The sequence below is a fragment of the Rubinisphaera italica genome (assembly GCF_007859715.1).
GTDB lineage: Bacteria > Planctomycetota > Planctomycetia > Planctomycetales > Planctomycetaceae > Rubinisphaera > Rubinisphaera italica.
In genome coordinates this window covers 3932602-4047944 of the sequence record NZ_SJPG01000001.1, presented here as the reverse complement: position 1 = coordinate 4047944, position 115343 = coordinate 3932602, and the positions used below count along the sequence as shown (strand labels likewise).

Below are 115343 nucleotides of genomic sequence, written 5' to 3'. Positions count from 1 at the left end.
GGCTCGATGATTCCAGTTTGATATGTAGAAGTCGAGTCCATAAACGGTGATTGCTGCTACGATCGGTTCGAGTTGATTTTTCGGAAGCATCTCGAATCGCAGCATATCGAAGCGTGCCCGTCGCACATTCCACCACCAGTCGTCCGTCTGCTCATCTTCGATAAGCCGCAATTCCGTTTTTCTTCGAATTGTTGAGAGTCGAAAATTGATTGGTTCGCGTGTGTTCTGTAAATCTTTTTGAAAGATGCCATGGCGTTCAAAGGCTTCAAAGCCATTCTGGAGAAGAAATCCATCGAGTGACGGTTGACTGGCCAAAAAACCTGAAGGACGGCTCCCCCCATAAATTCCGCTATAAAACGGATCGCGATTCGGGGAAGGCCCGGCAAACAGGATTGTTGCTCCAGATGTCTGTGCATAGTCGCGTGCGGCTGATAGTAATTGAGTGCCGATGTCTTCATGCTGATGTTGCGGATCGACAACGATCGCACAAATGACTGCTTGAGTATGATCCAAAGCCGTTCGGGTTTCGTTAGAACAGAAGCCGACATGGACAAAACCGACTAGATTTTGCCCCTGCTGAGCGACGATCATCCCGGCTGGATCGAAATACAGATGAGCCAGAACTGTCGAATCGAATATGTCAGCAGAGATAGGAGCAGCGACTCCACGAGACTGATGTGCTGAATTCCATAACCTGACCAGTTCGGGAGGATCAAAGTTCCGAAATGTCCGTATTTGAACGTCAGCCATAGAATTTTCAATTTTAGATTTTGCCAGAAAAACCCGCGAGCATAGGCCAGGGCATTGTCTCGACAATAAAAACTGCATAAAAAACAGTTTCGGGTTCAAGATCATACCAGACCGAGTCGGAGAACTGTAGCCAAATGAGTACGATCAGCGACGAGGATTTACTGGCTTACGCAGATGAACTGCTCAATCTGGTGACTGCATCCACGATTGAAGCGAAGCTTCGGAAAGATTCCAGTCTGCGCGAGAGGCTGCAAGCATTGTTGGATGGCCGGGATTCGGGATCCATTTCAATAGGAGAAGTCTGGCGACATGGACGCATTAGTTGCCCATCTCGATCAGAAATGGGGCTTTATCTGATGAATGCTCTCGAAGCCGAGCGGCTCGATTATTTGGCTTTCCATCTGGAAAGCGTCGGATGTGCGTATTGTCAGGCGACCTTGGAAGAGTTGAAGACGGCAGCTGAATCGCTCGAACTCAACGCTCAGGATACCCAACGCCGCGAACGCCTGTTTGCTTCCTCAGCGGGATTCTTACAAGCACGAAGCGCAAGCGAGTGAATAAGGTAGGTCAGACAATAAACACACTCGCTTGCGCTTCGTGCTTATACTGATGTGCTCCACTATTTAAATCCCAAAACCGGGAGGAATATCATCGGAAGCGAAGCGTTGTTCTCGCCACGGATCTCCTTCGTTGTGATAGCCGCCTTGCTCCCAATAGCCGGGTTGATCTTCTGCAACAAACTCAAGCGATTTCAACCACTTCGCACTTTTCCAGGCATACAACAGGGGAACAATCAAACGAACGGGAGCTCCGTGATCAGCCGTGAGTGGTTCGCCATCATGCAGGTCACACAGCAAGGCATCTTCTGCCAGAAAGCGATCCACAGGCAGGTTTGTTGTCCAGCCTCGGTCATAGCCTTCGGCAATTACAAATTTTGCTTCCGGCTGAATCCCCACAAGTTCTGCAATCGTTTTTGTGGAGACACCTTCCCAGATGTTTCCGAGACGAGACCACTGTGTTACGCAATGAAAATCGGAAAAGACTTTCACCCGCGGCAATTCCTGAAACTGTTTCCAGTTCCAGATCATTGGTTGATCAACAAGCCCTTTAACTTCGAGAGACCATTCCGATTTCTCAACCTGTGGAATGGATCCCGCCTGCAGCACAGGCCATTTGCGAGTTCGTGACTGACCGGGTGGAATCCTCTCGGAACGCAAGGTATCCGAACTGATTATGATTTCGTCATCAGACGAGATCGGATTGGGCGGTTCACCGATTTGATATTTGGGATCGTCCATGTGGTTCGTTGAGGGTTTAATGTTGAGGGTTGCCGAGTTGTAGGTCAGGCATTGCCTGACTTACTTCTGAGTTAACCTAACTCCACCAGATTTTTTGGAGCTCGGCTCGGGATTTCTGGAGCCGCGTTGGGATCGTACTCGTCGATGTATTCGTAGAAGACATTACGTTGACGAGGAATATAGCCGGCTTCGGTGATACAGCGTCGGATCGATTCAATCGTCAATTGATGCACGGTTCCGGCTTGGGAGACGACATTCTCTTCAATCATCAAGCTGCCCATGTCGTTCGCACCGAAGGCGAGCGCAATCTGGCCCACTTTTTCTCCCTGAGTGACCCATGACGATTGAATGTTCGGAAAGTTATCCAGATACAATCGGCTGACCGCCTGTGTTTTCAGATATTCAAAGGCTCCTGTCGGAGGAATATGAGACATCTCGGTGTTATCTGGTTGGAAGGTCCAGCAGATGAAAGCCGTGAAGCCGCCGGTTTCGTCCTGAACTTCCCGCAGTCGTTCGAGATGTTCAATTCGCTCGGCCAGTGTTTCGACATGGCCAAACATCATTGTCGCAGTCGACTTGCCACCCAGTTCATGCCAGACACGGTTCACATTCAACCAGTCGTCCGTCATGACTTTGCCGCGAGTGATTTCCTTGCGAACGCGATCAACCAGAATTTCTCCGCCACCACCGGGCAAGCTTCCCAAACCAGCGGCTTTCAATCTTTCCAGCACAGTTTTGAGAGGCAGTTTGCTGATCTTGGTGAAGTGATGAATTTCAGGTGGACTGAAACCGTGTATGTTCACTTGAGGATAAGCGGCTTTGAGCTGACGGAGCATATCCTCATACCATTCGAGAGGTAATTTCGGATGCAGGCCGCCTTGCAATAGAATTTGATCCCCCCCCAGTGCGACCGTTTCTTCAATCTTTTCGAGCAGCGTTTCAATCGGCAACACGTAAACTTCAGGATGATTTGGCGGACGATAAAACGCACAGAAATCACATACCGCCGTGCAGGCATTCGTGTAATTGATATTGCGATCAATATTGTAGGTACGGAATTCTTCGGGATGCAGGCGTTTGGTCACCTCGTCGGCAGCTTGACCAATTGCGACCAGATCGTGCGATTCAAGTAATTGCAGACCCTCTTCCGGCGAAATTCGCTCACCAGCGACCGCTTTCTCAAGGATTGGGCGAATGTCAGAAGAATCGGAATGAGCCTGGCTGATCATGGGAGAGACTTAGGGTTGAATGTTTAAGATTGAGAGTTGAAAGTTAAAATGTCGTAGGTCAGGAACTGCCTGACATGATGAGCATCGGGCGTCTATTCTCGTCAGGCGGTGCCTGACCTACAGATTATCATTGAATGGCTTTTGTTTGTGTCAATTCTGGATTCTCTTCGAGTTGTCCGACGAGTTCCCGGAATAACTGCAAACCGTTCCACTCGGCTGAGCCAAACTGGAAATGCAGATTGTCTTTGAGATAATTGTAGGCCGTTTCTTCAGAGATCCCGAGCGGTTTTGCTTCGCGTGTGGCAATTTGCTGGAGATTCTTCAGTCCCCGATTTCTCGACTGTTCCAATAATTGTACGAGTGGCGACTCGGGGACATTTTTTCGGGCGACCCACATGGCAAATACAAACGGGAGGCCTGTCCAGTTGACCCATTCCTCTCCCAGATCCCACGTTTCAACGAAATGTTCCTGCGGGGGATGTATGGCTCGATCACCAATCAGGAGCACAGCATCGGTTTTCGCATCTTTTGTTGTCGCAGTCATTGGGAGGCGGATCAGTTCGGGAATCACGCCATAACGTTCCTGCAGCATGACGCGAGTTAATGCCACGCTTGTCCGTGAACCTTCATCGAGTGCGAGTGTGCGAATGTCCCCCAGTGGAAGACGTGAATAGAGTTTCACGCTCAGCACAGGGCCGCGGGTTGCGATGCAGGCATCGGAAATGATTTTGTAATCTGGACGCGAGAAATACTCGACGGAAGGAATGAGAGCCACATCCAAATTTCCGACGGAAAGCTTGTCTGCCAGACGACTTGGGACATCAAGAACGAGTTGATCTTCGCGCAGCGAGTTCCCCAGCCCTTCAATTAAAGGCTTAGAATTCAAATACGAAACGGCACCGACGCGCACGTAGGAAAGCGAGGGGGAATCCTCACGACCGTTCGCACTACAAGCTGCATCCCACTCCAAAGTTGATCCGCTCATCTTACCGGAATATAAACGAGTAATAAACATTGTGTTTAGCTTATCGTAGTCATTCCCCAAATGTCCTGCCAGACTACTGCTCTGTGAAAAGTTGTCGCAACTGATATCACTGGCGATTATCTTAATGCATCATGCCTTCGTATTGGCTACTTTTGTTCTGCCAGACTGTATTTACACTGGCAGAACGTGGAATATTCATTTGCAACGACTTTACCCTGACCTGTCAAATCAATCCTGCTCGATATGAGTTATGACTGTGAGAGGACATAGTGTTACGTTACCATGCGTGATTAATTCCAGAAGATTTCATCAGATTCATTCTGATTTGAAAAAATAACAGCAGAGTTCATTTAGTTATTGAAGAAGCAGGCGGGAACGAATGAGTGATCAGCAACCGATGCGCGTCGCGATGGTCGGATTGGGAACAGTTGGCTCGGGTGTCATCAAGATTCTGTTCGAACAAGCCGAGCGAATTACACGGCGAGCAGGTCGACCAATTGTTGTGGAATCGGTGGTCGTGCGCGATCCGACAAAAGTGCGTTCGGTGAATCTGGCGGATGATCTGATTGACACCGCTATTGACGTGATCGAACATCCCGATGTCGATGTCGTTTGCGAACTGATTGGTGGAACAACGACCGCAGGCGATATTGTGCGTCAGGCTTTGCAGGCTGGAAAGCATGTCGTTACGGCTAACAAAGCACTTTTGTGCGAACAGGGTGATGAACTCTTTCAACTGGCACGTGAACTGAAGCGGGCCATCGGATTTGAAGCCGCGGTCGCGGGGGGCGTGCCGATTATTGAAGCAGTTTCGCAATCTCTTTCTGCCAATCAAATTACATCTCTGGAAGGCATTCTCAATGGGACGAGCAATTTCATTCTGACGGAAATGCTTGACCGGAATGTCTCTTATGAAGATGCGGTCGCGAAGGCACAGAAAAAAGGGTATGCCGAAGCCGACCCGGCAATGGATGTTGATGGGACCGATGCGGCTCAAAAATTGACCTTACTTGCACAACTCGCATTTGGTACCAAAGCCGATCTCAAGCAGTTTCCTCGACAGGGAATCGACAAACTTGACCTGGCTGATTTGAAATATGCAGACACGCTCGGCTATCGCATTAAATTGCTGGCTGTTGCTCGTTTGGCAGATGGCTCGCTCGAACTTCACACACAGCCGACTCTCATTCGCAAGTATCAACCGATGGCCGATGTCGATGATGCTTATAACATGATTGAACTCGAAGGGGATGCCGTTGGAAAAACCTGGTTTTCGGGAATGGGAGCAGGTCAAATGCCGACCGCTTCTGCTGTTGTCTCGGATTTGATCGATCTGGCCGTTGGTCGGGCACAGAAGACTTTCCCTCTGCTCGATTTGTGGCAGTCTCAAAAGCCATTGCCAATCTTACCAGCTGATGAAATTAAACGGCGATACTATCTGCGATTTCATGCCGTCGATGAACCCGGAACAATGGCGGCGGTTGCGAATATTCTCGGTGAAAATGGAGTCAGTATCGCTTCTTGTATTCAGCATGAATCCGAATCGAGTGTGAAAACATCTCCCAAAGAACCGAAGATTGTGCCGCTGGTCCTGATGACTCACATCTGCACGGAAGGGCAGATGAAAGCTGCAGACAAAGCATTGATGGAATGCTCACGGATCAAGAAAAACTTCTTGAGGCTGCCCATTCGGGATTGAAAGATGACTTCTTGACTGCAGGAATTCGACAGGCCAAAACTGAGGATGTTTCTTCGTTGATGGCGATCAAAGGGAAAGTGATCGCCCATCATCTTAAATTTGGAATTGATCAGTGGGATGAGATTTATCCCACTGAATCCGATTTTCTGCAGGATGTGTACGAGCAAACTCTCTATGTACTGGAGAGTGCTGGACAAATCGTCGGTGGGTTATGCCTGAATGAAGTTGAACTTGACGGTTACGAAACGGCGAACTGGCAAGCGGAATCGTTTCTCGTCGTTCACCGACTGCTGATCGATCCTGATTATCAGGGCTCTGGTTACGGCAGGCAATTGATGCAGTTCGCCGAACAACAGGCGTACTGTCTGGGTAAAAACTCGATTCGGCTGGATTGCTTCACTGAAAATCCAGCGGCGATCTCATTCTATCAGAAGTTGAATTATCGGATCTGTGGGGAAGTAACCTTCCGCAAAGGCCGGTTTTTACTGATGGAGAAAGTGCTGCGTCCCCATGAAAAAAGTCCAACCATCCTTGAGGAATGGTCGGACTGATAATTTGAGTTCAGACGATACTTTCAAGCATTTTCAATAACTAACTGTAGCATACCGCAGGAGCAAACATAGTGCTGTACTGTCATTTCATGTCCATGCGACTGCAGAATCCATTTGAAAATGGTTTAGAATTCACCAATCACGAAGCCATCGTCAATAATCATAATATTTTGATAAAGTGAGCCGGCTGCTGCCGTAGGTGCTGTGCAGGAATTCGTTGGAATTGAAGCGATATTTTCACTGACAAATCGGACAGAACCATCTACCATAACAAACTGGGCCCCGCCCTTATGAAGACTTGAATATGTATAGCGAGTACAGTTGCCATCCCCGGCACCAGCGTTGACGGTGAAGTTTGCCTGGGTGCCTGCCCAGTTAGTATTAATATTGTGTGAAGCACGACCATGAGCAGAAGCAGTGCTATTAGCTTGTTTTCCTGGCCAGATAGAACCAATCGCTTTTAAACCATTCCCCTGATAAACCCGAGATTTTTCACCACAAAGAAATGTGTTACTCGTTCCATCTGTGATGTCCCGCAATTTTGTACTGGAATTTTCTTTGGCGATTTCTTCTGTGATTGGATAATTGTGCTTTCCGTATCCACCGAAGGCTGTGTTATTGGGTGCCCCTGTATCGGAAGGACAGGAATAAGCAGACAGACCTGTATTCAGTGAGTTCGTCGAGGCAGCTGCCATTGTGTCTCCATTGGGATTGATTTGGTCATAAAGTGCGGCTTGCTCAACGTAAGGCAATATAAAAGTAGCCCAACCATAGGTGGTCGTAATCAAAGTCGCAGGAGCTTTACGATTGATCCAGGCTGGAGGCAATACCGTGTAGGTATCGTGATAGTTATGAAGAGCCAGCCCCAATTGTTTCAGGTTATTTTTGCAGGAGGAGCGACGTGCGGCTTCACGAGCCTGCTGAACAGCCGGTAGCAATAAAGCGACAAGAATCGCAATGATTGCGATAACGACCAATAATTCAATCAACGTAAAACCAGCGCGTTTTTTTAGCATTGAGCTATTCCTGAAAAAGGAAGGGGAAAAGAAAAGCTAGACTGAAGGGAGAAGCCCTCCATAAGCGATCACTAATATAAGATATCGGTAATAAATAACCAGTGGAAAATGACTTTCTACTGAGAATTTTACCAAAATTCTTGTGATTATGACACAAATCCAAATTTGTTACTCAGCATCCAACCAGTTTTCGCCGTGTTTCATATCGACGACCAACGGCACATCGAGCTCCATCGCGGCTTCCATGTTCGATTTTGCCAGCGTGGCCAGATTATCAATTTCCGCAACGGGTGATTCAAACACGAGTTCATCGTGGATCTGTAACAGCATTTTTCCCTGGAGGTCTGAGGCGTTCAGGCTTTCGTGGACTTTCAGCATTGCCAGTTTGATCAGGTCGGCAGCAGACCCCTGAATGACGGTGTTGATAGCGGTTCGCTCCGGCATATTTCGATTTCTGCCAGTCGTGTTCTTGATGCCGGTGATGGGACGTCTGCGGCCGAGAATCGTGTAGGCGTATCCTGTCCGATGACACTTTTCGAGAGTCTCTTCGATAAATTTTTCGACGCCGGGATAACGACCAAAATAGCTGTCGATAAACTCTGCGGCCTGTTCCTGTGGAATGTTCAATGCAGCAGCCAGGCCGTAGGGACTTTGCCCGTAGATCACACCGAAGTTGACCGCTTTGGCGACGCGACGCATATCGGAATCGACATTTTCTTCATCAATTTCGAACACCTCTGCGGCGACGGCGGTGTGAATATCTTTGCCGGTCAGGAAGGCTTCGCGTAACGCTTCGTCTCCACTGAAGTGAGCCAGCATTCGCAGTTCGATTTGCGAATAATCGCAGCAGAGCAATTCCCAGCCCGACTCTCCAGGAATAAAGGCCTTGCGGATTTGCCGACCTTCGGGAGTGCGAATCGGAATGTTCTGTAAATTAGGATCGCTCGAACTCAGTCGTCCCGTTGCGGCCACCACCTGATTGAACGACGCATGAATTCGTCCCGTTTCCGGATGGATCAGTTTTGGCAGCGTATCGAGGTACGTCCCTTTCAACTTGGCGAGTTGTCGGTACTCCATAATTTTCGCTGGTAGCGGGTGCATTAAAGCCAGTTTTTCGAGAACAGACTGATCGGTACTTGGGCCTGTTTTTGTGCGTTTCTGAGCAGGCAGACCGATTTCATCGAATAGCAACTCCCGAAGCTGCTTCGGGGAATCGGGATTGAACTTCCGCCCGGCCTCGGTTTCCAGTTCGCCCAGCAATTCATCAATGCGAACTCCCGCCTGTCGACTTTGAGTGAACAGTTCCCGGTCGTCGACTCGAATCCCGGCAAATTCCATATCGGCCAGAACGGGAATGAGCGGGCGTTCGACATCGGCATACAAATCCCATAAGCCCTGATTTTGCAGTTCTGAACGCATGATGTGACACAGTTGCAGGGAAACATCGGCATCCTCGGCTGCATATTCGCCGACCCGTTCGACATCGACTTCGAACATCTTCTTCTGATTTTTGCCTTTGCCGATCAAATCGCTGATCGGAATCATGCGATGCTTGAGAAATTCATCGGCCAGCGCATCGAGTCCATGACTCCGAGCACCCGCATCGAGCAGATAATGCCCCACCATCGGATCCATGCCTATGTTCTTCACTTCCACTCCACAACGCTTCCAGACCAGCATATCGTACTTGATATTCTGATTGCTGATTTCGATTTCCGGACTTTCCAGCAGCGGCTTGAACAGTTCGAGCACTTCGCGATGCGGCAACGTCGCCAGACCGAAGGGGGCCTGAATCGGAATGTACCAGGCAGTTCCCGGTTCAATACTCACGGCCCAGCCGACAATCTCCGCCCGCATTGCTGTGACAGAAGTCGTTTCCAGATCGATGCAGATTTCTTTTGCCTGCCGACAGGCTTCAATCAATGTCTGAAGCTCGTCATCATCGCGAATGATCTGCCAGTTGCCGGTGTCGTTGAAAGCAAACTGCTTGCCGCGGGAATATTCTGCAACGGCATCGGCTTCCTTCGAAGTGTTCTTTTCAGAGGCATCATTAAAGAGACTTCGAGATTGTTTTTTCGATGAGGACTGACCCTCTTCCGGCAAATCAACATCTGAAGCTCCTCCTGTCAATTGATACAGATCTTCGCGGAAGCGACGGAAACCGTAGTCGAGAAAGAGTTGCTGAAGGGTATCGATATCGTAATTTCCGACTCGGGCAGACTCCATCGGGAAGTCGAGAGGAAGATCGGTTCGCAAAGTGACGAGCCTTTTGCTGATGCGGGCCTGCTCGGCAAACTCGACGAGGTTTTCCCGCAGTTTCTTTCCGGGAGCCTTTTCGGCATTGGCGAGTACGCCTTCGAGATCGCCAAATTGTTCGAGCAGGATCGTCGCTTTCTTGGGGCCAACTAAAGGTACGCCGGGGACGTTATCTACAGAATCTCCCACGAGCGACTGGAAATCAATGACCTGTTCCGGTCGGATATTCCAGACGTCCCGCAACTGCTCGGCTCCAAAATATTCCCCTTTGCGGCAGTTAAACATCTGCACCTGATCGCTGAGAAGCTGGCGGCAGTCTTTATCACTGGAAACGATGCGAACCTGAATCCCCTCGGCTTCGGCCTGACGTGTCAACGTGGCAATGATGTCATCGGCTTCCCAGCCTGAATGGTGTACGACCGGGATCCCAAAGCCTTCAATCATGCTGGTGATCATTGGAATCTGCGGCCGCAAATCCTCCGGCATTTCAGTCCGTTGAGCTTTGTACTCCGGATACCAGTCCGACCGCACGCCGGGGCCTTCCGAATCGAGTGCGCACAGTAAAAAGTCTGGCTTCTTTTTCAGAATGGTGAAGAGATCCCGAGTGAACCCGAACACGGCATTCGTCGCCTGCCCGGCGGGACTTGTCATCGGAGGAATCGCATGATAAACCTGAAACATCAGAGAAAACGTATCGATTATGTAGAGAGTTTCAGGCATCGGGCAGCATTCGGCAAAGGAAACTAATAGGACTCATTCAACATTGAGTTATAGCGGACTGGAGAGGTTGTCTCCAGTTTCCTCGCAGAATCGTATGAGCAGCCGAATTCAGGAGATCTGCTCTGGTCTGTTGTTTTTGAAGGTCTAGAATAGAATTATTGAAATCACATAATTGACAGGAGTGAAGAAATTTCACTCCATGATCGACAACAAAGAAAGTAATTCCCAGATGGATGACCACATTTACAAAAAGATTGAACTTGTCGGTACTTCAAAAACATCTTCTGATGATGCGATCCGGAATGCCCTCAAAAAAGCGAATGAAACAATTCGAGATATTTCCTGGTTTGAAGTTGTTGAGCATCGCGGCGATGTGAAGGATGGCGAAATCGTCCATTTCCAGGTGACGATCAAAGTTGGATTCCACATTCACAAATAATTCGTGACTCAGTTCATCGAGCCGTAGGTCAGGCTGTGCCTGACATGTTGGACATTCCAAATTCGACACACACAATTATCCAGGAGAGACTCTCATGCCAAGATTGAAAACGGTAACACCGGATCAAGCCAGCGGCGATGTCAAAGAAATATACGATGACCTCAAGCAGAAAAAGGGCAAGGTCTTTAATATTTTCCAGGGAATGGGAAATAGTGCCGCGGCTCTGGATGCCTACCTGTCCATGAACGGGGCTCTCGCCAAAGGGGAACTTTCTCCGGAAGATCGAGAAGTGGTCTATCTGACAGTCAGTCAGAAGAACGGCTGCCACTACTGTCTCTCCGCCCACACGATGGTCGCCAAAGGAGCGGGGCTGAGTGAGGATCAAATCCTCTCAATCCGTAAGATGAGTCCCGAATCGGAGAAGCATGCCGCTCTGGGAAAATTCATCACCCGAGTTATGGAAACCAATGGCTTTGTTGACGATGCCGATGTGAAAGCCGTTCAGGACGCCGGTTACACAGATGGCCAAATTGCCGAGTCCATCGCTTTCATCGGACTGGCAACTTATTCGAACCTGTTCAATCATGTTTATGGTACCGAACTCGATTTCCCGCCTGCTGAAAAAGTTTGAGCTATTGAACTCCATTCAAAAAAGACGCGAGTTGAAGACAGATCGTTTTCAACTCGTGTTTTTTTGATATGTAGTCATACGCGTTTTCTCCCAGTTGTATGCGATGGGGCTCATCCTGAGCGAGCATTCTTAGATTGTGGATCGTTTTTTCCGGCGAACCGTCTCCCACAAGTCCGGAATCTGATTGAGTCACGAAGCCAGCATCGACTTCGGTCGAAACAATTGGTACACGACTGGCACCAGCTTGGAGAAAAGTGTTCGGCAAGCCTTCGAGTTGTCTTGGCGATGTATTAAGCAGCAGGCTGGCATCTCGAAACAGAAGGGGCATCTTCTCGAATGGCAATTGGGAAATAATGTGAACATTTTCCGGGCAATTCTGTCGAATCTGCTGGTCAACATAATCCTGTTTTGGATTCAGAATCATCACGTATTTGAGTTCGGGAGTTTGCCGGGCAATCTCGATGGCCCAATCTGCTCGCTTATGAAAATTATCGGCTCGACCAATCCACAGCACGTAACTGTCGAAGGGATTGTCCAGACTTTCGGTTGAGTTCATTCTGTGATGCCAATCCGCGATATCAATCGGATTGGACAGCCGAAACGAATCTCGCTGAAAAACCTCTTTGAGTTGCTGTTGTTGAAATTCGTTCTGAGCAACAATCGCATCGGCATTTTTTAAGATCCACGCACAAGTGGTTGAGCGTTCGCCGTATTCATTTCGAAACGATTTCGATTGCCGATATCGAGCATCGACATCTGCGTTTGAGCCGAGAAAAAGTACGGCTTTTCGCCTACTCATGTGAGCATTATGAATGACTTTGGCTGAGGCTGAGTGAACTCCAAACGGACAGAACAGGTCGGTTTCAAAACCTTGCAGAGTTTCATCGGCCTGTAAAAAGTGGTGTGCCGAAGAATTGAAGACTTGACTTGCAACAGCGTATGGAATGTCCCACAGGAGTGATGTTCGCCATACTTTATGTTGCAATAACTCTGCAATACGGGAATTTCGTTCAGAGGTGGAGTCTCTCCAGGGATGCCATTGGACTTGCGCGATTGTTTCAGGCTGCTTCAGTTGAGGGTGACGTGCGAGAAACTGAATCTGGTGGTCGGTCTCTTGTGCCAGTCCCTTCGCCAGTGTGACTGCTCGTGTTTCCGTACCTCCATAAACACCCGGATATTCCGGGTGCACGATGGGATATGCGGGCAAGGAAACGAAGGTGATGTTCATGATTTACGAAAGACTGACACATATTAATTCGATTACAAGCTCGAATGTCCTTTTACAGGTTTGAGGCGGCTATCTTCCCTTCTCCTTGGGGGAGCGGTAAACTTTCCTTCTCCTTGGGGAGCGGTAATCTTTCCTTCTCCTTGGGGAGAAGGTGGCCGTAGGCCGGATGAGGGGAGCTTCTCGACGCTGCTTTACACTCCACACCCATTGCCCTCACCCAGAAGGAGAGGGGACTGTTTTATCGCAATCCACTTTCGCTCATCAGCTTTGCGGTCGATTCGTAAGCTTCTCTTACCCAGGCTTCAATATTGTTGGGATCGGGAGAATATTCGAGTTCGATAGAAACCGTCCCCTCGATATTTAATTTGCGAATCTCTTCAAGGTACGGCGGAAAATCGACAACGCCTCTTCCAGGGGGTAAGTCGCCGTGGACTTTGCCGTCGCAGTCGGAAATGTGCACGTGAATCGCTTTGCCTTTTAACTGACTCAGCTCTCCAGGCTGTACGTCAGCCAGTAATAAGTGCGAGACATCGATATTAGCACGCAATGCGGGGTGATTGACTTCGTCGATAAAGCGATTCATCGATTCGACATTATTGAGCAGTGACAACGAAAACGGTTCGAGTTCCATCGCAATTTTCAAGCCGAGATCATCTGCATAATCGGCCAGTTCGCGACAAGTCTCGACTCCATATTGCCATTGCTCGGCTGGGGGAATAACTTCCTTATTCCAGATATATTCGCCGAGAACAAGCAGCAGATTCTCCGCCTCATACTCGTAGCACATGTCGAGGTAAGCAATGCAGCGTTCCAGATGGAACCTGCGGACACTCGCATTGAAATCGAGCAAGCCGACCGCGACACAGCAGATCGAAACTATCGGCAACTCCTGACGATCACACTCCCGCTTGATGAGCAGTCGTTCTTTAATATCGATATCGAAGGGATCGGCAAAAATATCGATACAGTCAAATCCGATTTCTTTCGTCTTCTGAATCCCCCAAGCCGTCTCGCGACCAGCCTGAGCCCAGGCAGAATTGATCAATCCCAGTTTCATGTGATGTTCCCAGCTGAGTATATAGTCGTCAAATTGTGAACTGGAAACTGTAACAGAAATGCACAAGAAAATCGCATCTTTCAGCTTAACTCCGAACGAATAGATCAAAGAATTGAACCGCGGATGGACACGGATCTTGCGACACTAAAATCTGTGTTTATCCGTGTCCATCCGTGATTCCAGAATATTATTGATTTACGGTATATTCGAGAGATTTTCGGTAGTTTTTTCAGGGAGAATCGGGATCGGCTTTGTGTCGGGAATCGTTCGGCGGTAAAGTAATAAGGGTGCGTCCTTTATTATCAATAAAAAGTTTGACTTATGAGCATGTTCAATTTTCCTGTTGACCAGATTTTTTCGCTGGCTCAATCGTCCAATGTGTCGACTGGATTTCCATTTATCGATGCTGTGATTGTGCTGGCCGGTGTTGCTGGAGCGGTCTTTGCGGTTTGCCGTTCCGCAAATCGTCGTTAATTCCTGAATGCCTTTTAATCAACTGCCTGTGTTATCCTCCTGTTCTTCTTTCACTGATGCACCATGTCTGTGGCCATAATCGGTATCGGCCTCTGGACACCTCTGGGAAAAAATCGGGAATCCAGCTGGCAATCTCTGCTCAATCACTCACCGCTCGATCCTGCGGTCACTTCAATTGCTGGAGCGTTATCGCTACCTGAGGATGACTTAACTCTGGCTGAGACTTTACCAGAGCGAATCGCCCTGAGGACGGCTCGCGAAGCGATTGAAGATTCCGGACTCCAACCGAATTCCGAGCGTTGGGGAGCGGTGATCGGAACCAGTAAGGGGCCTCTTGATTTATATAACCTAGAGAATGAGATTGCGTTTCCCTCACTCTGGCCATCTGCTCCCTTGAGCCGTGTCGTAAATGAGTTCTCCATTGAAGGCCCCGCACTGTGCCCAGTTGCGGCATGCGCCACGGGACTCGATGCCGTATTGCGTGGCGTGCAGTTAATCGAGCAGGGAGACTGCGACTATGTCATCGCGGGCAGTGTCGATGCCTCGATCAACCCGTACGTACTGCACTCCTATCGAAGACTCGGCGTACTGGCTCGAAAAGACTTGCCTGCAACCTCGGCTTGCCGTCCGTTTGATGAAGAGCGTTCCGGGTTCGTGCTTGGTTCCGGGGGGGCGATGTTTGTACTCGCTCGGGAAGATTTGCTTGATCAATCGACTGCTGCCCCCTACGGCTACTGGGAACGGGGTATCCGCTATAATGACGCAATCGGTTTGACGCAACTTGATCCGGAAGCCAATGGTTTAATTCGCCTGCTGGGAGATTTGCTAAAACAGACTGGACGAAAGCCGGAAGAGATCGATTTGCTCAATCTTCACGGCACAGGAACACGTGCTAACGATTTGTGTGAAGCAACGGCTGTCTCTTGCATCTTTGGAGAGATTAGTCAACAGCCGTGGAGTACCGCTTCAAAAGGGGCTCATGGACATGCCCTCGGAGCAGCCGGAAGTATTGAACTGGGCTGGTTATTGCTGTCGATGCGTGATGGATTGATACCCCCGATTCGAAATCTGGAGCACCTGGATTCCGACTGCAAAATAAGACCAGTCCAGAGAGAAACGATTGAGCAGCCCGTTGAACTGGGGGTTAAGCTTTCTCTGGGATTTGGCGGACATCTGACCGCTTGCCTGATTCATCGGGGAAAACGTTCGAGCATTTGACATCCAAACATGTTAAACTGAAGATGATTAATAGATATGTAGGACAGGCATCCTGCCTGTCAATTCGCATAATGCGAACCTCAAGTGAGATTCGTTAGACAGGCAAGATGCCTGTCCTACTGAGAGGCCGAGAGAAAATTCTCTAACAAGTTTGTGATGCCATGAATCGACGTGATTTATTAAACAATTTTGGAATGGGACTGGGAGCAATCGCCCTGTGCGATTTGATGAATCCTTCAAAGGTTCGGGCTGCTGAGGATGATGCTCTCCTGCCGAGTGGTCATTTTCCCGCTCGTGCAAAACGGGTGATCTACCTGTTCCAGTCGGGTGGCCCGTCTCAGATGGATCTGCTCGATTACAAACCCCTGCTCAACGAAAAACATGGCGAGCAACTTCCCGACGAAGTGCGTGGCACACAGCGACTGACCGGCATGTCCGGGAATCAATCGAGTCTGCCGTTGGTCGGTTCCCCGTTCAAGTTTGCTCAGCATGGAGAAGCAGGCCTGTGGATGAGCGATCAGCTTCCCCACACTGCAAAAATTGCCGATGACCTGTGTGTCATCAATTCCATGTATACCGACGCAATCAATCATGGTCCCGGCGTCACCCACATGCAGACGGGGTCCCAGTTCCCCGGACGTCCGAGTATCGGAGCCTGGTTGAATTATGGACTGGGACGTGAGAACGAAAACCTGCCTGGCTTTATTGTGATGACCACCAAAGACAAAGGTGGCCAGCCGCTCGTTTCCAGATACTGGGGCAATGGTTTTCTCCCTGCTCGACATCAGGGCGTTCGTTTTCGTAGCGGGCCCGATCCCGTTCTGTATTTGAACAATCCGGATGGAATCACTCGCGAAACAAAATTAGAAATGCACAACGCTCTGAATCAACTGCATCATATTCAGCAAGAGCAGACGGTTGATCCGCAGATTGAAACGCGAATCGCGCAGTACGAAATGGCCTTCCGGATGCAAACCTCAATTCCAGAAGCGACCAACTGTGCCGATGAACCCGATCACATTTTCAAACTCTACGGCGAACCATCCCGGCAACCAGGCACCTTTGCTGCGAATTGTCTGCAGGCTCGCCGATTAGCTGAACGGGGTGTCCGATTTATTCAGCTCTATCATCCCGGCTGGGATCATCATGGTGGCTTGCCGGGGGGGATCAAAAAACAGACTGAGGAAACCGATCAGGCCTCGGCTGCTCTGGTGATGGATTTGAAACAACGCGGACTGCTAGAAGATACGCTCGTCATCTGGGGGGGAGAGTTTGGGCGGACGAATTATTGCCAGGGGAAATTATCGGGAGGCAATTTCGGACGCGACCATCACCCCCGCTGCTTCAGTTTATGGATGGCCGGCGGCGGAGTTCGTGGAGGCATGGCTCACGGACAGACTGACCCCTATTGTTATAACATCGTCGATAAACCGGTCCACGTGCACGATTTTCACGCCACATTACTGCACCTGCTCGGCATCGATCATGAACGTCTGACTTATCGCTTTCAGGGCCGTGCTTTTCGGCTGACCGATGTACATGGTCATGTGGTGGAAGAGATTTTAGCTTGATTGTTCTTGCATAAGCTTTTGAAATAATTTCACGGATATCCTCATCGTGGTACGTCCCTCCGCTTAGTATCACAAACGGATTTGCAGACAGTGTTAACGGAACAAGTTACAAGCGTAGTGTAAAGTGGTGCAAATGGATGCAATTTTTAGCGGTCATAATTTCCGAGATATTTTGCACAATTCAGAGAACTTAATTCACCAATTCAATATCCAAGGTGTGTACGGTTATTGATAGATTTGTGCGTGGAGGTCTTCATTGATGACTTTGGCAAATAACTACCTTTCTGATCTCGACTCGTGGTTACCAGATGAACTCGTGATTGAGGATGTGCGACGATTTATTGAAATTGAAGCAAAAGGAAAACTTGAAATGGACTCTGGGTTACTTGTAATCCCCGCTGGCATTGTTTACGAAGTTGTTTCTAAAGCATTGATTAAACAGGAACCAAATATCGGTTTCGGTTCCTGTTTTCGAGCTGTAGTCGCAGTCGGTGGTTCAACAAAACAGTCGTCAGGGATTCTGAAAGCTTTATTTGTATTTGTAACGTTTTGGTATACTATCTCAGGGAAGTTAATAACAATGGACTATGCAGAAGAGACCCCGCTTTAAACTTTTAGCGACTGTTTTGGATTTCAAGTTAAAATGTTGGTTTGTTTCCATGTTTTTCCTACTATGCACATGAAGAAAGTGGCTTGACCGAATTTGTACTGAAAGCACAAGAAGCTTCAATGTTCATTGGGTGCCACTGCTTTCTTGCCGGCAGTGCAATGTTCGGGATTGGTTTTCAAATAAAAGTAACCTGTTGGCTTCGCTCACTACGACCTAATCCACCTGCTTGCTTAGAATTTTCTGCACGGATTACAGTGCGTAGGTTGGGTTAGCGGAACGCGTAACCCAACACTTCTCATTACCCTTTTTTGTTGGGTTACGCTTCGCTAACCCAAACTACTACTGAAGAACTTTCGGGGGCTTCCACTTCGTGGAGCGCCCCCGCCACCCTCGTTTTACAAAAGCGTTCGCTTTTCAATAATTAAACTGAGGGCTGCGCTTCGCTACGACCCAAGCCACTCGATGATTACAGTTCAGGAGCTTGCCAGTCTGGAATACCACCTTTTTCTTTTTGTTGGTAGTACTGCACATGAAATGGTCGCTCGGGGCACATCGGAGCCGATTCGTTGACCATTAGCGGGCGTGAGGCTTTCCAGAATTTGTCATAGGAATTCCGAAACCGCTTGACGACTTCGGGATTTTCGTCAATGACATTGGTCGATTGATTGGGATCCTTCTGCATATCGTACAGTGAGTTGTTATTGACGAACCGATAACGCTGACTGCGAATCGCGAATTTGTTCCATTGATAATCGTCTGGATTGGCACCGGTTGGCCAGCGGCAGACATGAGTAAATAACAGACGATCTTTCCAGCTGTCTGCAGAATCTCCTTTGATCAGAGGCCATAAGCTGCGACCAGCCACCTGATCCTCTGGGAGTTTTGCTCCAGTGACTTCAGCCAGTGTCGGTAAAATATCGATATGAGCGGCTATGCGATCGATTTCATGACCGGGTTCTAAAACTCCGTTCCAGCGAACCAGAAACGGAACACGAACTCCCCCTTCATCCGGGCTCCCTTTGAAGCCTTTCATGTTGTCGTTGAAAGGGAACATTTTTGAACCGTCCTCCAATTCGCCAATCGCCTTATCCGGATCCCCGCAACCGTTGCCGACGGTGCCGTTGTCTGACATAAAAATAACGATGGTATTTTTTTCGAGATCCCACTCTTCGAGTTTGTCGAGCAGTCGTCCCAGATTTTCGTCGATATTTTCGACCATGCCGTAAAAGCCAGCCTGATTATCGTTGCAGCCTCGATCCTTGAACTTCTTTGTATTTTCAGGGGGAGCAATAAAAGGTGCGTGGGGAGCGTTGGTCGCAATGTAGGCAAAGAAGGGTTGCTTTTGTTCGGCCTGCTTCTTGATGAAACCCAACGCAGCCGTAAAAAACAGATCGGTGCAATAGCCATCCGTCTTGACGAAAGAGCCGTTGTGCTTGATCACAGGATCAAAGTATTTGTTACCGGGTGCATCGGCACAACTGCAGTCGTAAGCCTGACCGATTCCACCAGCTCCATGAATGAAGGCTTCTGCAAACCCGCGATTGTGAGGCTGATATTCATCTTCATCGCCCAAGTGCCATTTACCGAAAATACCGGACGTGTAGCCAGCCGTTTTCAGGACTTGAGGCAGAATGGTTGCATCGAGAGTCATTCGTTCCCGTTCGAGAATCGTGTGCGTCACGCCATTCTGCATCGGATGCCGTCCGGTCATGATGGCCGAACGGGTCGGAGCACAGGTCGGGCTGACGAGAAATCGTGTGAAGTGCACACTCTCATCATAGAGCCGATTCATATTGGGCGTATCGATCCAGGGATGACCATTGCGGCCAAGTTGGGCATATCCCTGATCGTCGGTGATCACCAGCACAATATTTGGCGGAGGATCAGCTTTGATGGATGCAGTGGAAATGAGACTCACGATTGCGATTGTCAGAATGAAGAGTTTCGTCAATTCCGGCATGAAAAGATCCTTTAGGCGAACAAGATATCAATAATTGATGATGCATTTCTGTAAGAATACGAACTTGAGGGTGAGTTCTCAAATGTGACTGAAAAGTTTCCTGTCCCGCATTTCATTTAATAATCAACAAAATACACGCTTGGTTATTGCCTTTTCCCCCTCACTGACCTTGACGTCTTTGCGGTTTTTATTTTGACATCCCGTTCAACGGGCTGTCATTTCATGCTTGATTCAATTGCATCCCGCCAGAACCTCTGCCAAGATATTCGGTTATGAGACAAGCCGAATTATCACAACTGGAATTGCTATCGCACATCGATCATTTGATTGATCGCTGCGATGACTGGCCGGGCGAGGGAACTCGCTGGGAGCCTGCGCAACGGGCACGTCATTTTCTGCAACGGGTGCTTCCCAGAGTTCGCAGTGTTCGCGAACGCCTGCAGATGCCCTTGGTGATCGCGATGTTTGGCGGCACAGGGACTGGAAAAAGTTCACTGGTGAATGCGATACTCGGGCAGGAAGTGACCAGTTCGGGACGTCAGCGACCGACCACATTGCGTCCACAAATTCTGGTGCATCCTGAAATCAATTTTGATCTGCTGCAATTGCCGACCGACGACTGCGATCTGGTACGAGCGAATGTGCCTCTGCTTGAAGATATTGTGATTGTCGACTGTCCCGATCCAGATACTTCTGAAACGGACGATGCTTCCAGCAATGTCGAACGGCTCCGCAAATTTCTGCCGCAATCGGACGTGCTGATTTACACATCGACTCAGCAGAAATATCGCTCAGCCAATGTGCAGAATGAACTTCGCGATGCAGCTGCAGGTTGCAAACTGGTGTTTGTGCAGACTCATGCGGATCGCGATGTCGATATCCGTGAGGATTGGAAAAAACATCTTTCGGACGAATACGAAATCCCGGAGCTTTTCTTTGTTGATTCCGTTAAAGGACTGCAGGAACAACTCAGCGGGAAGCAGGCCAGTGGGGAACTGGCCCGGCTGCAGAACTTTTTATTGCATCAATTGTCATCCTCGAATCGCGGGCGTATCCGGCGGGATAATGTCCTGGATTTGTTGTATGCGACGCTGAATCGCACCTCGAATCTGTTGCAGGAATATCAGCCTGCTTTGCAAAAGATGACGGCTGAACTGGAGAAAAATACGCGGGGCATTCAGGAAAAGATGTCGCGTCAACTGCAGGAAGATTTGCTGGGTGCCCGGCAATTGTGGGAACGGCGATTGGTCGATGCCGTTGTGAGACGCTGGGGCAGCAGTCCGTTTTCCTGGCTGTTGCGTTTGAATCACAGTCTGGGAACGCTGCTGGGATCCTTCGGGTTGATGCGTGCTCGTACAACCGCGCATGTTGCTCTACTGGGGTTGACTCAAGGGGCTCGGCTATGGAAGCAGCATCAGCAGGAGCAGGATTTTACGTCGCTCGTTTCCGAGTTGAATGATCTGGCTGTCAGTGAAGGGGATATCGAAGAGAAGCGAATCGTCCTGAATGGATATGCTCGACAGGCTGGTATTGATACGAAAAATCTGACCGAGAATTTAAACGTCCAGCAACTGGCCATTGGAAGTGGATTTCAGGAAGAGTTTCTGCACGATGCTCAGAAAGAAGTCGACCAAGCCGTTGAGACACTGGGGCAAAGAAATTCGAGAACATACGTGCGGGTGATGTACGATCTGCTGTTTTTGATTTACCCTGGTTTTCTGCTGTATCGTATCGGCAGAAACTTCTTTTACGATTCGTTTCTGCGCGGTAAAGAAATCCTGACTGCGGATTTTTATATTCCAGCGGGAGTATTTTTGCTGCTCTGGTGCGGTCTGTTTATCATGTTATTTACGAGACGATTGCGAAGGGGCTTGAAAAAAGAAATCCGCAATCTGGTTTCCAGATTGATTCAGCGCCGGTTGCATCACGATCTTTTCCCGGCACTGCAGCACGAATGCCAGTTGGCGATCAGCCAGTACAAAGATCTCGTTAATCTGGAAGAAGAGTGCCGTTCACTCAGAGCGGAACAGGCTTCGGAGACGAATCTGGCTTCACCTCGATAACTGTTGTGCAAAAGAAATTTCTGGGGGCTCCGCTTCACTGCGACCCCAGCCACCCAATCTCGAAAAATATTTCCTACTATTCTTTCGCAGGCTCTTCTTCGTCGGGTTTCAACTTCGAGGCTTGATCGACCAGTTGTTTGATCTGATCACTTCCCTCTTCGTGGCCTGCCCATTGAATATCGCTGTCGGGATGCTGGATCTTTTCAATTTGTCGTTCCTGTTCGAGCCGTTTGGCGATCGGGAACATGTGAGGATCTTTGTATTGAACCGGAGGAACTGGTGCTTCGGGCTGTTTATATTGTTTAGTAAACAGCTGATAAATAGGTCTCTTGATTTTAGCTCCAGCGAACATTGGACCATCGTAAATTGTGCCGGATTGCAAAGGACCAATTCCCATAAACCATGATTCTTTCGACCGACTTCGGCTCGCTTTTACCCCTGCCTGCCAGACCGGTTCTTTGGTTTCCCGATGATAAGCGAATACTCCAATTTTGGCGGCTCCAACCTGCTGCTTTTTCTTGGCGAATGAGATTTCTGGAATTGCTGGTATTGGAGGAGTCGCGGGACTCAGAGCCGATACGGAACTTAGGACATTGGAGGCAGGAATACCATAACTGACTTCGTGTTGATCATTCCCCAAGGCTCCTACGCGTGCTTCAATGATATAGTCAGCTTGCTCGGCTTTTTCTTCGAGCTTGCAGTTCGCCGCCAAAATCTGCTGGCGTAGCGAACTGATGATGTAGTCCCCATTCACAAAGCCGATGCCCTTTATGTCCTTGATGTATTGGTCCTGGAAATAGACTTTCTGGCCAGTAAGAGGTGTAAAGTCAATTTGAGCCACTACGCGGTCAACGGCATCGGAGGTGAGCAGTTGTTCGGTCCCATTTTGAACCATACTTTTCCCGCAACCACTTAAAACGAGGCATAGAACCACGACCGGAAATAAGGATCGGCAGAGATGACAACAGGATTTGGACATGGCCACGCAAAAGTTAAAACACAGGAGGGTTGTGAGGTGGCATTCATTATAGCGGAAACGGCCCACTCACCAAGATGGACCGGAATCCTTGAGAATTCTTAAGGAAAGTGGCTGAGAATTGTAAGAATTACAGGGAGTGTAGGTCAGGAATTGTCTGACGAAGTGTGATTTCTCTTCTTCAAACTTCTGCAAGCTCACGTTCGCGGTCTGGTTCGGATTGAAGTTCTTTCGCATCACGTCCCCAGATCATTTTGGCAAGTGCATGCTTGGCTTCCATCGTCAGACTGAAAAGAAGGGGAACGAGGATAAGCGTGAATGCTGTGGAGACAATCAATCCGCCTAACACGACACTACCAAGCCCGCGATATAGTTCACTACCGGCTCCCGGGAACAAAACGAGGGGCATTAAGCCGAGAACCGTTGTGGTGGTCGTCATGAAGATAGGACGAACACGAGTGCGGACCGATTCGAGAATGGCTTCGGAAGGGGACAATCCTTCGAGTCGGATTAGATCGAGCGAGTGATGCACAATCAGAATCGGGTTGTTGACCACCGTTCCAATCAGAATGACGAAGCCGAGCATGGTCAGGACATCAAGTGGTTGAAAGACGAACAGATTGAGCAACTGCAGGCCAAGAATTCCTCCGACGGCTCCCAGTGGGACACTCAAAATAATCACGAATGGATACAACCACGATTCAAACAGAGCCGCCATCAGCAGATAGGTAATGAGCAAGGCCAGACTGACGTTGAATCGGAGCGAGAGCCAGGTATCGCGAAGTTTATCGGCTGTTCCACTCAGGTTGACTCGATATCCATCCTGTCCCAGCTGACCACTATCGTACATTGGTTTCACAATTTGAGTTTGGATGACTTGCATTGCATCTTCAAGTGCCATCGTTGCCGGTGGGGTGACGACAATCGTAATCGCACGCTGGCGTTCGCGATGATCCACCTGTTCCGGTCCACTGCTCATCTCAACATCTGCCAGCATTGCCAGCGGAACCAGTTGGCCGGTTGGCGTAGCGACAGGGAGTGCGGCTACGTCTTGAGTCGATTGCACACTCCGTTCGAGGCCGATAATCGTTAGGTCGATCTTGTCGCCTCCCAGGAAGTAATCGCCTGCATAAGCACCATCGACCAGGGCATTGGTGGTGTAGCCGAGGTCTTCGCTGGTCATTCCCATTTCCGCCAATTGGAGCAGTCGGGGATTCAAATGAATTTCCGGGCTGGAGAGATCAAGACTTGGCACAGGTCGAGCCTGGACATCGGGTATGAGCTGCATGACCTGGCCGAGAACCTGTCCCCCCATGCCTACAAGTCTTTTGAGATCGGGCCCGATTATTTCAACGTCAATCGTTCGCCCGGCTGTTAACCCCTGCTCGAAGAGACTGGATTGTTGTGCAACAGCGAAGGTGCCGGGAATCATCATGCCTGTTTTGCGAATGAGCGGAATCAATTCGCCAGCTCGCAGAGGATCGTGAGCCCGCAATCCCATAAACACCATGCGTCCCCGGGCAACAAAGAAGAAATCCCCAATCACAGGGAAAGGAAGTTCTTTTGCTTCGGGGCTGTCGGGATCAATATCCCAGTAAGGCCGCAGAGCGGCTTCTACCGTTTGCCCCATGTCCATCAATTCATCCTGATTGTACCCTGGTGGAGGAAGCAGGATACCAAAGACAAGATTGCGATTTCCGGTTGGCAGGTAATCGACCTTCGGCCAGAGCATCCAGCTGACAATGATGGCTGCTCCCACCATCGAGAATATCATGACGAGCCGCATTACAACGCTACCAATGAACATGCGATTGATGCCGACGATCATACGAACAAACTGGCTACCAGTTTGTTCGATGAGTCTTACAGGCAGAGAAGCTTTTTTTGATCTCTTTTCATGAAGAGGATCGTGGTCTTTCACCGGTGTCGCTTTGAGGAGTCGTGCTGCGGAAGTGGAGATCAGGGTGACCGAAACAATCAACGACAAGCCAACCGCAGAACTGATTGCCATGGCGATGTCCTGAAACAGTTGCCCGGCTTCTTCTTCGACAAACACGACCGGTAAGAAGACCGCAATCGTCGTCATTGTGGAAGCAACAACTGCTCCCCAGACTTCGTAAGTGCCTTGTTTGGCAGCTTCCAGTTTCGACTTCCCCATCTGGGCATGACGATAAATGTTTTCGAGCACTACAACGGCATTATCAACGAGCATACCAACTGCAAATGCAAGTCCTGCCAGAGAAATCACATTGAGAGATCGCCCGAGCATTCCCAGTACGAGGAATGTGCCGATGATACTTGTCGGAATTGCCAGGCCGACAATTAAGGCTCCACGAGCGTACCAGAAACCGGCAATCAGAATGAGCACGAGACTAATCGCAAAGAACCAGGGATTGACATAAGCCGCCGCCATCGCAAAGAACAGAATGAATGGAGTCAGGATCAATGTCCGCAGATTGAGATGCAAGAACTGCATCAGGACAATCATTGTTAACGCCCCGCCGATGAAGATATTCTGCTGGACCAGATTGACAGACGAATAAATATATTCGGTTTCATCGTACACCTGCAGAAGTTGCAGACCTCGCGGCTTGAGGATTTTCTCATCGACTTCCGCTCGAACTTCTTTGAGACCTTCCATGATGTCGAGTACGTTAGCGCCGGTTTCCCGAATACAGTTGACCGCAATACTCGATTCTCCAAAACGTCGGACGAGTCCCGAAGGTTTTTTGTAGCCAAGACGGACTTCAGCGACATCGCGGACATAAACAGGAGCACCATCCCGCACGGCCAGCAACTGTTGATTCACATCTTCAATGTCGCGAAATTGACCGAGGGTCCGTACGACCCAGCGGCGTTTGCCTTCCCAGAAATCTCCCGCAGAAGTATCAGCATTCTGCCCTCGTAATACGCGACGGACATCTCCAATTGTTAATTGTCGGGAAGCGAGTTTCTCGGGATCGACGACAACCTGCAGTTCTTCTTCGAGGCCGCCAATTACGTTCGATTGCGAAACCCCAGAGACCCGTTCAAAGCGTGCTTCAATTTCGTCTTCAGCAAACCGACGCAACTTAGGAACATCCAGGTCATCGGGGGGAGCAATTCTTTCACTACGGGATTGACAGCCGCCATCTGCCGCAGACGCAACATCGTCAAACCAACATTATGAGAATTGCGGGCTTTTTCGATCTCTTCACGATACTTGGGATACTTCTGGATAAAGGCATCAAATTGTTCCGCATCAGGAGCGCGAGCACTCAGAATGAACCAGGCGATCGGACTGTCGGAGGAGTTTGCGGTACTGATGACCGGCTGGTCGGCATCTTCGGGATAATCGGGCACTTGCTGCAGGCGGGAGTTGACCTTGAGCAGCGCTTCATCCATGTTCGTGCCAACCTGGAATTCGAGAGTGATTGTCCCTTTCGAGTCGGCACTTTCGGATTTCAGCTTAATAATCCCCTGAACACTTTTAAGATACTCCTCCTGCTCGACAACAATCTCACGCTCAATTTCCTGGGGACTGGCTCCTGGCCAACTCGTTTCCACGGTAATCGTGGGACGGTTGACTTCCGGGGTCAACTGCATGGGCATTCGCATGAAAGCGACGAATCCGAACAGCGCCATCATCAAGATGCCAACGATGACTTTGATCGGGTTTTTGATAATGGCTTCAATAAGCGACATGAAAGGATAGCCAATAGAGGATTAGAGTCGGATCAGTTATTTAGGAGCCGGAGGTGCAGCAAGCTCGCCGCCTTCTTTTGATTTTTTTACTTGAGGTTTCGATTTCTCAAGTTGAGGAATAACCTGTTGACCGGGACGCAGGCGTTCGTTTCCTCGTATGACAACCTGGTCGCCTTCCTGCAGATCCCCGCGAACCACAATGTGATCTCCGTTCGCAACACCCACGATCACTGGAACTGGTTTCACCGTTGCGGGTTCTTTCTCCTGACCCGGGACAACCACGTACACAATCCTCTGCGGACCACCAAGTACCAGAGCATCTTTCGGCAGCAGGAGAGCCTCCTGCTTATTTCCCGTTGGCAAATGAACCCGAGCCTGCATTCCCGATTTGATCAGAGGATCGGCTTTGATCGAGATGGTTTCTGATTTCTCTTCACTCGGTTCAGCAAATTCAATCGTGTTTTTGAGGCGTACTTTTACTGGAAAGGTGCGGGAACGAGTATCCGCCTGAGGGATCACCATTTCTACGGTCCCTGTAAACAGATGATCCTGTAAGGCAGGGATTTCCACGGTCACCTGCTGTCCTTTATGAATGTAGGCGATGTATTGTTCAGGAACGTAGGTTTCGACATCGACATAATCGAGCTCAATCACTTCAGCGACCAGTTCTCCCTGACTGACCCACTGCCCCACTTCGGTATGCTCTGCGGAGACAAATCCATTGAATGGAGTACGAATCGTGTGTTTTTTGAGTTGATCAGCCAACCGATTCGCAATCGCTTTGCGAATCGCGACTTGTGCACGAGCTTGGGCTATTTGTTCTTTTCGAGGCCCCTGGACAACTAAATCGTAAGCTTCGGTCATCTGGACAAACATCTGCTCGGCCTGGATATAATCAGATAAAATCAACTGTATTTCGTCGGAATTAATAGCTCCGCGGCCATACAAATCTTCTGCCCGCTGACGTTTCTTCTCGTTGTAATCTTTGGCGGCTTTCGCAGCGGCCAGTGCGGCTTTTGCCCGACTGATTTCTTCCGGTCGCGAACCGTTTTCCAGTTCTTTTAATTCCTGTTCTCGCAAATCCTGTTCGTGAACAGCGGCTTCATGCTCCAACCTGATCGTTTCCGTTAATAATTGAGCCAGTGGAGAGCCCGCCTCGATATAATCCCCTTCATTAATAGGAAACTCAGAAACTCGACCATTCACTGCACTTCCGACTGCTGCAGTTTTAATTGGACGAACCGTGCCCACAAAATTCTGACCAACAGACACCTGCTCTTTGACTACAGGCGAAACGACAACCGGAGAGGGGCCGAACTGGGCCTTGGCCTGGCTTGCAGTCAGTATGAAGAGCAAGGCCAGGGTTGCGGTGGCAATCTCAGACGGAGAGAATCGTATCCTGAGGAGTAAATTCCGCTGTGAGACAATAAACAGCTGATGTATCAATTTTAATTGCATAGTGGTGTCATTAATTATGAAGGTTCTGTGAGATTTGCTTGCACAGGCCCGCGAAAGAGGATGACTTTTGTGGTCGAGTTTGAACTGATCGAGGAACTTAAATCATTACAGGGTGATGATAGCAGAGTCAATCTTGGAATTGGAGATGATTGTGCGATTATATCTCAGCGAACCGGTTATGAAACCCTGATCACAACCGATCTTTTGCTCGACGGTGTCCATTTTTGCACGGAAATCGACTCTATAAAATCAATTGCCCGCAAATCTCTGGCCGTCAATCTTTCCGATATTGCTGCGATGGCGGGAAGACCCACGGCTGCTTTTGTCAGTGTCGTCTTTCCCAGAAATTGGAAACCGCAGCAGGCGAGACAATTATTTCAGGAACTGGTTCACGCAGCCAATGAATTCCAGATTCCCATCGCTGGTGGCGATACAAATACCTGGTCGCATTCGCTGGCGATAAATATTTCAATTTACGGTGAAACCGAACAGGGGAAAGCAATTCGACGTAAAGGAGCCCAGCTGGGAGATCAAATCTGTGTCAGTGGTCCACTAGGCGGAAGTATTTTTGGCAGGCAATTTACATTCACTCCACGAATTGCCGAAGCACTCTGGCTCAGTAAAAATGCCAAAGTCACTTCGATGATTGATATTAGTGATGGCCTGATTTCCGATCTGGGCCACATCTTGAATGAGAGCAAAGTTGGCGCAGAGATATTTACTGAAAAAATCCCCATCTCCGAGGATGTTGGACAGTTTGTCGATGAGACTCCGCCACTCGATCACGCCTTGAGTGATGGTGAAGATTTCGAATTGCTCTGGACAATGCCACCGGCAGAGTTGGAAAAGATTCTCAAAAACAAATCCTGTCCCGTTCAGATTTTCCCAGTCGGTCTCATAACTGCCGTTCCCGGCTGTCATTTGGTTGACGAACGGGGGCTGAAAAGATCATGCTCATTGAAAGGGTTTGTCCATAAGCTGGATAATTTTGATCCCTGATTAGTGTCACAACATGTGCGATTCAGCAGGAATAAAGCATCATGCATTTAATATGGTTTACAATTCTAATTTCTTTTTCGTTTTTTACACTGGGGGAAGCGAGTGCTGAAGACAAAAAGCCGATCGATTTTTCACATGAAATTGTGCCAATCCTGAAAAAACATTGTGTGGATTGTCATGGCAAATCGAATGTCAAGGGAGGCTTCTCGATCAATACGCGGGCACTGTTTCTTGAAAGTGAAGCCGCCATTCCTGGAAAGCCGGAGTCCAGTTATTTTCTGGATTTGATCAACTCCCCCGACCCCGAATTACAGATGCCGCCGTTCGAGAAGGATCGAGTTTCTCTGGCTGAAATTGAATTACTCACTCGCTGGGTCAAAGAGGGAATGCCATGGGAGCCGGGTTTTACTTTTGCCGAATCGACTTATGAACCTCCACTTCTGCCCCGCAAACCGGACTTGCCTGCTACCCATGCCGGCCGATCGCATCCAATTGACCGAATACTCGATCAATATCTTAATGAGCATTCAGTGTCGATTCCCGAACCGATTTCCGATGAAACATTTTTGCGAAGAGCTTCGCTTGATTTGACTGGCCTGCTACCGACTCCTGAACTTCGAGATCAGTTTCTGCAAAATCAGTCTCATGAAAAACGGGAAGAATTGATCCGCGAATTGCTCGACAATCCGATTGCCTATGCCGACCACTGGCTCACGTTCTGGAACGATTTGCTGCGAAACGATTATACAGGAACTGGATTTATTACAGGAGGTCGTAGTCAAATCAGCGGCTGGCTTTACGCGGCTCTCCTCAATAACAAACCTTATGACGAATTCGTTAGCGAACTGATCGCTCCCCCTTCCGGCGAAAGTCGAGGTTTTATCGATGGTATCAAATGGCGGGGCGAAGTGAGTGCCGGGCAAACGGTCGAAATCCAGTTCTCCCAGAGCATTTCGCAATCGTTGCTCGGCATCAATATGAAATGTGCATCGTGTCACGACAGTTTCATTGACCGTTGGAAATTAAGCGAAGCTTATGGACTGGCTGCGATTTATTCGGAACGCCCTCTCGAAATTCACCGTTGCGACAAACCGACCGGCGAACAGGCTCAGGCTCATTGGATCTTTCCCGAACTCGGTGATATTGATGCCTCTGCTCCTCGTGACGAACGCTTGCAACAACTCGCGAACCTGATGACTCATCCCGACAACGGACGACTCACCCGCACAATTGCCAATCGATTATGGAACCAGCTGATGGGCCACGGCATTGTGCATCCAGTCGATGCTATGCACACCGAACCCTGGAGTGCCGATTTACTCGATTATCTGGCGAGTTACTTCGCTGAACACGATTACGACCTGAAACAACTGCTGGCCCACATCGCTACATCGCAGGCGTATCAATCGCAAATGGAATCGGTACAGCAGGAATCTGATTCCGACTATGTTTATCGCGGTCCACGCCCAAGACGTTTGACAGCTGAGCAATTCCTGGATGCCGTCTGGCAGCTGACGGACTCTGCTCCGAATAATATCGATGCTCCCGTCATGCGGAATCTTGTTAATGAAGAAGAAGCCCGGCAAATCGAATTGACAGCGAGCTGGATCTGGGGAGATTCCGCAGCAGAAGGGAAAGTTCCTCCCGCAGGGGAGTCGATCATGCTGCGAAAGACCTTTAATCTCGATGAATTGCCGGAAAGAGCTGTTGGTGTGCTGACTTGTGACAACGCAGCCATCGTGTATGTGAATGGCAAAGAGGTCGCACATAATAAAGACTGGCAACAACCGACTACCGTAATACTGCGGCCTCATTTGAAAGTCGGCGGGAATCAAATTGTCATCCGGGCAACGAATGAAGGATCCACACCCAACGCAGCCGGCTTCTTTTTCGAAGCTCGAATGTTCCACTCCAGTGGAGAAGCGACAAGTTTGGTCAGTGACGCAACCTGGGAGTGGAATCCAACATTGAACGAACCACGAGAAGGACGATTGGGGCGTATAACCGGAACCTGGCAGCCGGTCACAATTGTGCCAGCCTTATCCGTCTGGACAAAATCGACCGCCCAGCCGATTCGTGAATCGCTCGCGTTAGGCTTGTCCGATCAGCAACCCGCAATGGTCCGAGCCGCGTTGATGAAGAACGATTTCCTCATGACGGCTCTCGGCCGCCCAAACCGCGATCAAATCGTCACCTCCCGTCCCCAGGAATTGACAACACTCGAAGCGATCAATCTTGCGAATGGCGAAACTCTGATGAACTCGCTGGCAGCCGGGGCCAGCCATCTCCAGCAGCAATTTCAGGGAAATCCTGAGGGACTGATTGAATTCATTTACGAATTTGCTTACAGCAGAAAACCGAGTCCTCAGGAAAAAGAAATCTTGCTTGTCGAACTGGGTGTAGAACCGGCAATAGAGTCGATTGAGGATTTGCTGTGGATCGTCTGTCTTTCGCCCGAGTTTCTGTATGTGCGATAATTACATTACCCCGGTAAATTGAAGTGAGCAATTCTTAAGGGTATGTCAGATCAATGGTATTGCTCCCTGCGGTGACTTCGACAGGTTTGGAGATTTCCAGATAGTCTTTTGGAACGATTTCCGGGGGTACCATAGGGGCGTTTGGGTCATTGGGATCACTATCATTATAGCTGGAAATCTTGACATTATGCTTGCCGATCTTAGCACCCATTTCCGAGGTACTATAGGTTAATTGATACTGCCCACTTGCATCAGTCACTCCCGTTGAAGCTCGGCTACCGTCTTCAGGCGCAAATGAGACCAACACATTTTCAAGTGGTTTTCCATCGACCAGCACGGTACCACTCACTCTTCCCAGATCTGGTGAATCACCAGTTCCCCCCCCACAACCGATCCCAATAAATAACAAGGTAAATCCCAATATAGCGTACGCAATGTGCTTCATCTAAATTTCCTGACGATTGATATTTTCCGCATGAACAAAAAAGGGGAAGACTACTAACAAGCAATCTTCCCTGCTTTAAAACTAAGGACTCTCTCCTTTAGAATTCTCCAACAACTTGCCCATCGTTACGAGCGACCAGTCTTTCAAACGTGGAGTCAACCGCGTTGGTACCACCAAATGTGGCATTGTTCTGATCGAGGTTTTCCGACAGGAATCGAACACTTCCATCAGCCAATACAAACTGAGCTCCACCGGTATGTCGGCTAGAAAATCCTTTATTGCAATTTCCGTTGGCAAAGTTTATTGCAGTTGTTGCTGCTGCCAGTCCGCGATGTACTTCTGATTGTTCATTTGTGATTCGCGTTCCAAGCACGGTTCCTGCTCGACAGTTAAAGGTAGCTCCAGCAGGGTTATTTAATTCCCAGGCACGTTCTCCAACCATGACTGTGTTGCTTGTGCCATCTGTAATGTCTCGCATTCGGACTTTCGAATTTCTCCAGAACATACCGTTAGGGCTTTGATTGGCATTTGGAGGTGTACCCCACTGACTAAGTTCACCTAAACCTGGTCCAGTCACCCAGGAGCCAGAGGAATGCCATCTTCGACTTGAATTCGATGCAACATAGTTGGCAGTCGCAATATTCCGGGCGGTTCCAGCAGAGTCCTGTACCTGTTTTGACGTGTTTACATCTGGAGCAGTATCTGAAGGACATCGGAAAGAGCTGATTGGGTTCTGCATATTGGATAGCAAGGCTGGCGTGGCCAGAGCATTTTTGATTCGAATATCTCCGACTTGAAGAACATCATACAAAGCACTTTGCTCCACAAATGGCAAGACAAAAGCCCCCCAACTCCAGGCACTGCGTTCAGCACCGACTGCTGTTGAGTATTCTCCAGAATTTGTCGGCTGAGGATCATCAAATTGATTGATGTATCCAGGAGGAAAGACACGGTAAGTATCGTGATAATTGTGCAGGGCCAAACCAATTTGCTTCAAATTGTTTTTGCAACTGCTGCGACGTGCCGCTTCACGAGCCTGTTGAACGGCTGGTAAAAGTAATGCCACAAGTATGGCAATGATCGCGATAACGACCAGTAGTTCGATCAGCGTAAATGCTTTTCGAGGAACTTGAAGACGGAGATTCATCATAGTTAGATCCTAGTACCTCGATTCATTTGATTTTGTCTGTTGATCAATTTTGAGTAATGAATTATTCCTCGCATGTCTGTTTTGATTCAGGGAGGAATCGCGATGAATAAGAAGTATGTGGTGCGGTTGGATTCGGCAGAGCGGGATTTACTGGAGGCCATCGTTCTCAAGGGGAAGGCGGCGGCTTACAAAATTAAGCATGCTCATATCCTGCTCAAGGTGGATGCCGAGGGACCTGGCTGGTCGGATGAGAAAACAGCCGAAGCATTCGGGTGTCATCTCAACACGGTCAAGAATGTCCGGCAGCGACTTGTGGAAGGAGGGCTGGAAACGGCCCTGGAGCGAAAGAAACAGGAGCGTCCCTCCCGTCAGCCCATTTTTGATGGCGAGAAAGAAGCTCGGTTGATCGCAACATCCTGTAGCCAGGCGCCGGAAGGCCGTGCGGCCTGGACGTTGGAGTTACTGGCCGATCGGATGGTCGAGTTGGAAATTGTGGAGAGCGTGTCACCGACAACAGTTGGTCGGACGCTGAAAAAAACGAGTTGCAGCCTCATCGCCGCAAATGCTGGGTGATTCCTGCCAAAGAGAATGGCGAGTTTGTTGCTCGGATGGAAGATGTGCTGGACATTTATCAGTGGGAGTACGACGAAGAATATCCGGTGGTGTGTATGGACGAGCAACCGATGCAACTGATCAAAGAAACCCGGCAGCCGCTTCCCTGTGAACCGGGGAAGCCTGCCCGATATGACTACGAGTACGAACGAAACGGAACCGCCAACCACTTTCTGTTTACCGAACCGAAAGCGGGCTGGCGAAAAGTGAGCGTGCGTCCGACCAAGACGCGTCGCGACTGGGCCACCGAGATCAAAGCGTTGCTCGATGAAGAGTATCCGAATGCGGAAATGGTGATTCTGGTTTGCGACAATCTGAATACTCACACCGTGGGGGCGTTGTATGAAACATTTGAACCGGCTGAGGCGAAGCGCCTGGCCGACAGGATCGACATCCGATACACGCCCAAACATGGGAGTTGGCTGAATGTCGCCGAGATCGAATTGAGCGTGTTGACCAAACAATGTTTAACGCGACGCATCCGAGATATTGAAACATTGAGCCGCGAAGTGACAGCTTGGATGAACCATCGCAACGAAAGCCAATCGGGTGTCGACTGGCACTTTACAACCAGCGAGGCTCGTATCAAACTCAAACGCTTGTACCCACAATATCAAATGAATTGAGGTACTAGAATAATGGAGTGAAAGGGCTTGAAAAGGAATTACCGCCCGAGAAACTTACACATAATTACATATTATAACTTATTCAATCGAGACGAGAAGTGAATTTCTGTGCATACCCCTTTAGGGTTGATTCAATTGTTCACTAAAGCCGCCTGTCCATTCGATCCATCCACCTCAATTAATTCAATACGAATCGGTTTCATCGAACGAGCTTGACTTTCAGAAGCAACCGTGACTCGATGCGAGCCCGTTAAAAGTTCGATGGCAATTTCCGGCTCGACTTTCACTTCGATTTGATCAACCCAGATGCGGAGCCCGGTCGGGTCATCAATTTTTAAGCCGATTTTTCCTGCTTGTATCACGTTCAACTCAAAACGGGCGAACTGTAGGTTCTTAGCCGCGATATTTCCCATCCAGGCCAATGGTTGCAGAGCCAGTGAACCATCAACCTGACTGTAAGTGGTGGTCCAGGGAAGCAGCGGATCATCGGTAGCGGCATGTTCGATCCCATTATGACGAATCGCATCGTTAATCGCTTTCATATTATCGCCAGGGTTGAGCACTTCCCAAGTGCGCACATACTGCTGCTTGGAAACGACAAGTTCGCCTGTTTTCCCCAGAGCAGAAATAAAGCGGACGAGATCGACAAGTTCGTCCCGGCGGAGTTTTCCAACGAGATCAGCAGGCATCAGGGAAACCGTTGAATTCTTTTTCAATTCGATATCTTCGACAGGAACCACATTCACTTTCCCTTCAGCATCGCGGATATGAATTTCATTCTGATTTTCCAGAATCGGCACACCAGCCAGGACGATGCCGTCGATCGTAACGACCTGAACTGCGTGATAGCCTTCCTTGATTTTCTTACTTGGGACAAGTAGCGACTCGACAAGATAATCGACCGGCGCACTGGCTCCGATGCTTGAAAGATCAGGCCCGACTTTTCCGCCCGCTCCGCCGATAGCATGACACTTCATACAGAGCAGCTTTTCCCGCCGATAAATTTCTTCGCCGCGATGAACATTCCCCTGACTGGTAATCTCTGAAACCAGTTCCTGCATCTCGGCTGCAGTGAGCTCGGCTTTCATTGCTTCCAACGACCCCGCTTTGCGAATAGCACTCACCAGTGCGAGATTCTGTTGCGGCAAACTGCTCGCCATTCGCACTGCTGCGGTGGCGACATCGGCGTTCCAATGGGCATCCTGCAGAGCTCTGGTTAAGAGATTCGGCCCCTGCTTTGTTGAGAGCAGAGGGTTCAGGATTGCATTCACTTCGGCTGCAGAATCTGTCTGACTGAGTGTTTCGACAGCCGCCTGCACGGCAAGATTCAAATTCATCGAAGCCAACGCTTCAATCCCATCGACCTGTAACGCTTTGAGTTGTTCACCTTTGGCTATCGAAAGCAGGTAATCCCGACTATCCGGTCCCCCCAGTTGAGCGAGAGACTGAAGAGCCGTCTTGCGTAAGCTGCGAGGTTGTGTTTCTTTATTAGCCAGAGTTTTCAAAACCGATCGACTCGCTTCGACTTTCCATAATCCAGCCAGACGACAACCAAGAATTTGAATCTGACCATTCTTCGATTTCAGCAACGCCATCAAATCCTCATCAGAGACATTCGGCTTGATTTTCCGTCTCTCGGCTGCATTCACCAGAGTATTCAGAATTGCTAATGTATGAGGCGAATTCGGTTGCTGGCTAACACTCCAAAGTTGTTGGAGATAGGAAGTATTTCCACGTTCAGCAATCAGGCTCAATACCTCAGAAGTCTTTTCTGCAGGAATTACTTCTTCCTGCCAGAGCTTGAGTATCGGATCGACAACCTCAGCGGATCGTGCGGCATTGGCAATCGTCAGCAGAGTGTTCGGATTGCTACTCATCGAATTCGGGTCAGCCAGAAACGATTCCAGCCAGACAGATTCCGTTTCCCGGAAAGTCTGCCAGAGAGAAAATTCCAAAAATCGATCATTCTCCTCACGAACAGCAGTCGCGGCCAGGCGAATCGCTTCCAGCGTGCCTGCATGTCTTAATGCATGTACGGCTTCCAGTCGAACTTGCGCATGAGGATCTTCAATGGCAGCTTTCATCCAGTCCATCCAATCTTCAAACTCAGGATGAGCCCCCGCAATTCTCACCGCAGCCGCTTGAACATTCGCGCTCTTCTCCATTTGAGGATTATCATACGTCAGCAGTTTGGGCAGACGGCTCTGTATTTCTTCCGGCAGATTCCAATCCTCTGACAGCCAAAGCCCGGACAATTTCAATTGGGCTTCGTTCCAGGGTTTATGTGAATCGACGGCTTCTTCATCAAGAATCAAAAAGACGTGCTCCGGCTTTCTCGATGATAATTCATAGCGAGCCTGATCGCGATACCACTTTTGATCGCTACACAGCTGATCGACCAGCGTCCCAATTTCCGCCTCGGCTGGCAGCGTGATTGACTCGGGCTTGTAATCCTTCGGCACAATTCGCCAGATCCGGCCATGTTCGTGATCACGTCGTTCGTCACGGAAATCGACTTCCCCATGCTGGATAATCGGGTTATACCAATCGGCCACATAAATACCCCCATCAGGTCCCATCAGAATATCAATCGGGCGGAAGGAGACATAATTCGAGGTGAGCAGGTTATCGGTTTGACGAGCAATATATCCGCTACCCGATTCAGAGAGTTCAAAACTGTTGACCCGATTGCCCCGGAAATCATTCGTGACATACCGTCCTGACCATCCTTCGGGAAGATGATCTCCCGTCAGCAACTCCAGTCCACAATGCTTCGGTTGACCGGGACTCAGTCCCGTTACGGTTCGCTCGGCATTCGCAGCTGTGAACATGACAGTATCGGGAAAGACATAATTCAACCCCTGTCCGCCGGCTCCATCGGTTTCAAAGGTTTGCCCCCACGGATCAAACACCAGCCCCCACGGATTGACCAGTCCACGCGAGTAGACGTCCAGTTCAAGCGTCTTCGTATCAAACTTCCAGGTTCCACCGGCCAGTAAGCGTTTCACACCATATGGAGTTTCGACGTGCGAATGCGTGTAAATCGATTGATTGAAATAGATATCGCCATCTGGTCCGCGTTTCAATGTGTGAATAATATGATGCGTGTCTTCCGTGCCGAAGCCGCTCAACACGATTCGAGTTTCGTCGGCTTTGCCATCGCCATCGTTATCTTTGAGATGCAGTAACTCTGTGGAATTGGCGACATACACACCACCATCACCAGGCAGAATCGCGGTCGGCAACAGTAACCCATCAGCGAAAACAGTCGATTTGTCAGCAACGCCATCATGATCGGTATCTTCGAGAACCATCACTTTATCGTTGGCATCTTCGCCCGGTTTGACATGCGGATACGTTTCGCTGGTCGACACCCAGAGTCGTCCCTGAGTATCCCAGTTCATTTGCGTCGGCTTGGCAATCATCGGCTCAGCTGCAAAAAGATTCACTTCAAAACCATCGGCCACCTGAAATGAAGCCTGCTCCTTTTCCGGATTCGGATCAGGAACTTCGGTTAGCCCCCGCTGAGCGGGCAGGCTGGTCGTACTCAGAATGAGAATCTGAAACAAAACAAATGAGAGCAATTTGTGATACATGAATGACTCGTATTAATCAGGTGGATAATTTTAAAGATGAGCGAGGTTCAACAGATTTCCCAAGAGTGGGAAATGATCTCGCAACGATTATCGTCTCAGATTCTCTCCCCTGGCTCAAGCGACTGCTGAAATATGTGAAATTCTTTTGTTGTCCACGAGGAGCGGATTTCTTTCCTTCTCCTGGGGGAGAGGTGGCCAAAGGCCGGATGAGGGGCGTCCTTCGACGCTCTAATTGAAAACTACGCCGATTTCCCCTCACTCTGGCCCTCTCCCCGGGGAGAGGGGACAGTTTTAGTCTTATGTTTTTTAGGGATTCTCATACTCCTCAATACCTTGGCGTCTTGGCGGTTCTTATAAAATAAAAATATCACCCGCCAGAATCCAAAAGGACTTTGACGGGTGACTCAGGTGAGTGATCGTGGGAAGCAATCACTACGCCTTGCCTTATCTCCATTTCAAAACGCTGAACACACCTTCTCCATTACGAATGCGATCCGGAACCATCAGCAATCGGTCCCGGTAAACACTCAACATCACCGCGACTCCAAAGAAAGTCGCTCCGCCAACCATCATATAAACAGAAACGGTCTGCAGTTGATCGGGAACATGAATCAGGGCGATCAGGCTGATCAGATAGATAATCAGCGAACTCATGCCGGCCAGTGTTGTGCTGCGAATCCGGCACAGGATGCCGGCTCCGAGCAGAGTTAGGCCGATTGTCAAGGTGCCGATTTCGTGGAACATGATCCAGCCCCAGGCAGGAGCATCGCCCATGAAACGCTGGCTGAGCAAGCCCAACAGGAGTGGACCCGCAGCCAGCAGGCTGCCCAGAACCAGATTCAGACTGACGAGTCCATCGTTATCTTCATCAGTTTCCCGATGCCATCCCAAATGACCGGCGACCAACATCAGAATTCCAGCTGCGATGCTGAAAATTTCCATTCTCTGGAAGAATGTCAGCACTGACAGGTCGTTGATGACAAGGAAGCCCGTTATCAGATGCAGAATTCCAATGACAATCAGGCCCCGACTCTTCCCATTCGCTTTGACAAGGGAGCTTGCCAGGAAAGCAGCCACGGCTTGACCAGCCATCAAGCCGAGCAAGGCCCATTGAGCATCGCCACCAATCACCCGATTGACGGTTAACAGCATTCCAGCTAATCCGCCAATCGTGATTGCAGACAGGCCGGAATCCCGTAAACAGACAGCCAGCAGTCGGCTTTTCTGCTTCAGTTGAAGACTGCAGAAGACGGCAATCAAACCAATTAAACTGGCGGCCAGCATTGGGGCGTATGTGATAAAGCCGACCACAACCAGTAATTTCCAAACTGCAGCCCAGGCGGAAACCGCTGAAAGCACGACATAAGTCCCGCGTTTACTCACAACCGAGAAGCAGCCGAAGATGACCGCCATTTCAGCAGCAAACAAAACTCGGAAGCAGGTCGCGTAAAATTCAGAGGGGATGTATTCAAAATGACCAATCCAGCTACCAACTCCCACAGTCATTAACAGAGCTGAACTGACTTCCAGAACTCGCAAGCACGCTTTGCTCATACTGGAGTCCGTTTGGTAACGAGTGGCCAGCAGACCAATTCCAATAACCGCAGCAACAATCGGCAGGACATAAACCCAGGCCAATCCAGCCAGATGCAATCCACTCAGCAGGGCAATCATTGATGGAACGGCTGTCACATCAAGATAAAACTCGCCACTTGATTTACGATTCGTTCGCGACAGGGTCACAGACATCAATGCAGCGGATATTGCCGTGATCGCCATCGTCAGCACGGCGATCCAATCGAACTGAAAAGCCGTCTGGACAAAAACGGATCCCATAGTCCAACGCAGGAATTCGAGTGAGCCCATGATCACAGCGATCATCGTGAGCGAGCCCCCTGCAATCCGAACGATGGATGAAGGCTGTTGAGCAGTCATCTGACCATTTTCATCTTTGCGTAGTCGTGTTGAGATCAATCCAGTGGTACTCGTCAACAAGGCGGTAAAGGCAACGACAAGAAGCAGAGCCTGTTCAGTCACAGGAATGGCCAGCAGATCAAGCAGAATGATTTCTGTCCAGATGAGTGTCAGTAGAGCCGCATAAATGAATCGTCCTGCCTGTTTGACGGTAAAGTGTGAATAAAGATACGTGTAGGTGGCTCCGCAGGTCAGCATCAATGCGATGAACTGCACGTGACGCAGCACAGCGACATCGGGAATCGGGAACCAGTCGAGTTGAGCGAAAATCGGATCGAACAACAGTCCAACAACGCGTCCGCCAAACAAGACTGCCAATCCAGCAACCATCACGATATGACCGGAGCGGAAGAAGGCTTTGCCGAAGGTCGACCGCTTGAAGATTTCTGCGGCCTCATCGAACAATCTTTCGAGATGCACGCAGATCATGCCCAGAACAATCAGCAAAGAAGCGGGAGAAATGATTTCCCAGAACCGCCCCACTTGCTGGTCGGCCAGAAACAAAAGGCCCGTCATGGCGATGCCGCCGACGAGGGTGTAGACGAATAATGCGTCTTTGAGAATTCGAGCAATGGCTGCATAAATGAGACAGCAGACAAGGGCCGGAATCCAGAGATGGCCTCCGTGAGCAAGCGTGATCAACCCCTGTGCATCGTAGAACCAGAGATTCAAGGGCATGATCAGGCAGCCGAGTAAGGCGATGCTTCGGCCGGCTGTTAAATATCGAGTCAATCGTGCCAGTGCGGCTCCTCCGCCAATCATTACAAAATTGGCAGTTCCCAGACAAACCGCGACAACCAGTGAGTTTTCAAAAACGCCAATCGACCACAGCCAGATCACCAGCCCAATCACCAGCAATCCGCCGCCACTCATCATCAACGCATGCAGGCTTTTCGGGTCGAGCATCCGCTCAATGAGACTCAACTTCGGTAGACTCTCCTGCGGCTTTGCGACTGGCGATTTCTGATCCAGCTGTTTGCGTAAATCTGAATAACTGATAGAAACCTTTCTCAGAAAAACCTGCGCGGAGGTTTCGGGGAGATATTGTTGTGATTGAAAGAATCGCAAATCCTGAGACAGGTATTCGTGAGCCCGGGCACGTCGTTCCACGTCAATCAGGTGAGGCGAACAAGGGCGGGCTTCCGGCAGAGGTCGGGCAGATTCCAGCGACTCCGTGAGTTGTGCTGATTCGTTTTCGTAGTGACGCAGTATCTGCTGAAACTGCTGATAGTTGAGCAGGTCGTTTTCGTACCAGTTCCGGAATTGTTTGCGACAGAAATCAATCGCAAACTGGTAATCTTCGAGTGAGGCAGACATCAATGAGTTCCCCTAAGGCAAGGTGTGATTCGTTCGCGTGTCATTAACAAGCCGGCATCCCAAACCAGCAACGCGAATCGATATCTCTTCTTAAGCAGCAACTGTGCCGGTTTTGGAGTGAACTCCTTATCTCCTTACCTTGAAGTGATTTATGGCATTTGCATTACCTGGGGATAATGTTTTACAGTGAGGGAGCAGGCATTCATTGCATGCGGGCATGCAATGAATGTACATTGAAGGTTGTGGTTTCCGGAGTAATCAGGGATCGTTTAGTCATTCAAAGGTGGTCGATATATGCCAGAACTGTCCCAGAACGATTTGCGTTTGTTGTCGATTCTCTCCAATTTGACGTATTGCAATCCGTTTGAGCCTGAGCGGATTGAATTTGAGAGAGCCGCGTTGCGTGAGAAATTTGTGCCCGAAGATGAGATTGCCTGGAGTCGGACGACGCAATGGCTCGAAGCGGATCGGCCGAATGTGGTGTCGTTGACAGAAGCCGCCAATCAACTGGTTGATCGTATTCGCGCCGCCCTGCTGGACGGTCATGAGCTGAATGATGAGACCGCACGTCATTATGAAGATGCTGTCACTTATGTGCTGTATTATCGTTATTTCGCTTCGCTGGTTGGAAGTCAGGAATCGGTCAGCTCCCGGCAAGTTAAAAAAAACTGGAATTCATTTCGGACTGACTTCGATTACTATCTGGAATTGCCGGGACGACCTGGTTTGCATTCGCAATCTCCCGGTCACATGTTTGCCTGCCTGGATCAAGTCCGGCGGGCGTTTCGGCACATCTTTCACTTTATTCTGGGCGAATCTCAGCCAGCTGCCCAATTGCGAGCCGAGGTGTGGCAGTCGATTTTTACTCACAACATGCGACGCTATCGTCGTACGCTGTTCGCAAAGATGTCCGATGTCGCCACACTAATCACGGGCCCTTCCGGCACCGGTAAAGAGTTGGTCGCACGGGCGATCGGGCTTTCCCAATATGTTGCATTCGATACGGATCGCGAAACCTTCGCGGGCAAAGTGGACGACTCCTTCATCGCTTTGAATCTCTCTGCTCTTTCGCCGACTCTCATCGAATCAGAATTGTTTGGACATCGTAAGGGGGCGTTCACGGGAGCCATTTCCGACCGAGCAGGCTGGCTTGAAAAGTGTCCGCCGTGGGGAGCTGTTTTTCTGGATGAAATTGGCGAACTCGATCTGGCGATTCAGGTCAAGTTATTGCGGGTTGTGCAGTCGCGGGCTTACACACGTCTGGGGGAAACCGAAGAACGACCGTTTCTCGGAAAACTGATCACTGCGACTAATCGCGATCTGGGTGAGGAGATGGAAGCGGGGCAGTTCCGTCGCGATTTGTATTACAGACTTTGCGCCGATCATATTCAGACACCCAGCCTGCACGAACAACTGACAGATCGCCCGCAGGCGTTATCGGGATTGATCCAACTTCTTGCTCAACGCATTGCCGGCGAAGAAGCCGATTCCATAGCCGAGGAGGCAGAACAATGGATCAACAATTCGATGCCCACCAATTACACCTGGCCCGGCAATATCCGGGAACTGGAACAGTGTGTCAGGAATCTGATGATCCGCAATTGCTATCAACCTTATCAAACCTCGAAAAAAGAGGAATCCACCCCCGTGCATCTTGCCTGGTTGAAGGCCGCTGAAAAACGGCAATGGACTGCTGAGGAACTGGTCAGCAAATACGTGACCTGGGTGTATGCAGCAGAAGGAACCTATGAAGGAACTGCGAATCTGGTGGGGCTGGATCGGAGGACCGTCAAGAGTAAGATTGATGAAGAGTTATTGAAGGCGATTGAGGCTGGAAATTAGGTTCTATTTGTTTTTGAACCGCAGATATGCGCGGATAAACACGGATGTTTTTAAGCCGCGAGCAACTTGTGCATTACGTGTATTGTTTATTCTTTCGTTTTGCACATATTGATATGAAGAATTAAATTTGCCATGTGTTATTGGGATGAAGAGATTGAGGAAGGATTTCTTAAAAGTTCCATGAAGTTAGAGGAAATGAACCAAAAGTATCTGCAACAGTTGCATCTTCTTCTCAAGGAATACGAAACAAAATTATCCAATCCTGAGTTTCAATCGCATGCTCAAATACTGACTCATGTTTCTCATTTGATGTCGGGTCGCATCCACAAGGAATATCTCTGGCAATGGGTTCTCAGAATGGCGGATCAGTTTTCTGAGGATGATAAAATTTCATCGGCATTAATCATTTCCATTCTAGAACCAGCTGTTGAGCCACCTGTTTTTCCTGAGGATCGAATGCAGGTCATGAAGTTATTAGCAAACCATCAGACGGCCTTACTGCTTTTTTCAGCCTTTGACTGCGAAGAGTTCCCCGGTGAGTTCCCTGAATATTTTCGGCAAGAATATTCGATTTATGAAGCCTGTTCGCGAGCCTTGCAGGAAACTCCAGTGGTTTTGAATGAGACGAGTCTTCAGCAATACGTGCAAAATTATCGTCGTTAGTGATGTTGAATAAACTGCAAAATTAACACGAATTTCTAAGTAGAATGATCGTATACTTTGTGCGTTACAAAAATATTTTCTCCTGGTTTATTTTTTCCAGACAAAATCACGTAAATATCTTGTCATAGAGTGACTGCTGATCTATTCAAAACTTCGCCATAACTCTTGTCGGGTGCTCAATACGATGTTCATCATTATTTGGAATCGAATTCTCCTTGTTGCATTGTTATTACCGATATTGTGTATGACCGCCTTGGCTGATGATCAAAATTCACAGGCTAAGCCAGGTAAGATTCCGGTTTCTCCAGAAACAACTCGTGCAATAAAGCCAATACGGGAGGACGGCACCGTCGATTATACGGCCGCTCTGAACAATGCCCTTAAGGGTGGCGTCACTCCGGAAAACAATGCTGCCGTTCTGATTGTCAAAGCGATCGGCCCGAATCCCGATGGAATGGAATATGATTTTCATGTTCGGCTGTGCGAAGCAATGGGCGTCACACCCTTGCCTGCTGATGCTCCCGGAGCAGTTTCATTCGGAAAAGAAGGCTACGGTTTTGAGGCACCAGCCGAAGGGAGCGAGTTCAAAGATTTTTTTGAAATTCAGGATCGGGCGATGGATCGCCTCTGGCGAAAGAATGAACTTCCGAATGCGGCTCTCTGGATTGAATTGAATGAGACCGCTTTGGATCTCGTCTCTGAAGCGGTGTTAAAACCGGGCTACTTCCGACCAATCATTTCCGATGAGGAACATGAAGATCTGCTGGTTTACGCTCTTCTTCCGGATGTCCAGGCGAGTCGGGAAATTGGTCGCTGTCTGGTGGCAAGGGCCATGCTGCATCTGGGAGAGAAGAACTATCAGGCCGCTGCTGATGATTTACTGACATTGCATCGTTTTGCTAGAAAAATTGCCCAGGGAGCAACGCTGGTCGAAAATCTTGTTGGATATGCGCTGGAAGGGATTGCATTTCAGGGCGACAATCGGCTCATCCAGCAACCCGATTTGCCGCTGGACGTTTGCCAGAAGTATATTCAACAACTGACAGGAATAGAGTCCTTTCCGAGTCTGACAAAGCCGTTGGATCTGGGAGAACGATTTCTCGCACTGCAAATGCTGCAGCAGGTCGCAACCACTCGATTAGATGCTGAAACTTTGGAGTCACTTTCTGCAGGTGCTTCCCAGGGGCAACTTCTGGAAGAACTCAGCCAGCATTCCAATCTGGATTGGGATCTGGTTTTCAGAGAAGTCAATTCTGCTTATGACCAGGTCGTACAGATTCTCAATGAGTCGAGCCGGGAAGATCGGATTAAAAATCTGAAGGCTCATTACGAATCGCTGAATTTGGGGGAGATCAATCCGAATTTATTGCGAATGCTAAAATCCCGCAGAGCAGATCGCATCTCCAAAGAACAAATCACCGAAACATTCGTCCGAGCCTTTCTCGGCATGTTATTACCCGCAATCGATTCCTGTTCCCGAGCCGAAACACGAACACTGACTTATTACGAACTGAGTCTGTTAGGTTTACAGCTCAAAGAAATTCAACTGAAGACAGGCAGCTATCCGGCAACACTCCCGGAACAAGCACTCGATCTTTTTTCTGAAGAACCCTATCAGTATCAGGTTCAGGACGGAGAATTCGCTCTTTACAGTGTCGGCGAAAATGGGCGCGATGATGGCGGGCTGGGATACAATAATGATGAAGATCCAGAAACGGATGATTTGCCGGTGACGAGTCGGGCGGAGAAGTAATCAAACCCGGGTGGCGGGGGCGCTCTCGAAGAGAAGCCCCCGAATCGTTGAACTTCCGGGGGCTTCCGCTGGTGCGGAGCGCCCCCGCCACCCGGTCGTTCTTTTGTTAACTCAACGCTCCAGCTGATTACCTCTTGTGGACTTCGTCCTTCCATATCACCGTTTGCCAAACGCATTTTGCAAGAAATACAAAATGGTCTTTGCGAAAATGGGCTGAGTTGTTACAGTCGGGCGGAATTCTCATTTTATCCGTCAATTTCGCGTATCAGGAAAGGACTCCGATATGCTTGCCGAGGCACCTCGTCTGCTTATCGCAGGGCATTTACACTTGGATGGAGTGCTGCGCGGACTGCCGGGCGTGGGTGATCCGCATCACGAACTCCTCCGCGACGCACCGCTCACAGCCTTCGAACGGCTCATCGAAACGGCTCTTGAACAAGGTGTCGATGCCTTATTGCTGACCGGTTCGCTATTCGACCGCCTCCCGACGATTCGTACCGCGGCTTTGTTCCGGGATGGAATTGAAGCGCTGCAGGAAGAAGGGATCACCACGATCTATGCGGGTCCGACTCCCGAGCAAATCCGTCAATTGACGAAGTTGAACTGCTGTCCGGAAGAAATGACTTTGCTGGCACCGGGACATCAAACAGAAATTTCAATTGCCTCTTTGCATTTGGCATTATTCGATGAACAGCATCGAAAATCGCTCACCAAATCAAATATTGATATCGGAATTACCTGGGACGCATTCGGTCATTTTTCTGAGGATCACCGCCTGCTTCACGGAAATCGAATCACTGCTCCACTCATTATTTCCTCAGCTCATGAGTCTGCTGTCACTCAGCAACTCCATAATTCCATCGCACATGCGGCTGGAAGCGTGCAGGCTGTCAACGGGACCGTGCCTGGAGTCCGTTCGGTGACTCTGTGTCAAATGAATGCAAACGGAGAAGTTGACCTGCAAGCGATACCTCTCTCTGTTGTTGCCTACAAAGAGTTGAGTTTCCAGCTGAGTGATAACGACAGTATGGACGACATCGAACTGAAAATGGCGGAAATCATTGAGCAGGATGTCGAAAAATCTTTGCCGGCTTGCGTCAAGCTGTGTCATCTGAACTGGAAAGTCAAAGGTTCGAGCAAGGCGGTGGCCAAATGGTCGAGCCAGTCGTTGCTGGAATTGCTGGACTTAAACTTCTCGGAATTAAATTCTGCGACAGAATTAATTAATCACGTTCAACTGATTCCTCAGCTATCAGGCTCTCCACACCTGCATGAGGAAGCATTCGATGAAGAATGGATTGAAGAAGAACTGCTCAGGTTTCTGAGTGAAGAATGCCAGACGGATGCAGGATGTTCATTGCAGGACAGGGAATTGAACGAACAGAATCGATCAAAACTCAAGCTGTTGCCATTCCAGGAATTGCAACAGGAGTTGGAGACAAATACGTTGTGTCATCGCGCAGCAGAATTGGGATTACAGGCGTTGCGAGACCAGCAAAAAGCGGGATAAAGAAGATGTGTCGAATTATTAAAAAGTATTAATAGAAATACAAGCACGAAGCGCAAGCGAGTGTGTTCATTCGGGTGTTTTGACACACTCGCTTGCGCTTCGTGCTTGTAATAAATCTGACACAGGGATCAAAAAAGATAGCGATCAGCCAGGGAGCAGGCGATGAAAATCACGGATGTCATGATCGATCGGTACGGAGTCTGGTCGGACTTGCTGTTGCCAGTCAACGAGAATGGAATGACCGTAATTTACGGCCCCAACGAAGCGGGTAAGTCGACACTCATGCGATTTATACGCGGAGTGCTGTATGGTTACCCCGCTGCGGGGATGGCAACTTCCGAACGTGGAGATCACTCTCAGGCATGGGGTGGTTCGTTACGGGTCCGTTCTGAAAATCAGTCGCTGCAACTTTCACGACACATTGATGACCACGGACGTCAGCAGTTCCGAGCCAATTCGAGCAACAAAGCGATTTCTGAGTCCGACTTTGAGCGAATGCTGCAGGATGTCGACGCCGATGTCTATCGCACAATATACACGCTCGGCCTGAAAGAACTGCGGGAGTTGGCGACACTGCAGACCGATCAGGTTGGTGAATACATCTATGGCACCTCGCTGGGCAGAATTGGTCAACGACTGATGCATGCTGAGCAACATACGCAAGGCCAGGCCAGAGAAATTGCCGATCTCGAACACGGACGCGGGCATCTGTTCGACCTCTCGGGTCAATACGGCTCAATGAATGAGGCCCTCTCGAAAACCGATGGCCTGATCAATCGTTATGAAAGTCATCTGGCCGAATGCCGTCAACTGGAATCGAAACAGGACGAACGTCAGGAACGCCTGAGTCGACTCAAACGGGAACGCTCCAATTATCGCTACATGCAGCGAGTCTGGAATCCCTGGAAGAAACATCGCGATCTGCAGAACGAACTCCGCTTACTGCCTGAAGGGATTCAATTCCCTGCAGAAGGATTGAGTCGTCTTGAGAAGCTGGATGGCCAGAAAAAAGCAGCCGAAGAGCAGCTCAAGAAACTACGACGCGAACGCAGCCGATTGAAGCAGGCTCTCGAAGCCGATGGAACCAATGCGGAACTGCGAGACCACGCCAGTGGAGTGCGTGCTCTGATCGACATGAAAAGCCTGGTCGAATCAACCGAACGACATTTGGCAAGCGTCTCTGCCGATGCCTCCATGCTCAAAGCCGAGTTGGAGGAAAAGCTGCAAACACTCGGTAACGACTGGACCATCAATCGACTGGCTGAAGTCGATACGTCCCCGCAGGCTCATCTGCAGTTGAGTACTTCGGCTCGAAATTATCAGACCGCCATCAGCCGACGGGCACGGCATCGACGCAAATACCGCAAAGTGTCCGATGCCCATCATCAGCGACAATCCGAATTACAGGATACACTCAAACGTCAGAATATCACTTCGCTGCCCCAAGCTATTCGCGAAGCAGAACGGCGGCTTGTCGATCTCGAAAATCTGGCACAATTACGAGTCCGTGAAGCAGAATATGAACAACGAATTCGCAGTGCAAAAACACAACTTGATAAGCAGGACAACGGTCGCGAAATTCCCTGGTGGGGACAATCGATGCTCACCCTGTTCAGCATGGTTGGCGGTTTCCTCATTATTGCAGGCATCGTCCAAAGTGTGCAGACTAGTTGGATCATCGGCTGGATTTATCTTTTAACCGGCATTATGGGAGGCGGACTAGCCTGGTCGTTACGACAACATTTCGAAATGGATAACGATGGCTATGTTCGTCGTCTTCAATCAGAAATTGAAACCTGTGAACGTGAGCTGCACGATGTCCGCGGGCGGATTTCCCGTATCAGTGGAGAAGTCTCCCATCGTCGAAGTCTTCCTTCAGAGTTACAGAATCGAAACCGGAAATCAGAGACGGAATTGATTCGTCAGGCTTCTCAACGAATTGTCGATTTGCAGGGACTGGCTCGGACTCAGGAAAAACTGCAGAAGACCCGTAAAAAGCTCTCCGTACAACGAGGCAAACTGGCCGAGTATCAGCGAGACGTCAGTGCCACGCGTCAGGCCTGGTGCGACTTGTTGAAACAATTAGGAATTCACGAAACCGTCCGAACCAGCGAAGCGTTTCTCAGTTGGCAACATGCCGTCGACGCTCAACAAACCTGGCAGCAATGGCAGGCTTCCAAAGAGGATGTTCAGCGGTATCAGGAATTGTTAAATCAATTCCGTGAGCAGATGGAATTGATTGCTGGTCGCATGTCGTTGAGAGGTTCTGATGGGTTATCGCTCTCTCAGACATTGAGCAACTGGCAAAAAATGCTGGAAGATTTCGATCAGTCGCATAACAGTTATCTGCAGAAAAAGCGGGACTACAGTCAGGTGGTCAAGCAATATCGAGCAGCGGAGTCGGAGTCGAATCGTATTCAGGATGATCTGTCACAACTCCTGCGACATGCCGAGGTGACCTCACCTGAAGAGTTTCGGCGTCGAGCCAAGCAACTGCAGCGAGCAGATGAACTTCGAGCCTTGATTGCCGATTTGAACGATCAACTCAACTCGCTCAGTCGGGAAGAGCCGGAATTGGCGATTGCTGAGGAAGACTTATTACGATACGAGTCGAGCAATAATCAGGAGCGAATCGAAATGCTCGATCTCGAAATTGAAGACCTCGAAAAAGATCTGGCTGACTCTCAGGAAAATTTGGGGCGGATGCGACAAACGCTGGCCACACTTGAAGGTGATACCAGTGCCGATGACATCCGCACGAAGCAAGCTCGAATTCTCGATCGGGCGTCATCTTCGCTGCGAGATTTGCAGGCGAATCGCATTGCATCCTCGGCACTCTCTCGACTGACTGCCGAATTCGAGCAACGATTTCAGCCGGAAACTCTGGCAAGAGCTTCCGAGTATCTCGATAAGCTCACCTGTGGACGGTACCTGCAGGTCCGTACGCCTGTCGGCTCACGAGACTTGTTGATTCGCGAACAGAGCGGCACCTTTCGCAATGTTGGCGAATTGAGTGATGGCACCCGCGAACAATTATTCCTGGCGATTCGCATGGCGTTGATCGATACCTTCGCCGAAGATGGCATTGAGATGCCGGTCGTGTTCGATGATATCTTCGTTAATTTCGATCAGCAGCGAACAGAAGCCGCTGTGGAAACACTTCTCGATTTCGCAGCTACGCGGCAAGTTCTGTTCTTCACCTGCCATCAGCATCTGGCAACGATGTTTGAAGTCCAGAATATTGAATCGATCTGGCTGCCTGCACTGGCTAAAGGCGAAGCAAGGCTGGCCGGGTAATCGAAACCGTTACCCTGTTGCATTCTTCCCCTGGATGCGGGATGATCGGAAGGTTTTCTCAGGAGACCTCCCATGATATCTGCATTCCGAATATTGTTAATTGTCTGCTCGATCAGCCTGATCGATACTGTTCAGGCAACCGAGCCGATGACATGGCCGCATCCTCTGGGGCCGGAATACAATCGGGTGAGCCGAGAACGAAATATTCCGCTCGACTGGGACGATGACTCCCCCTTGAATGCCGACCAGCAGGATGAACTGTGGACGATTACCGAACTTCCCGGATTGCACACGCCGCTCATCTTCAATGAAAAACTTTACGCCCTCTTTGATTTCACTTCCCCAATTGAGGAGACAAAAGGGGGTTCCCATTACGGCATCATTTCCTGGTCGATAAAAGATCGCGATCCGGAAGCGCGTTTCACTCAGCAAATCTCCTCCGACTTGCCTCAGCGATGTCCACAACCCTATCTGGTCGGCGACCCAGCCTGGCGACAATTGTTCTGCCTGAATGTCACCGGAGAAGTGGTCGCCCTCGATAGTGATCTCGGTAATACTCTTTGGACTCATGCTCTGTTCGATGAATCAGTTTCCGATAATCTTCAGGCACAAACCGTTGCACCTCTGATATTTGAGCATTTACTAATCGTCACCTGGCAGGTGACGCAAAACAATCAAAATATGCTGCATTGCGTGGCATTAGATCGTCGAAATGGATTGCCTTGCTGGCAGTTAAAGCGTTCCCTGAGCACTAAAGTCCTTGGTTCACCCACACCAGCAGTGCTAAATCATCAAGTTGTGCTGGCGATTCCAGGAGAAGAGGGCTCTGTCGAGTTACTACAAATTCGAACAGGGCGGTTCGTTGCAAAGTTGGAATCCTCAGGGAAATCTCAAACGATTCACGAACTGCTTTATCAGGATGGAAAATTACTTGCCTTATCGTCTACAGAAATCAATCCGACAATGAAAAGTTGGGGGATTGATGTGTGGCGTTTAGTCGAGAGTGAATCGTCTCAGTCTTCCACGGCTCTGAAGACTCCTCAAAAGCTGGCTCATTTTGACTTGCAATCTTCTGAGATGGCAACTGCCTTATTGCATGGAGATGCCGTATTTGCTGCGAATTCAGCCGGAACACTCGAAGTCTTTTCCATTAAACAGCAGAAAAGATTGCACGAATTGCCCACCGCCGAAGGTACGATGCCGCATCTCCAGTGGATTGATGATCAAGTTCTGCTCACCACTAATTCTGGACTTTGGCAGGCATATTCCTGCAAAAACAGTGCTTGCGAATTGCTGTACACTAAGAAAGTTGGCAAGCAGATCCCGTTTCTACCCGCTATCTCCAAAAAGCAAATTTATGTTCAACACATAAATGAGCTGACCGCTTTTGGCCCATACGATAATGACGATGCAATCTCACAGCTGATGATACCACTTACCAAAATCGCTCAGGATGAGACCTCTGATAAACCTGATTCTATCCAAATAATACCGGCTGCAATCTCTTTATCACCTGGATATCAACAGGCGTTTCAGGTCCTGCTTTTTAATGACCAAGGCCACTATCTCAGAACGCTTGACCCACAGGAGTTGACCTGGAATTGGAACGGTCCGGGGGAGATTACTTCCGAGAAGGGGATCCTGACACTCCCCATTGAGATCAATCGTGACTCGAGAAGCATTCTGGATGTGGAGTTTGAATCGTTTCGAGCGGAATCAATCATTCGCGTGCATTCCCCGACAAAACAGGTTATCGCACCGTCTGCTCCGTAAACGGAGAAGCGACCTGAATGGAGCCGCGTTGTTCAGTCGTTCGAAATTCTGCCCAGACGGGTTGGTGATCGGAAAGGTCCAGAGCTTCCTGTGGCGAGATCTTCAGAAAACTGGCCATATCCAAAACTCCTGCTCTCCCAGTAAATTCGAGCGTGCTCTGATGATTCACGACGATATGATCATACTGCTTAGTTCCACGAGTATTCGTCGGGCCAGTTCCTGCAACAGAACGCAATAAGGGAATGTTAGTGAGTGGAGTCAGCTTCGAGGCATTGACATTGAGGTCTCCCAGAATAATGACATCATCTTCTTCAGGACGGTAAGTCGTGACAAAGTTGTAGACGCCTGCTAGTTGTCCCACTTCATACTCCGCTTCATCGGGATCGGTGTGCATATTGACGAGTGTGAACGAAAATGGCTCGCCTCCTTCACCCGGCTTGCTGCGCATTCGGAAAGAACCGACAAAAGGCTCTCGATGCAATCGGTCCAGACGATCCTCAATGTTATAAATCGATCCTTGAACGGGTTCGATTAATGAGGAACGATAAACATAGGCATACTGCTCTTTACTGGATGTCCGACCGAGACGATCACCGATCAGATACTTGAAGTCGGCTCCCTGAGCATTGACCAAATCGACAAAATTTGGCAAAACCGATTGATCGATCGAGCGAATTTCCTGAATGGCCACCAGGTCGAACTGTCTGACCAGTTCCGCCAATCGTTCCCGCACAATTGGCTTTCCCATTTTGGAAACACCAAACACCTGAATATTGAAAGTGGCGATTCGAATGGAATCTTTGGACGCGGCTGGAGGTTGGGACGTCGGCCCGGAAGGGTTTTCTCCAGAGGTGGAACCTGTCGAAACAGTCGGAATGCTGGGTAGAACATTGCCGAGTTGCAATTTCCCCAAGAAGGAGAACATTCCAACGATGAGAATTCCAACAGCAATCCACCAGGATGCTTGCGATTTTTTTTTAGCCATAAAACAGACATCCATGTCTGAAAAGTTCCCACGCTCAGGTAGCGCGTACAGTTGCCCATGAGCCTCATGCTCATGTCGAACGGGAACAATAAGCCGGGATGGAACTCATCACAAGAGGAGTCTATTTGCTGCGATATTAAGGCCTGAGATTGTCAAATTTGCAGAAAACTTCACGCCAGAATCTCAATCGGTATTCCCTTAAAAGCAGGCGTCTTGGATCTTGGATCCCGTGTGCGGGGAACTAGAATGTTGGCTTCAGGATAATACATCAATGCATTTCCCGCTTTGATACCCGGAAATTCGTAGACGAGAATGTTCTTCAACGCTCCTGCGACACTTTGAATGGTCACCTTTTGATTGGCTTTCAAGCCGAGTCTCGTGACATCTTCCGGATTCAGCAGCACCACATCCCTCCGGTCAACTCCGCGATACAAATCGTAATCTTCATACACGACTGTATTGAATTGACCTTCACTGCGAACAGTCATCAACTGCAGTTGATTGTCTGGGTTTGAGGACTTCACCGTATGCGGATGCAGTTTCGCTTTGCCACTCGGTGTGGGGAATTTTGGCGTGTGAAAAGTCCGCCCTTCAATCTGGAATTCTTTCTTGGTCTTGTCAATCTCTTTAACGGCTTGATAGCCCGGGATCACTGTGGAAATCATTTCCCGAATTCGGCCGGTCTGTTCCATGTTCGACCAGTGAATTGGTCCCTCATCTCCCAGAACTTTGCTGGCCAGATGCGAAATGACTTCAATTTCACTTTTCGGTCCCTGATGCCGACTCGGCCCGCCGTCGCTGAGGCGGACATAATTGAACATCGATTCCTGAGTCGTCGGCTGAGGTTCTTCATCGCGAGCGAGCACTGGCAGAATGATCGTCTCTTTTGCCAGGGCATGTGCATGACCGGTGTTTAAAGTTGTGCTCAGAGTGACCAGCATCTCCAGTTTGGAGAGAGATTCCCGGGCGAACGTCGCATCGGGATTGGAGCCGAAGAGATTGCCCCCGAGACACAACCCGAATTTCATCCGCCCTGCATGGGCTTCTTCCATGCAGGCGAGTGTGTCGAGGCCGGTTTCGGTAGGCAGTTGCAACCCATAATTCGATTGCAGACGCTCAAAGATGGCTTCTTTGAGCTTAGGTGTCACACCGACCGAACCGATACCCTGCACATTGGAGTGGCCACGAATTGGTAACATGCCTGCATGAGGTTTCCCGACCATGCCACGCAGACAGGCCAGATTCCCAATCGCCTCGACATTTTCGACCCCATTCGCATGATGTGTAATGCCCATCGTCCAGCAGAATACGGCGTTCTTCGAGTTGGCATAGATTTCAGTGATTTGTTCAATTTCATCACTGGTGACTCCTGCCAACCGACACAGTTCCTCCAAATCCTGTTGAGCCAGATGGTTCCGAAGATCGGGCCAGCCTTCCGTAGCCGTGTTGAGGAAGTTTTCATCGTGAGCGCCTCGTTCGACAATGCGCTTCGAGATCGCAGTTAATAACGCCAGGTCACCGCCAATATTGGGCTGCACATACAATGAGGCGATTTTCGTCCCGAAAAGCAGGCTGATCGGATCGCTTGGTACACTGAAGTTGACCATTCCTGGTTCGATGACCGGATTGATCACGATAATCTTTCCGCCCCTTCTCCGGACATGCTTGAGAGAACTCATCAGGCGAGGGTGATTGCTCGAAGGATTGCCGCCAATAATGAAAACGAGGTCGGCATGTTCGACATCCTCAAGCAGCAGGGTGGCAGTGCCGGATCCGAAACTGTTCGTCAGGCCGACCCCGCTCGCCTGATGACAATAATAACTGCAGTTATTGACATTATTGGTGCCGTAAAGCCGAGCGAAAAGTTGCAGAAGAAAACCGGCTTCATTCGAGCTGCGGCCACTGAAATACCAGAAGGTTTCCGCTGGGGTGAGTGACTTGAGTTTCTCTGCGATTTTCGAGAACACTTCTTCCCAGGAAATCGGCTGATAATAATTGTCGCCTGCTCGATAAATCATCGGCGAAGTCAGTCGACCGGCATGTTCCAGTTCACGAGGTGAAAACTGCTGCATTTGTGCAACCGAGTAGGTCGAAAAGTAATCAGCCGGGATGGCGCCTTGCATATCGGCGGCCATCGCCTGCAGACTTTTCTTGCAGACTTCGGGGAAGGATCCCAACTCATTGACCATGCCCCCTTTTTGTCCGCCCATCCCCAACGCACAGGTTTTACAGGAATTGCGGGAACGCATCGCTTTCCAGAGTTTCCAGAGCCCACCCACTTCACGGGACTTGGAAAACGTATAAAGAATGGCTCGCCAGCCACCGCCAGATTTCACTGGTTTCATTGTGCAATCATCCTTCGTATCGAATCAAACCTTACTGATTGATTACTATAACACGAGAAGATGCGGATTACAGGGAACCTCAATCCAATAAAAGTAAGCAGGCTCGATTTTATTCGAACCTGCTTATTTATTATTGAACGGGATTCCGATCGTCCGATTTCAAAAGGAACTTACAAACCTACCAATTCCAGATCATTCTCAACCATCATTTTGACGAGTTGCTTGAAGTTGACTGTCGGTTCCCATCCCAGTTTTTCTTTGGCTTTAGTGGCATCACCCAACAGCAGATGGACTTCAGCTGGGCGATAGAACTTAGGATCAATGATGACGTGATCTTCGTAGTTCATACCAACTTCAGCGAAAGCGAGTTCGCAAAAATCGCGGACAGTCCAGGTTTCACCGGTCGCCACGACGAAATCATCGGGCTTTTCCTGCTGCAGCATCAGGTGCATCGCTTTGACGTAGTCGCCTGCAAATCCCCAGTCACGTTTTGCTTCAAGATTTCCCAGTGGCAACTTGTCGATTTCACCTTTTTTGATGCGTGCCACATACGAAGTGATTTTCCGCGTCACAAATTCAAAACCTCTGCGGGGTGATTCGTGATTAAACAGAATCCCGGAACTGGCATACATGCCGTAAGACTCGCGATAGTTTCGAGTCAAATCAAAGCCGGTCACTTTGGTGATGCCATAAGGCGAGCGGGGATAAAATCGAGTCTTTTCCGTTTGTGGCACATCCTGAGCATGACCGAACATTTCGCTGGAGCCAGCAAAATAAAACTTTGCCTCGGGGACAATATCGCGAACGCATTCGAGCAAATAATGAGTACCATCGATATTCACACGGAATGTCGAAAAGGAATCCTCAAACGAATAGGAGACAAAACTTTGAGCCGCCAGATGATAAACCTCATCCGGTTTCACTTCAGACAGCACATTGTACAAACTGGGAAAACTTTCCAGCGAAGCCGAGTGCAGATGCAGTTGATCGAGCACTCCGCTGAGCCGGTTCATCCGATGCGAAGGATCTTCCAGGGCGACCCTGCGGACAATGCCATGAACTTCGTATCCAAGCTCGAGCAAATGTTCGGCCAGATAGGAGCCATCCTGTCCAGTGATACCAGTAATTAATGCACGTTTCATTAAACTGTCTCAAAATAAATGTGGCTGATTTTAATGCAGAAAGCGCAAATGATAGGTAAGTTTACTCGGCGAAACTACCATTGAAACAGAAAGGAAGCGAACGATAGCTGATTTTCTCTGAAAAGACTCTATAATCAAATGGGAATTTCAATCGTTCAATGAATGGTTACGAATTCCAAACGAAATTAGGAATCAATTTTGCCGTGGTAACTTCCACTTGAAAACATCCGTGCCCATCAGGTAACGGACAACTGATAACGATTGGATCTGGTATGAGCGATACACATTCTTCCTCAAATTACGAATTGCCGAATATTGGCGGAAACCCTTCCAGCAATGCTGAGGGAACGAATCCCGGTTCGTTTGCGTTATCCCCCACGATTCAGGCCGGACCCGAAGGCGCACGCACTTTTGCCTCGCCAGATACCTCCGGCATGCCGGCTCCCTCCGAGAAAACTGCCTGGGACTTCATGCCCGAAGGCTGGATAAAGAAAGATGGCTTTGAAACCGACTATCATCGAGCAGAGGCTTGGCAAGCTCCTGAAGGTTTCCAACCGATCACTCAGTTGGAATCGGCTCGAATGGGCATCACCACTCCGCAAATGGAGCGTGTTGCCGAACGTGAACCGCATCTCACTCCTGAGCAGGTTCGCGATGAAGTCGCAGCTGGTCGCATGGTTATCCCAGCTAATACTGTTCACTTGAGCCATCAGCTCGATCCCATGTGCATTGGTCGAGCCTCTTTAACCAAGGTGAACGCCAACATGGGAGCTTCACCTGTTTCTTCTGGAACCGATGAAGAAGTCGAAAAACTGCACTGGTCGATCAAATGGGGTGCCGATACCGTCATGGATCTCTCCACAGGTGGAGATCTCGACGAATGTCGTCAAGCGATCATCAAGAACAGCACCGTGCCGATTGGAACCGTGCCAATTTACTCGATGATCATTGGTCGTAAGCTGAGCGATCTGACTCACGAAATTATCCTCGAATCGATCGAACATCAGGCGAAACAAGGCGTCGACTATTTCACCATTCACGCAGGTGTCCTACGAGCTCATCTCGATTACGTTAAGAAACGCCTGATCGGAATCGTCTCTCGCGGCGGCTCTTTGCTGGCCAAATGGATGATCGATCATGGTGAAGAGAACCCGATGTATGTCCTCTGGGAGCAAATCTGTCAGGTGATGCGTCAATACGATGTGACCTTCAGTATCGGCGATGGCCTGCGTCCCGGCGGCTTGGCCGATGCGACCGATCAGGCTCAACTGGCCGAGCTTTGCACACTGGGCGAATTGACCGAACGAGCCTGGCGACAGGGTGTGCAGGTGATGGTTGAAGGGCCGGGACACGTGCCTTTCGATCAGGTCGAATACAACATGAAACTGCAGCGAACCATCTGTCATGGGGCTCCGTTTTATGTTCTCGGTCCACTCATCACCGATATCTTCCCCGGCTACGATCACATCACCAGTTGTATCGGTGCGACCTCGGCGGCTTATCACGGAGCGAGTATGCTCTGCTATGTCACGCCGAAAGAGCACCTCGGCTTGCCGAAAAAAGACGACGTCAAACAGGGGTGTATCGCTTATAAAATTGCAGCACATGCAGCCGACATCGCCCTTGGGATTCCTGGCACTCGAGATCGGGATGACGAACTGACCAAAGCCCGAGCCGCTCTCAACTGGGAGAAACATTTCGAGCTCAGTTTTGATCCTGATACCGCTCGTGCCTATCACGATGAAGACCTCGATGTCGACACTGACTTCTGCGCAATGTGTGGTCACGACTGGTGCAGTGTGCGAATTTCCCGAGAAATTGTCGAGTTTGCATCTGGCAAAGATGAAAACTACGCCTGGGAAAAAGCCAAGAAGACAGCCGCTCTGACTCCGGAACAACAGGCTATCCTCAAACAACGGGGGGTTCTCAGTCCCAATGAGATTCACAAGTTGGCGTCCAAAACTGTCAAAACGATGCCAGCAGACGATAAAGGGAAAGCCAACTGCCACAGCGACTATGTCGATGCTGATTCCGCGAAGGATCTGCAGGATGATCTGGTTGAGATTGAGGGGAAGTAGGGGTTTGTTGAAAGTTGAGGGTTGAAGGCAACAGTCCCCTCTCCTTGGGGAGAGGGTTAGGGTGAGGGGAAAATTCGTGTCATTCTGAATGAGGTCGCCGAGGGCATCGCCTCATACGGCCTTTGGTCCTTCTCCCCTAGGAGAAGAAGAGAAAACCGCTCTCCTCAGGGTATGAATTTTAATACAGAGAAACAAAAAGTTATGAGTACTCCGTCGCGTTCTGGTGCTAAAAATGTTTTGGGGCAGCCGTTGATTACTTGCAGTGAATCCCCAATGACGGGTTTCTATCGCAACGGCTGCTGCGATACCGGAGCCGGTGATATGGGTGTGCATACGGTTTGCATCGAAGCAACGGCTGAGTTCCTTGAATTCAGCAAAGCCCAAGGAAATGATCTTTCGACTCCAATTCCGCAGTACGAATTCCCCGGATTAACCCCCGGCGACCGCTGGTGCCTGTGCGCAGTCCGCTGGAAAGAAGCCTACGAAGCTGGCACTGCTCCCAAAGTCATCCTCGAAGCAACGCACATGGCGACACTCGAATTCATCTCGCTCGAAGAGCTTCAGGAATACGCAACGTCTGCAAATTGAAATAAGTAATTTGATTTTCTCAAGAGGAAGTAAGATTTGTCGCATTTCTGAATATTAACCCACTTCAGAGATATTATCCCAACTTTATTCCCCGATGAGAAATCATGATTCTTCCTTATAAGATTTCGGACCTTAGACTCGGGTATGCCATAGTTAATTACTAGAGGCGGTCCTGTATTCCTTTAGCTACCGAAAAAAATCAGGCTTGGTAATCCATCTGCATTCCCCTTTTTCCGAAAGGAAATTTGCAGATGTTATACTTGTTCCGACGAACAGTAGACGCTTTTCGAAATACGGGACCCAAGACGGATCCCCCTTATGTTTTGTCTGATAACCAATGGAATTTGATCACTGATTTGTTGCCAGATCTACCGATGACTCGCCATGGTTGACGTCCCTATAAGGCGAATCGAGCATGCTTCGAAGGTATTCTTTGGGTATTGATGGGCGGGGCTCGCTGGAAAGATTTGCCGCGTTGCTTCCCTCAACGTTGGTCTACCATTCTCGTCTCCAGCAGTGGATGAAAAATGGTCGGTTTCTGGAAGCCTGGCAGCGAATGATCAGACGCTTCAAATTCTCTGGGCGATCTGCTTACTACTCTGAAACTTGTAGCCCAAGCCTGGAAAGCACCCAAGCAGATTGAGCGAAGTTGGATAATGTTAGCCAACCAAATGTGACATGAAAACGTCACCTCGATGAAAAAAATGAGGGCTATCAAGTCATTGCTGATTTTAGAGTTAGCATTGCTCCCAGAAGGACTTGAACCTTCAACCTACTGATTAAGAGTCAGTTGCTCTGCCAATTGAGCTATAGGAGCTTTTTTTCCGATTCTACAGTCGGGAATGAGAATAGCAAGCATCTGTGGAGAGACGCAGGATATCGGGTTTGGGTTCGCATGATAATATTTCTCGAACCCACCCGAGCCATGACTGGCTCGGCTCGCCTTTGATTATGGATCAAGACGGATTGTGGATTGAGAGGCTTGATGATTACTTCGATTCCGGGAAGAAGCGTTCGATTGTTTCCTGTTTCGGTTTCGGGGTGATCAATGAGACGAGCACCATGACGAGTGTGGAGCCGAGGACCATCAGCATGACAGGCATCGTTTTGATGACGTCCGGACCGAGATGTTCACCCGGTTTGGTGAAACTCATAAATTTGTCTCCACCGAAATTGATGGTGAAGTTCGCAATGGCTGCGAAGTCCGAACGCCAGAACAAATACACCCAGAGTGTGATCGCTGTGATGATACAGGCGTAGGCTCCTGCCTTTGTCAGTCGCTTCCAGTAAAGAGAAGCAAAGACGAGCGGGAACAGACTTGAGAAACCACTGAAACACCAGACGCCGAGTGTGAATACGCGACGCTGTTCAAACAGGCTGAAGAAGTAAGTCAGTGCGACAATTGCGATGATGAAGATACGAGCCATGAGCACGACCTGTCGATCACTGAAGCGATTTTTGCCGCCGTAATGAACGACAATATCTTCGGTGAACATTGTACCGACGCACAGGAACTGACTATCGAGTGAGGACATGATCGCCGCCAGAATCCCGGCTGTGAGCAGTCCGGTTAATAGGGGATCAGTCATGATTTTCACCATTGTTGCCAGCACCGCATTCGGAGGAAAGTGCGGGGGGAACATTGGCTTACCGTCAGGTGTCAGCGCTGAAGTCGCCCAGATTCCGACCAGCACACAAGGCACCCAGACGATCATAATAAAGATCGGGTGAGCGACGACCGGCAGTTTGAAACTGTTCGCACTTTTTGCAGTCAGCCAATGTTGGAACAGGTGTGGGAACATGCCGACGGAGAGTGGAACAAAAAGATATGTTAGAAACTCCCAGTAACCGATTCCGTGTGGATGTGAGGGAGCCCACTTTGTCGCGCGATAAACGCCACGAGCTTTTTTGCGGGTCCAGTTCTTGCCTTGAGAAGGGTCATCTGGATCCAGCATTTTATCGGGGTGTCCGATCTTATCTTTAAAAATTGTATAGGCTTTAAGCTGAGCATCTTCGAAACGTGGATACTGGGTCATCGATTCATCATCGAGTAATGTCGTCGTCCACCATTCCGGCTTAGGATCGGGAATTTTACGATCATCCTGCAAAAGAAAAGCCTCATTTTTCTGAGCAATTGTCAGGTCACTGAGCAAGCCGTTCTTTTTGGCAAACACGGTTTCGGCTTTCTGCTGCCAATTGGGCATCCGAGGTTTGAAGTCGGCATAAGCCTGTTGTTTCTGCTCATCACTTAAAGTGAAAAGTTTGGCTGTGCGCGTCGCGTAATTGTACTCGGCAATGGATTGCCAGGAGGCAAATGATGTTTCGTAGCGCTTCATGTCGGCTTCATCGACCGAGCGAATCAGTTTGGAAGGATTCTTCTCCAGAACCATTTTCGTTGCTTCCTGAACTCCTCCCAGTTTGGAGGAAATGATCCAGAAGGTAACCACTCCTAAAGCCATGAAGACGAGCGTCTGAAAGGCATTTGCCCAGGCTGTTCCACGCATTCCCCCGAAGAAGACGTAAATCAAAACGACAATAGAAATGACGAGAGACCCAAGCCAGGGCGGCAAGCCATAATCATAGTTGGCAAATGTGCCTGCAAAGGCGCCCTCAGTTACGCTGTTAATTACAACACCCGAGGAAATGACCCCAATCAGCAAATAGGGAATGACCAGTGCTACAAGAATCGGGAACAGTAGCAGGCCGATTTTGTCGCTATCCAGTCGATCCCGGAAGAATTGAACTTGTGTGGTGTATCCATATTTGCGGCCTAACGACCAGAGCTTCACACCGAGCAGAAAGAAGCAGAGCGAGTGTACAATGCCTGATGACGATGCGAGCATCCCGTACACACCTATGCCTTCGGCAAAGGCTTCTCCACTGGAGCCAACGAGTGCAAATGCTGTCATTGTCGTGCCGAAAATGGACATCAATAACAGGAACGGTCCAATTGAATGACTGGCCAGCATGTAATCTTTGCTGGTTCCCTTAAACAACGTGCTGGCGAAAATTCCGAGCCCAAGCAGGAGGGCCAGATAGATTCCGATGATAATCATTTCCGTCATGCGTCACCTCCAGTTTTTTCAGGAGTGGTGACAGGATCATCATAAGTCAACTCGGCTGGCCAGCAGAATATCGTTGCCAGATACCAGGTCGCCGCGGCAGCCAGGGAAATGCAGGCGTGATAAAACAGGCCTATCGGCATGAAGCCAAAAATAAGAGTATTATTATCCCATAACCAGAAATCCTGATGGATTACCAGTAAGAGGACAACAAGTCCGTAGACAACGTACTTCATGGCGAACTTTCTGAGGCAACGCAAGAGCAGTTCAAGGGTGGGTTCTCTTCGTCAATCTCTGACTGGATTCCATTCACATAGAATTTGTGAAACATCGGGAACCTCTGCAGATTGACAGAGTTTATCAATGTTTAATGATGGATAAAAGCGAAGTCAAATTTTGAAGAGATTCGAATCCCCTCAGGAGGGCGTTGATTGGACGACTGATGGCGTATTTTCTTCATCATTTGCAGTCAGTTGCTCGACAACTGCACAACCGCAGGAATCGCTCCAGACATTGATCGCTGTACGACACATATCGAGCACGCGGTCGACGGCGATAATCACTCCCTGTGCATCGAGTGGTAACCCGACAGCTTGCAGAACGATCGCCATCATCACTAACCCCGCATGCGGAATTCCGGCTGCTCCAATACTGGCCAGCAGAGCGGTGATAGCAACGATGATTTGCGTTGAAAGCGAAAGCTCAAATCCTGCAGTGGCCTGAGCAATAAACAGAACCGCAACCGCTTCATAAAGAGCCGTTCCATCCATATTTATGGTTGCGCCAAGCGGCAAGACGAACGAACTGGTCCGATTCGAAATTCCCGCATTCTGCTCAACAGAAGTCATCGTTAAAGGGAGTGTTCCGTTGGAAGAAGCGGTTGAAAAGGCGGTCATCAAAGCTGGACTGAGTGCTCGTGCATAAGCCACAGGAGAACGCTTGGCAATGAATTTCAGGATTAAAGGCATAGTAATCAGAGCATGAACCATCAAAGCCAGAAAGACCGTCAGCATATACCAGGCGAGAGTGCCGAAGATTTCGATTCCCTGCGATGCCGTTGCGAATGTCATAAAGGCGAGCACACCAATAGGAGCCAGATGAATGATGAACATCGTCAAGCCCATGATTACATCGAAAAACGCGTTGAAGAAGCCTGTCATTGTATTACGGGTCGCTTCTTTAGATCGAACGATGAACACACCGAACAGGATGCTGAATGAGATGATCGAAAGAAAATCACCATTTGCCAGAGCGGCGACAGGGTTCGGGGGAATCATATTGTCGACCATGCCTGAGAAGATGCCGATCAGCGACTCGTTTTCTCCGAATGTCGTCACTTCACCCGTACCAGGTAATGTCGCACCGATCCCGGGGCGGATTAAATTGACCATGATGATGCCGGTCGTAATCGCTAATACGCTGGTCACAAAGTAATAGCCAAGCGTCTTGCCGAACATGGAACCGAGTTTTCCGGTTCCTCCCAAACCGGCCACTCCGGTAATCAGAGAGGAAACGATCAGCGGAATCGTCACCATTTTGAGCAGTCGCAGAAACAGATCTCCGATCCATTTCGAACTGATCGTGACGAGACGGGAAAGAGAACTACTGTAATTATCGTATGCTGCCAGGAAGACCGGATATTTTTTTTCCAGTTCCGCCCGATTGGAAACACGATCATCAGTCATTAGGAGATGATTGTTATATTTCCGGGAATAATTGATGGCGATCCCGGTGGAATCTTCCACGAGTCGAAATCGACGCTCTGTGACTTTGACGGTCACATCTCCAGCCTGGACATCGGAAACGGGCGGCAAATAGTCAAAGCGTTTTTCGTATTGTTCGGGAGTCACGGAGACCGGAGGAACGACAGGAACCAGTTCCCCTTTTGCGGAACGTTCTTTTTCGACAATCAGAATTTTTCCATCCTGAGTTTGCAGCGTAAATTCGCTGTTCGGATCCGAAAACTGAGTCGTTCCGGGGTTCATCACAATTCCCAGCACCGCTCCGACGATCAATGCGACGAGGATTTGAATGTGCAGGGGAGCTTTGAAAATATTCATCGGTGACTCCGAAGGGGATTCGCTCTTTAAGTTTTTATTTTGTGCTCACGACGCTCGGACAAGAGTAACTTTCTATGCGTTTTTTCTCTAGTCGTAGTAAATTCTCAGGTGAAGAGAGGGTTTCTTGAGTTGTGCAATCTGGACGAATGATCGACAATGCCTCTCAGGAAGAAAGAAATACAAGCACGAAGCGCAAGCGAGTGTGCCCTCTACTTGGAAGAACGAGAACCGTGAAGAAAGAGAACCGCGGATATAGGCAGATTTGCACAAATAAAAACATTCGTGAAAATCCGAGTCCATCCGTGGTTTCATAAATATAGATATTTAACGTCAAATGAAACACTGCCGGGCAAGCCAGCAGTGACACACTTAGTAAGACATTTACAAAAATAACATCTGATCTGATCAGGTCCCCAGTAAGCAGAATACTTGAAGGAATCGTACGTATGGCTGGCTTTGATTTGAAATTGCACGGCATCCAGGTAGAAGATGTTCTCCGCAATCCTTCCCCCTCAACTTTGTATGAAGAAGCGATTCGATTTGATCGGGGCACTACTCTCTCCGACACCGGTTGCCTGATTGCTTATTCTGGTGAGAAAACTGGTCGATCACCTAAAGACAAACGTGTTGTTAAAAACGAGGAATCCGAAAAGGACGTCTGGTGGGGTCCGGTCAATTCGCCGCTCGATAAACTGACCTACAACATCAATCGCGAACGGGCGATCGATTACCTCAACACGCAGGATCGACTTTACTGTATCGATGCGTTTGCCGGCTGGGATCCCAAAACACAATTGAAGGTCCGTGTGATCTGCTCGCGACCTTATCACGCCTTGTTCATGTCGAACATGCTGATTCGACCGAACGAAGAACAGCTCAAAACCTTTGGAGAGCCTGATTATACAATTCTGAATGCGGGTCGATTCCCCGCTAATCGGCATACCACAGGTATGACTTCGAAAACGAGTGTCGATTTAAATATCGAGATGGGTGAAATCGTCATTCTTGGTACTGAATACGCCGGTGAAATGAAAAAGGGTGTGTTCACGATCATGAATTACTGGGGGCCGAAAAACAATATTCTCTCCATGCACTGCTCGGCCACGGCTGATAAAGCTACTGGAAAATCGTCTGTTCTGTTCGGTCTCTCCGGCACCGGAAAAACGACACTCTCAGCTGATCAGAAACGCTATCTCGTTGGTGACGACGAACATTGCTGGACTGACGACGGCATCTTCAATGTTGAAGGTGGCTGTTATGCGAAAGCGATTTATCTTTCCCGAGAACGCGAGCCGGAAATTTTCAATGCTCTGAAATATGGAGCCGTGCTCGAAAACGTGGTTTACGATCGTGACAGTCATCATGTCGACTTTGATAACACGACCATTACGCAAAATACTCGAGGGGCCTATCCGATCGAGCACATGAGTAACGCCATCATCCCATGTGTGGCTGAACCACCGTCGGATGTGATTTTCCTCACCTGCGATGCCTTCGGCGTTCTTCCGCCGGTCAGTCGACTTTCTCCAGAACACGCCATGTATCATTTCATCTCTGGCTATACTGCGAAAGTCGCGGGGACAGAAGTTGGTGTGACAGAGCCGGAAGCAACGTTTTCTCCCTGTTTCGGAGGACCATTCCTGGTCTGGCATCCGGCAAAATATGCGGACCTGCTCGCAGAGAAAATCAAAAAGCACAATGCGAATGTCTGGCTGGTCAACACGGGCTGGTCCGGGGGAGCTTATGGAGTCGGGGCACGAATTCCACTGCCACAAACCCGAGCCATTGTCGACGCGATTCACTCAGGCGAACTGACAGATGCACCGACCGAAAAGGATCCGATTTTCGGATTCGATGTCATCACAGAATGTCCCCGTGTGCCAAAAGGTATTTTGACACCACGCACCACCTGGGCCAGCGAAGCCGAATACGAAAAGGCGGCACGAGGGCTTGCAGAACGATTCTGCAAGAACTTCAAAACCTATGAAGATGGTGTCTCTGAAGAGGTTATTGCCGCTGGTCCAAAAATCTGTTAATTCACTGTGATGACCTTGCAGGTCTTAATGTGAAGAGCCTGCATTTTTCTCAGGATTCCTGGACTCCCCAAAAAGCAGAAAACGACTATGACGATTTTTCAAGAGCAACTTAAGCAATCACATTTTATCCTTTTCGCCACAAGCCTCTTATTTTTTGCTACAGGCTGTTCAAATCAGACGGAACAATCCTCGCCTTCACCAAAAGCTGCCCCGGTGAAACCGCTGGGGCCTCCCCCGGAGGGACAATCGGAACCAGAAGTTTCTCCTGAGCCAAAAACATCGATGACTCACTCCATTTCCGTGGAGACCGAATACTACAAAGGTGGACCTCAGCAGGGATCTCCACCTGATGGAAAATTAACAGCCGGAACCGAAGTAAAACTGGTGGAATCTGCAGGTAGCTATTCCTTGATTGAAACCGCTGAGGGAGAACAGGCCTATATTTCAAGCGATGCCCTCAACAAAATCGCTGGTCGATAATTCTGGTGAGAAATTTACAGGAGCTATGCAAGGAGCATCAGCTCCTGAATCTTTATGGGCATCTGAATGCAAGTTCTGAATTTCGACATTGCTGTTCGTACCAGTTGACTTTTAAATTCAATTCGCGATTTGTTTTTTCAAATACAGCACTGGCATCGGAGCGACCGTCTTCAAAACCGAGTTGATAAATCCACAAGGCCAAGTAGATAGTCGCGATCGATCCAAAACATAACGAACTGATACGTTTCATGAGTAAAGGGTCTTTCCTTCGCGAATGTGTTCAGAGTTGATTTCACAATTACAAGGATGGAATGAATTCCGTGTTACCTTAAGACGTAGGGAGCGTTACTTTTGTTCATATTATTTTGAAAAATTTTTAGACTTTCACAAAATACTGCAGCAGAAAAAACATCCCTGTTCAATATTATTAACACTCGCGAAGCCGATAAAATCCCCATGGTCTTGGGGGGACTTAGCTCATAAGAGTCTGTCTGCCCGATAAGTAGCGATGCAAACAGAAACATACCTCTGACTCTTCCCCCAAAGAATTATTCGAGATCACGAGCTACGTCTGCGGTAAACCGAAGAATCAACAAGTCACAATGAGGTCAGTTATAATATGGACAGTAATAATTCTCAGTCCTGAGGAGATTCTGTCCCTACACTTTATTCGCAATATTTTGCCAGTACAATTGAGATGATGTAAGCTCCATACCAACCTGCAGGGTATTTCTGCTTGCTGGATATGATATCGCGTAAGCAAATCTCCTCACTCTCATCAGTAAGTTTCGATCCATTTATGGCCAGCCAGGATTATTATAAAACGTTAGGTGTTGAACGCGGCGCCTCTGAAGATGTGATCAAGAAGGCTTATCGCAAGCTCGCACGCGATTATCATCCCGATCGTCGTCCCGACGATAAATCGGCTGCGGAAAAGTTCAAAGAGATTCAAACCGCTTACGAAATTCTGGGCGACAAAGAAAAACGCCAGAAATACGATCAGTACGGTGCTGGATTCGAAAATATGGGTGGCGGCGGACATTATCGTTCCTCTGGAGGAGCCAGTCCGGTCGATCTTGAACAGATTTTTGGAGGAGGCGGAGGCGGGGGCTTCGATTTTGGAGATCTGTTCGGCGGGGGCTTCAATCAGGGTGGCGGGAGACGTCAGGCCCGTCCGCAAAAAGGGCGCGATATCCAGTCGCAGGTCACTGTGCCGTTCCATCTGGCTGCCGAAGGTGGCAAATACGGTTTGACGCTCAATAATGCGGGCAAGCACGAAACTCTCGAAGTAAAGATTCCGCCGGGCATTCACGATGGTGCTACCATTCGTCTGGCCGGGCAGGGAGAACATTCCGTCACGGGTGGGCCATCCGGCGATTTGCTGATCAAAGTCAAAATCGCTCCACACCCGTATTTCAAACGGGAGGGAGCCAATCTCTTGCTCGATGTTCCGGTCAGTCTGGCTGAGGCGGTTCTGGGTGCAAAAGTCGATGTCCCGACTCTGAATGAAGGCGAAGTGACAGTCACTATTCCCTCAGGGACGTCCAGCGGGGCGAAGTTACGACTGAAGGGAAAAGGGATTCTGGACAGCAAAACGAAAGTTCGCGGCGATCAGATGATTATCGTCAAAGTCATCGTTCCCAAAGAACTTTCCGCAGACGCACGCGAACAGTTTCAGAAATTCGCGGATCTGACCGAACAACACCCCCGCAACGGTTTGTGGTCCTAAAGAGTTCCCCAGAGTATTTCAAAAATTACCTGCAGCGTTCAGCAGGAGCAAACAGAGCGATCTCAGGACATTTGGTGTTAAAGCGACTGCAGAAACCATTTAAAAATGGTCAAAGGTCATTTCTGGGATCGCAAGTCCCCCAGAGCCTCGCTACGTTTTATGGGTAATCGTGAGCACTTAGACTTGAAGCAGAGCTTCACACTCGCCTGTTCTCAAGACTGACCACTTTTTTGCATAAAATGGTAAAAGCGTTTTTTGATATCAGAGTTTAAGGGGATTGTTAATCGGAAGCCGTCCCCTCGCTCAGGCTTCGGGCTATGATAATCCACCTTGTTCCCAAGTGAACGGAATGACCAGCCGCACCTCCTCATAAACGCGCTAACCAGACCCCCATTGAAGTTGGTCCTCTGCATTCGACGAAATGACTAATAGTCTGAACATCGCTCAATGTCGTGAATGCATGCTTACTCGACAAAGTAAATAACCAGCGGAATTGCGATTTGAGGTCAATATTGAAAGCTCGATTGAGCAGTAAAGGTGAGTCAGGCAGTGCTTGATGAAATCAATGGAATTGTTCCTGTCTGAATTCGAAAGTAAAGCGGAATGCCTCCACGATTTAAGCCGACTCAAACTCAACCACTCCAAGTGGTTCAGGAACAATTTGCTCAGACACGGGTTGAGGAGTTTGCACATTTTTTGCGAACCGAATGCAGCATGGCTGACAACAGCGTTCAGGCATACACACGGGATATTCGTCAGTTTTATGAATGGATGCAGTCCCGGAGAATCAGCGATCTCCGAAAACTCGATTTGAAAACTCTTTCCCTGTTTATGCAGTCTTTGCACGACCGGCAACTCTCAGCTACTTCAATAGCGAGAAAACTGGTGGCCCTCAAAACACTTTTTCGATACTTCGTTCTGGAAGGTCAACTGACCGAGAGTGTTGCGGAATTGCTGAATTCTCCCAAGTTGTGGCAATATCTTCCCAAAGTTCTCAGTCCTGAAAAAGTGGACGCATTACTCAATGCACCAACAAAACAGGATGGTTATCCCTTGCGGGATCGGGCTCTTCTGTGTTTGATGTATGCAACCGGTTGTCGAGCTTCGGAAGTTGCTTCGCTGACACGGTCGCAAATCTCATTGGAAGAGAAAACGTGCCGATGCATTGGCAAAGGAAATAAAGAACGAATAGTCTCTTTAAATCCTGTTGCGATTCTGGCAATTGAGACCTATCTGGAACATGAACGTCCAGTGCTTGCGAACCGATCGCAAGAGGACGCCTTGTTTGTAAGTCGAACCGGGCGTGCACTGACACGTTTGACAATCTGGAGACTGGTCAAGAGATATGCCGGTCGAGTCGGTTGTAGTGGTGAAGTCAGTCCGCATACGTTGCGGCACAGCTTTGCAACGCATATGCTGGCTGGGGGAGCGGAAATTCGAGCACTTCAGGAAATGCTGGGGCATGCGAACATCCGTACGACTCAAATTTATACACACGTTGAGCACAGTCGACTGAAATCGATCCATCGAGCTTGTCATCCCCGAGGGTAATCTACTGGCCGTATCGGGTTGACACCGTTGGAATCTCACTAATTCCGCGTTATAATTAAACATTAAATTTGACTCATGCATTGAGAACATAACCAAATAGTCTTCACTCTCAGCCTCAAAAATCATCAGCTGATTATCACACCGTTTTAGATACCGTTAGAAAATCGAGTTCATCACCAATGACAGCCACGACCTCCAAAGGTTTGAAAAACATTGTTGCCGCCGATAGTAGTATTTCTCATGTCGATGGACAGACAGGACAACTGATCTATCGTGGATACCACATCGACGAATTGGCAAAATTCAGCACATTCGAAGAAACGGCTTATCTTCTCTACTACGGCGAATTGCCAACCAGTGAACAACTCGAAGAGTTTTCAGATAAACTCAAAGCTCAACGGAGCGTTCCCCAGGAAGTTTATGATGTCTTGAAAGCACTTCCCAAAGATGCTCACCCGATGTCGATGATGCGAACCGGGGTTTCCATGCTGGGGAATCTTGATCCCAATGAAGACAATAACTCGAAGGAATCGTTCTTCGATGACTCGCTTATGCTGACTGCAAAAATTGGCACGCTGCTCTCAGCCATCAAACGGATTATTGAAGGCAAGGATCCGATTGAACCGGATAACAGTCTCTCTCATGCCGGCAACTGTCTGTATATGCTCAATGGAGAGAAGCCCAGTGCAGATGCTGAAAAGGCGATGGATCTGATTTTGATCCTGCATGCCGAGCACGGCTTGAATGCAAGCACCTTCGCTGCTCGTGTCATTGCCGCCACATTAACTGATATGTATTCCTCAATCACCGGTGCCATCGGCGCACTGAAAGGTCCTCTTCACGGAGGAGCCAACACTGCTGTTCTTGAAACGCTCAAAGAAGTTGGTTCCGTCGAGAACGTTGAAGGCTGGGTTAAATCCGTGCGAGCCAATAAAGGCAAATTCATGGGCTTCGGCCATGCGGTCTATCAGACACAGGACCCTCGCGCCAAACACCTCAAGGAACTTTCCCGCCGTCTTTCCATCGAAACGGGCGAACCGAAGTGGTACGACATGTCTATTAAAATGGAAGAACTCGTGACCGCCGAAATCAATAAAAACTGCAACGTCGATTTCTACTCGGCTTCACTGCAATATTATATGGGAATTCCCGGCCACATGTTTACCTGTGTGTTCGCCGCGTCCCGCATCACAGGCTGGTGTGCCCATGTGCTCGAACAGGTTCAGGACAACAAGATCATCCGTCCAAAAGCCAACTACGTGGGATACGAAGAACGATCTTATGTTCCTGTGAGTGATCGCTCGTAATCTTTACCGGTTTAGTCGATGACTATCACTTGACTGGCTGAACTGAGTGTGACCTGAAGTACAGTCGATTATTGATCGCCAAAGACAAACGCCAATCAAAGAAAGCCCTGCAGCACGAGTTGTACTGCAGGGCTTTTTATTATTCATACAAAGGATTCTTAGCGTTCCCAGTTTAAACCGAAGGTCCATTGGGTCATCGTCCACCCGCTGCGGTTCGGATCGAGACTTGGATTGATCGGGAAGGTCACATACTCAACAGAGTTGGCAGGTCGTGACAGATTTCCCACATACAGGAACCCGTAACTGGTTGAGAAATGGGCTTCATCAAAGAATTCGATTCGATTCAAGCCAGGGATGTACTGAAAAATACGGGATTCAAATTTAACCGACAAATCCAACAGGGGGGAGACATGTGTTGAACTGGCTCGGTCGTTGAATCGGGTATCTTCATTGGTTAAGCCTCCAATTCCGGTTCCCATTTCACCACCATCCGGTGTCAAAATATTATTGTCGGGATCTACATTGTTCAGAAAATGGTTGTAAATTCCGTAACCGTCGAGACGCAAATTTTCTTTGGTGGCGGTCAAACCTGCAATCGCAGTCAATGTCAATTGTGTGTCATCACCACCAAATTCTGCTTCAACCCCAATTTCCGGTCCAGCAGCATGAGCCTGGTTATAGGCCGCCACCTGCACTTCATAAGGATTCGTTGGTAACGAGATTTGCGGATTCGCCTGGCTGATAAAACCTTCAATGGTTCCATCATTGAAGGAATCTGGTGTGGGACGCCCCTCAAAACCAGGTTCTCCAGTTTGAGCACCAACAGTCGCGAGCCCGAAGTCCAAGCTTCCAGCGGTGTCAAACTCTTGTTCGACATCAATATCGTTAAAGTTGAGGAACTCGTATTCACCACCGCTGTCCAATCCACGGAAGTTATACCCTTCGCGGATATTGACATAACGCAAACCAAGAATAGGACGAACCCGGTATCCATCACCACTGGCAATGGCGGGTTTATAAAAGTGAAGTCCTGTTCCCCAGGCTTCCTGGGAGTATTGAACTTCGAACAATGTATCGAAAGCAATCGTATCGGCGACACCACTTCCATTATTGATTGGCAATCCACCAGTCAAGGCACTCAATTCCAGCAGATAGAGTGGGTCGTTGCCCAGGAAAGAAAAGGGATCCCCACCAACGACTGGTGTGTAGGATCGAATCGGGTCATCTCCATATTGGAATACCTGATTTGATTCTCCACCGTACCAGCCATTCACACTCCAACCACTGCCATCTTCAGTTTCGACACCGAGTTCAATTTTCACTCCGCCACTAGACATGTCGTTGAACATTTGATCGAAAGTTCTAGCCTGAAAATAACGATCATAAAAAGCTTGACTTCCCTGCAGAGACGATTGACCGCCATTTGTGGCCACAGCACCTGGGTCACGAGGCGACGTGAAATAAAATGGAGGAATGCGGTCGGTGGCGACGACATTCGTATCGATACCACCATAACCGAATAATTCTCCTCCCGGTTCATTGTAAACCGGGACCAGGAATTCGACGCTCCCCGTATAGGTACGAGACGCATTGAGCATACGCTTGTACCACAAGCCGCCTTCATTAGTCGTCTGCTGGAAACCATAGCGGTACATGTCCAAACCAGGATACGGATTCAGATTCCCACCGGGAGGCATGCCATTAAAATTGCCCGGACCACCTGGAGAAGGGGGACCCTGCTGAAATTGAGCCTGTTGTACGCCGCCAGCCATCATCTCTGGAGTCCAGTGTCCAGCGGTTTGTGGACCGCCTGCACCATAAGGCCCCTGAGGTTGAAAACTGTTCGGAGACCATCCCCCTTCTGGGGTGGCCGATTTTTCGTAATATCTCGGTTCGGGCTGGGCTTGTGCGGTCGTACTTGACCAGGCAAGAGCCATTGCAGCGATACCGACACAGAAGCGGCGAAATCCTCGCATATGAGGTCGTCCTTGACTTTTTTGGGGGAGCGAGCCGTTCCGATCGAGAATTCTCGTTATGTTTGTCATCAGCGACTTTATCTCTTGAGGCATCATCGATCTTGACCTGAACCAGAGGAACCTGTTGGCATCAATTTCACACATCACTAGACAGTGCGCAAAATTGTGGACCTGCCGGTAGTATCGGTTGTGGGGATTGTGAAGCTGTAACGATTGTGACGGTGATGCCGTATTTTTGGTGATTTCCGGCTGTAACGGTTCTCACAATCGTGCGAATCCTGACGACTTTAGCGTTTATTCCAGAAGCATCTTCTCTGGAAATCGTCATAAACTAAGCAGTAAGGTGTTGCCATTAAACAACTTAAGACAATCTTTAAAAGATTGGGCCAGGCGACCAGGGGCAAAATTCTTCATCTCCGATCCCAGCCGCCTCAGATTTGGTTTTTTTCCCGGAAGCGACCGCAAGAATCTCCTCAAAGATCTCTTGCCCCTTCTGTTCCAGGCTGGTTCCCTCAAGAACATCGCCGGCATTGATATCCATATCTTCACTGAGATAGTCGAAGGTTGCCGTATTGGAGCAGATTTTCAGAGTCGGTGTCGGTTTGCTTCCAAAACAACTTCCACGGCCTGTGGAAAACAGGGAAACGGTCGCTCCTCCAGCGATCATACCCGTGACACTCGCCGGGTCGTAGCCGGGGGTGTCCATAATCACAAACCCCTTAGCAGTGACAGGTTCCGCATACTCATAGACGGCAGTGAGAGCCGTCGAACCCCCTTTGGCGATCGCTCCCAGGCTCTTCTCGTAAATCGTCGTCAATCCACCCTTCTTATTACCGACCGAAGGATTATTGTCGATTTTGAGTTGGAATTTGTCCGCATAATCTTCCCACCAGTGGATTCGCTCGATCAGTTTCTCGCCGACTTCTCGACTGATTGCCCTGCTGGTCAGCAGATGTTCGCCACCATAAATTTCAGGAACTTCAGACAGAATTGCCGTCCCGCCTGAGCGGACTATCAAATCGCTGGCGACGCCAATCGCCGGATTCGCAGTGATCCCACTATATCCATCACTCCCCCCGCATTCGGTCGCGACAATCAATTCCGAAGCAGAGATGGGCTCCCGTCGGGCACGGTCTGCCTCTTGCAGAATCTCCGGCAAGGCACTCAGGGCCTTTTCGATTGTCTTGCGTACACCACCAGCTTGTTGAATGTTAATCATCGGACGCGATTTTTTCGCGGGCGTGTCGGCTGATTCCAGCTGGACCAATCCTTGGGAGTCAACCAGATAATCCGCCTGAGCCGTCTCACAGCCGAGTCCAATCACCAGATATCCACAGATATTTGGATGTCGGGCATAACCGGCCAATGTCCGATTGAGTTGTTCGTGGTCCGATCCCTGATATTCGAACGCACAGCCTCCTTTGTGTGTCAAAGCAATCACACCATCGACATGAGGATATTTTTCGAGCAACTCCGGCCCAACCTGGTCAGCAATACGTCGTGAACTGGTGGCTGAGCAATTCACAGTACTGACAATCGCCACATAATTTCGCGTGGCCGCTTTGCCATTCGGCCGGCGATATCCTTGGAACTTCCTGACTTCGGAAAAGAAATCCGTCTCAGGAAGGGCATCCGCGTATCGATATTCCAGATTCAGAGAACCACAATCGACATTATGCGTATGGACCCAATCTCCATTACGAATGTCTTTAGAAGCAAACCCGACCGTCTGACCATATTTGAAAATCGGCTCTCCAGCTGAAATCTCTCGTGTCGCAATCTTGTGGCCAGCGGGAATAAGTACTCGAGTCACAATTTGTGAAGACAGATCTTCCAGAGTTGTCCCCTCAGGAATCTCACGAATCGCAACAACGACATTATCAAGAGAGTTCAATCGAATAATTGGGGAAATTTGAGCCATAGTTTATGGAATCCTGTCGAAATGCTTTTCAAAACATTCCAACAAATAAGTATCAAACTTACAAGCACGCACCGTAAGCCAGTGTGTGACACTCATCGAAGCTGGATATGCCTGATCGATCCGTGATCTTTTTGGTCGCAGTCCACTAGATTACTTGTGGTTGATCGTGAACTCCAAAAGGAACTTCTTGCAGCTGAGCCGCCCCGAAAGGATCTTTCGGAGATATCCTGCGTAAGTAAACCATAGTAACGAGTGAGTGCGAACTTACCCCGTAGCGTCAGCGAGGGGACGGCACTCAACCAGCCAAAGGGGTTGACTTCCAGAGGAGCCAGTGACAGACGGGCCTTTCTCATTATCAATAAATAGTCATGATTTATAGGAACTTTGAACCACTTTGAGCCGGAATAATTAACTCAGGAAAACCAAGCCATGTCCTATAAACTAAGTGTCCAGAAAGTTTAGTGCGGTTGAATCAATGATCCCAGTCGTAACAATTCCACAAACAGGTTGAAATACGGCCACATTCCCAGACAGTGAAGACAGGCACTATGAATATGGCCCTTATCTCTCTACTATTTATAGGGTTACGTGATCCTCTGTTTGTTTAACTTTCTATGGATTTCATTTGCGGAGGCTTGCATTGGTGGTAGAGTTGTGATGTGACGCCTTTGGTCGTCCCGCCAGCATACAAAATGAACAACTGTAGACTTGCCTGAATCGCTGTCGAGGGAAATGCTCCATTGAGGACAGACGCGAACGCAATGCCATTGTGAGCCGGGGGATCTCTCTGCTGATTGACCTGTCAGCGAAGAGATGTATTGCCAAGAGTTTGAATCAGTGAAGTGCGAACAGGCTTGAGGGGAATTATCAACGTGCAGATGGATAAGTGGAGCGAATTCAAAGAAGAGGTTCGCGCCCAGACTGATCTCATTGCGCTCATTGGCGAAACTCGCACAGTGACGCCGAGAAAAGGGGGAAGTGAATATGTCACTCTCTGCCCTTTCCATGACGATCATGATCCCTCAATGACGATTGATCCCTCTCGCCAGACTTACAGATGCTGGGTTTGTAATGAAGGCGGAGACTGCTTTAGCTATGTCCAGAAATTAGAAGGACTGCAATTTCGAGACGCTTTAGAGCAACTCGCCAACCGCGCTGGTCTGGAAATGCCCAAAAACCAGCAGAAAAGCGGCACTCGAGGAACAGACCGAAATACTCTATTATCTGCTCTCGGCTGGGCCAGTCAAAAATTTCACAATTGTCTGCTGACAGATCCCGCAGCCGAAGCCGCTCGGGATTATTTACTCGATCGCGGCTTCTGCGAGGAAATCTGGTCGGACTTTGAAATCGGTTTCCATCCCGGTCCCTGGGAGTGGCTGGGGAATTCCTCTAATGGAAAGTTCACGAAACAACAACTTGAAGAAGCTCGATTAATTGCCCAGCGAGCCAACGGCGGCGGATATTTCGATCACTTTCGTAACCGTATCATCTTTCCGATTCGCAACGAACGCGGCCAAGTCATCGCCTTTGGAGGACGGGTGCTGCCAGGCAGCGAAGATGAGAAATTTGGGAAATATCAGAACAGCAAAGAAAGTTATCTCTTTAACAAAAGCAAGCAACTTTACGGCATCGACCATGCCCGAGACGCGATGCGTGGTCGAAATCAGGTTATCGTCGTTGAAGGCTATACAGATTGTATCAGCCTGCACCAAGTGGGAATTCCCAACGTTGTGGCGACCTTGGGAACAGCGTTAACTCATGAGCATGTTGCCTTGATTAAACGGTTCTGTCAGAACGTGATTCTGATTTTTGATGGTGATAAAGCGGGACAAAACGCGGCTAACCGAGCCTTGCCACGTTTATTGTCGCATGAGATCGAACTGAAGCTGCTGGCACTGCCTGACGGAATGGATCCGCCCGAGTATCTTGAAAAACATGGCGTGCAGGAATTTCAAAATCTTTTGCAAAAAGCACAGGAAGCGTGGGACTTTAAACTTCAGCAACTTGCAGGAGAGCATAATTCCAACTCAACATTTGCCAGTGAAAAAATCACTGAGGAAATGCTCGCTCTGATCGCCGTCGCACCCGCTTTGCAAGGCACAAAACGTGAAGATCTGCTGCTGAATCGACTGGCCAATCAAGTCGGCTTGCGGGGCTCTCAGGAGCAAAAATTACGAAGTGATTTGGCAAAATTGCGAGCGAAAGGCCCGAAAGTTGCGTCAAGTCAACATAGCATCTCACGTTCACAGCCGAACGATGCAGATGTTGACTTTTTTCACCAGCAGACGAACGATTTAAATGGGGAAGAGTTCAATCAGGTCTTTCAGGAAACATCTCGGGACGTTCCTCAGGTGTCTCTGCGAAAACAGATCGATCAGCTTTTAAAGCCGAACTTGAATCGGAGAACTGCTCTTGAGCGAGACCTGTTGGAAATTATCATCATGATGCCCGAATGCATCACGGTGGTTTTACAACGGGAAACGATGACAATCATACGAAACAAAATTGTCCTGGAACTTCTCTCGCAATGTGCCGAGCAGAATCAAAGAGGAGAATACACCGGAGTCGACTCGCTGATGAGCGAGTTGGAAGAGCCAGAATTGAAGCGATTCATTATGGCGATAACGACCGAAGCCGAACAGAAGAAGATTACCGACAAACTTCAGGAGACGCTGCAGGATTCCGAGGGGAACCGCATTCCGTTTTATCTGAATCAGGTGATCGAGCAACTGAATTGGGAACAGAGGGAATCCCAGCACCGAACGTCGACGCGTACTGTTGCGATCGAAAATCACGAACCAACATCGGTCGACGAACGGATGAGACAAATGCTGCAGGATGCGGCTCAATTTCACCAGCAACGTGTGACGCGCAATACTGCATCGTCTCAATAATCTCAACTCTGTCCGTTTTTCGTCCTATAGTGAAATGAGACAATCACTGCAACGGACAACAGACGAGAGATCAACTTCGAGGAGATATCCATGCATCAGCTTGATGACAACCTACAGCAATTGATTAAATCTGGACGCAAACAGGGTTACATCACCTTTAGTCAGGTCAACGATTACCTGCCCGATGAGGGGGTCAATCCGGACAAGCTCGATCACCTGCTGCATTCTCTGGAAGAACTCGGAATGGACATCATTCCTGAGAAGCACGTCTCCAAACGGAAAACCGAACTGGAGTCCGCCAAGAAAAAGAAGACCTCCAAATCAGAAAAACGTTCAGGAGATCTCATCGCGGAAGAAGAAGGTTCCAAGCGAATCGACGATCCCGTACGCATTTACCTCACACAGATGGGAGAAATCCCGTTGCTGACACGTGTTGAGGAAATCACGCTTGCCAAGAAAATCGAAGTGACTCGCAAGCAATTCCGTCGTCATCTGATGGAAAACGATTGTGCGATGCAGGCTGCCATCGAAACACTGGCCAAAGTGCATCGTGGAGAATTGCCATTCGATCGTACGATCAAAGTTTCTTTGACGGAAAGTCTCGAGAAAGAACAGATTCTCGGCCGCATGCCGCACAATCTGAAAACTCTCGACTACCTGATGGAGAAGAACAAGCACGACTTCCAACGCTCCATCGACCCAGAGCTTTCATCTGAAGAACAAAAGCAGGCTCGTCATTCGCTCAATACCCGACGTCGTAAAATGACGACGCTCGTTGAGGAACTGAGCTTACGTACGCAACGTCTGCATCCCTTGTTCAAACGTCTGCAGCAGATTTCTGCTCGTATGAACGAGTTGAAGCACAAGCATAAAGTTGTCAGCCGTCGACAGAATTCGGAGAACGAAAAAGCTGCCATCGAACGTGAACTTCACGACTTAATGGTGATGACCTACGAAACTCCGGAATCGTTGCAGGCTCGTATCAAAGAAATCGAAAGTCGATTCTCCGCCTACGAAACTGCCATGCGGGAACTTTCCGGCGGCAACCTGCGACTGGTCGTTTCGATTGCCAAAAAATACCGTAATCGCGGCATGAACTTCCTCGATCTCATTCAGGAGGGCAACACTGGCCTGATGCGAGCCGTCGACAAATACGAATATCGCCGTGGCTACAAATTCTCGACTTACGCCACCTGGTGGATTCGTCAGGCGATCACCCGAGCGATTGCCGATCAGGCCCGTACGATTCGTATTCCTGTGCACATGATTGAAACCATGTCTCGCTTACGAAAAGTCTCCAAAGATCTCGTTCAGGAACTGGGACGCGAACCGACTGTTGAGGAAATGGCCGAACGAGCTGAAGTGAGTATTGAGGAAGCTCGTCGTGTGATGAAAATCTCACGCCAGCCGATCAGTCTCGATCGCCCGATCGGTGAAGGTGAAGACAGCTACTTCGGCGACTTCATCGAAGATCAGTCCACAGAAAGTCCGGTTAGTTCAGCGACTCAGGAGATGCTCAAGGACAAGATCGATCATGTCCTGCGAACATTGACCTACCGCGAACGCGAAATCATCAAACTGCGTTACGGCCTCGGCGACGGGTACACCTACACCCTCGAAGAAGTCGGCCGCATCTTTAAAGTGACCCGTGAACGCGTCCGCCAAATCGAAGCCAAAGCCGTCCGCAAACTGCAGCATCCCGTGCGCAGCCACCAATTGAAAGGCTTCCTGGAATCGCTAATGGCCGCCGGTGCCATGCAGGGCTAATGTAGGGTCCGCTGTGCGGACCAGAACGGAACATTGAATTGAATCGAAAGCCCACATCAGAAATGATGTGGGCTTTTTAAATTAACTGAGTGCCATGCTCAAACTTATTTGAGCGTGCAATGGACGCTGAAGCCAGTTGGAAGTAATTTAGCTGTATGCAAGGGTAGTTCCATAGTGAATCAAATAAATTTCACGACTGAAATTTGACTCGATCGTCTCAAGAAACATGCCCACGCAAGCATGGGCATGACACCCGATTATTATTTCAAATTCACACTCAGGAGAACATCAAGTGACGACTCATGAGGAATTGGAATACTTCTATTATTATGCCAACCAGTAACTTTCCGCAGGCGTACGAGAGTTTTCACTGGGAGTACTTTTCAATCAATGGCAGTCAAGCAGTTCAGAGAGTGTGAATCACCAGAGTGAGATTGCAGCGCTACGAGGCACATGGAACGAATGGAATGATGGTGAAGTCAATTGCCCATTCTGTCAAAATGTCACACTCTTTAGATTCTCGTGAATCTCGCTGGATTCTTCTGTCCGGCTTGGTAAACTCAGCCTGTGGAGAGTGAGCCGATAAGCAACGATTGCGTCTGCAAATGATACTGGACCAGCATGCTTCCTCGGTTAATGAAGTCAATTCGAATCACGTTCCGACAGGCGATTGCCCTGCTTGTCGTGTTGGGAATGTGCGCTTCGATTGTCCCTCTTCCGATGGCTGTCCCTGTCATTTCTGACAAAGACCGTTCAACTCCTTTTCCCTGTCAGGATCGACCTTGTGGTTGTGCCTCTGCTAAACAGTGCTGGAAAAGTTGCTGCTGTTTTAATGATTCTCAAAAACTGGCCTGGGCGAAAGCGAATCATGTCACGCCGCCCGATTATGTGATTGCAGCTGCTGAGAAAGAAGCCTCAGAGAAATCTCAGGTCGAGAAAAGCTGCTGTGCTCAGCATCCTGTTCAAACTCAGGTCGTTCAGAAGGTCACTCTCAGCTGTTGCCAGAAACCTGTGTCTGCTGACAAAGCTTGCTGCAAATCTGTCGTTCCTACAGGTTGTTGCAAGGAAACTTCAACAACTATTGCAGAAGTTGAAAAGACTCCAGCCAGAACTCAGACGGTATTGACCGCATTTGTGTTACGATGCCATGGTCAAAGCAGTTTCTTCTGGAACTCGCTCCCCTGGAGTGATCTTGTTGTGAACAGAGCCGTGCTCCCTGCTATGAAATTGACTGGCAACCTCTGCCTCGTTTCTGAAACGCTGATCGAGTGCCCGCTCGATCCCCCCGAACCTCCACCGCGGCTGGCTTGAAAAGCGACGGCTTCGCTGAAATCTGAGAAGCTTAATTAATAGGGGGCAGGGGCGCTCTCGAAGAGAAGCCCCCGGGACATTAAACGTTCGGGGGCTTCCGCTGAAGCGGAGCGCGCCCGCTACCCGCGTTGATTTTTTGAACAACGTAATTTTAAGCATCCTTCCTCTCAAATCTCAGCTCCATTTTGACAGCTTGCGGCTTGTGTTCGCGCGCTCACTCGGGACTTGGCTCACTCTTCACAGGTAGTCCCGCGCCCGGTGTGAGCGTGCCATCATGGGCCGCAGCATCTCCTGTTTTTCAATTTCATTGCTGAGGTTATTTCATGTTTAATCAACAGTCTCAATCCATAAAAAATCCGCGTGGTTTTACACTGATCGAACTACTCGTTGTCATCGCAATCATTGCCATACTCGTGGCTTTACTCCTGCCAGCAGTCCAGCAGGCCCGTGAAGCGGCTCGGCGATCGAGTTGTAAAAATAATCTAAAACAACTTGGTCTGGCGTTACATAATTTTGAATCAACTTTCGGATACATGCCATCTCAACGAGATAACTATCAAGCACCAGAGGCTCCCGGGCATGATGAACGATTTTATCGTTGGTCAGCATTGGCAATGCTCAGTCCACAACTTGAACAAAGTAATATTTATGACTCATTAAATCTCAAAGTTCCCCTTTTTATGTTCCTACCTCCCGGTGCCCCCGATCCAACCTATGCTGCGACCGGGTTCGTTCATCCAGATAACGTCGATTGGGTTAAAATCAAAGTTCCTGTTTTTCTTTGCCCAAGTGATGTGAATGAGCGAAACAGTGATAGCTGGGCAGGAACCAATTATGTCGCCTGTCAGGGAAGTGGGCGTGATGGAGGTGTATACGAAGACACTGACGGCATCTTCTTTATTGATTCCAAAACAAAATTCCGTGACGTGACCGATGGCACTTCCAACACAGTGGCTATGTCGGAAACGCTTATCGGATCAGGTGCTGCAGATTCAACACGAGGAACTGCCAATATGGGGCCTGAAGGAAGTTTGGCGATGGTTTGGAATGCTACAGCCGCTACCGTTCAAGACAGTTGGTGTCTGGATGATTCTCAAGTCGTCACATTTGAACGCGGACAAAAATGGGCTGATGGATCGGTTGGAGATACAGGATTTAACACTTTGCGTAGTCCAAATTCTTTTATTAACGATTGTTACTCACGATCCTCGGCAATCAAATCTGCTCGAAGTCGGCATCAAGGTGGTGTTCAAGCATTGCTGGCAGATGGAAGTGTCCGTTTTGTAAGCGAGAATATCCATCAGGAAACATGGCAAAACCTGGGCGCTCGTAACGATGGGGAAGTTATCGGAGAATTTTAAAATTCGTCTTACAGTTAATTACCAATTCAAAGATTCAAGGATACCAGATGTTATTAAAACTGATTCTCATGTGTGTCACATTGGCTGTTCAGGTTGAGCAGTGGCCGGGATTTCTTGGCCAGGGAGCAACCACGATTTCTCAAGAAACAATTCCGGTCTCCTGGTCGCCGGAAGATAATCTTGCATGGTCGCAAGAACTTGAAGGATATGGACAATCCAGTCCGGTGATTTATGGTGATAATGTCTATACGACAGCGGTTTCTGGTGAAAAAAAGGAAACGCTGTTGTTGACCTGTTTAAGCCTGAAGACTGGTCAACAGAAGTGGAACTATTCTACTACAAGTTCATTACCTCAGAAGAGCAGTGTTTATGTGAGTAGAGCCGCCCCGACTCCGGTAGTCGATTCCAAAGGTGTGTATGCCTACTTTGAAAGCGGCGACGTCATCGCTCAATCTCACACTGGAAAATTGTTATGGAAACAGTCGTTAACTGAACTTTACGGTCCCCCCGAAAATGAGTTCGGTTTATCAGCTTCTCCCGTTCAATATCAGAATACACTCATTATTCTGATTGATGATGCCGGTCCATCGTATCTGGTGGGGCTTGATAAAAAGTCAGGGAAAGTGATTTGGAAATCTGACCGTAAAAGTCGACGCAGTTGGAGTTCTCCCTCATTGATCACCATTGAAAATCAACCGCAAATTATTTGCAGTTCGGATGGTTCGATTGATGGCTATGATCCACTTACAGGTGAACTGCTATGGAGCTGGAAAGAAGTTGGTGGTAATACAGGGACAACTCCGTTAACGGCTGGTAAATCTCGCTTTTTGATCGCGGCTTCTCCGGGACGAGACGGGGAAAATTCAGAGTTGGCAAGGAAATCGAATGGAGTCATGCAGGTCTCAAAAATCAATGAGATCTGGCAACCTGAGTTCCGTTGGACAGATCCCAGTCCGGTGCCTTCATGGGCTTCACCGTTTGTACATAATGGATTGGCGTATTGGATTAATCGCGCCGGGGTACTCTATTGCCTGGATGCGGAAACCGGGGAGTCGATTTACACCGAAAGACTCGCTCAATCCGCATGGGCAACTCCTGTAGGAATTGGCGATCGCATCTATGTCTTCGGAAGAGATGGACTCACGATTGTCATCAAAGCGGGGCGAGAATTTGAAGTCCTATCAGAGAACACTCTTTGGACTGAAGATAGCCCTCCGGTGAACAATGCCCCAACCGCTGAAGAAGAAACAGAAGAACGAAGACGAGCGGCAGTTATGTTTTCTCGACCGACTGTTTATGGAGCAGCCATCGTGAATGGCTCGATTCTCTTACGAACGGGCAGCAAATTATTCTGCATCAGAAACGAATCCTGAATCACTTGAGTTTATGAAGAAAAACATTGGAGAACATGTCACTCTTGTGTCAATGACAGCATCCGCTTTGTCAGCGAAAACATCAACCTCGACATTTGGCGACAACTTGCCACGAGTGCAGGAGGCGAGGTGCTGGGAGAGTTTTAAGTAACGGAACTTCTTTAGCGCGCCTTCATTTCATCACGAAGGCGCGTTTTTTTATAGACGGAATTATCAACTCTGTCATATACTGAGGATCAAATGATTCTTTTCGGAGGAAATATGAATCTCTCACTTGAGCTCACGAATGAACAATCCAATCGCCAGTAAACGAACTGGCCAACGAATTAGGAGTTGATCCTCACGACCTCGCCCGTGCAGCGATTAACGATCTTCTCACAAAGCCCGATGAGGATTTTGATCGTGCTGCTCAGTATGTACTGGAGAAAAACAGAGAGCTCTATCGGCGATTGAGCTAGTAAGACAATCTCATGGTCAGCCTCTATCACGGACACAAACCACCTTCGAAATTCATGCGACTTGTCTTTAGAATATTTGGCATCGTTGTGATCCTGATTACACTCTATGGATTTGCATTGACAATCTATTTTTACTGGGTGATTCTTTCACGATAACAGATCGCTTACTATCTCTTCAGTAATTTTTATATCTTCCCGTGGATTTCCTCCCACATCACAGGTCTATTTGCTTCTCTTCGGTGTTAAAATCTGCAGGGACTCTCAATTGCAGACTTTTTATGATCTGAAGTATGCCTGATTTTATTTATAAAGCGAGAAATACGAGCGGAAAGTCGGTGGCGGGGACGTTGGCGGCTGGAGATCAGCAGGAGGCGTTGTCGCTGCTGGGGGACATGCAGCTGTTTCCGATTCGCGTCGAGCCGGCTCCCGCATCGGTCATGTCTGCTTTTACCCGAGAAAAAAAGGTCGGAACGACGGCTCTGGTCGCGTTTTATTCGCAACTGGCCGACTTGCTTACTTCCGGTGTGCCGTTGTTGCGGTCTTTGAAGCTGATTGAAGATCAGGCCGCCAATCCAACGTTAAAGGGAATTGTGGCGGACATTCGTGAGCAGGTCGCCGATGGTAGGCCGCTCGCTCAGGCATTTGCACGGCATCCTGCTACATTTTCGACGCTGGTCATCAGCTTGGTTGAAGCAGGGGAAGAGGGAAGCTTTCTGGAAGATGCTCTCAAACGGCTCGCCTTATTTGTGCAGCATCAGAATGAGCTCAAAGGCAAAGTGATGGGAGCGATGATCTACCCCGCCTTTGTCGGCACTTTCAGTGTGATTATTGCAGTCGTGATGCTGGTCTTTTTCGTGCCTAAGTTTCAGACGATTTTCGATCGCATGGAAGCCGAGCGGGGCTTGCCGTGGGCGACGCAAATTTTGAGGGCGATCAGTAATACCCTGCAATCTTACTGGTTGCCGTTGTTTGTCGGCTTGGTTCTGGGCATCTGGCTGATGCTGAGGTGGTTGAAAACCGACCGTGGTCGGGAAATACTGGATGGATTGCTGATCAAGGAATGGAAAGTCGGCTCGTTGAAGTTCGGGCTGGCAGGAATTTTTCGTAATCTGGCGGTTGCCCGATTCACCCGCGTGCTCGGAACCCTGCTGCAAAACGGCGTGCCGATGCTGCGTGCGATTTCGATTGCCCGCAAGGCGAGTGGCAATATCGCCATCGAACGGGCGATTGAAAGTGCCTCGGGGTTTGTTGCGAGCGGAAAGTCGCTGGCCGGGCCACTGAGAAATTCGACACATTTTTCGACCGATGTGGTTGAAATGATCGCGGTCGCCGAAGAGTCCAACCAGTTGGAACGGGTGCTCGTTGAAGTAGCCGACCAACTTGAACGTAAAGTCCAGACACGACTGGCAACACTTGTACAATTACTGGAACCGGTGATGCTGCTTGGCCTGGCCGGTTTCGTATTATTTATTCTCCTCGCACTCCTTTTACCGATACTTCAGAGCTCAAGTCTGGTTTAATTGATAGAAGGGGATAAAATCCTCGAAAACTCGTAGGTCAGGCATAGCCTGACCTACACCGAAATGTTTAAAACAGTCCCAATTGTGGACTTCAATCCCCCCCACTATTATAAAATCTGTCGAAAGACGGAGGCCTGCCATGAAACGCTCGATGACTCGTAAATTGATCCGAAATTCCTCGCGAAACGCCTTCACCCTGCTCGAATTGCTGATTGTTCTGGCAATTCTGGGTGTAATTGCGGCGATGGTTGTTCCGAACCTGCTCGGCAGCCAGAAGAAAGCCAATATTCAGGCGACCGAATCCAGTATTCACGGCTTGGAACAGGCCTTGAAACTGTATGCCGTTGCCAATGGAGGGGAATATCCGAACGGCGGTCAGGAAGTCTTCGAACTGTTGGCTTCGAATAAAGATTCCGAAGGAAATGCTGTCGATCCACTGCTCCCGGAAATTCCCAAAGATGCCTGGGGACAACAATTGATGTATGAATATCCAAGTTCCAAGAATAATGGCACCGAACCGGCCATCTGGTCACTGGGACCTAATAAGTCCGACGAACAAGGCAGCGGCGACGACGTCGCCAACTGGGGCGAAACCTAGAGCATTCTGCTCTACCAGTGGCGGTCGCATGAGCGATTCAACGACTGAGTTCGCTGTGTTCGCTGTGTTCGCTGTGTTTGCTCCCGCAGAACACCGAAGTTTATTTTACTTCTCCTGGGGAGCGGTTGGGACCAAAGGCCGGATGAGGGGCGCACTTCGACGTTCTAATGGAATGTCACCTAAATTCCCCCTCTCCCTCAGGGAGAGGGAACTGACTATTAGCTATTTTCCATACTTTCACTGAATGCACCTAACTTATATTTGAGATGAATCGAGTAATGATCGTGAAAAAATCAGGGTTCACACTGCTGGAGTTGCTCCTGAGTGTGGCCCTGCTTTCGGTTTTGATCTCGATTACTGTGCCGACGATTAATGCTCTGCTCTACCGACAGCAAATGCTGGATGTGGTTGGACGAATCGAGCAGTTTCTGAATAATCAGCGGCGGGATGCCGTCCGGTCTGGACAACCCCGCTGGATTCGCTTTTCCTCGGGCGATCATGTGCTCATTGCGGGTGTCTTTAATGAGCCCGCGACTTCGAGTGTCACGCTGCCGGAGTCGCTCAAGTTTGGATTTTCTGACTTTGCAGAAACACTGACGTCCGAACAACTCGGAGAACTCGGCCTGAATTCCCAGGAACATCGCTGGTCTCCGGAAATGCTGTATTTTGCTGATGGCACCGCCAGTGGGATGATTTTTCTGATCGAAGAAGAATCTAAAAAGGGATATCTGTTTGAAGTCTCCACTTTGAACGGGTATGTTTCGATCGATCAGCATACGCCGGATCGACTGGAGGCTCTCAGGCCATGAATCGGTTAAATCATTCTCGCAATGCGTTCTCGTTATTCGAGGTTGTGATCTCACTGACCATTCTGGCGATTTCAGCCGGGATGCTGGCTCAATTGCTGGAATCGGCTCGTCTCGGTTCGACCCAGGCAACTCGCGAGACTGAAGCTCTGGTGTATGCAGAATCGATACTTGCGGAACTGGTCGCCAGCCAGACGATACCGAGCGAAGTCGCTAATGAAGTCTTGAATGAAGATCCTCAATGGACCTACTCCGTCAGCTCAACTGATACCGACTGGACGACATTATTTGTAACGACAGTGCGGGTGAAACACCTCAACAATAATGAGCGGATTGATGCCGATGTTTCGTTGACGCGGTATCTGTACGTGCCCGAAGAGGTGGAAGAATCGCTGTGAAGATTTCAAAGCAGCAACCCTCTTATTCGAACGACGGTTTCACTTTACTGGAACTGGTGCTTGCTGCTGCGCTGACTTCGCTGGTGCTGTTGGGAATCAGTGGGTTGATACTCATTGTGTATCAGGTGGAGTCGGAATCGGGACAGAGCGTGCATCTGGCAGAGACAGGACGTAATTTGCTGCGTCAACTGGAGTGGGATCTGCAGTCGATTGCCGGGGAACTTCCTGCAACGGAAACGTCAGGAACATCGAGCACAAACAACGATGCCGGCTCGATTCTGGCCCTCGATGAAGATCAGACGATGCTGATGTTCGATGAAGCGGCCGAATCGACGGCCGTCTCGAAGTTTTTAATGGGAGATACTCTCTCCTTGCAGTTTCTGGCTCAACCGGTGTTGAGAACCGGACGACAGTTTTCGCTGGATATCGATCCGGTCGAAGCTTCGGACATCGGAAAACGACAGCAGCGATTGCTCACCTGGGGATACAATACGTCCGAGACACTGGAACTGAGTTTAGAAGGTTTGGATCCCGAGCAACCTCTAGCTCGTGCGGAATCATTGACCGATGCGGAACTCTCCACGCAGAACTGGCTGGATGCTTTGGCAGTTCCCGAACTGGTCGAAATGCAGTTTCTGTATTTTGATGGAGAAAGCTGGCTCGAAGAATGGGACAGCGATCTGGATGGTGGCCTGCCTGCTGCGATTGAAGTGACGGTGCTGCTCCAGTCTGTAGGGAATGAAAATGCGGTCCCCTTCTCAATGTCGCGAACGATTGCATTGCCGACTTCACGATTTGCTGCGGCATCGGCTGAGTCTGGGTTATAAGTTTCGAGTCTATAATTCCATTTTGTGTTTCTTGGCGGTAAATTTTCCTCAGAGAAAAATAGATTACTCCATCTTATCATTCGGAGTCATGCTATGTCCGAACGTTGTCATTTCAGGAGTCGCCATTCCTGATTCTGAAGTTCCGGCTTCCTCTAATTCGGATTCCGTTGGGGTTGGTGATTCTTCTTTGGCAGCAGGTGTGGCCGATTTACTTTGAATGTTAACGGTGAACAACAGATTGGCAGGAAACTGACGGGCGTCCCCCAGAATTTCCCGCTCGATAATTTCAAACTGATTCACATCAAACGGGACCGCAAAGTAAAGTCGATCCTCTTTATCCTGCCAGAGACAGGGGTATTGTTTGCCTTTGGCTTGAGCGATCAGTCGATAGCCCAGTCCATTAACGCAGGCAGGTAATATAAGTCGATCGCGAAATTCCAGGAGTGTTCTGGAACTTTGCAGGACCTGATCGGTTTCGTTGACTCGTGTCATAAAATCGGTTATCGCGGCTGCCAGTTTTTCTTTGCGGAGTTTATCGATCCTTGCAAAGGCTTCTCGATGAAATTCCCGCAACGGTTTGTTTTGAAGGACATCAACTCGCACAATTTTTGTGGTTGTGCTGGCATCGACTTTGATGTCGATTCCTTTCGCATGAGCTTCGAGGGAGGATTTCAAAATCTGACTGTTGATGCTGATGCGATCGCCATTGTAATTCTGCAGGAAGGTTTCGAAGACAGCCTGGTCGGCGATTTGCAGTCGCGGGATTTTGATATAGGGAATGGAATCACTTTTGACAATCGTTCCCGTCAGTTCGCCACGCATTTTGGGATTGAGAAAATAGTAGAGCGAGTAAAGTCCAGCAACGCAGATCAGGATAAAGACCGCTCCAGTGAGGACTGAACCCGATGATCTTCGTTTACGAACTGCAACCCGTACGAGTGGGTCTTCACTCGGCGTATGTTGTTCGGGGTGCGACAGTGCTTCAAACAGTTCGCCGACGGCATCGTCCGCTGATTTTGGCGGAGCAGGGGGGAGAGTTGCCCCAGAGATTCCAGATGGAGGCTGCGATGTTACGGGCTGAACAGGTGCCGCTGGAGAGGCTTGCTGAGCCATTGGATTGGGAATCAGCAACGATTTCTGACATTTTGGGCAGGCCCCCTGCTGCCCCATTGCAGAGTCGGGAACTCGCAGGACAGCCTGACAATATGGACATTCGAATTGAATCATCTACGGACCCTTCATACCTCTTCAGCTGCGATGGTGGACGCTTCATCACACTGCCCTCTCGACTTCTGATCTGGACTCCATCATACTGGAACAGGAAAGACTTCGGTCAAGTCCTGATCGAATGTTGAAAGAAAATCAAACAATTAACAATCTGTTGACTTATGGAACTCGATGATAAAGTCTGTTACTGCTTTCATGTCTCCAAGCGGAAGATCCTGAATTACATTCGGCTGCACAAACCCCGCCGGGCCAGTCAAATCAGTCAATGTGGCGGCGCGGGAACCGGTTGTGGCTGGTGCGTGGCTTATCTGGAACGATATTTCTCAGATTCACAAGCGAAAAGTCCGCATCCCGAACCGGAAATGACACCGGCTCAATATGCAAAAATGCGGGCAGAGTATATCGATGCCGGCAAACGCAAGCGGGCGACGGGGAATGAGACGTTGCCGGATGATGAAGTCTCGTAGAAGCCATTTCAATGAATGGTTAGCGGTCATCGTGATGCCTGGACGGCCTAAATACGCTTCGATATTGAGACATTTTAAGACAAAGTATGGTTGAATCTCAAATGGTATGAATTGTGCTTAGTGAAATTGTCATTACAAATTTTGACTTTCAATCCAGAAGGATTCATCAATGAACCATTTCAAATTCAAGCCATTACAGATTTTTTCAATTGCGATGATTGCACTCTGCTGCTCGCTCTCAACAGGCTGTGATAATGAGCAGGATGTGCTCGATGTCGAGACCCCCAGCGGTGATCTCGATGTTGATCGTGATAAAGATACTGGTGAAGTCGATGTTGATGTGGACAAGGATTAAGAGTCCGCGACTGGAACAAATCATCTTTCCGGTAATTTGTATCAGCCGTTCTTCTCACTCAACGATTTCTGCTCCAATCGTATTGAGTTCCACGTTTTCAAATTGACAGTCCTGCATTTTCAGGAGTCCGCCATTAATGCGGACTCTGGCAGGATTTTTCTGCTTACCAACGATTGAGACGTCAGTCATTGTTAATCGAAAAGGCTCCTCTGTACTCACTTCCCGCGGGCCTGCCGTGAGCGCAGTCGCATTCGTCTGATTGACAATACTGCAGTCTTTAAGAATGTGTCGTTTCCCAATAAGCAGGACATCGACGTTCACATTGTCGTAAAACAGGCATTCTTCGTAAGTTGTGATTGCCCGGTTGACATCAGCAATGCCGTTTTCGTTGCCCCAGAAATCACCTTTCTGGATGACGCATTCGCAGTCGTCGTGGGCGCTGAAGCCTTCGTCGAAACAGTCGTACCCCTGAATGGTGTGACAGCGAAATTCAGTCGTTTTTCCGTGCACATTAAAGCCATCATTGAGGAAGTGTCGGGCATTCAAATTACGGATGGTGATGCGCTCGGTCGTTCCTCCAGTCGCGATTCCATTGACACGGACAGACCATTCCAGGTTTTCCGTCGAGCCTTTCACATACAACCAGCCCTGCTTCTCATCGATATTTTCAAAGCAGAATTGTCCTGAAGTCAGTTGTTCGGGTTTCGGAAACTCTGGAGAATTAGACGATTGAGTCCGTCCCATCCGCTCGGTGACATGATTGATAATCAGCAGATGGCGATCATAAGTTGTTCGTGGCATCAATCTGCGAGATAACTCATTCCCAAGATCTTCCCAGCCTGTTTCAGGCAGCGGATCCGCTCCCTCCAGCGTGACCAGATTCCCTTCGATGGTCAAATCCTGCCTGTTATTGAACGTAACGGATTGTCGATAAATGGCTCGCGGCGGCAGGAGTGTGATTTGATCTCCCGGCTGAGCCAGTTTGACCGCTTGTTGAATCGTCGCAAAAGGAGCTTCCCTGGTGCCGCTGTTCGAATCATTCCCAACGGAGTTATGGACAAATAATTCTGTCGCTGAAAGGCGGCTTGCACTACTTGAGAGGCAGAGCAAGAGGGCCAGACCCTTGAATACAAGGGGATTACAGTAAGAATTCGAGGAAGAACAAACGGAAAATGAAAATCGCATAAGAACCTCAAAGTTGTGCCGCGGGTCGTCTTCTCGCAATTGGAATATCTTATTATGATGGGTTCACAAGTTGCGAGCGACTTGCGATCTGCTGGCTTTTGCAGGTCGGGAATCACTAAGGATGTGACAGGAAGAAGCGATCCCATTCATGAAGAAATCTTTAATACCAAGTCCAGTCTGGTCGATCAATCAAGTTCTGCTGGCGGTTTTCTGCCTGACTGCGGCCGTTACGAACTTTCAAGAAGTCAGGGCGGCAGACGTACCGCTCGAACTTCCCCCTGGATTTCGGGCGACGCTATTTGCAGCCGACAATATTGCCCCGAGCGTGCAGTGCATGACAACCGATTCCCAAGGGCGGATCGTTGTCTCGGGACCGGGCTATATTCACACATTGATCGATGCCGATCACGATGGCTTGGCCGAATCGTTCGAAGTTTTTGCGAATGGACCCGCTTCAGTAGCCCAGGGGCTTTGCTTTGACGGAACCAGGCTTTACTGCATTGGCGACGATGGCATCATGCTGTATCTCGATGAAGATGGCGATGGTAAAGCCGATGGTGAAGCCGAGTTGATTTATCGCTGTCGAACCGGTGGCGAACATTTTGCTCATGCGATCCGTAAAGGTCCTGATGGCTGGTATTATCTGATTCAGGGAAATGAAACTGGTATCGATGAGACGCTAATCGACAATGCCTCCTCACCCATTCGCAAACCCGACGCCGGCCTACTACTGCGGTTTTCGCCTAATTTCAGCGAACTGCAGGTTCTGTCTGACGGCTATCGCAATGCATACGATTTTGACTTCAATTCTGTCGGAGATCTATTTGCATACGACAGTGATGGCGAGCGAGACATCTCATTGCCGTGGTATCGTCCGACACGGGTTTTCAACAGTGTTTCCGGGATGAATCATGGCTGGGTCTCCCGCAGCTGGAAACGGCCCAACTATTTTCTGGAGATGAGCCCGACAATGGTCGAAACGGGTCGAGGCTCGCCGACTGGAGTTGTTTCCTATCAGCACCGTCAATTCCCGGAAGAGTTCCGGAATACGCTATTCGTTCTTGACTGGACTTACGGCAGAGTGATCGCCGTCAAAATGAAACGTCAGGGAGCCTCCTGGCAGGCTCAATCGCGTGAGTTTGCCAAGGGAATCAGCCCGTATGGGTTTGCTCCAACCGATGCCGTCGTAGGGGCTGACGGAGCGTTATACATTTCAGCCGGCGGACGAGGAACTCAAGGATCGGTTTTTCGAATCACTTATGAAAATGCAGACGGGAGCGATCAAACCTCTGTTCAGAAAGTGTTGCCTCCCATCGAACGCGTTCTTCAGGCTGACCAACCTCTCGAAGCGTGGTCGCGAGCCCGTTGGGAACCACTCACAAAAACGCTTGGAGAAGAAGCCTTTCTCCGAGCCGCTTTGGATCGCAGTCGCTCTGTCCCGGAACGCCTGAGAGCCATTGAAGTGCTGACAGAAAAATTTCAGGGTCCTGATGTCGACTTCATGAAGTCGATGGAACGGGAAACCGATCGCGAACTCCGTGCCCGAACCGCCTGGTCTTACGGACGTTCCGATGCCGGCAAACCCGATTTGCTGACTCTGCAGCCTTATTTGAACGACGAAAGCCCGGCTGTCGTCCGCAGTGCACTCGAAGGACTGATCACTTGCCCGGCAGAAACGCTGGTCGGTTTTGAATCTGAGATTGCCAAATGTCTGGGACATGAAGATCACGTTGTTCGCTTTCTGGCTGTACAGGTTGCAACACGCATGTCGGACAATAGTTTTCGAGCCGTCGGAGATGCGGCACGAACGTCAGGCTGGCCGGAATCCATCTTGATGGCATGGGCCTTTGTGGATCGAGGTTATGTTGGACATCCCTACGGCTGGCACGATATCGGCACCGCTGCCTTGTCTCGCCTGAAAGATCCTCAACTGCAGTTGAATGCTGTCCTGCTGATTCAACATTCTTTTGGCGGATTTGGCGACAGTCCTGCACATTCGGGAGTTTTCGATGGTTACATGCCCCGGCTGCCGCTCAATCAGGAGGAATCGCAACTGGCAGATTTGCAACAGGCGATTGAACAAGTTTATCCGACAGGAAACGCAACGCTCGATTGGGAACTAGGACGTTTGACCGCCATGTTGACTGCGGAGAGTCCCGTGCTGCTGGAAAAGATCCTGCAGAACATTACAAGTGAGTCTGACCCGATCTCCGATATTCATCATCTGATCATCACAGCGACAATAACGACTCCTCGAAGCCCGGATCAAACGAATCAAATTGCAACGGCACTGCTGGAACTCCATGAAAAACTGGAGCAACGCAAACTGGCGATTGACCGCAACTGGGAACCCCGTGTTAAGGAAATGTACGAAGCGCTGTCCGCTCGTGATCCTGAATTGTCGAAAACGGTGGCGAATCATGCGAAATTTGGACGTCCGGAACATAATCTGTTCGTCGATGCGATGCAGGGTGAAGTTCGGGATCAGGCGATCGCTCTGTTCTTGGAGCGGGTCCAGTCGGGAGAAATCGATTTGTCGGTCGATCTGCTCAGTCGTTTCGGCGAGCAAAACTCTCAGGAAGTCCTCGAACTGGCTCGCGAATCAATAGACAACGATTTACTTCACGGCACGGCTCTGAATATTCTGGCTGAAAAGAATTTCCCCGAAGATCGAGAAGTGATTCTCGATGGACTGAGCTCTGACGAACTGGACATAGCTGCGGGATGTCTGGAAGCAACGACCGCCTGGAAAGACTATTCACCAAATGATTTGGCCGCTCTGGTCAGATTGCTGAATCGACTTGCGAGTCTTGAAGGCGTGGAAGCGATGTGGAATGAAACACTGAACCAACTCGATCCAATGGCGGTGAAACTGCTTGAAGAACGGCAACAGGAAGTCGATTTGCCGCGACCTTCAGAATCCATTGCGGGAGCAGAGATGAGCCATCGGGAGCTGGCAAAGCTTTGGGCCGATTGGATGGAAACCGAATTCCCGGAGACGACCATCACTCTCGATAACCGGACCGGAAACGATGCCTGGGCCGAAATGCGGGAGCGACTGTATTCGATCGACTGGACGACAGGCCAGCGTGCTTTGGGAGAAGAACTTTACGTAAAAAAACAATGCAACCAATGCCATAACGGTCGCAACGCGGTTGGCCCCAATTTAGAAGGGGTGACCAATCGCTTTTCTCAGCAGGATTTGATGGAGGCAATCGTCAACCCGCATAAGGATGTCTCGTCGCGGTATCGTTCGACATTGATCACAACGATGGAAGGCAAAACATACAATGGAATTATCATTTACGAATCGATTGATGGATTGCTTTTACGTGATACCTCACACCGGACAATTCGCATTGAAGCCGACAATATCGAATTTCGGAAGCAGCTCGATAAATCGCTCATGCCGGAAAATCTGCTCAAAGACTGCACCGATCAGGATTTAGCAAATCTGTATGCATACATCAAAAATTTGGGAAAACAGTAGCGCCTTTTGATTTCCAATTAATGAATGCATAGAATCTAAACTGATGAAAGGCTCAATTTCACAAAACACTGACCACAAACCGATGAGGTTCTCATGCGACTCCAGATAATTACCTTCACCATTATTATGATGATGTTTGCTGCTAGTGTCACTCAAGCTGCCACTAAAGCTCCGAGTTGGTCGGCTAGAGCTTACGATGGCGAGAAGCTCAGCCAGAACGATTACGAAGACGCTCACGTTCTACTGGTTTTCTATCGTGGTGTCCAATGCGTGCATTGCATGGAGCAACTGGCGGGAATCGCCAAACATGCGGATGAATTTGCCGAGCGGGGAATTAAAGTTGTAGCGATCAGCCACGAATTACCCAGCCAGTCGACCGTCGAGCGAATTCGTCGCGCGAATGATATCGAATTCCCACAATGCACCGATCCGAACCTGAAAATGTTCTCCGATTTCGAATCCCTGGACAATCGACGCCGCGAATTGCATGGTTTGGTCTTAATCGACCCCAGTCGACAAGTTCTCTGGAAATCGGTTTCAGAGGGAGTGATCACCAATATCGATAAAATTCTCGAACACTGCGACGAAAACATGTCGCCGTAGCGAAGCCTCCAGACCAATTCCAAATAGTTTCTGCAGTCGCATGGGCATCAAATGCCTGTATACACGGTGTTTGCTCCTGCCTTCTGCTGCAGTTCATCATTGAAAATGTGATAGATAACACTCAAGCATTATCCTGTATAACGGCATCTTGAATCGATTCAAACACGTCTGGTACAGCACTGGTGACCCGAGACCAACTCGGAATAAAAGGGGCCACGTGCGGATCTCGCAGAAACTGTTCGCCAGCTGACATCAGACTTTGACTGAATAACTCGACGGTCGCTTCTTCGGAATGTCGATCCAGGGTTAGCCCGCTCATCAGGGCATCGTTGTGATAGTGATCGATTAAATCGAGAGCAGCTCGATAGTAACTGGCTTTGAGAGTCCGGAAGACTTCCGGCGAAAAAACTTTACCATTCACGGCCAGTTTTCGGATCAGTGCCTTACAGATATCGACCGACATCCGATGCAATCCTCCTGACGGATTGTCTTCTGAAACCGGCTGATGTTTATGATCGTACGCATCGGCAATATCGACCTGGCAAATGCGATGGTGCGAATAGTTGCGATACATTTCGGAAAGCGTGCCGATTTCCAGTCCCCAGTCGGAAGGAATTCTCAAAGAGGGGACGACTTCTGCCCGCATCGAAAACTCGCCGGAAAGCGGATAGCGGAAACTGCTCATGTAGTCGAGATAATCGTTATGCCCGATGGTCAACTGCAGCGCCCGCAGTAAGGGGGTGACGAGTAGCCTGACAACACGTCCATTCAATTTGCCATTGGCTGCTCGATAGTAATAGCCTTTGCAGAACACGTAATTGAAGGTCGGATGGACAATCGGATAGAGCAGTCGAGCGAGCATATCCCGTTCGTAAGTCAGGATATCGCAGTCATGTAACGCAACGGCCTGACAACGACCTGTTGCGAGAAAATAGCCGAGACAATACCAGACATTTCGACCTTTGCCGAGTTCCATCGGCGCTAGTCCGCGATTCGAAAGTTCGGCATCGACAGCCTGCAGTCGCGGACCATCGTTCCACAAGATGACGTGACGCTGCGGCAGGCGCGAAAAGAATTTGCGGGCATTCTCAAACTGAGATCGGTCTGCTCGATCAAGTCCGATGATGATCTCTTCCAGATACGGAGCCTGAGCCAGTTTCTCGATGATTGAATTGAGAGCCGGGCCTTCCAACTCGGAATACAAGCAAGGCAGCACCAACGCCATTGGCCGTTCGGCTGACCATTCCGAGAGATCCGCATCGAGCTCCTCAGTCGTGCGATGTCTCAAATTGTGAAGCGTACCGATGACCCCATTTTGCGCAAAATCAGCCATGAATTTGTCGACTCCCTGGACGAAAACTCTTCCCTAACAAATCGATCGAGCGCTGATCCGATTTGATTAACTCCTCAATCATGACCAGTTCCCCTGTAAGTTCAACCGATAAACGGTTCTGCTCTCTTTTGGGACGTCGACATTAGTAACTGAAGTTTTGCAAATTTCAATAAAATCTTAACCCGACGCGTCAGCGAGGGGCCCGTGTGAATTTGATAATCTGCTGGATATGGTCTTTGAAAACCCGATTAAACGAATGTATATACAACCAGGGTTTATGTTTCACAGTGCAAATTTTCATGTGAAATAACAGTAGCCAACTGGTTTTAGAGTTAACCGAATTATTAATCAGAAGCCGTCCCCTCGCTGACGCGTCGGGTTAAGATACTCTCGATATTTCATACGCTGACTTCTCATTCGTTTTGAATTCCAGCGTTTTGCAAAACTTCAGTTAGTAATAAAAGATAGATCTTTAAGATGGAGAACTTGATAAAAAAGGCCGTTCATGAAGTTCATGAGCGGCCTTTCGATTCGAGTGAACTCATCAATTACTTCTTGTTGTTCGCAGTCACACCTTCCCAGTCATCAGTTCGGAATGGAGTTAGCGGTAGTCCAACGGTATTTTGTACATTGCAGACAGGGTTATCGGCCCAGGCGTAACGGACAGAAACCGGGTTCTTCACATTGTCGCTCCAGACTTCGATTTTGTTGTTGCCGTTGCCAACAATTTTAGCCTGGGCAGGCAGGAAGACACGATCTTCGCCTGCGATGGTGAAGCCGACTGGCTCGCGGACATCGAAGGTATCGAGTGCAGTCCCGACATCCTGGAAGGTGACAATGACATGATCGCCTTTGACTTCATGAGATTCATAACGTGGACTACGGGCGACTACATCGATCCCGTAATCCTGATTCAAGGCGAGTCGGGCCAATCGCATTGCAACATCCTGTTTGTTACGCGGATGAATATCGTCGGATTCGCCAAGATCGACAATGATCGCTTCGCCAGTGTTAGGAAGAGCAAGAGTCATCGTTTGAGCCTCACGCAATTCAGCCCATGAACTTTCTCCTGGGGCACCGGCTTCACGACGGAAGTCAGCCAGAGAAACCCAGTAGAACGGGAAGTCTCCCTGATTCCATTCTGCACGCCAATGCTGAATCATTAATGCGAACAGGTCGCGATACTGATACGCACGGTTCGCATTCGACTCCCCCTGATACCAGATCGCTCCTTTGATGCCGTAGCCGATGATCGGATGCAGGCATCCTCCAAACAGGTTACCGGGACGATGATTGCCAGTGAGAGGGTTTCGTGGAGCTCGCGGCTGACGAGGTTGTGGCTTACCTGCAGCTTTGGCGGCCTGGACTGCTTCCTTCCATTTCGCAAGTTGATCCTGATAGCTTTTTTTCACAGCCTCAGCATCGTAAGTGGCTTCGATGTTTTCCCAGTTTTCGACCAGTTCCGCAAAACGCTTGTCGTTATTCATGACATCCCGTTTGACCCAGGCTTCTGCTGAAGAGCCCCCCCAGGCATTGTCGATCAGTCCGACGGGGACGTTCAATGTCTGATGAATCTGACGTCCAAAAAAGTAGCCGACGGCTGAGAAATCGTTGACTGTGTCTGGAGAGCAGACTTTCCATTCGCCATCAAAGTTAGTTTCGTCTTCCTGTGAAGCACGATTGGGAACCGTGATTAAACGGATTTCAGGATAGTTGGCGGTCAGCCGCTCGAGGTCGGCATCGTTGGCGTTAGAAACCTGCCAGGCCATGTTGGATTGACCAGAGCAAACCCAGACTTCGCCGACGAGAACATCGCTGATCGTTTTTTCTGATGTTCCCGCAACAGTCAACTTATGTGGACCACCGGCTGGAAGTGGAGAGAGTTTGACCTGCCAGCGACCATCTTTGTCCGCCTCAGCGGAGTGAGATTGATCTCCAATTTTGACAGTGACTTTAGTACCGGGTTCATCCCAACCCCAAACTGGGTTTTCCAGATTGCGTTGCAGGACCATGTGATCCGTAAAAACATTCGGCAATTTTACATCGGCGCGTGACAATGACGGTACACACAACGACAATAATAACAGCCAGCAAGTCACTTTAATTTGCTTCATCAGTGTTCTCCTACAGTGAGTTAATTGGGATTGATTCCAGTATTGGAATATCTTTGGGTGGGGCACAGATTTTTTGAACGCACTCTGTGCAATGAACGATGCCAGGCTATCGAAACGATCATCGTACATTGGGTCAGACTTAATGTTTACAGCAAAACTCTATAGCTGACAACGCATCGAACCACATTTATTTGAGAGATTTTAAGGAAGATGACTGAGACCTACCGTCTGTCTGAAGAAAATCCAATGGGAGATTTTGACGAAGATGCTCCGGCATTACGTCGTGTCAGTTACGATCCAGCTTCTCGTAAGACAGAAAGAGAGTCGACAAATCCGACTACCACCTATGAAGATCTCCGCCGCTTCGACGCTCTGGATCTGTATCGAGGGTTGCTGTTGCTGACCATTGTGGCGGGAGCCTCGTTTCTCTTCAATTTTCAATTGTTGACCGCTCCCGGCAATCCTCCGATTTACTCCACGGGAGACTGGTTTTCCCGATTCTTATTCAACGCCCAGCCTTCCGATTGGGAAAGCCTGTACGGCTTGCATGTGATTACGGTTCGCGATTATCTGCTGAGCGGATTTCTCTTCGCGGCTGGCATATCGTTGTTCTTCTGGAAACGTAGGCGGGTAAGATTGCAGTGGCGGAAGCGGGAAATAGTTGGTCGGATCCTTTTCCGTGTTGTGCTTCTGATGCTGCTGGGAATATTTCTGCAGTCGTTGAATTCTGAAATGACTCGCTGGGTTTTTATCGATCCATTGACTTTGATTGGAATGGCGACTTTCCTCACTTTTCTGATTGCACGTGGGCCTGTCTGGTGGCAGGGTGTGCTCATCATAGCGATCCTGATTGGTCAATTTGCCTGGATCGAGCTTTCTGGTCCCATCACATACCCCGCAGAAGTGCAAGGGATTATGATCTCGGAATCTGAGCAGACTCCTGATCGAAAACCTGCCTGGGCAAAGCATAAGAATGTGGTTGAACTGTATGATCGTCAGTTTTTGAGTAATTTTCCGGGGCAACCTGATGCGGCATATCGGGAATCTGGACGAACAACATTCAATGTCCTCCCGGCGACTGTGCTGATGATGCTGGGCATGCTGACGGGGCAATGGTTTCTGAGCAGAAAGAAATCACGGTTTTTCAAAGTGCTGCTCTGCGGAGTGATGGGCATTATCTTGGTGCTGGCCGGAATTGGAGTTGATCAATGGCTTTGCCCGGCCATCGAACGGATACTTTCCACGTCGTGGGTGCTGTTGGCTGGTGGGTACAGTCTGCTCTTGTTCTCCGGGTGTGCATTCTTCTGTGAAGTCATTCATGCCAGTTTTCTGTTTGCACCACTGCGAATCCTCGGAAGAAACTCTCTGCTGATTTATCTGGCCAGCCTGGGATTTACAACGTGGTTGGGAAATCAACTTTTCAAACATGCTCAGCCATTTATGAGTACTTTGGCTGGAGGAGAAATGTCAGCTGAATTGACTATATTGATACAGATGCTGCTGGCATGTCTGGCAGCGGTATTGTTGGGCTGGTTTCTGAATCGACGTCGGTTTTATGTTCGGGTTTGAGTAAAACTCTCATTACACAAACGATTCTGTAAAATCTATCGGTGTTGAAAATTTGTGGGTTGCAGATTTGATATGTCAGGGGTATAGTTCGATGCAGATACCAATTTCTGATTTGAAATTGTGTCGATGCAGTCGGAATCAAGCGAGTAACGCGATTCAGGAAATTGGAGTGCGTTTTCCGGCTGGGTGGGGTTTTCGGGCAGAGCTAGGTCCTCTTGCAACTCCACTACTGATGTATCGCTGAACAGCGATGCATTCTGCTGCCAACCACCGGTTGAGTTGACCGCTCTGGAAAGCCGCTCGCGTTCGAAAGAACGCACCGAATACTGGAATTGTCTTGTTTGGCCAGTATTCACCCCAAAGCGGCGTTTGCTATGAGTTGAGTCCCACGACCTTCTTCTCTCAGGCTCGACCTGAGTTGCGAACTCCTGAGGAATCCGCGACCTGTTACCCTTATGTTCTGCACTGATGTATTCAGAGCTGATTTTAAAGAGGGTTTCCAACACTCCTGTTGTGTGTCCGTATTCTTCAAATCGACCCCTTTTTCATCGGTTATCCGAGCATGAACTGTCGTAGAGAGTCTACGTTCTGTTCCTGTCTAAACACTTTTGAGCTGAAAAAAAATCCAGCCGAGTGATCACGGAAATCGAGAACTCGTACTGAATCCATAATACTGCGTAAGGAACAATCTTGAAGACATTTGCTGAAATTGACTTAATTAAGCCCGTGCAGCGTGCACTTGCTGACGAAAAATACGAAACACCAACCCCAATTCAGGCTCAGACAATTCCTGCTGCACTGGACGGAAAAGACGTTCTGGGATGTGCCCAGACGGGAACTGGCAAAACGGCTGCGTTTGCCCTGCCGATTCTGAATCAACTCGGAAAACAGAACAAAAAAGCTCTGCGAAACCGACCTCAGGTCCTGGTTCTTGCACCGACACGCGAACTGGCCATTCAAATTGGCGACAGTTTCACAGTCTACGGCAAGCACCTGACCTTGAAACAAGCTCTCGTTTATGGCGGTGTCAGCCAGTATAATCAGGTGAGATCCCTCAATCGGGGAGCACACATTCTGGTCGCAACACCGGGCCGTTTGCTCGACCTGATGAATCAGGGTCATATCGAACTCGATCAACTGGAAATGTTCGTCCTCGACGAAGCCGACCGGATGCTCGACATGGGCTTCCTGCCGGACCTGAAACGGATCATCAGTAAGTTGCCTGAAAAACGACAGTCGTTGTTCTTCTCGGCGACCATTTCACCGAAAATCGTTGAACTGACACAAAGCCTGCTGCGAAATCCAGTCAGTGTGAATGTGACACCGGAAAAAACAAGCGTCGAGAAAATTGAACAGCGAGTCGTGTATGTCGAGCGGGGTAATAAACAACCGATGCTCGAACAGATTCTCGGAACTGATGGTGTCGATCGTGTGATCGTCTTCACCAAAACCAAACGAGGAGCCAATCAGGTTGCTGAAAAACTGCAACGCGGTGGCATTGCCTCGACTGCGATTCACGGCAACAAATCTCAGGCCGCTCGTCAGCGTGCCCTCGATGCGTTCCGTCGCAATAAGGTCAAAGTTCTGGTTGCGACCGATGTTGCGGCTCGCGGAATTGATATCGATGATATTACCCATGTTGTCAACTTCGACTTGCCGATTGAGCCGGAAAACTATGTGCATCGTATTGGCCGAACAGGCCGTGCGAATGCCGAAGGAACTGCTCTCTCGTTCTGTGCAGGCGATGAACGTCGCGAACTGCGTGCGATTGAACGCTTGATTGGTCAGAAACTTGATATCGATCAGGATCTTTCAGACCCGAATTCGACCGAACGAAATCCACCGGCTTCACAAGGCCGACGTCGTGGTGGCGGCGGATTCAGAGGTAAGCCTTCCGGCGGAAAATTCAATCCTCGGAAGCCATTCCGCAAATCGGGGGATAATTCCAGCGAAGGGGGACGTCCTTCAAAACGACGCAAACCGGCTCGCAAGGATACAAAGCGAAGTCCTAAAGTGAAGCAGTCGACTTAATCCACTGGTGTGATGATGTCTGGATTCATCACATCTTGTTATATTAGTTGTAGTGACCCTCTGCGAATTACTGATCTTTATCAGGAGAAACTTTATCGCTAAGAAACAAAACACATTCGCTAAGCGGCAACGCGAAATGGAAAAAAAATACAAAGCCCAGGAAAAACGAAAACGTCGTGAGGAGCGTAAAACTTCCGATGACGATCTCGTGACAAACCCGGGAGTGATCGACGAGCCGGATTTACCGGATGATGCGATCTAAGCATTTTTAATAGTGATTTGCGACACTTGGCAGATCCAACATTGTTGAATGTGTTCCTGAATAACTCAGCTGAGCTGTTGAATCCTCAGCAGCTATAACCAACACAACGCATCATTATTGAAGTGTTGATACAAGAATTGATCGAGCAGACAGCTCTTTACGAATTGTGATCTAAGAGGATCACAATTCAGGAATACTTCATTCCAACTGGCGATCAATGTGCTGTGAGTTTCTCACACACAAGCGACTATTTTACAGGATTTTTGGAGACAGAGATGGCCGAAGGCACAATCAAGCGGATCACAACCAAGGGATTTGGATTTATCGAAGACGGAACTGGCAAAGACATGTTCTTCCACAGCTCAGCCGTCGAAGGCATGAGCTTTGACGACCTGCGAGAAGGTCAACAGGTTTCTTACAACGTCGGCCAGGGCCCCAAAGGCCCACGCGCTGAAAATGTACGACCTGTCTAATTTCGATTAGACAGAATTGCCTGTTCAGCTTCAGTTGATCTTGGCGATGAATTGATGAAGACACCGTAAGTGTAATGCTTGCGGTGTCTTTTTATTGACAGGGGTGATGATATTGACTCTTGCGACAAGACATAGAATATGGCACAGTAAATAAGACAGAATTCCTGCTCAGAAACTGAGTGAATTTAAATATTCCAGAATCGAAACACATTGCAAAAGCCCATTAGCATAGTCTCAGGAATCGTGCTGGGGGTACTCATTTTCTGCGTCGAATATTATGCTCTGATTTCTCCTGAAGTTAATCTGATTCAAAATGTTAATCGCGGACTCATTCATGTCATCTTCGCAATCAGCATGTTTGTGGTCGGCCTCGCAATATGTAGCTTCAGCAAACAGCCTATTTGGTTGACTGTCTCGTTGATCATAACACACGCAGCATTTTTCTCATTGATTCCCATCAAAATCTATTTCCTGAGACCTGCCTTCATTCCCGAGTTTTTCATCACATACATCTGGGTTGTCGGAGGATGCTCTACCTATGTTGTCTGTTCGTTTCTTATATCGAGACTTCATAAATCGATAAAGAATTTTTGGGGTGAGTCAAAAGAGATGTGAGTTTATAAAAACAATTATGTATACGGAGGTGTAGTGGGATAAACCATCAAGCTTGATGAATCAGACTCGCTTGCATTGCAAATAAATGCGCGTGTGAGCACTTCGTCTGGCTGTTATTCCTTATGACCCTAAGGTCATTGCATTACAATTCAACATTTGCATTATTGTTCACTTGATTGCTCATTGCTTTGTTCTAGAATTCCAGCAAATTCCCTCCACTTTTTCTTGTTTTGAAAGCTGATAAATGAACTTAAGACGCGCCTTTACTCTTATCGAACTCCTCGTTGTCATCGCGATCATCGCTATTCTGGTCGCTTTACTGCTGCCTGCGGTTCAACAGGCCCGCGAAGCTGCTCGTCGGAGTTCCTGTAAAAACAACCTGAAACAGATCGGGCTGGCTCTTCAGAATTATCATGATACTCATTCGGTATTTCCTCCTGGGTTTATTCGCAATTCAAATACGACTGTACCTCGGTTCCCGAATTTTGGCTGGGCAGTTATGATTTTGCCTCAAATGGAACAATCTGCTCTTTACGATGCCATCGGAGCCGCTTCCAGCAATTTTGCTGTTGACTGGAATACGGATAATCAGACTCTTTTTGATCTGTCCAACTCGATTATCGATGCAAATCTCTGCCCTTCAGATCCAGGGGGAGCAATCAATACAGACTGGGGAATTAACACAACGCTCACTGGAAACCGAGCCGCCAAGTCGAATTATATGGCTAATGATCAGGCATTCGGCACCAATTCAAAAATTGCGATGCGTGACATCACTGATGGGACCAGTAATACCTTGTTTGTTGGTGAAAAGACCTCTCTGAATTCCTTTTATGCCGGAATCTGGATGGGAGCTCACAAATGGGGATCTGCGGATACCAACGTGACTTCAGAAAGCATCCTCGGTAAGGCCAAGGGAAATACAGGAACAGGCGAAGATTATCGTATCAACTTTGATGGCACCGGAACTTCAAACCCATCCAATCATCAGAAAAACACGTACTCCAGCCAGCATAAGGGGGGAGCTCAGTTTGTCTTTGCCGATGGAAGTGTGCACTTCCTCTCCGAGAACATCGACCTGGGAACTTATAACAACTTAGCTGATGAGCAGGACGGCAATGTCCTCGGCGAATTCTAATCGAGCTGGAAAATCGTATTCCCTGCCCACGCATGTCGTGGGCTTTTTTTATTGAGAGCTTATCTTTGCATAGGCTTATGATCAAAAGCGAATTTGTTTGCCTAAGTTGTGGTGATGCGTTCAACTCGATAGCTTAAAAGATGCGAACTATAAACACGATTCCTTTCAGTCAGGGTATAATCATGTTGGCAAAATTGATTTCGCTTCTAACAATCTCGCTGCTGTCTTTAGCAGTTACTCACGCAGATGAGCCCGTTCTCTTTGAGGATAATTTTAATAGTGGAATGTCTGAACAATGGCAAATTGTGGGGCTCTCATCTGACGATTACCGGATAAAAGATGGAGGGCTTGAATTTCGAGTGCAGAGTCACACCTATACTCGCGAATCACCAATGATCAAAGTCATACTCCCGTTCACATCCTCTAGTTCCGTGATCGCATCGGTGGATGTCGAAATTCTCGACAAATTCACCGCCTCCGACGAAATGGTGGGGATGTTTCTCATCGATGAAAGTGGACGGGAATTTAGAGCAACCAAAGCAAGAATCGATCGTAAGCTCCTCTTTGCACCTCCAGCCGTGAATTTCATTGGCGAAACAGGTCATGAAGATGACTTGAGCAATTATGCATATACCTATCATCCTGCCTCAGAGAAATCAGAGACCCTAAGGATTATCGTTCGCAGTCATTATGCCTATTTTCAGGTAGGTCCAAATGACAACGGCAAATACCAGAACTTTTTCTCTTCTGCGATCCGCAAAAATTCAAAAGAGAGGGGCTTCTGTCTTTGCGCAACAGGAGCTCCGGAAGGCGCCGAACATTGGGTTCGTTTCGACAACTTCCGGGTGACTCAAAAAGGGAAGTAAGTTGATGTCTGATTTTATTGAAAAAGCCAGCTCATATTCGAACTGGCTTTTTTATTCCATTCAGACATTTGGACTTGCCTGAGTCTTATTGAGATTAGAATTCACCAATCACATTACCATCCTGAATTCCACCGAGATAAATCCAGGTCTGATGGTCGATATTCTCGCTGATGAAGCGGACGCCGCCGTCCCCCATGGCAACCTGAACACCACCTTTGTGTTGACTTCGTGCTGCAAACATGCCTTGGTTATCGAAAGTCTGGCATCCAGAACATTGAATCACATTCGGGTAAGTCGAGTTCGGCGTCAACAGAGTATTGAAGGCTGTCAATCCATGATTACCGATGGCCCAGTTTCCGCCGACATAGCCGTTAGTTAGGGCGCTGCCTCCGTTCTTGGCGGTGAGTCCCAGTTGCCCCCAGGCATTGATCTGAGCAGGTGTCAGGAAAGAACTGGGTGTTCCACCAGGTTTCGCAATGTCTTTAATCGCGTCGGCATCAGAAATTGCAGTCGCAGAATTGTTTCCGTCCCCTTTAATCAGTTCCGAAGCAGCGATGACATTTGAAGTTCCATCAGTGATATCTCGGAATGAAATCCGTTTTCGGTAATTGAACATCCCCACTTGGTCGGCTGTTCCAATATTATAAAAGACCGAGGGACCAGCTGAGACGACATAGTTGTTTCCGGGACCATTGTTATATCCACCCCCATTCGGGATGGCATTTGGATCTGATGGGCAGAGGAATGCAGCAATCGTATTCTGTTTTGCAGTGTTGTTGACACCTTCATCAGCCATCAAGGAAAAGTTGAACTGATCGTACAGTGCACTTTGCTCTAAGAAGGGGAGGAGCATTGCCTGAGCCGAAAATCCGCGGTAAGCATTGCCACCCACTTTTTCGAAGTTAGCCCGTGGGAAGACACTATGGACATCGTGATAGTTGTGCATTGCCAGAGCCAATTGCTTCAGATTGTTCTTGCAAGAACTTCTTCGAGCTGCTTCGCGTGCCTGCTGAACGGCAGGCAACAACAATGCCACCAGAATAGCGATGATAGCGATAACTACTAGCAATTCGATTAAGGTAAATCCACGTCTGGCCGAAAAGGCATGTTTCATTTTGACAGCTCCATATAGTAGTAAGAATTCAACCCCTGTAAGGATGCGGACGTTCATCATTCGTCAGGGGTATTTGTGTAACAAAGCCGTAATCAGTACGACATTTTTGTTCGGGAAGATTACTGCGGGCAGACAAGCAATCACTCTACGCGAGAGCAAATCTGTCCATGATGGAAGGACTTTAAATTGTGGGGATAATTGAATATCTCATTTGAAAGTACTCGATCCAATCAATGATATGTCAACTATGCATCCAAGTACATATACTTATAGGTAGTTTTACTGAGATCCAAAGAAATTTCATGAGATTTGCAGTTAGTAACTGCTAATACAGTGTGCGCATGGACAATTTCTTGCTTTGCGCGGAAGCATCGACACTTCATCAATTGTATTATTAGTACCTCCAGACGTAAAAAAGCCAGCTCATTTTGGAGCTGGCTTTTTATGACTTCACTTCTCTGTCTACTTAATTATGCCTGGAAGCTGCTTCCGCAACCGCAGCTTTTGACGACGTTTGGATTGTCGAACGAGAAGCCTCGTTTTTCCAAGCCGTCGTAGTAGTCGATGGTTGTGCCGTCCAGATAAAGCATGCTTTTCTTGTCGACAGCGACGGTCACGCCGTGATGTTCGGAGATGTCGTCGTTAGCGTTGTCGATTTTGTCATCCAGAGCCAGATTATACTGGAATCCACTGCAACCGCCGGCGCGAACGCCGATGCGAAGTACGGTGGTTTCGGCTGTAGTCTGTTCTGTAAGAACTCGTTTGATTTCGCTGGCGGCCTTTTCGGTAACTGTAACTGCCATGGCATCACTCTCCTGTGTTGAAATGAACCTTATCTTCACCCTGTAACTTCGCCTGAAAACCCCAAATGCAGGTGTTCGCTAAGCGCGGACAGGGAGCGTCTTTTGTTTCAGTCTGCATTATAGACACGAAAGTCCCAGAAGTCCAAGCCCTTTCTGGAATTCCGAGAAGAGAGTTGTCAGGAATGGAATGGAGGCTTCCTTCCATTAAATCCACAAGCACGCAGCATAAGCGAGTGTGCTAAATCATGGAGACACAATCGCTTACGCTGCGTGCTGGCGTTCTCTGGTTTGATTCTTGAACCCATCCATGAATATTAAAATGTAATGAACATGTTCTAAACGCAGCTTTTGGCGTTTCGGGAATTCTGGGGATCTGATATACCTTTGAAACCGAACGAAATTACCACCCAGGTATTAGACGCAAGGAAGCGCATGATTGATCACGCCGCCTCTGTTTGTCCGCCACGTTCCCGCGTGACGTTTCCCAAGGTTTTCGTCCTCGATACTAACGTCATACTTCACGACGCTAACTGTATCCGCAAGTTTGAAGAGAACGACATCGCCATCCCGATGACGGTTCTCGAAGAACTCGATCGCTTCAAGAAAGGGAATGACGACATTCACTTTCAGGCCCGACAGTTTCTGCGAACGCTCGATAATCTTACTGGTGATGTCCTCTCCGACGAAGGAGCCTCGCTTGGGGAAGGATTGGGACACATTCGGGTCATTCTCGGCGGTCCACTGCATTCGCGAATCAAAAATATTCTCTCTCCGGAAGTCCCCGATCATCGGATTCTCAGCTCAGCTTTATTGGTTCTTGATCAAATCAATGATCGACCGGTCATTCTAATCAGCAAAGACACGAACCTGAGAATGAAGGCCAAAGCGGTTGGACTGGTCGCTCAGGATTACAGCAACGATAAAGTCGAAAGCTTCGACAAACTCTATTCCGGCAAACGGCGTATTGATGGCGTGGAATCAGAGCTCGTTGACCGCTTTTATACGGGACACGGTACTGTTCCAGCCGATGAAAATGGCCCGCCAATTGTGGCACCGATCGCGAACGAAAACTTCATCATTCGTAATGGATCAAAATCTGTCCTGGCTTCTTATACAGCCGAGGACAACTCGTTTCATCGCGTCGAAAAAACATCCGCCTACGGCATCACTCCCCGAAATGCCGAGCAGGCCTTTGCGATTCGTGCACTGCTCGATGATAAAATCAAACTGGTCACATTGGCCGGGAAGGCAGGTTCGGGGAAAACGCTGGTCGCACTGGCGGCTGCGTTAGAGCAGCGACAAAACTATCGCCAGATTCTGCTAGCTCGTCCGATTGTGCCGTTGAGCAATCGCGATCTCGGCTACCTGCCGGGCGATGTTCAAGCGAAGCTCGATCCTTATATGCAGCCATTATTTGATAATCTGACCGTTATCCGACATGAAAATCAGCATCAGGCTGCCGGCGATAAAATTCAGGAACTGCTCGACACGAAAAAGCTGGAAATCACACCGCTGGCTTACATTCGCGGGAGAAGTCTGCAGCGTATCTTTTTCATTGTCGACGAAGCCCAGAATCTGACGCCGCATGAAATCAAAACGATTATCACGCGGGCAGGCGAAGGAACGAAAGTCATCTTTACGGGTGACATTCATCAGATCGATCACCCGTATCTGGATGCGCTCTCAAACGGCTTCAGCTATCTGATTAACCGCATGGTCGGCCAGCCGTTGTATGCTCATATCGGCCTGGAAAAAGGCGAACGAAGCCAGTTGGCCGAGATTGCCAGCGATTTGCTGTGATTTTATACTATGCAATTTGACATGCAGTTCGTCTAATTAAGGCTTAATATTATATCTTTCAGTTAGATTTTGATGAACGATCGAATTGTATATGGCAGTCCCAAAATATTCTTTTAGTGAAGATTTCTCAATTCATGGGACATGGTGGCGCCCCGGCGGTAAATATCGTCAACATGGGAATTTGCATAAAAGTGATCACAAAATACAACTCGATCTAATTGGTGCATTTGATGATTTAGAGGAGCATCCTTTAATTCACAACTTTCCAGACGTTGATTTATCAGTGATACATGGTTTGACTGTTGATCAAACGCCGATTTCCCTTTTAAATTCATTCTATACAAATCAAAAAAGCACTTTGTCTCTTAATTTACCAATTAAAGTAACAAGTTCAAATATCTGCTGCAACGCTGTTATCCATGGAGCTTTTTTAAATTCTGTAGATTCAGAGTGCTTTTCTAGTTGTAGAGTATCATTTCCAAATTTTGACCGATGGTTAAATGATTTACCATTTTCGGTTGAAGCTGATTTACCTGAATTTATTGATTTGAAATACACACACCCTGAACCTAGAATATTTAAAATTGATGAGAATATTGGGGACATAGAATTTAAATCAATAGTCAGTTACCCACCGATAGAGTGGGATGAATTCACTATAACTAATAAGACATTCATTACAATAAAACCCATTAAACCGCGAAGCTTTGATTGGTTTATCGAAGTCTGTTGTCAAATTGAAAGAATGTTTACATTATTTGTGGGCAGTGTGGTTCAGTTTTCGAATTATGAATTATCATTGGCAGATAATCACGATGAGGCAACTGCCTACTTTAGAAGAAAAAGTATTGAACAATCACCACTAAATCCGTTTGAATTTACATGCAGGTATCCAGATGTTCAAGATTGGTTTCCCGTTTTTATGAGGACTTGGCTCACATTACCTTCAGAGGTTCAGCACGCACATCGCTTAGTGTTTACAACACTTGAAAGTCCCGCGCCTTTCATGGAGTCGCGATTCTTACCTCTTGTTCAAGCGGTAGAAGTATTTTCTCGTTCTACTGACACTAAAACAATTCTTGAGAAAAGTGAATTTCGTAAAATACGTGATTTAGCAATAGATGCACTACCAAAAAGAACTCCAATGAAATTTGTTGAATCACTAAAAAGAAGTTTCCAGTTTGCTAATGAACCTACGCTTCGTGATCGCTTTCATTATTTAATTAAAGGCTTGGATCCAGAAACGGTAAAACTCTTTTGTGTAAATCCTGAAGAATTTGCAAAAGGGATAGTGAAAACTCGCAATCAGTTAGTTCACTATTCTGATTCAAGTAAAGGAGTTTTAGAAGGTAATCAACTACACTGGGCAACCTTCAAACTTAAGACAATGATCAGTATTCTTATGTTGTGTAAGTATGGTATTCCTGAGGCAAATGTACGGGAGCTTATTAAAAAGAATCATGATTTCTCATCTGGAAGAAGAGTTTGGGAAAATGTTCCAGAAGTCAGTTAATTTTCAGAAATATGAAAAGTAATGCCACTAACTAAAATTAATATACTTTTCAATTACCCGATGTCGCGTATTCCTGAAGTTCTTCGAGCGAGACGAATTCCAATTTCGCCGTGTGCGTCGCTTCGGGGACGACTTTGGGAGCATTGCCGGCTTCCCAGGCTTCTTTCCAGCGGACGGCACATAAACACCAGCGGTCGCCAGGAGTTAAGCGTGTATCCAGAGAATCTCGAAAAGTTGTCTGGCTGGTGTAGCCACACAGGGCGAGTTGGATTATTTCAAATGGCTATACAAAGAGAATGTTTTTTCAAGGAACGCGAGAATAAAATCAATCACCAACAGCAAACCTCATGTGGCTTCGCCACACACGTAGCCGCTTTGTATCAACCTGATGTCCCTGCAAACACAACTTTATAAGATTTATGCAGATTCAAGGAATGAGGTCCAATTCTACTGAATAATATACTCAACTACGATACCAACTCCGGTGTCTCAACAGGCTTGCTAACCGGCTTTTCAACCGGCACCGGCTGTCTCACAAACCACTGCGAGATGTCATCAAAGAATGTGTAGAGTACAGGTATCGCCAGCAGGGTCAACAGGAGTGACAGGGTTTGTCCGCCGACGGCGAGGACGGCGATGGAGCGGCGTTCTTCGGCTCCGGGGCCGGTGGCGATTAAGAGGGGGATCAGGCCGGCGACGAAGGAGAGGGTGGTCATCAGAATAGGGCGCAAGCGGTCGCGGTTGGCCTGCATGATGGCGGGGTGTCGTTCCAGGCCTTCGCGTCGCAGGGCGTTGGTGTGATCGATCTGCAGAATGGCGGCTTTCTTCACCACGCCGAACAACACCAGAATTCCGAGCGCGGAATAGAGGTTGAGCGTTTCGCCGCCGAGATGCAGGCTCAGTAATCCGAACGGTACTGCGAGGGGGAGTGAGAGCAGAATGACGAGCGGATAGATCATGTTTTCGAACTGAGCCGCGAGAACGATATACATGAAGATAAACGAGAGCACCATCGTCCAGGCGAAATCTTCGAGTGTTCGTTCCAGTTCCCGTCCGCCACCAAGGACGAGTGTGTTGAATCCCTCCGGAATGCCAATTTCTTCAGCCAGAGCGTTCATGGCATCGATGCGATCTCCCAGAGCATACCCACTGGCAATATTCGCACGCACGGCGACCATACGTTGACGATTCAAACGGTCGATACGAGAAGCGGCCTCGCTGAATTCAAAATTGACGACATTATCGATGCGCGTTAACGGCGTGCTCGACCTGTCAATCGTCTCATTGATCGCTTCCTGAGATGCGGTGGGATTGGCCCGCACGTACAGCTGAGAAATCGACTGCACATCGTCCCGGTCGATGCCGACGAGACGGAGTTCAACATCGTAAGCATCATCGACAGTCCGGTCGCGGTAGCGGGAAACGCGATCATCCCCACCGACTGCAACGCGAAGTGTATCGGCGATTTCCATCACATCGATTCCTAATGCAGCCGCCCGTTCACGATCGATCTGCACGAGCAGTTCGGGGTTATCAATCTGCAGAGTGGAATAGACATCGACGATGCCGGGGATCTCTTTGGCTCGATTCCGCATTTCAGTACTGAAAGCGAGCAAGCTGTCCATATCGGGACCGGTTATCGAAAAGTCGATATCGACCGGAGCTCCTTGCCGGAGGGATGTTAAATTGCGAACGGAAACTCGGACATCAGGAATCGTGTTGAGTCGTTTACGAACCTCGGCCATTTTCTCGCGCTGGGTGAAGTTGCCTCGAAATGCGGCCTGAAAGTCGCCACGGAGTGCGCCTGCGAAAAAACGCCCTAATGAAAATGTTCGTTCTTCACTATCGGTAAGCCGGACGAAAATCCCGGCTCGATTGACCTCACCGAAGCCACGTGAGCCGGCACTGACGAGAATCGTTTCGATGCCGTCGATCTGCATCAATTCGTCTTCGGCCTGCAGGACGACTTCCTTCGTCGATTTAAGTGTCGATCCCTGCTTGGCTTCCATGCGCACTTCAAACTCAGATTCATCCACATTGAGCGGAATATAATCCTGCTTCACGAGATGATAGAGCGGCACATTGCTGTAAATAACGGCGACCGAAACCAGCAAAACCAACCAACGGCATTTGAGAGAGACTCGCAGCATCCATAAATATGCTGTCTCCATCCAGTGATAAAAACCGGTTCGGGAAGAAGGGCCATCAGGATTAGGCATACCGGGCTTGAGCAGTTTGCTGCACATCATGGGAGTGAGTGAAAAGCTGACGAGCATCGAAACCAGAATCGCTACAGTGGCTGTCAGGCCAAATTGATAAAGCAGTCGTCCTGTCACGCTGGAAAGGAATGAGACGGGCAGGAAGACAATCACCAATGAAATCGTGGTCGCGAGCACCGCCAGGCCAATTTCTTTCGTGCCGACAATCGCAGCCTGTGTCGGATTCATCCCCTTTTCTTCAATGCAGCGAAAGACGTTCTCCAGTACAACAATCGCATCGTCAATTACAACGCCGACCATCAAGACGAGTGCGAGCATCGTCACATTGTTGAGTGTGAAGCCAAACCATTTCATAAATGCGAACGAGGCGATAATCGATGCGGGAATTGCGACTGAGGCGATGATGGTCGAACGCCAGGATCGCATGAATATGAGCACGGTAATGCAGGCGAGGATACTGCCGGATATGAGGTGATGTTCGATTTCTTCCAGAGCCGCCACGATGTAGCGGGATTGATCCTGAATGATGGAAACTTTCACATCCGGAGGCAGCAATTCCTGACTGCGGGGCAACAACTTTTTCAGGCCTTCAATCACAGCGACCGTGTTTTCGCCCGATTGTCGTTGCACCAGTAGCACGACAGCTGGGGCCTGATTGAGACGGGCGACGGTGCGGACTTCTTTGGTTCCGTCGGTCACTGTGCCGAGATCGCTTAGGCGAATTGGGGTGCCGTTGACGGATTCGACAACGAGGTCGTCAAACTTTTCCGACTCATCGACACGACCCATCGTGCGCATGGCTCGCTCTCGTAATCCCTGATCAAATCGCCCGCCGGGAACTTCGGTGTTCTGTCTCTGGAGGGCATCGCGAACTTGCAGGATCGAAAGGTTATAGGCGGCCAATCGATCGGCTTCGACATCGACTTGCACCGCACGATCCGCAGCTCCGGCGATGGAAACTTCACCGACACCGGGGGAGGATTCAATCACGTTTTTGACATAACGATCGGCAAACAGATACAGCTCGCGTGCAGTTCGTGGGCCGGAAACGGTCAGCGTCATAATTGGAGACGATTCCAGATCCCGCTTCTGGACGACGGGTGGATCGATATTAGGAGGCAGCTGATTAATCACACTGGCGACGGCATCGCGAACATCCTGCGTAGCCGGGTCGATTTCGCGTTCGAGATTGAAAGTAATGATGACGAACGAACGGCCGTCGCGGGAGATGGATCGCAGTTCATCGATCCCCGCCACCGTTGCAACGGCATCTTCAATAACTGAACTGACTTCCGATTCGACTTCCTGAGCAGCGGCTCCAGGGTAGTTTGTTCTGACATAAATCGAAGGCATGTCCATGTTGGGAAAGCGATCGACACCCAACTGAGGAAACGCGACGACGCCAGCCACAACCAATGCCAGAATCAGCATCAGAGCGAACACAGGTCGCTTCACACAAACTTCTGCTAACCAGTACAAATTGGATTCCTCTGACTTTTATTGTCGAAACAGTCTGGTCATTTCATACATTTCGAGAGCGCCCCGCCACCCGCTGCTTTCCAACAGGGAGAGGGAACTTTACGATGATTTGTCTTCTTCTACTTTCTCCTCTGGTTTGGCATCGGCCATCACGCCCGCTTGTCCCCCCTTGGCATTGCCGAGGATGACATCCCCCGGTTCCAAGCC

The 115343-nt window shown here is 48.9% G+C and carries 82 protein-coding genes, 1 tRNA gene and 2 pseudogenes (2 of these 85 only partly in view); 49 read left to right on the top strand and 36 right to left on the bottom strand.

Going from position 1 to position 115343, the window contains the following annotated elements:
• Window positions 1-750: the 5' portion of a GNAT family N-acetyltransferase gene (locus Pan54_RS15125; RefSeq protein WP_165441791.1), read on the bottom strand. It extends 213 nt beyond the left edge of the window; 750 of the gene's 963 nt are visible here — the first part of the coding sequence; it begins with the start codon at window positions 748-750; its stop codon lies off the left edge, out of view.
• A gap of 134 nt (window positions 751-884) precedes the next feature.
• Between Pan54_RS15125 and Pan54_RS15120 the strand changes: the two genes are divergently transcribed.
• A complete protein-coding gene (locus Pan54_RS15120; RefSeq protein WP_146504273.1) occupies window positions 885-1307 on the top strand; it encodes a hypothetical protein in 423 nt (140 codons plus the stop codon).
• A gap of 66 nt (window positions 1308-1373) precedes the next feature.
• Here the strand turns inward: Pan54_RS15120 and Pan54_RS15115 are convergent, their stop codons facing one another.
• The 3 genes from Pan54_RS15115 to Pan54_RS15105 all read right to left on the bottom strand — a co-directional run bounded on the left by Pan54_RS15115 (window position 1374) and on the right by Pan54_RS15105 (window position 4292).
• Entirely contained in the window at window positions 1374-2048 is a 675-nt protein-coding gene (locus Pan54_RS15115) for a sulfite oxidase-like oxidoreductase (protein ID WP_146504272.1), read from the bottom strand.
• Between the two features lie 71 nt (window positions 2049-2119).
• A complete protein-coding gene (mqnC, locus tag Pan54_RS15110; protein WP_146504271.1) occupies window positions 2120-3277 on the bottom strand; it encodes a cyclic dehypoxanthinyl futalosine synthase in 1158 nt (385 codons plus the stop codon).
• Window positions 3278-3404: 127 nt separating this feature from the next.
• Window positions 3405-4292, bottom strand: a complete 888-nt coding sequence (locus tag Pan54_RS15105; RefSeq protein WP_242631338.1) for a menaquinone biosynthetic enzyme MqnA/MqnD family protein — start codon at window positions 4290-4292, stop codon at window positions 3405-3407.
• A 349-nt stretch (window positions 4293-4641) separates the two neighbouring features.
• On the opposite strand from Pan54_RS15105, the gene Pan54_RS15100 reads away from it, so the two are divergent.
• Both Pan54_RS15100 and Pan54_RS15095 read left to right on the top strand, forming a co-directional pair.
• Window positions 4642-5961, top strand: coding sequence for a homoserine dehydrogenase (locus Pan54_RS15100; protein WP_146504270.1), 1320 nt, complete (start codon window positions 4642-4644; stop codon window positions 5959-5961).
• The gene (locus Pan54_RS15095) at window positions 5913-6512 is read left to right on the top strand and encodes a GNAT family N-acetyltransferase (protein ID WP_146504269.1); all 600 of its coding nucleotides are present in this window, start codon (window positions 5913-5915) and stop codon (window positions 6510-6512) included. The genes Pan54_RS15100 and Pan54_RS15095 overlap by 49 nt, the downstream gene beginning before the upstream one ends.
• Window positions 6513-6637: 125 nt before the next feature.
• On the opposite strand, the gene Pan54_RS15090 is transcribed toward Pan54_RS15095, so the two are convergent.
• Together Pan54_RS15090 and polA are read right to left on the bottom strand one after the other, a co-directional pair.
• A complete protein-coding gene (locus Pan54_RS15090) occupies window positions 6638-7528 on the bottom strand; it encodes a DUF1559 domain-containing protein (protein WP_146504268.1) in 891 nt (296 codons plus the stop codon).
• 168 nt (window positions 7529-7696) lie between these two features.
• Complete coding sequence (gene polA, locus Pan54_RS15085; protein WP_146504267.1) at window positions 7697-10504, bottom strand: DNA polymerase I; 2808 nt, start codon at window positions 10502-10504, stop codon at window positions 7697-7699.
• Window positions 10505-10733: 229 nt separating this feature from the next.
• On the opposite strand from polA, the gene Pan54_RS15080 reads away from it, so the two are divergent.
• Both Pan54_RS15080 and Pan54_RS15075 read left to right on the top strand, forming a co-directional pair.
• Window positions 10734-10943 (top strand): dodecin, encoded by a 210-nt coding sequence (locus Pan54_RS15080; protein WP_146506455.1) that lies wholly within the window; start codon window positions 10734-10736, stop codon window positions 10941-10943.
• 94 nt (window positions 10944-11037) lie between these two features.
• Window positions 11038-11574 carry a carboxymuconolactone decarboxylase family protein gene (locus Pan54_RS15075; protein ID WP_146504266.1) on the top strand — a complete coding sequence of 179 codons (537 nt, stop codon included), beginning with the start codon at window positions 11038-11040 and terminating at the stop codon, window positions 11572-11574.
• A gap of 1 nt (window position 11575) precedes the next feature.
• Here the strand turns inward: Pan54_RS15075 and Pan54_RS15070 are convergent, their stop codons facing one another.
• Window positions 11576-12802, bottom strand: a complete 1227-nt coding sequence (locus tag Pan54_RS15070) for a glycosyltransferase family 4 protein (RefSeq protein WP_146504265.1) — start codon at window positions 12800-12802, stop codon at window positions 11576-11578.
• Window positions 12803-13040: 238 nt separating this feature from the next.
• On the bottom strand, window positions 13041-13859 hold the full coding sequence (locus Pan54_RS15065; protein WP_146504264.1) for a sugar phosphate isomerase/epimerase family protein: 819 nt from the start codon (window positions 13857-13859) through the stop codon (window positions 13041-13043).
• Between the two features lie 321 nt (window positions 13860-14180).
• Between Pan54_RS15065 and Pan54_RS25905 the strand changes: the two genes are divergently transcribed.
• The 4 genes from Pan54_RS25905 to Pan54_RS15050 all read left to right on the top strand — a co-directional run bounded on the left by Pan54_RS25905 (window position 14181) and on the right by Pan54_RS15050 (window position 17732).
• Entirely contained in the window at window positions 14181-14333 is a 153-nt protein-coding gene (locus tag Pan54_RS25905; protein WP_165441790.1) for a hypothetical protein, read from the top strand.
• 63 nt (window positions 14334-14396) lie between these two features.
• Window positions 14397-15551: a beta-ketoacyl-[acyl-carrier-protein] synthase family protein gene (locus Pan54_RS15060; RefSeq protein ID WP_146504263.1), complete on the top strand. Its 1155-nt coding sequence runs from the start codon at window positions 14397-14399 to the stop codon at window positions 15549-15551.
• A 161-nt stretch (window positions 15552-15712) separates the two neighbouring features.
• Window positions 15713-17122: a DUF1501 domain-containing protein gene (locus Pan54_RS15055; RefSeq protein WP_146504262.1), complete on the top strand. Its 1410-nt coding sequence runs from the start codon at window positions 15713-15715 to the stop codon at window positions 17120-17122.
• A 259-nt stretch (window positions 17123-17381) separates the two neighbouring features.
• Window positions 17382-17732, top strand: a complete 351-nt coding sequence (locus Pan54_RS15050) for a hypothetical protein (protein ID WP_146504261.1) — start codon at window positions 17382-17384, stop codon at window positions 17730-17732.
• Between the two features lie 466 nt (window positions 17733-18198).
• Here Pan54_RS15050 and Pan54_RS15045 read toward each other — a convergent pair whose 3' ends face one another.
• Window positions 18199-19692, bottom strand: coding sequence for an arylsulfatase (locus Pan54_RS15045; protein ID WP_146504260.1), 1494 nt, complete (start codon window positions 19690-19692; stop codon window positions 18199-18201).
• A 272-nt stretch (window positions 19693-19964) separates the two neighbouring features.
• Between Pan54_RS15045 and Pan54_RS15040 the strand changes: the two genes are divergently transcribed.
• Window positions 19965-21755 (top strand): GTPase, encoded by a 1791-nt coding sequence (locus tag Pan54_RS15040; protein ID WP_146504259.1) that lies wholly within the window; start codon window positions 19965-19967, stop codon window positions 21753-21755.
• Between the two features lie 76 nt (window positions 21756-21831).
• Here the strand turns inward: Pan54_RS15040 and Pan54_RS15035 are convergent, their stop codons facing one another.
• The 4 genes from Pan54_RS15035 to Pan54_RS15025 form a co-directional block, all read right to left on the bottom strand.
• On the bottom strand, window positions 21832-22734 hold the full coding sequence (locus Pan54_RS15035) for a DUF6655 family protein (protein ID WP_315852383.1): 903 nt from the start codon (window positions 22732-22734) through the stop codon (window positions 21832-21834).
• Between the two features lie 178 nt (window positions 22735-22912).
• A complete protein-coding gene (locus Pan54_RS15030; RefSeq protein WP_242631336.1) occupies window positions 22913-25801 on the bottom strand; it encodes an efflux RND transporter permease subunit in 2889 nt (962 codons plus the stop codon).
• Window positions 25729-26415, bottom strand: a complete 687-nt coding sequence (locus tag Pan54_RS26420; protein ID WP_242631335.1) for an efflux RND transporter permease subunit — start codon at window positions 26413-26415, stop codon at window positions 25729-25731. The genes Pan54_RS15030 and Pan54_RS26420 overlap by 73 nt, the downstream gene beginning before the upstream one ends.
• A gap of 36 nt (window positions 26416-26451) precedes the next feature.
• Window positions 26452-27873, bottom strand: a complete 1422-nt coding sequence (locus Pan54_RS15025) for an efflux RND transporter periplasmic adaptor subunit (RefSeq protein ID WP_242631334.1) — start codon at window positions 27871-27873, stop codon at window positions 26452-26454.
• 69 nt (window positions 27874-27942) lie between these two features.
• Here Pan54_RS15025 and Pan54_RS15020 point away from each other — a divergent pair, with 69 nt between their 5' ends.
• Window positions 27943-28872, top strand: a complete 930-nt coding sequence (locus Pan54_RS15020; RefSeq protein ID WP_165441789.1) for a thiamine-phosphate kinase — start codon at window positions 27943-27945, stop codon at window positions 28870-28872.
• A 41-nt stretch (window positions 28873-28913) separates the two neighbouring features.
• Window positions 28914-31349, top strand: a complete 2436-nt coding sequence (locus Pan54_RS15015) for a DUF1549 domain-containing protein (protein WP_146504256.1) — start codon at window positions 28914-28916, stop codon at window positions 31347-31349.
• A 34-nt stretch (window positions 31350-31383) separates the two neighbouring features.
• On the opposite strand, the gene Pan54_RS15010 is transcribed toward Pan54_RS15015, so the two are convergent.
• Window positions 31384-31794 (bottom strand): carboxypeptidase-like regulatory domain-containing protein, encoded by a 411-nt coding sequence (locus Pan54_RS15010; protein ID WP_146504255.1) that lies wholly within the window; start codon window positions 31792-31794, stop codon window positions 31384-31386.
• Window positions 31795-31891: 97 nt separating this feature from the next.
• On the bottom strand, window positions 31892-32944 hold the full coding sequence (locus tag Pan54_RS15005; RefSeq protein ID WP_315852382.1) for a DUF1559 domain-containing protein: 1053 nt from the start codon (window positions 32942-32944) through the stop codon (window positions 31892-31894).
• Between the two features lie 102 nt (window positions 32945-33046).
• Between Pan54_RS15005 and Pan54_RS15000 the strand changes: the two genes are divergently transcribed.
• A protein-coding gene (locus Pan54_RS15000; protein WP_449314306.1) for an IS630 family transposase occupies window positions 33047-34182 on the top strand; the annotation gives its coding sequence in 2 pieces (ribosomal slippage) (window positions 33047-33485 and window positions 33485-34182; 1137 coding nt in all).
• Between the two features lie 131 nt (window positions 34183-34313).
• Here Pan54_RS15000 and Pan54_RS14995 read toward each other — a convergent pair.
• Window positions 34314-37778 carry a PVC-type heme-binding CxxCH protein gene (locus Pan54_RS14995; RefSeq protein ID WP_146504254.1) on the bottom strand — a complete coding sequence of 1155 codons (3465 nt, stop codon included), beginning with the start codon at window positions 37776-37778 and terminating at the stop codon, window positions 34314-34316.
• A 444-nt stretch (window positions 37779-38222) separates the two neighbouring features.
• Window positions 38223-41069 (bottom strand): hypothetical protein, encoded by a 2847-nt coding sequence (locus Pan54_RS14990; RefSeq protein WP_146504253.1) that lies wholly within the window; start codon window positions 41067-41069, stop codon window positions 38223-38225.
• A gap of 294 nt (window positions 41070-41363) precedes the next feature.
• Between Pan54_RS14990 and Pan54_RS14985 the strand changes: the two genes are divergently transcribed.
• The 6 genes from Pan54_RS14985 (at window position 41364) to Pan54_RS14960 (ending at window position 51907) form a co-directional block, all read left to right on the top strand.
• On the top strand, window positions 41364-42911 hold the full coding sequence (locus Pan54_RS14985) for a sigma-54-dependent transcriptional regulator (RefSeq protein WP_146504252.1): 1548 nt from the start codon (window positions 41364-41366) through the stop codon (window positions 42909-42911).
• Window positions 42912-43043: 132 nt separating this feature from the next.
• The gene (locus Pan54_RS14980; RefSeq protein ID WP_146504251.1) at window positions 43044-43574 is read left to right on the top strand and encodes a hypothetical protein; all 531 of its coding nucleotides are present in this window, start codon (window positions 43044-43046) and stop codon (window positions 43572-43574) included.
• A gap of 184 nt (window positions 43575-43758) precedes the next feature.
• On the top strand, window positions 43759-45327 hold the full coding sequence (locus Pan54_RS14975; protein WP_146504250.1) for a hypothetical protein: 1569 nt from the start codon (window positions 43759-43761) through the stop codon (window positions 45325-45327).
• Between the two features lie 283 nt (window positions 45328-45610).
• Window positions 45611-46837 (top strand): hypothetical protein, encoded by a 1227-nt coding sequence (locus tag Pan54_RS14970; protein ID WP_146504249.1) that lies wholly within the window; start codon window positions 45611-45613, stop codon window positions 46835-46837.
• 162 nt (window positions 46838-46999) lie between these two features.
• Entirely contained in the window at window positions 47000-50134 is a 3135-nt protein-coding gene (locus Pan54_RS14965) for an AAA family ATPase (RefSeq protein ID WP_146504248.1), read from the top strand.
• A gap of 72 nt (window positions 50135-50206) precedes the next feature.
• Window positions 50207-51907: an outer membrane protein assembly factor BamB family protein gene (locus Pan54_RS14960; RefSeq protein ID WP_146504247.1), complete on the top strand. Its 1701-nt coding sequence runs from the start codon at window positions 50207-50209 to the stop codon at window positions 51905-51907.
• Here the strand turns inward: Pan54_RS14960 and Pan54_RS14955 are convergent.
• The 3 genes from Pan54_RS14955 to Pan54_RS14945 all read right to left on the bottom strand — a co-directional run bounded on the left by Pan54_RS14955 (window position 51885) and on the right by Pan54_RS14945 (window position 56379).
• Window positions 51885-52892 (bottom strand): endonuclease/exonuclease/phosphatase family protein, encoded by a 1008-nt coding sequence (locus Pan54_RS14955; RefSeq protein ID WP_165441788.1) that lies wholly within the window; start codon window positions 52890-52892, stop codon window positions 51885-51887. The two genes, Pan54_RS14960 and Pan54_RS14955, sit on opposite strands and share 23 nt — an antisense overlap.
• 170 nt (window positions 52893-53062) lie before the next feature.
• Window positions 53063-55237, bottom strand: a complete 2175-nt coding sequence (locus Pan54_RS14950; protein ID WP_146504245.1) for an FdhF/YdeP family oxidoreductase — start codon at window positions 55235-55237, stop codon at window positions 53063-53065.
• A gap of 170 nt (window positions 55238-55407) precedes the next feature.
• The gene (locus Pan54_RS14945) at window positions 55408-56379 is read right to left on the bottom strand and encodes a GDP-mannose 4,6-dehydratase (RefSeq protein ID WP_146504244.1); all 972 of its coding nucleotides are present in this window, start codon (window positions 56377-56379) and stop codon (window positions 55408-55410) included.
• Window positions 56380-56651: 272 nt separating this feature from the next.
• Here Pan54_RS14945 and thiC point away from each other — a divergent pair, with 272 nt between their 5' ends.
• The 3 genes and pseudogenes from thiC to Pan54_RS26820 all read left to right on the top strand — a co-directional run.
• A complete protein-coding gene (gene thiC, locus Pan54_RS14940) occupies window positions 56652-58457 on the top strand; it encodes a phosphomethylpyrimidine synthase ThiC (protein WP_207310148.1) in 1806 nt (601 codons plus the stop codon).
• 201 nt (window positions 58458-58658) lie between these two features.
• On the top strand, window positions 58659-59045 hold the full coding sequence (locus Pan54_RS14935; RefSeq protein ID WP_146504243.1) for a DUF2237 family protein: 387 nt from the start codon (window positions 58659-58661) through the stop codon (window positions 59043-59045).
• A gap of 407 nt (window positions 59046-59452) precedes the next feature.
• Window positions 59453-59569: pseudogene (locus Pan54_RS26820) on the top strand (transposase); the annotation flags it as partial.
• 220 nt (window positions 59570-59789) lie between these two features.
• On the opposite strand, the gene Pan54_RS14925 reads toward Pan54_RS26820, so the two are convergent.
• The 4 genes from Pan54_RS14925 to Pan54_RS14910 form a co-directional block, all read right to left on the bottom strand.
• Window positions 59790-59862, bottom strand: a tRNA-Lys gene (locus Pan54_RS14925).
• A 172-nt stretch (window positions 59863-60034) separates the two neighbouring features.
• Window positions 60035-62110 carry a sodium:solute symporter family protein gene (locus Pan54_RS14920; RefSeq protein WP_146504242.1) on the bottom strand — a complete coding sequence of 692 codons (2076 nt, stop codon included), beginning with the start codon at window positions 62108-62110 and terminating at the stop codon, window positions 60035-60037.
• Window positions 62107-62343 carry a DUF3311 domain-containing protein gene (locus Pan54_RS14915; RefSeq protein WP_146504241.1) on the bottom strand — a complete coding sequence of 79 codons (237 nt, stop codon included), beginning with the start codon at window positions 62341-62343 and terminating at the stop codon, window positions 62107-62109. The genes Pan54_RS14920 and Pan54_RS14915 overlap by 4 nt, the downstream gene beginning before the upstream one ends.
• Before the next feature lie 180 nt (window positions 62344-62523).
• The gene (locus tag Pan54_RS14910) at window positions 62524-64167 is read right to left on the bottom strand and encodes a dicarboxylate/amino acid:cation symporter (protein WP_146504240.1); all 1644 of its coding nucleotides are present in this window, start codon (window positions 64165-64167) and stop codon (window positions 62524-62526) included.
• 446 nt (window positions 64168-64613) lie between these two features.
• Between Pan54_RS14910 and pckA the strand changes: the two genes are divergently transcribed.
• Together pckA and Pan54_RS14900 are read left to right on the top strand one after the other, a co-directional pair.
• Complete coding sequence (gene pckA, locus Pan54_RS14905) at window positions 64614-66203, top strand: phosphoenolpyruvate carboxykinase (ATP) (protein WP_146504239.1); 1590 nt, start codon at window positions 64614-64616, stop codon at window positions 66201-66203.
• Between the two features lie 87 nt (window positions 66204-66290).
• Complete coding sequence (locus Pan54_RS14900; RefSeq protein ID WP_146504238.1) at window positions 66291-66683, top strand: SH3 domain-containing protein; 393 nt, start codon at window positions 66291-66293, stop codon at window positions 66681-66683.
• 52 nt (window positions 66684-66735) lie between these two features.
• Here Pan54_RS14900 and Pan54_RS14895 read toward each other — a convergent pair whose 3' ends face one another.
• Window positions 66736-66933: a hypothetical protein gene (locus Pan54_RS14895; protein WP_146504237.1), complete on the bottom strand. Its 198-nt coding sequence runs from the start codon at window positions 66931-66933 to the stop codon at window positions 66736-66738.
• Window positions 66934-67482: 549 nt separating this feature from the next.
• Here Pan54_RS14895 and Pan54_RS14890 point away from each other — a divergent pair.
• The 3 genes from Pan54_RS14890 (at window position 67483) to Pan54_RS14880 (ending at window position 71270) form a co-directional block, all read left to right on the top strand.
• A complete protein-coding gene (locus Pan54_RS14890; RefSeq protein WP_146504236.1) occupies window positions 67483-68412 on the top strand; it encodes a DnaJ C-terminal domain-containing protein in 930 nt (309 codons plus the stop codon).
• 603 nt (window positions 68413-69015) lie between these two features.
• The gene (gene xerD / locus Pan54_RS14885; RefSeq protein WP_146504235.1) at window positions 69016-69963 is read left to right on the top strand and encodes a site-specific tyrosine recombinase XerD; all 948 of its coding nucleotides are present in this window, start codon (window positions 69016-69018) and stop codon (window positions 69961-69963) included.
• A 179-nt stretch (window positions 69964-70142) separates the two neighbouring features.
• Window positions 70143-71270 carry a citrate synthase gene (locus Pan54_RS14880; RefSeq protein ID WP_146504234.1) on the top strand — a complete coding sequence of 376 codons (1128 nt, stop codon included), beginning with the start codon at window positions 70143-70145 and terminating at the stop codon, window positions 71268-71270.
• 158 nt (window positions 71271-71428) lie between these two features.
• Here Pan54_RS14880 and Pan54_RS14875 read toward each other — a convergent pair whose 3' ends face one another.
• On the bottom strand, window positions 71429-73246 hold the full coding sequence (locus Pan54_RS14875) for a hypothetical protein (protein WP_146504233.1): 1818 nt from the start codon (window positions 73244-73246) through the stop codon (window positions 71429-71431).
• A gap of 373 nt (window positions 73247-73619) precedes the next feature.
• Complete coding sequence (locus Pan54_RS14870; protein WP_146504232.1) at window positions 73620-75167, bottom strand: UxaA family hydrolase; 1548 nt, start codon at window positions 75165-75167, stop codon at window positions 73620-73622.
• 878 nt (window positions 75168-76045) lie between these two features.
• On the opposite strand from Pan54_RS14870, the gene dnaG reads away from it, so the two are divergent.
• The 10 genes from dnaG (at window position 76046) to Pan54_RS14815 (ending at window position 88480) form a co-directional block, all read left to right on the top strand.
• Window positions 76046-78061, top strand: coding sequence for a DNA primase (dnaG, locus tag Pan54_RS14865; RefSeq protein ID WP_242631468.1), 2016 nt, complete (start codon window positions 76046-76048; stop codon window positions 78059-78061).
• A gap of 90 nt (window positions 78062-78151) precedes the next feature.
• Window positions 78152-79828: an RNA polymerase sigma factor RpoD gene (gene rpoD, locus Pan54_RS26665; RefSeq protein ID WP_146504230.1), complete on the top strand. Its 1677-nt coding sequence runs from the start codon at window positions 78152-78154 to the stop codon at window positions 79826-79828.
• Window positions 79829-80464: 636 nt separating this feature from the next.
• Window positions 80465-81139, top strand: a complete 675-nt coding sequence (locus Pan54_RS14855) for a hypothetical protein (protein WP_146504229.1) — start codon at window positions 80465-80467, stop codon at window positions 81137-81139.
• Window positions 81140-81462: 323 nt separating this feature from the next.
• A complete protein-coding gene (locus Pan54_RS14850) occupies window positions 81463-82500 on the top strand; it encodes a DUF1559 domain-containing protein (RefSeq protein WP_146504228.1) in 1038 nt (345 codons plus the stop codon).
• A gap of 47 nt (window positions 82501-82547) precedes the next feature.
• Window positions 82548-83873: an outer membrane protein assembly factor BamB family protein gene (locus Pan54_RS14845; RefSeq protein WP_146504227.1), complete on the top strand. Its 1326-nt coding sequence runs from the start codon at window positions 82548-82550 to the stop codon at window positions 83871-83873.
• A gap of 748 nt (window positions 83874-84621) precedes the next feature.
• Window positions 84622-85851 (top strand): type II secretion system F family protein, encoded by a 1230-nt coding sequence (locus tag Pan54_RS14835; RefSeq protein WP_146504226.1) that lies wholly within the window; start codon window positions 84622-84624, stop codon window positions 85849-85851.
• Between the two features lie 139 nt (window positions 85852-85990).
• Window positions 85991-86449 (top strand): type II secretion system protein GspG, encoded by a 459-nt coding sequence (locus Pan54_RS14830; protein WP_146504225.1) that lies wholly within the window; start codon window positions 85991-85993, stop codon window positions 86447-86449.
• A 278-nt stretch (window positions 86450-86727) separates the two neighbouring features.
• Window positions 86728-87258 (top strand): prepilin-type N-terminal cleavage/methylation domain-containing protein, encoded by a 531-nt coding sequence (locus Pan54_RS14825; RefSeq protein ID WP_207310147.1) that lies wholly within the window; start codon window positions 86728-86730, stop codon window positions 87256-87258.
• A complete protein-coding gene (locus Pan54_RS14820) occupies window positions 87255-87653 on the top strand; it encodes a type IV pilus modification PilV family protein (protein ID WP_146504223.1) in 399 nt (132 codons plus the stop codon). The genes Pan54_RS14825 and Pan54_RS14820 overlap by 4 nt, the downstream gene beginning before the upstream one ends.
• The gene (locus tag Pan54_RS14815) at window positions 87650-88480 is read left to right on the top strand and encodes a prepilin-type N-terminal cleavage/methylation domain-containing protein (protein WP_146504222.1); all 831 of its coding nucleotides are present in this window, start codon (window positions 87650-87652) and stop codon (window positions 88478-88480) included. The genes Pan54_RS14820 and Pan54_RS14815 overlap by 4 nt, the downstream gene beginning before the upstream one ends.
• Window positions 88481-88543: 63 nt before the next feature.
• Here the strand turns inward: Pan54_RS14815 and Pan54_RS14810 are convergent, their stop codons facing one another.
• Complete coding sequence (locus Pan54_RS14810) at window positions 88544-89707, bottom strand: hypothetical protein (RefSeq protein ID WP_146504221.1); 1164 nt, start codon at window positions 89705-89707, stop codon at window positions 88544-88546.
• Window positions 89708-89868: 161 nt separating this feature from the next.
• On the opposite strand from Pan54_RS14810, the gene Pan54_RS14805 reads away from it, so the two are divergent.
• Window positions 89869-90174 carry a (2Fe-2S)-binding protein gene (locus Pan54_RS14805; protein ID WP_146504220.1) on the top strand — a complete coding sequence of 102 codons (306 nt, stop codon included), beginning with the start codon at window positions 89869-89871 and terminating at the stop codon, window positions 90172-90174.
• Between the two features lie 169 nt (window positions 90175-90343).
• Complete coding sequence (locus Pan54_RS14800) at window positions 90344-90529, top strand: hypothetical protein (protein WP_146504219.1); 186 nt, start codon at window positions 90344-90346, stop codon at window positions 90527-90529.
• Between the two features lie 54 nt (window positions 90530-90583).
• On the opposite strand, the gene Pan54_RS14795 is transcribed toward Pan54_RS14800, so the two are convergent.
• Complete coding sequence (locus Pan54_RS14795; protein ID WP_165441786.1) at window positions 90584-91639, bottom strand: DUF1565 domain-containing protein; 1056 nt, start codon at window positions 91637-91639, stop codon at window positions 90584-90586.
• Between the two features lie 223 nt (window positions 91640-91862).
• Here Pan54_RS14795 and Pan54_RS14790 point away from each other — a divergent pair, with 223 nt between their 5' ends.
• Window positions 91863-95204 carry a PVC-type heme-binding CxxCH protein gene (locus Pan54_RS14790; protein ID WP_146504217.1) on the top strand — a complete coding sequence of 1114 codons (3342 nt, stop codon included), beginning with the start codon at window positions 91863-91865 and terminating at the stop codon, window positions 95202-95204.
• Window positions 95205-95297: 93 nt separating this feature from the next.
• A complete protein-coding gene (locus tag Pan54_RS14785; RefSeq protein ID WP_146504216.1) occupies window positions 95298-95807 on the top strand; it encodes a redoxin domain-containing protein in 510 nt (169 codons plus the stop codon).
• Window positions 95808-95928: 121 nt separating this feature from the next.
• Here Pan54_RS14785 and Pan54_RS14780 read toward each other — a convergent pair whose 3' ends face one another.
• A complete protein-coding gene (locus Pan54_RS14780; RefSeq protein ID WP_146504215.1) occupies window positions 95929-97140 on the bottom strand; it encodes a glycosyl transferase in 1212 nt (403 codons plus the stop codon).
• 548 nt (window positions 97141-97688) lie between these two features.
• A complete protein-coding gene (locus Pan54_RS14775; RefSeq protein ID WP_146504214.1) occupies window positions 97689-99254 on the bottom strand; it encodes a sialate O-acetylesterase in 1566 nt (521 codons plus the stop codon).
• A gap of 210 nt (window positions 99255-99464) precedes the next feature.
• Between Pan54_RS14775 and Pan54_RS14770 the strand changes: the two genes are divergently transcribed.
• The 6 genes from Pan54_RS14770 (at window position 99465) to Pan54_RS14750 (ending at window position 106208) form a co-directional block, all read left to right on the top strand.
• Complete coding sequence (locus Pan54_RS14770) at window positions 99465-100823, top strand: hypothetical protein (RefSeq protein ID WP_146504213.1); 1359 nt, start codon at window positions 99465-99467, stop codon at window positions 100821-100823.
• Window positions 100824-101513: 690 nt separating this feature from the next.
• Window positions 101514-102854, top strand: a complete 1341-nt coding sequence (locus Pan54_RS14765) for a DEAD/DEAH box helicase (RefSeq protein WP_146504212.1) — start codon at window positions 101514-101516, stop codon at window positions 102852-102854.
• A gap of 136 nt (window positions 102855-102990) precedes the next feature.
• A complete protein-coding gene (locus Pan54_RS26585) occupies window positions 102991-103116 on the top strand; it encodes a hypothetical protein (protein ID WP_261343181.1) in 126 nt (41 codons plus the stop codon).
• Window positions 103117-103391: 275 nt separating this feature from the next.
• Window positions 103392-103589 (top strand): cold-shock protein, encoded by a 198-nt coding sequence (locus tag Pan54_RS14760; protein WP_146504211.1) that lies wholly within the window; start codon window positions 103392-103394, stop codon window positions 103587-103589.
• Window positions 103590-104448: 859 nt separating this feature from the next.
• Window positions 104449-105342 (top strand): DUF1559 domain-containing protein, encoded by an 894-nt coding sequence (locus tag Pan54_RS14755; RefSeq protein WP_146504210.1) that lies wholly within the window; start codon window positions 104449-104451, stop codon window positions 105340-105342.
• Window positions 105343-105524: 182 nt separating this feature from the next.
• Window positions 105525-106208 carry a hypothetical protein gene (locus tag Pan54_RS14750; protein ID WP_146504209.1) on the top strand — a complete coding sequence of 228 codons (684 nt, stop codon included), beginning with the start codon at window positions 105525-105527 and terminating at the stop codon, window positions 106206-106208.
• Window positions 106209-106302: 94 nt separating this feature from the next.
• On the opposite strand, the gene Pan54_RS14745 is transcribed toward Pan54_RS14750, so the two are convergent.
• Together Pan54_RS14745 and Pan54_RS14740 are read right to left on the bottom strand one after the other, a co-directional pair.
• Entirely contained in the window at window positions 106303-107322 is a 1020-nt protein-coding gene (locus Pan54_RS14745) for a DUF1559 domain-containing protein (RefSeq protein WP_146504208.1), read from the bottom strand.
• A 470-nt stretch (window positions 107323-107792) separates the two neighbouring features.
• Entirely contained in the window at window positions 107793-108125 is a 333-nt protein-coding gene (locus Pan54_RS14740; protein WP_146504207.1) for a HesB/IscA family protein, read from the bottom strand.
• A 432-nt stretch (window positions 108126-108557) separates the two neighbouring features.
• Here Pan54_RS14740 and Pan54_RS14735 point away from each other — a divergent pair, with 432 nt between their 5' ends.
• Together Pan54_RS14735 and Pan54_RS14730 are read left to right on the top strand one after the other, a co-directional pair.
• Entirely contained in the window at window positions 108558-109925 is a 1368-nt protein-coding gene (locus Pan54_RS14735) for a PhoH family protein (RefSeq protein WP_146504206.1), read from the top strand.
• A gap of 91 nt (window positions 109926-110016) precedes the next feature.
• On the top strand, window positions 110017-111438 hold the full coding sequence (locus Pan54_RS14730; protein WP_146504205.1) for an ApeA N-terminal domain 1-containing protein: 1422 nt from the start codon (window positions 110017-110019) through the stop codon (window positions 111436-111438).
• A gap of 49 nt (window positions 111439-111487) precedes the next feature.
• Here the strand turns inward: Pan54_RS14730 and Pan54_RS14725 are convergent.
• The 3 genes and pseudogenes from Pan54_RS14725 to Pan54_RS14715 form a co-directional block, all read right to left on the bottom strand.
• A pseudogene (locus tag Pan54_RS14725) lies at window positions 111488-111646 on the bottom strand (DUF2237 family protein); the annotation flags it as partial.
• A 259-nt stretch (window positions 111647-111905) separates the two neighbouring features.
• Window positions 111906-115136, bottom strand: a complete 3231-nt coding sequence (locus tag Pan54_RS14720) for an efflux RND transporter permease subunit (RefSeq protein ID WP_165441785.1) — start codon at window positions 115134-115136, stop codon at window positions 111906-111908.
• 99 nt (window positions 115137-115235) lie between these two features.
• A protein-coding gene (locus Pan54_RS14715) for an efflux RND transporter periplasmic adaptor subunit (RefSeq protein WP_146504204.1) crosses the window boundary here: on the bottom strand, window positions 115236-115343 show its 3' portion. 1107 nt of this gene lie beyond the right edge of the window; 108 of the gene's 1215 nt are visible here — the last part of the coding sequence; its start codon lies off the right edge, out of view — the gene reads right to left on this strand; its stop codon occupies window positions 115236-115238.

Excerpts from the sequence above, each read along its gene's own strand:
- Pan54_RS15120 (WP_146504273.1), top strand. The coding sequence starts at position 885 with ATGAGTACGATCAGCGACGAGGATTTACTGGCTTACGCAGATGAACTG.
- Pan54_RS15115 (WP_146504272.1), bottom strand. The coding sequence starts at position 2,048 with ATGGACGATCCCAAATATCAAATCGGTGAACCGCCCAATCCGATCTCG.
- mqnC (WP_146504271.1), bottom strand. The coding sequence starts at position 3,277 with ATGATCAGCCAGGCTCATTCCGATTCTTCTGACATTCGCCCAATCCTT.
- Pan54_RS15105 (WP_242631338.1), bottom strand. The coding sequence starts at position 4,292 with ATGTTTATTACTCGTTTATATTCCGGTAAGATGAGCGGATCAACTTTG.
- Pan54_RS15100 (WP_146504270.1), top strand. The coding sequence starts at position 4,642 with ATGAGTGATCAGCAACCGATGCGCGTCGCGATGGTCGGATTGGGAACA.
- Pan54_RS15095 (WP_146504269.1), top strand. The coding sequence starts at position 5,913 with ATGCTCACGGATCAAGAAAAACTTCTTGAGGCTGCCCATTCGGGATTG.
- Pan54_RS15090 (WP_146504268.1), bottom strand. The coding sequence starts at position 7,528 with ATGCTAAAAAAACGCGCTGGTTTTACGTTGATTGAATTATTGGTCGTT.
- polA (WP_146504267.1), bottom strand. The coding sequence starts at position 10,504 with ATGCCTGAAACTCTCTACATAATCGATACGTTTTCTCTGATGTTTCAG.
- Pan54_RS15080 (WP_146506455.1), top strand. The coding sequence starts at position 10,734 with ATGGATGACCACATTTACAAAAAGATTGAACTTGTCGGTACTTCAAAA.
- Pan54_RS15075 (WP_146504266.1), top strand. The coding sequence starts at position 11,038 with ATGCCAAGATTGAAAACGGTAACACCGGATCAAGCCAGCGGCGATGTC.
- Pan54_RS15070 (WP_146504265.1), bottom strand. The coding sequence starts at position 12,802 with ATGAACATCACCTTCGTTTCCTTGCCCGCATATCCCATCGTGCACCCG.
- Pan54_RS15065 (WP_146504264.1), bottom strand. The coding sequence starts at position 13,859 with ATGAAACTGGGATTGATCAATTCTGCCTGGGCTCAGGCTGGTCGCGAG.
- Pan54_RS25905 (WP_165441790.1), top strand. The coding sequence starts at position 14,181 with ATGAGCATGTTCAATTTTCCTGTTGACCAGATTTTTTCGCTGGCTCAA.
- Pan54_RS15060 (WP_146504263.1), top strand. The coding sequence starts at position 14,397 with ATGTCTGTGGCCATAATCGGTATCGGCCTCTGGACACCTCTGGGAAAA.
- Pan54_RS15055 (WP_146504262.1), top strand. The coding sequence starts at position 15,713 with ATGAATCGACGTGATTTATTAAACAATTTTGGAATGGGACTGGGAGCA.
- Pan54_RS15050 (WP_146504261.1), top strand. The coding sequence starts at position 17,382 with ATGACTTTGGCAAATAACTACCTTTCTGATCTCGACTCGTGGTTACCA.
- Pan54_RS15045 (WP_146504260.1), bottom strand. The coding sequence starts at position 19,692 with ATGCCGGAATTGACGAAACTCTTCATTCTGACAATCGCAATCGTGAGT.
- Pan54_RS15040 (WP_146504259.1), top strand. The coding sequence starts at position 19,965 with ATGAGACAAGCCGAATTATCACAACTGGAATTGCTATCGCACATCGAT.
- Pan54_RS15035 (WP_315852383.1), bottom strand. The coding sequence starts at position 22,734 with ATGTCCAAATCCTGTTGTCATCTCTGCCGATCCTTATTTCCGGTCGTG.
- Pan54_RS26420 (WP_242631335.1), bottom strand. The coding sequence starts at position 26,415 with ATGTCGCTTATTGAAGCCATTATCAAAAACCCGATCAAAGTCATCGTT.
- Pan54_RS15025 (WP_242631334.1), bottom strand. The coding sequence starts at position 27,873 with ATGCAATTAAAATTGATACATCAGCTGTTTATTGTCTCACAGCGGAAT.
- Pan54_RS15015 (WP_146504256.1), top strand. The coding sequence starts at position 28,914 with ATGCATTTAATATGGTTTACAATTCTAATTTCTTTTTCGTTTTTTACA.
- Pan54_RS15010 (WP_146504255.1), bottom strand. The coding sequence starts at position 31,794 with ATGAAGCACATTGCGTACGCTATATTGGGATTTACCTTGTTATTTATT.
- Pan54_RS15005 (WP_315852382.1), bottom strand. The coding sequence starts at position 32,944 with ATGATGAATCTCCGTCTTCAAGTTCCTCGAAAAGCATTTACGCTGATC.
- Pan54_RS14995 (WP_146504254.1), bottom strand. The coding sequence starts at position 37,778 with ATGTATCACAAATTGCTCTCATTTGTTTTGTTTCAGATTCTCATTCTG.
- Pan54_RS14990 (WP_146504253.1), bottom strand. The coding sequence starts at position 41,069 with ATGTCTGCCTCACTCGAAGATTACCAGTTTGCGATTGATTTCTGTCGC.
- Pan54_RS14985 (WP_146504252.1), top strand. The coding sequence starts at position 41,364 with ATGCCAGAACTGTCCCAGAACGATTTGCGTTTGTTGTCGATTCTCTCC.
- Pan54_RS14980 (WP_146504251.1), top strand. The coding sequence starts at position 43,044 with ATGTGTTATTGGGATGAAGAGATTGAGGAAGGATTTCTTAAAAGTTCC.
- Pan54_RS14975 (WP_146504250.1), top strand. The coding sequence starts at position 43,759 with ATGTTCATCATTATTTGGAATCGAATTCTCCTTGTTGCATTGTTATTA.
- Pan54_RS14970 (WP_146504249.1), top strand. The coding sequence starts at position 45,611 with ATGCTTGCCGAGGCACCTCGTCTGCTTATCGCAGGGCATTTACACTTG.
- Pan54_RS14965 (WP_146504248.1), top strand. The coding sequence starts at position 47,000 with ATGAAAATCACGGATGTCATGATCGATCGGTACGGAGTCTGGTCGGAC.
- Pan54_RS14960 (WP_146504247.1), top strand. The coding sequence starts at position 50,207 with ATGATATCTGCATTCCGAATATTGTTAATTGTCTGCTCGATCAGCCTG.
- Pan54_RS14955 (WP_165441788.1), bottom strand. The coding sequence starts at position 52,892 with ATGGCTAAAAAAAAATCGCAAGCATCCTGGTGGATTGCTGTTGGAATT.
- Pan54_RS14950 (WP_146504245.1), bottom strand. The coding sequence starts at position 55,237 with ATGAAACCAGTGAAATCTGGCGGTGGCTGGCGAGCCATTCTTTATACG.
- Pan54_RS14945 (WP_146504244.1), bottom strand. The coding sequence starts at position 56,379 with ATGAAACGTGCATTAATTACTGGTATCACTGGACAGGATGGCTCCTAT.
- thiC (WP_207310148.1), top strand. The coding sequence starts at position 56,652 with ATGAGCGATACACATTCTTCCTCAAATTACGAATTGCCGAATATTGGC.
- Pan54_RS14935 (WP_146504243.1), top strand. The coding sequence starts at position 58,659 with ATGAGTACTCCGTCGCGTTCTGGTGCTAAAAATGTTTTGGGGCAGCCG.
- Pan54_RS14920 (WP_146504242.1), bottom strand. The coding sequence starts at position 62,110 with ATGACGGAAATGATTATCATCGGAATCTATCTGGCCCTCCTGCTTGGG.
- Pan54_RS14915 (WP_146504241.1), bottom strand. The coding sequence starts at position 62,343 with ATGAAGTACGTTGTCTACGGACTTGTTGTCCTCTTACTGGTAATCCAT.
- Pan54_RS14910 (WP_146504240.1), bottom strand. The coding sequence starts at position 64,167 with ATGAATATTTTCAAAGCTCCCCTGCACATTCAAATCCTCGTCGCATTG.
- pckA (WP_146504239.1), top strand. The coding sequence starts at position 64,614 with ATGGCTGGCTTTGATTTGAAATTGCACGGCATCCAGGTAGAAGATGTT.
- Pan54_RS14900 (WP_146504238.1), top strand. The coding sequence starts at position 66,291 with ATGACGATTTTTCAAGAGCAACTTAAGCAATCACATTTTATCCTTTTC.
- Pan54_RS14895 (WP_146504237.1), bottom strand. The coding sequence starts at position 66,933 with ATGAAACGTATCAGTTCGTTATGTTTTGGATCGATCGCGACTATCTAC.
- Pan54_RS14890 (WP_146504236.1), top strand. The coding sequence starts at position 67,483 with ATGGCCAGCCAGGATTATTATAAAACGTTAGGTGTTGAACGCGGCGCC.
- xerD (WP_146504235.1), top strand. The coding sequence starts at position 69,016 with ATGCCTCCACGATTTAAGCCGACTCAAACTCAACCACTCCAAGTGGTT.
- Pan54_RS14880 (WP_146504234.1), top strand. The coding sequence starts at position 70,143 with ATGACAGCCACGACCTCCAAAGGTTTGAAAAACATTGTTGCCGCCGAT.
- Pan54_RS14875 (WP_146504233.1), bottom strand. The coding sequence starts at position 73,246 with ATGCGAGGATTTCGCCGCTTCTGTGTCGGTATCGCTGCAATGGCTCTT.
- Pan54_RS14870 (WP_146504232.1), bottom strand. The coding sequence starts at position 75,167 with ATGGCTCAAATTTCCCCAATTATTCGATTGAACTCTCTTGATAATGTC.
- dnaG (WP_242631468.1), top strand. The coding sequence starts at position 76,046 with ATGGATAAGTGGAGCGAATTCAAAGAAGAGGTTCGCGCCCAGACTGAT.
- rpoD (WP_146504230.1), top strand. The coding sequence starts at position 78,152 with ATGCATCAGCTTGATGACAACCTACAGCAATTGATTAAATCTGGACGC.
- Pan54_RS14855 (WP_146504229.1), top strand. The coding sequence starts at position 80,465 with ATGAAGTCAATTCGAATCACGTTCCGACAGGCGATTGCCCTGCTTGTC.
- Pan54_RS14850 (WP_146504228.1), top strand. The coding sequence starts at position 81,463 with ATGTTTAATCAACAGTCTCAATCCATAAAAAATCCGCGTGGTTTTACA.
- Pan54_RS14845 (WP_146504227.1), top strand. The coding sequence starts at position 82,548 with ATGTTATTAAAACTGATTCTCATGTGTGTCACATTGGCTGTTCAGGTT.
- Pan54_RS14835 (WP_146504226.1), top strand. The coding sequence starts at position 84,622 with ATGCCTGATTTTATTTATAAAGCGAGAAATACGAGCGGAAAGTCGGTG.
- Pan54_RS14830 (WP_146504225.1), top strand. The coding sequence starts at position 85,991 with ATGAAACGCTCGATGACTCGTAAATTGATCCGAAATTCCTCGCGAAAC.
- Pan54_RS14825 (WP_207310147.1), top strand. The coding sequence starts at position 86,728 with ATGATCGTGAAAAAATCAGGGTTCACACTGCTGGAGTTGCTCCTGAGT.
- Pan54_RS14820 (WP_146504223.1), top strand. The coding sequence starts at position 87,255 with ATGAATCGGTTAAATCATTCTCGCAATGCGTTCTCGTTATTCGAGGTT.
- Pan54_RS14810 (WP_146504221.1), bottom strand. The coding sequence starts at position 89,707 with ATGATTCAATTCGAATGTCCATATTGTCAGGCTGTCCTGCGAGTTCCC.
- Pan54_RS14805 (WP_146504220.1), top strand. The coding sequence starts at position 89,869 with ATGGAACTCGATGATAAAGTCTGTTACTGCTTTCATGTCTCCAAGCGG.
- Pan54_RS14800 (WP_146504219.1), top strand. The coding sequence starts at position 90,344 with ATGAACCATTTCAAATTCAAGCCATTACAGATTTTTTCAATTGCGATG.
- Pan54_RS14790 (WP_146504217.1), top strand. The coding sequence starts at position 91,863 with ATGAAGAAATCTTTAATACCAAGTCCAGTCTGGTCGATCAATCAAGTT.
- Pan54_RS14785 (WP_146504216.1), top strand. The coding sequence starts at position 95,298 with ATGCGACTCCAGATAATTACCTTCACCATTATTATGATGATGTTTGCT.
- Pan54_RS14780 (WP_146504215.1), bottom strand. The coding sequence starts at position 97,140 with ATGGCTGATTTTGCGCAAAATGGGGTCATCGGTACGCTTCACAATTTG.
- Pan54_RS14775 (WP_146504214.1), bottom strand. The coding sequence starts at position 99,254 with ATGAAGCAAATTAAAGTGACTTGCTGGCTGTTATTATTGTCGTTGTGT.
- Pan54_RS14770 (WP_146504213.1), top strand. The coding sequence starts at position 99,465 with ATGACTGAGACCTACCGTCTGTCTGAAGAAAATCCAATGGGAGATTTT.
- Pan54_RS26585 (WP_261343181.1), top strand. The coding sequence starts at position 102,991 with ATGGAAAAAAAATACAAAGCCCAGGAAAAACGAAAACGTCGTGAGGAG.
- Pan54_RS14760 (WP_146504211.1), top strand. The coding sequence starts at position 103,392 with ATGGCCGAAGGCACAATCAAGCGGATCACAACCAAGGGATTTGGATTT.
- Pan54_RS14755 (WP_146504210.1), top strand. The coding sequence starts at position 104,449 with ATGAACTTAAGACGCGCCTTTACTCTTATCGAACTCCTCGTTGTCATC.
- Pan54_RS14750 (WP_146504209.1), top strand. The coding sequence starts at position 105,525 with ATGTTGGCAAAATTGATTTCGCTTCTAACAATCTCGCTGCTGTCTTTA.
- Pan54_RS14745 (WP_146504208.1), bottom strand. The coding sequence starts at position 107,322 with ATGAAACATGCCTTTTCGGCCAGACGTGGATTTACCTTAATCGAATTG.
- Pan54_RS14740 (WP_146504207.1), bottom strand. The coding sequence starts at position 108,125 with ATGGCAGTTACAGTTACCGAAAAGGCCGCCAGCGAAATCAAACGAGTT.
- Pan54_RS14735 (WP_146504206.1), top strand. The coding sequence starts at position 108,558 with ATGATTGATCACGCCGCCTCTGTTTGTCCGCCACGTTCCCGCGTGACG.
- Pan54_RS14730 (WP_146504205.1), top strand. The coding sequence starts at position 110,017 with ATGGCAGTCCCAAAATATTCTTTTAGTGAAGATTTCTCAATTCATGGG.